This is a genomic window from Streptomyces venezuelae ATCC 10712 (assembly GCF_008639165.1).
In the GTDB taxonomy this organism is placed as follows: domain Bacteria; phylum Actinomycetota; class Actinomycetes; order Streptomycetales; family Streptomycetaceae; genus Streptomyces; species Streptomyces venezuelae.
In genome coordinates this window covers 3,631,038-3,743,185 of sequence record NZ_CP029197.1, presented here as the reverse complement: position 1 = coordinate 3,743,185, position 112,148 = coordinate 3,631,038, and the positions used below count along the sequence as shown (strand labels likewise).

108 protein-coding genes and 1 tRNA gene (2 of these 109 cut by a window edge) are annotated in these 112,148 nt (G+C 72.6%); 72 read left to right on the top strand and 37 right to left on the bottom strand.

Annotated features, from left to right (window positions below; translation table 11 throughout):
- Window positions 1-128 carry the end of a type III secretion system chaperone family protein gene (locus DEJ43_RS17055; RefSeq protein WP_041662569.1) on the top strand. 409 nt of this gene lie to the left of the window's left edge, so only the last 128 of its 537 coding nucleotides appear in the window; the start codon falls outside the window, past its left edge; its stop codon occupies window positions 126-128.
- Window positions 129-207: 79 nt separating this feature from the next.
- On the opposite strand, the gene DEJ43_RS17050 is transcribed toward DEJ43_RS17055, so the two are convergent.
- On the bottom strand, window positions 208-1,389 hold the full coding sequence (locus DEJ43_RS17050) for a pyridoxal phosphate-dependent aminotransferase (protein ID WP_015034623.1): 1,182 nt from the start codon (window positions 1,387-1,389) through the stop codon (window positions 208-210).
- A 100-nt stretch (window positions 1,390-1,489) separates the two neighbouring features.
- On the opposite strand from DEJ43_RS17050, the gene DEJ43_RS17045 reads away from it, so the two are divergent.
- The 10 genes from DEJ43_RS17045 to DEJ43_RS17000 all read left to right on the top strand — a co-directional run bounded on the left by DEJ43_RS17045 (window position 1,490) and on the right by DEJ43_RS17000 (window position 12,888).
- Window positions 1,490-1,756: a hypothetical protein gene (locus tag DEJ43_RS17045; RefSeq protein WP_181399489.1), complete on the top strand. Its 267-nt coding sequence runs from the start codon at window positions 1,490-1,492 to the stop codon at window positions 1,754-1,756.
- Between the two features lie 282 nt (window positions 1,757-2,038).
- Complete coding sequence (locus DEJ43_RS17040; protein ID WP_015034621.1) at window positions 2,039-2,557, top strand: DUF2617 family protein; 519 nt, start codon at window positions 2,039-2,041, stop codon at window positions 2,555-2,557.
- Window positions 2,558-2,632: 75 nt separating this feature from the next.
- Complete coding sequence (locus DEJ43_RS17035; RefSeq protein WP_071891365.1) at window positions 2,633-4,306, top strand: polyamine aminopropyltransferase; 1,674 nt, start codon at window positions 2,633-2,635, stop codon at window positions 4,304-4,306.
- A gap of 119 nt (window positions 4,307-4,425) precedes the next feature.
- Window positions 4,426-5,259, top strand: coding sequence for an SRPBCC family protein (locus tag DEJ43_RS17030; RefSeq protein WP_015034618.1), 834 nt, complete (start codon window positions 4,426-4,428; stop codon window positions 5,257-5,259).
- Between the two features lie 126 nt (window positions 5,260-5,385).
- Window positions 5,386-6,171: an aldose epimerase family protein gene (locus DEJ43_RS17025; protein ID WP_041662566.1), complete on the top strand. Its 786-nt coding sequence runs from the start codon at window positions 5,386-5,388 to the stop codon at window positions 6,169-6,171.
- Window positions 6,172-6,195: 24 nt separating this feature from the next.
- Entirely contained in the window at window positions 6,196-6,735 is a 540-nt protein-coding gene (pyrE, locus tag DEJ43_RS17020) for an orotate phosphoribosyltransferase (RefSeq protein ID WP_015034616.1), read from the top strand.
- Window positions 6,736-6,957: 222 nt separating this feature from the next.
- Window positions 6,958-7,980 carry a class II fructose-bisphosphate aldolase gene (gene fbaA / locus DEJ43_RS17015; protein ID WP_015034615.1) on the top strand — a complete coding sequence of 341 codons (1,023 nt, stop codon included), beginning with the start codon at window positions 6,958-6,960 and terminating at the stop codon, window positions 7,978-7,980.
- Between the two features lie 74 nt (window positions 7,981-8,054).
- On the top strand, window positions 8,055-9,215 hold the full coding sequence (locus tag DEJ43_RS17010; protein WP_015034614.1) for a MalY/PatB family protein: 1,161 nt from the start codon (window positions 8,055-8,057) through the stop codon (window positions 9,213-9,215).
- A gap of 142 nt (window positions 9,216-9,357) precedes the next feature.
- A complete protein-coding gene (locus DEJ43_RS17005; RefSeq protein WP_106433856.1) occupies window positions 9,358-11,352 on the top strand; it encodes an Ig-like domain-containing protein in 1,995 nt (664 codons plus the stop codon).
- Window positions 11,353-11,433: 81 nt separating this feature from the next.
- The gene (locus DEJ43_RS17000) at window positions 11,434-12,888 is read left to right on the top strand and encodes an MFS transporter (RefSeq protein WP_015034612.1); all 1,455 of its coding nucleotides are present in this window, start codon (window positions 11,434-11,436) and stop codon (window positions 12,886-12,888) included.
- A gap of 18 nt (window positions 12,889-12,906) precedes the next feature.
- Here DEJ43_RS17000 and DEJ43_RS16995 read toward each other — a convergent pair whose 3' ends face one another.
- Window positions 12,907-13,647: a GbsR/MarR family transcriptional regulator gene (locus DEJ43_RS16995; RefSeq protein ID WP_015034611.1), complete on the bottom strand. Its 741-nt coding sequence runs from the start codon at window positions 13,645-13,647 to the stop codon at window positions 12,907-12,909.
- A 245-nt stretch (window positions 13,648-13,892) separates the two neighbouring features.
- Between DEJ43_RS16995 and DEJ43_RS16990 the strand changes: the two genes are divergently transcribed.
- From DEJ43_RS16990 to DEJ43_RS16945, 10 genes are all read left to right on the top strand, one after another.
- Entirely contained in the window at window positions 13,893-14,564 is a 672-nt protein-coding gene (locus tag DEJ43_RS16990; RefSeq protein ID WP_015034610.1) for a DUF4097 family beta strand repeat-containing protein, read from the top strand.
- Window positions 14,565-14,631: 67 nt separating this feature from the next.
- Window positions 14,632-15,045, top strand: a complete 414-nt coding sequence (locus DEJ43_RS16985) for a DUF3151 domain-containing protein (protein ID WP_015034609.1) — start codon at window positions 14,632-14,634, stop codon at window positions 15,043-15,045.
- 187 nt (window positions 15,046-15,232) lie between these two features.
- Complete coding sequence (locus tag DEJ43_RS16980; RefSeq protein WP_015034608.1) at window positions 15,233-16,120, top strand: DUF3152 domain-containing protein; 888 nt, start codon at window positions 15,233-15,235, stop codon at window positions 16,118-16,120.
- A 124-nt stretch (window positions 16,121-16,244) separates the two neighbouring features.
- Window positions 16,245-17,102 carry a tryptophan 2,3-dioxygenase gene (locus DEJ43_RS16975; protein ID WP_015034607.1) on the top strand — a complete coding sequence of 286 codons (858 nt, stop codon included), beginning with the start codon at window positions 16,245-16,247 and terminating at the stop codon, window positions 17,100-17,102.
- Window positions 17,095-18,297, top strand: coding sequence for a kynureninase (gene kynU, locus DEJ43_RS16970; protein WP_015034606.1), 1,203 nt, complete (start codon window positions 17,095-17,097; stop codon window positions 18,295-18,297). Before DEJ43_RS16975 ends, kynU begins: the two co-directional genes overlap by 8 nt.
- A 103-nt stretch (window positions 18,298-18,400) precedes the next feature.
- On the top strand, window positions 18,401-19,270 hold the full coding sequence (locus DEJ43_RS16965) for an alpha/beta hydrolase (RefSeq protein WP_015034605.1): 870 nt from the start codon (window positions 18,401-18,403) through the stop codon (window positions 19,268-19,270).
- A gap of 112 nt (window positions 19,271-19,382) precedes the next feature.
- Window positions 19,383-21,608, top strand: coding sequence for an FG-GAP repeat domain-containing protein (locus DEJ43_RS16960; RefSeq protein WP_015034604.1), 2,226 nt, complete (start codon window positions 19,383-19,385; stop codon window positions 21,606-21,608).
- An 85-nt stretch (window positions 21,609-21,693) separates the two neighbouring features.
- Window positions 21,694-23,052, top strand: coding sequence for a histidine kinase (locus DEJ43_RS16955; protein WP_015034603.1), 1,359 nt, complete (start codon window positions 21,694-21,696; stop codon window positions 23,050-23,052).
- The gene (locus tag DEJ43_RS16950; protein WP_015034602.1) at window positions 23,049-23,711 is read left to right on the top strand and encodes a response regulator; all 663 of its coding nucleotides are present in this window, start codon (window positions 23,049-23,051) and stop codon (window positions 23,709-23,711) included. The genes DEJ43_RS16955 and DEJ43_RS16950 overlap by 4 nt, the downstream gene beginning before the upstream one ends.
- Before the next feature lie 28 nt (window positions 23,712-23,739).
- Window positions 23,740-24,939: a cytochrome P450 gene (locus DEJ43_RS16945; protein WP_015034601.1), complete on the top strand. Its 1,200-nt coding sequence runs from the start codon at window positions 23,740-23,742 to the stop codon at window positions 24,937-24,939.
- A gap of 32 nt (window positions 24,940-24,971) precedes the next feature.
- Here the strand turns inward: DEJ43_RS16945 and DEJ43_RS16940 are convergent, their stop codons facing one another.
- The gene (locus tag DEJ43_RS16940; RefSeq protein WP_015034600.1) at window positions 24,972-26,543 is read right to left on the bottom strand and encodes an ABC transporter permease; all 1,572 of its coding nucleotides are present in this window, start codon (window positions 26,541-26,543) and stop codon (window positions 24,972-24,974) included.
- On the bottom strand, window positions 26,540-27,499 hold the full coding sequence (locus DEJ43_RS16935) for an ABC transporter ATP-binding protein (RefSeq protein WP_015034599.1): 960 nt from the start codon (window positions 27,497-27,499) through the stop codon (window positions 26,540-26,542). The genes DEJ43_RS16940 and DEJ43_RS16935 overlap by 4 nt, the downstream gene beginning before the upstream one ends.
- 84 nt (window positions 27,500-27,583) lie before the next feature.
- Between DEJ43_RS16935 and DEJ43_RS16930 the strand changes: the two genes are divergently transcribed.
- Window positions 27,584-28,090, top strand: coding sequence for a GbsR/MarR family transcriptional regulator (locus DEJ43_RS16930; protein ID WP_015034598.1), 507 nt, complete (start codon window positions 27,584-27,586; stop codon window positions 28,088-28,090).
- On the opposite strand, the gene DEJ43_RS16925 is transcribed toward DEJ43_RS16930, so the two are convergent.
- Complete coding sequence (locus DEJ43_RS16925; RefSeq protein ID WP_015034597.1) at window positions 28,063-29,430, bottom strand: hypothetical protein; 1,368 nt, start codon at window positions 29,428-29,430, stop codon at window positions 28,063-28,065. The genes DEJ43_RS16930 and DEJ43_RS16925 overlap by 28 nt on opposite strands.
- A gap of 105 nt (window positions 29,431-29,535) precedes the next feature.
- Window positions 29,536-30,339 carry a diacylglycerol kinase family protein gene (locus DEJ43_RS16920; RefSeq protein WP_041662563.1) on the bottom strand — a complete coding sequence of 268 codons (804 nt, stop codon included), beginning with the start codon at window positions 30,337-30,339 and terminating at the stop codon, window positions 29,536-29,538.
- A 142-nt stretch (window positions 30,340-30,481) separates the two neighbouring features.
- Here DEJ43_RS16920 and DEJ43_RS16915 point away from each other — a divergent pair, with 142 nt between their 5' ends.
- On the top strand, window positions 30,482-31,765 hold the full coding sequence (locus DEJ43_RS16915; protein ID WP_015034595.1) for an adenylosuccinate synthase: 1,284 nt from the start codon (window positions 30,482-30,484) through the stop codon (window positions 31,763-31,765).
- Window positions 31,766-31,829: 64 nt separating this feature from the next.
- On the opposite strand, the gene DEJ43_RS16910 is transcribed toward DEJ43_RS16915, so the two are convergent.
- A complete protein-coding gene (locus tag DEJ43_RS16910; RefSeq protein WP_015034594.1) occupies window positions 31,830-32,660 on the bottom strand; it encodes an oxidoreductase in 831 nt (276 codons plus the stop codon).
- A 90-nt stretch (window positions 32,661-32,750) separates the two neighbouring features.
- On the opposite strand from DEJ43_RS16910, the gene DEJ43_RS16905 reads away from it, so the two are divergent.
- Window positions 32,751-33,659, top strand: a complete 909-nt coding sequence (locus DEJ43_RS16905; RefSeq protein WP_015034593.1) for a LysR family transcriptional regulator — start codon at window positions 32,751-32,753, stop codon at window positions 33,657-33,659.
- A gap of 21 nt (window positions 33,660-33,680) precedes the next feature.
- Here DEJ43_RS16905 and DEJ43_RS16900 read toward each other — a convergent pair whose 3' ends face one another.
- A complete protein-coding gene (locus DEJ43_RS16900) occupies window positions 33,681-35,633 on the bottom strand; it encodes a serine/threonine-protein kinase (protein WP_015034592.1) in 1,953 nt (650 codons plus the stop codon).
- Between the two features lie 211 nt (window positions 35,634-35,844).
- On the opposite strand from DEJ43_RS16900, the gene DEJ43_RS16895 reads away from it, so the two are divergent.
- The 3 genes from DEJ43_RS16895 to DEJ43_RS16885 all read left to right on the top strand — a co-directional run bounded on the left by DEJ43_RS16895 (window position 35,845) and on the right by DEJ43_RS16885 (window position 38,930).
- Window positions 35,845-36,786 carry an NADP-dependent oxidoreductase gene (locus DEJ43_RS16895; RefSeq protein ID WP_015034591.1) on the top strand — a complete coding sequence of 314 codons (942 nt, stop codon included), beginning with the start codon at window positions 35,845-35,847 and terminating at the stop codon, window positions 36,784-36,786.
- A gap of 122 nt (window positions 36,787-36,908) precedes the next feature.
- Entirely contained in the window at window positions 36,909-37,859 is a 951-nt protein-coding gene (locus tag DEJ43_RS16890) for an FG-GAP repeat domain-containing protein (RefSeq protein ID WP_015034590.1), read from the top strand.
- A 156-nt stretch (window positions 37,860-38,015) separates the two neighbouring features.
- Window positions 38,016-38,930: a glycoside hydrolase family 19 protein gene (locus tag DEJ43_RS16885; protein WP_015034589.1), complete on the top strand. Its 915-nt coding sequence runs from the start codon at window positions 38,016-38,018 to the stop codon at window positions 38,928-38,930.
- 4 nt (window positions 38,931-38,934) lie between these two features.
- Here the strand turns inward: DEJ43_RS16885 and DEJ43_RS16880 are convergent, their stop codons facing one another.
- Window positions 38,935-39,168, bottom strand: a complete 234-nt coding sequence (locus tag DEJ43_RS16880) for a DUF397 domain-containing protein (RefSeq protein ID WP_015034588.1) — start codon at window positions 39,166-39,168, stop codon at window positions 38,935-38,937.
- Entirely contained in the window at window positions 39,165-40,001 is an 837-nt protein-coding gene (locus DEJ43_RS16875; RefSeq protein WP_015034587.1) for a helix-turn-helix domain-containing protein, read from the bottom strand. The genes DEJ43_RS16880 and DEJ43_RS16875 overlap by 4 nt, the downstream gene beginning before the upstream one ends.
- Window positions 40,002-40,158: 157 nt before the next feature.
- Between DEJ43_RS16875 and DEJ43_RS16870 the strand changes: the two genes are divergently transcribed.
- From DEJ43_RS16870 to DEJ43_RS16860, 3 genes are all read left to right on the top strand, one after another.
- Window positions 40,159-40,575: a hypothetical protein gene (locus DEJ43_RS16870; RefSeq protein ID WP_015034586.1), complete on the top strand. Its 417-nt coding sequence runs from the start codon at window positions 40,159-40,161 to the stop codon at window positions 40,573-40,575.
- Between the two features lie 65 nt (window positions 40,576-40,640).
- Window positions 40,641-40,907: a ribbon-helix-helix domain-containing protein gene (locus DEJ43_RS16865; RefSeq protein WP_015034585.1), complete on the top strand. Its 267-nt coding sequence runs from the start codon at window positions 40,641-40,643 to the stop codon at window positions 40,905-40,907.
- Window positions 40,904-41,347, top strand: coding sequence for a PIN domain-containing protein (locus DEJ43_RS16860; RefSeq protein WP_015034584.1), 444 nt, complete (start codon window positions 40,904-40,906; stop codon window positions 41,345-41,347). Before DEJ43_RS16865 ends, DEJ43_RS16860 begins: the two co-directional genes overlap by 4 nt.
- 16 nt (window positions 41,348-41,363) lie before the next feature.
- On the opposite strand, the gene DEJ43_RS16855 is transcribed toward DEJ43_RS16860, so the two are convergent.
- Together DEJ43_RS16855 and DEJ43_RS16850 are read right to left on the bottom strand one after the other, a co-directional pair.
- A complete protein-coding gene (locus tag DEJ43_RS16855; protein ID WP_015034583.1) occupies window positions 41,364-41,819 on the bottom strand; it encodes a MarR family winged helix-turn-helix transcriptional regulator in 456 nt (151 codons plus the stop codon).
- Window positions 41,816-42,439: a DJ-1/PfpI family protein gene (locus DEJ43_RS16850; protein WP_015034582.1), complete on the bottom strand. Its 624-nt coding sequence runs from the start codon at window positions 42,437-42,439 to the stop codon at window positions 41,816-41,818. Before DEJ43_RS16850 ends, DEJ43_RS16855 begins: the two co-directional genes overlap by 4 nt.
- 166 nt (window positions 42,440-42,605) lie before the next feature.
- Between DEJ43_RS16850 and DEJ43_RS16845 the strand changes: the two genes are divergently transcribed.
- The 3 genes from DEJ43_RS16845 to DEJ43_RS16835 all read left to right on the top strand — a co-directional run bounded on the left by DEJ43_RS16845 (window position 42,606) and on the right by DEJ43_RS16835 (window position 45,513).
- Entirely contained in the window at window positions 42,606-43,970 is a 1,365-nt protein-coding gene (locus DEJ43_RS16845; RefSeq protein WP_015034580.1) for an aspartate aminotransferase family protein, read from the top strand.
- A gap of 77 nt (window positions 43,971-44,047) precedes the next feature.
- Window positions 44,048-44,845 (top strand): GntR family transcriptional regulator, encoded by a 798-nt coding sequence (locus DEJ43_RS16840; protein WP_015034579.1) that lies wholly within the window; start codon window positions 44,048-44,050, stop codon window positions 44,843-44,845.
- A 17-nt stretch (window positions 44,846-44,862) separates the two neighbouring features.
- Entirely contained in the window at window positions 44,863-45,513 is a 651-nt protein-coding gene (locus tag DEJ43_RS16835) for a hypothetical protein (protein WP_015034578.1), read from the top strand.
- Between the two features lie 46 nt (window positions 45,514-45,559).
- Here DEJ43_RS16835 and DEJ43_RS16830 read toward each other — a convergent pair whose 3' ends face one another.
- Complete coding sequence (locus tag DEJ43_RS16830) at window positions 45,560-46,264, bottom strand: SLATT domain-containing protein (RefSeq protein WP_202491381.1); 705 nt, start codon at window positions 46,262-46,264, stop codon at window positions 45,560-45,562.
- Window positions 46,265-46,532: 268 nt separating this feature from the next.
- Here DEJ43_RS16830 and DEJ43_RS16825 point away from each other — a divergent pair, with 268 nt between their 5' ends.
- From DEJ43_RS16825 to DEJ43_RS16795, 7 genes are all read left to right on the top strand, one after another.
- Window positions 46,533-46,868, top strand: coding sequence for a YbaB/EbfC family nucleoid-associated protein (locus DEJ43_RS16825; protein ID WP_015034576.1), 336 nt, complete (start codon window positions 46,533-46,535; stop codon window positions 46,866-46,868).
- Between the two features lie 104 nt (window positions 46,869-46,972).
- Window positions 46,973-47,572 (top strand): recombination mediator RecR, encoded by a 600-nt coding sequence (gene recR / locus DEJ43_RS16820; protein ID WP_041662562.1) that lies wholly within the window; start codon window positions 46,973-46,975, stop codon window positions 47,570-47,572.
- Between the two features lie 35 nt (window positions 47,573-47,607).
- Window positions 47,608-48,267, top strand: coding sequence for a DUF5063 domain-containing protein (locus tag DEJ43_RS16815; protein WP_041662561.1), 660 nt, complete (start codon window positions 47,608-47,610; stop codon window positions 48,265-48,267).
- A gap of 214 nt (window positions 48,268-48,481) precedes the next feature.
- Window positions 48,482-49,762, top strand: a complete 1,281-nt coding sequence (locus tag DEJ43_RS16810; RefSeq protein WP_015034573.1) for an aspartate kinase — start codon at window positions 48,482-48,484, stop codon at window positions 49,760-49,762.
- On the top strand, window positions 49,759-50,856 hold the full coding sequence (locus tag DEJ43_RS16805; protein WP_015034572.1) for an aspartate-semialdehyde dehydrogenase: 1,098 nt from the start codon (window positions 49,759-49,761) through the stop codon (window positions 50,854-50,856). The genes DEJ43_RS16810 and DEJ43_RS16805 overlap by 4 nt, the downstream gene beginning before the upstream one ends.
- Before the next feature lie 262 nt (window positions 50,857-51,118).
- Window positions 51,119-51,919, top strand: coding sequence for a SigE family RNA polymerase sigma factor (locus DEJ43_RS16800; RefSeq protein ID WP_167537138.1), 801 nt, complete (start codon window positions 51,119-51,121; stop codon window positions 51,917-51,919).
- Window positions 51,916-53,082: a hypothetical protein gene (locus DEJ43_RS16795; RefSeq protein WP_015034569.1), complete on the top strand. Its 1,167-nt coding sequence runs from the start codon at window positions 51,916-51,918 to the stop codon at window positions 53,080-53,082. The genes DEJ43_RS16800 and DEJ43_RS16795 overlap by 4 nt, the downstream gene beginning before the upstream one ends.
- Before the next feature lie 76 nt (window positions 53,083-53,158).
- On the opposite strand, the gene DEJ43_RS16790 is transcribed toward DEJ43_RS16795, so the two are convergent.
- Together DEJ43_RS16790 and DEJ43_RS16785 are read right to left on the bottom strand one after the other, a co-directional pair.
- Entirely contained in the window at window positions 53,159-53,899 is a 741-nt protein-coding gene (locus DEJ43_RS16790; protein ID WP_041662560.1) for an SURF1 family protein, read from the bottom strand.
- A gap of 24 nt (window positions 53,900-53,923) precedes the next feature.
- Window positions 53,924-55,762 (bottom strand): S9 family peptidase, encoded by a 1,839-nt coding sequence (locus tag DEJ43_RS16785; protein WP_015034567.1) that lies wholly within the window; start codon window positions 55,760-55,762, stop codon window positions 53,924-53,926.
- 62 nt (window positions 55,763-55,824) lie between these two features.
- On the opposite strand from DEJ43_RS16785, the gene DEJ43_RS16780 reads away from it, so the two are divergent.
- Complete coding sequence (locus tag DEJ43_RS16780; protein ID WP_015034566.1) at window positions 55,825-56,655, top strand: class I SAM-dependent methyltransferase; 831 nt, start codon at window positions 55,825-55,827, stop codon at window positions 56,653-56,655.
- Between the two features lie 44 nt (window positions 56,656-56,699).
- On the opposite strand, the gene DEJ43_RS16775 is transcribed toward DEJ43_RS16780, so the two are convergent.
- Window positions 56,700-57,761, bottom strand: coding sequence for an Lrp/AsnC family transcriptional regulator (locus tag DEJ43_RS16775; protein WP_015034565.1), 1,062 nt, complete (start codon window positions 57,759-57,761; stop codon window positions 56,700-56,702).
- Window positions 57,762-57,923: 162 nt separating this feature from the next.
- On the opposite strand from DEJ43_RS16775, the gene DEJ43_RS16770 reads away from it, so the two are divergent.
- The 3 genes from DEJ43_RS16770 to DEJ43_RS16760 all read left to right on the top strand — a co-directional run bounded on the left by DEJ43_RS16770 (window position 57,924) and on the right by DEJ43_RS16760 (window position 60,858).
- The gene (locus DEJ43_RS16770; RefSeq protein WP_015034564.1) at window positions 57,924-59,327 is read left to right on the top strand and encodes a tetratricopeptide repeat protein; all 1,404 of its coding nucleotides are present in this window, start codon (window positions 57,924-57,926) and stop codon (window positions 59,325-59,327) included.
- 152 nt (window positions 59,328-59,479) lie between these two features.
- A complete protein-coding gene (locus DEJ43_RS16765) occupies window positions 59,480-60,502 on the top strand; it encodes a YdcF family protein (protein WP_015034563.1) in 1,023 nt (340 codons plus the stop codon).
- A 74-nt stretch (window positions 60,503-60,576) separates the two neighbouring features.
- On the top strand, window positions 60,577-60,858 hold the full coding sequence (locus DEJ43_RS16760) for a hypothetical protein (RefSeq protein ID WP_015034562.1): 282 nt from the start codon (window positions 60,577-60,579) through the stop codon (window positions 60,856-60,858).
- Window positions 60,859-60,883: 25 nt separating this feature from the next.
- Here the strand turns inward: DEJ43_RS16760 and DEJ43_RS16755 are convergent, their stop codons facing one another.
- Window positions 60,884-62,092 (bottom strand): serine/threonine-protein kinase, encoded by a 1,209-nt coding sequence (locus DEJ43_RS16755; RefSeq protein WP_015034561.1) that lies wholly within the window; start codon window positions 62,090-62,092, stop codon window positions 60,884-60,886.
- 190 nt (window positions 62,093-62,282) lie between these two features.
- Between DEJ43_RS16755 and DEJ43_RS16750 the strand changes: the two genes are divergently transcribed.
- On the top strand, window positions 62,283-63,161 hold the full coding sequence (locus tag DEJ43_RS16750; protein ID WP_233447958.1) for a glycosyltransferase family 2 protein: 879 nt from the start codon (window positions 62,283-62,285) through the stop codon (window positions 63,159-63,161).
- A gap of 55 nt (window positions 63,162-63,216) precedes the next feature.
- Here DEJ43_RS16750 and DEJ43_RS16745 read toward each other — a convergent pair whose 3' ends face one another.
- The 4 genes from DEJ43_RS16745 to DEJ43_RS16730 all read right to left on the bottom strand — a co-directional run bounded on the left by DEJ43_RS16745 (window position 63,217) and on the right by DEJ43_RS16730 (window position 66,409).
- A complete protein-coding gene (locus DEJ43_RS16745; protein WP_015034559.1) occupies window positions 63,217-64,416 on the bottom strand; it encodes a PP2C family protein-serine/threonine phosphatase in 1,200 nt (399 codons plus the stop codon).
- A gap of 181 nt (window positions 64,417-64,597) precedes the next feature.
- The gene (locus DEJ43_RS16740) at window positions 64,598-64,864 is read right to left on the bottom strand and encodes a hypothetical protein (RefSeq protein WP_015034558.1); all 267 of its coding nucleotides are present in this window, start codon (window positions 64,862-64,864) and stop codon (window positions 64,598-64,600) included.
- An 18-nt stretch (window positions 64,865-64,882) separates the two neighbouring features.
- Window positions 64,883-65,476 (bottom strand): DUF5994 family protein, encoded by a 594-nt coding sequence (locus DEJ43_RS16735; protein WP_015034557.1) that lies wholly within the window; start codon window positions 65,474-65,476, stop codon window positions 64,883-64,885.
- Window positions 65,477-66,103: 627 nt separating this feature from the next.
- Window positions 66,104-66,409, bottom strand: a complete 306-nt coding sequence (locus DEJ43_RS16730) for a MafI2 family immunity protein (RefSeq protein ID WP_015034556.1) — start codon at window positions 66,407-66,409, stop codon at window positions 66,104-66,106.
- Between the two features lie 526 nt (window positions 66,410-66,935).
- Here DEJ43_RS16730 and DEJ43_RS16725 point away from each other — a divergent pair.
- Window positions 66,936-67,283 carry a VOC family protein gene (locus DEJ43_RS16725; protein ID WP_015034555.1) on the top strand — a complete coding sequence of 116 codons (348 nt, stop codon included), beginning with the start codon at window positions 66,936-66,938 and terminating at the stop codon, window positions 67,281-67,283.
- A 118-nt stretch (window positions 67,284-67,401) separates the two neighbouring features.
- Here the strand turns inward: DEJ43_RS16725 and DEJ43_RS16720 are convergent.
- The 3 genes from DEJ43_RS16720 to DEJ43_RS16710 form a co-directional block, all read right to left on the bottom strand.
- Window positions 67,402-67,475 (bottom strand) — tRNA-Pro (locus DEJ43_RS16720).
- Between the two features lie 38 nt (window positions 67,476-67,513).
- Window positions 67,514-68,251 (bottom strand): Pr6Pr family membrane protein, encoded by a 738-nt coding sequence (locus tag DEJ43_RS37490; RefSeq protein WP_015034554.1) that lies wholly within the window; start codon window positions 68,249-68,251, stop codon window positions 67,514-67,516.
- Window positions 68,252-68,269: 18 nt separating this feature from the next.
- Window positions 68,270-69,208: a metallophosphoesterase gene (locus tag DEJ43_RS16710; protein WP_015034553.1), complete on the bottom strand. Its 939-nt coding sequence runs from the start codon at window positions 69,206-69,208 to the stop codon at window positions 68,270-68,272.
- Between the two features lie 74 nt (window positions 69,209-69,282).
- Here DEJ43_RS16710 and DEJ43_RS16705 point away from each other — a divergent pair, with 74 nt between their 5' ends.
- Complete coding sequence (locus tag DEJ43_RS16705; RefSeq protein ID WP_015034552.1) at window positions 69,283-69,747, top strand: GatB/YqeY domain-containing protein; 465 nt, start codon at window positions 69,283-69,285, stop codon at window positions 69,745-69,747.
- 122 nt (window positions 69,748-69,869) lie between these two features.
- Here DEJ43_RS16705 and DEJ43_RS16700 read toward each other — a convergent pair whose 3' ends face one another.
- The gene (locus tag DEJ43_RS16700; RefSeq protein WP_041662557.1) at window positions 69,870-72,116 is read right to left on the bottom strand and encodes a transglycosylase domain-containing protein; all 2,247 of its coding nucleotides are present in this window, start codon (window positions 72,114-72,116) and stop codon (window positions 69,870-69,872) included.
- Window positions 72,117-72,654: 538 nt separating this feature from the next.
- On the opposite strand from DEJ43_RS16700, the gene DEJ43_RS16695 reads away from it, so the two are divergent.
- Window positions 72,655-72,999, top strand: coding sequence for a WhiB family transcriptional regulator (locus DEJ43_RS16695; protein ID WP_015034550.1), 345 nt, complete (start codon window positions 72,655-72,657; stop codon window positions 72,997-72,999).
- A gap of 107 nt (window positions 73,000-73,106) precedes the next feature.
- Here the strand turns inward: DEJ43_RS16695 and bagB are convergent, their stop codons facing one another.
- Entirely contained in the window at window positions 73,107-74,402 is a 1,296-nt protein-coding gene (gene bagB / locus DEJ43_RS16690) for an ATPase BagB (protein ID WP_051026105.1), read from the bottom strand.
- An 89-nt stretch (window positions 74,403-74,491) separates the two neighbouring features.
- Complete coding sequence (bagA, locus tag DEJ43_RS16685) at window positions 74,492-75,454, bottom strand: ATPase BagA (RefSeq protein ID WP_069202164.1); 963 nt, start codon at window positions 75,452-75,454, stop codon at window positions 74,492-74,494.
- 181 nt (window positions 75,455-75,635) lie between these two features.
- Here bagA and sp36 point away from each other — a divergent pair, with 181 nt between their 5' ends.
- The 5 genes from sp36 to DEJ43_RS16660 all read left to right on the top strand — a co-directional run bounded on the left by sp36 (window position 75,636) and on the right by DEJ43_RS16660 (window position 79,147).
- Window positions 75,636-75,794 carry a Sp36 family protein gene (gene sp36, locus DEJ43_RS16680; RefSeq protein ID WP_015034547.1) on the top strand — a complete coding sequence of 53 codons (159 nt, stop codon included), beginning with the start codon at window positions 75,636-75,638 and terminating at the stop codon, window positions 75,792-75,794.
- Window positions 75,791-76,261, top strand: coding sequence for a RidA family protein (locus tag DEJ43_RS16675; RefSeq protein ID WP_015034546.1), 471 nt, complete (start codon window positions 75,791-75,793; stop codon window positions 76,259-76,261). Before sp36 ends, DEJ43_RS16675 begins: the two co-directional genes overlap by 4 nt.
- A gap of 108 nt (window positions 76,262-76,369) precedes the next feature.
- A complete protein-coding gene (locus tag DEJ43_RS16670) occupies window positions 76,370-77,263 on the top strand; it encodes an NUDIX hydrolase (RefSeq protein ID WP_015034545.1) in 894 nt (297 codons plus the stop codon).
- Complete coding sequence (locus DEJ43_RS16665) at window positions 77,260-78,090, top strand: MBL fold metallo-hydrolase (protein WP_015034544.1); 831 nt, start codon at window positions 77,260-77,262, stop codon at window positions 78,088-78,090. Before DEJ43_RS16670 ends, DEJ43_RS16665 begins: the two co-directional genes overlap by 4 nt.
- Window positions 78,091-78,262: 172 nt before the next feature.
- Window positions 78,263-79,147, top strand: coding sequence for a prohibitin family protein (locus DEJ43_RS16660; RefSeq protein WP_015034543.1), 885 nt, complete (start codon window positions 78,263-78,265; stop codon window positions 79,145-79,147).
- A gap of 109 nt (window positions 79,148-79,256) precedes the next feature.
- Here the strand turns inward: DEJ43_RS16660 and DEJ43_RS16655 are convergent, their stop codons facing one another.
- A complete protein-coding gene (locus tag DEJ43_RS16655) occupies window positions 79,257-79,931 on the bottom strand; it encodes a Crp/Fnr family transcriptional regulator (protein ID WP_015034542.1) in 675 nt (224 codons plus the stop codon).
- Window positions 79,932-80,263: 332 nt separating this feature from the next.
- Between DEJ43_RS16655 and nth the strand changes: the two genes are divergently transcribed.
- The 3 genes from nth to DEJ43_RS16640 all read left to right on the top strand — a co-directional run bounded on the left by nth (window position 80,264) and on the right by DEJ43_RS16640 (window position 83,177).
- On the top strand, window positions 80,264-81,049 hold the full coding sequence (nth, locus tag DEJ43_RS16650) for an endonuclease III (protein WP_233448063.1): 786 nt from the start codon (window positions 80,264-80,266) through the stop codon (window positions 81,047-81,049).
- 137 nt (window positions 81,050-81,186) lie between these two features.
- Complete coding sequence (locus DEJ43_RS16645) at window positions 81,187-81,891, top strand: NUDIX hydrolase (protein WP_015034540.1); 705 nt, start codon at window positions 81,187-81,189, stop codon at window positions 81,889-81,891.
- A gap of 86 nt (window positions 81,892-81,977) precedes the next feature.
- On the top strand, window positions 81,978-83,177 hold the full coding sequence (locus tag DEJ43_RS16640; RefSeq protein WP_015034539.1) for a MarP family serine protease: 1,200 nt from the start codon (window positions 81,978-81,980) through the stop codon (window positions 83,175-83,177).
- Window positions 83,178-83,192: 15 nt separating this feature from the next.
- On the opposite strand, the gene DEJ43_RS16635 is transcribed toward DEJ43_RS16640, so the two are convergent.
- From DEJ43_RS16635 to DEJ43_RS16610, 6 genes are all read right to left on the bottom strand, one after another.
- Window positions 83,193-83,390 (bottom strand): hypothetical protein, encoded by a 198-nt coding sequence (locus DEJ43_RS16635; protein ID WP_015034538.1) that lies wholly within the window; start codon window positions 83,388-83,390, stop codon window positions 83,193-83,195.
- Window positions 83,391-83,577: 187 nt separating this feature from the next.
- Window positions 83,578-84,510, bottom strand: a complete 933-nt coding sequence (locus DEJ43_RS16630) for an alpha/beta fold hydrolase (RefSeq protein WP_015034537.1) — start codon at window positions 84,508-84,510, stop codon at window positions 83,578-83,580.
- Window positions 84,507-84,992 carry a phage holin family protein gene (locus DEJ43_RS16625; RefSeq protein ID WP_015034536.1) on the bottom strand — a complete coding sequence of 162 codons (486 nt, stop codon included), beginning with the start codon at window positions 84,990-84,992 and terminating at the stop codon, window positions 84,507-84,509. Before DEJ43_RS16625 ends, DEJ43_RS16630 begins: the two co-directional genes overlap by 4 nt.
- A gap of 57 nt (window positions 84,993-85,049) precedes the next feature.
- Window positions 85,050-86,447 carry a Na+/H+ antiporter NhaA gene (nhaA, locus tag DEJ43_RS16620; RefSeq protein WP_041662555.1) on the bottom strand — a complete coding sequence of 466 codons (1,398 nt, stop codon included), beginning with the start codon at window positions 86,445-86,447 and terminating at the stop codon, window positions 85,050-85,052.
- A 278-nt stretch (window positions 86,448-86,725) separates the two neighbouring features.
- Complete coding sequence (gene acs, locus DEJ43_RS16615; protein ID WP_041662553.1) at window positions 86,726-88,681, bottom strand: acetate--CoA ligase; 1,956 nt, start codon at window positions 88,679-88,681, stop codon at window positions 86,726-86,728.
- 240 nt (window positions 88,682-88,921) lie between these two features.
- The gene (locus tag DEJ43_RS16610) at window positions 88,922-91,294 is read right to left on the bottom strand and encodes a SulP family inorganic anion transporter (protein ID WP_015034533.1); all 2,373 of its coding nucleotides are present in this window, start codon (window positions 91,292-91,294) and stop codon (window positions 88,922-88,924) included.
- A 312-nt stretch (window positions 91,295-91,606) separates the two neighbouring features.
- Here DEJ43_RS16610 and DEJ43_RS16605 point away from each other — a divergent pair, with 312 nt between their 5' ends.
- Window positions 91,607-92,914 carry a polysaccharide deacetylase family protein gene (locus tag DEJ43_RS16605; protein WP_015034532.1) on the top strand — a complete coding sequence of 436 codons (1,308 nt, stop codon included), beginning with the start codon at window positions 91,607-91,609 and terminating at the stop codon, window positions 92,912-92,914.
- On the opposite strand, the gene DEJ43_RS16600 is transcribed toward DEJ43_RS16605, so the two are convergent.
- Window positions 92,892-93,878, bottom strand: coding sequence for an ATP-binding protein (locus tag DEJ43_RS16600; RefSeq protein WP_015034531.1), 987 nt, complete (start codon window positions 93,876-93,878; stop codon window positions 92,892-92,894). The genes DEJ43_RS16605 and DEJ43_RS16600 overlap by 23 nt on opposite strands.
- Before the next feature lie 102 nt (window positions 93,879-93,980).
- On the opposite strand from DEJ43_RS16600, the gene DEJ43_RS16595 reads away from it, so the two are divergent.
- The gene (locus tag DEJ43_RS16595; protein ID WP_041662552.1) at window positions 93,981-94,799 is read left to right on the top strand and encodes a Fic family protein; all 819 of its coding nucleotides are present in this window, start codon (window positions 93,981-93,983) and stop codon (window positions 94,797-94,799) included.
- Window positions 94,800-95,134: 335 nt separating this feature from the next.
- On the opposite strand, the gene DEJ43_RS16590 is transcribed toward DEJ43_RS16595, so the two are convergent.
- On the bottom strand, window positions 95,135-96,001 hold the full coding sequence (locus tag DEJ43_RS16590; RefSeq protein ID WP_015034529.1) for an HAD family hydrolase: 867 nt from the start codon (window positions 95,999-96,001) through the stop codon (window positions 95,135-95,137).
- 451 nt (window positions 96,002-96,452) lie between these two features.
- Between DEJ43_RS16590 and ssd the strand changes: the two genes are divergently transcribed.
- From ssd to DEJ43_RS16555, 7 genes are all read left to right on the top strand, one after another.
- Window positions 96,453-97,652 (top strand): septum site-determining protein Ssd, encoded by a 1,200-nt coding sequence (gene ssd, locus DEJ43_RS16585; protein WP_015034528.1) that lies wholly within the window; start codon window positions 96,453-96,455, stop codon window positions 97,650-97,652.
- Window positions 97,649-98,821, top strand: coding sequence for a TadA family conjugal transfer-associated ATPase (locus DEJ43_RS16580; RefSeq protein WP_015034527.1), 1,173 nt, complete (start codon window positions 97,649-97,651; stop codon window positions 98,819-98,821). The genes ssd and DEJ43_RS16580 overlap by 4 nt, the downstream gene beginning before the upstream one ends.
- Window positions 98,821-99,786: a type II secretion system F family protein gene (locus tag DEJ43_RS16575; RefSeq protein ID WP_015034526.1), complete on the top strand. Its 966-nt coding sequence runs from the start codon at window positions 98,821-98,823 to the stop codon at window positions 99,784-99,786. Before DEJ43_RS16580 ends, DEJ43_RS16575 begins: the two co-directional genes overlap by 1 nt.
- Entirely contained in the window at window positions 99,783-100,565 is a 783-nt protein-coding gene (locus tag DEJ43_RS16570) for a type II secretion system F family protein (protein ID WP_015034525.1), read from the top strand. The genes DEJ43_RS16575 and DEJ43_RS16570 overlap by 4 nt, the downstream gene beginning before the upstream one ends.
- 131 nt (window positions 100,566-100,696) lie before the next feature.
- Entirely contained in the window at window positions 100,697-100,939 is a 243-nt protein-coding gene (locus DEJ43_RS38690; RefSeq protein WP_051025892.1) for a DUF4244 domain-containing protein, read from the top strand.
- Window positions 100,926-101,282 carry a TadE family type IV pilus minor pilin gene (locus DEJ43_RS16560; protein WP_202490764.1) on the top strand — a complete coding sequence of 119 codons (357 nt, stop codon included), beginning with the start codon at window positions 100,926-100,928 and terminating at the stop codon, window positions 101,280-101,282. Before DEJ43_RS38690 ends, DEJ43_RS16560 begins: the two co-directional genes overlap by 14 nt.
- Window positions 101,283-101,455: 173 nt before the next feature.
- Complete coding sequence (locus DEJ43_RS16555; protein WP_015034522.1) at window positions 101,456-101,776, top strand: Rv3654c family TadE-like protein; 321 nt, start codon at window positions 101,456-101,458, stop codon at window positions 101,774-101,776.
- On the opposite strand, the gene DEJ43_RS16550 is transcribed toward DEJ43_RS16555, so the two are convergent.
- On the bottom strand, window positions 101,730-104,195 hold the full coding sequence (locus DEJ43_RS16550; protein ID WP_041662549.1) for a DEAD/DEAH box helicase: 2,466 nt from the start codon (window positions 104,193-104,195) through the stop codon (window positions 101,730-101,732). The two genes, DEJ43_RS16555 and DEJ43_RS16550, sit on opposite strands and share 47 nt — an antisense overlap.
- A gap of 80 nt (window positions 104,196-104,275) precedes the next feature.
- Here DEJ43_RS16550 and DEJ43_RS16545 point away from each other — a divergent pair, with 80 nt between their 5' ends.
- From DEJ43_RS16545 to DEJ43_RS16515, 7 genes are all read left to right on the top strand, one after another.
- Complete coding sequence (locus DEJ43_RS16545) at window positions 104,276-104,629, top strand: STAS domain-containing protein (RefSeq protein WP_015034520.1); 354 nt, start codon at window positions 104,276-104,278, stop codon at window positions 104,627-104,629.
- Between the two features lie 15 nt (window positions 104,630-104,644).
- Complete coding sequence (locus DEJ43_RS16540) at window positions 104,645-105,103, top strand: ATP-binding protein (RefSeq protein ID WP_015034519.1); 459 nt, start codon at window positions 104,645-104,647, stop codon at window positions 105,101-105,103.
- 171 nt (window positions 105,104-105,274) lie between these two features.
- Window positions 105,275-107,584: a sodium-translocating pyrophosphatase gene (locus DEJ43_RS16535; protein WP_015034518.1), complete on the top strand. Its 2,310-nt coding sequence runs from the start codon at window positions 105,275-105,277 to the stop codon at window positions 107,582-107,584.
- Between the two features lie 222 nt (window positions 107,585-107,806).
- Window positions 107,807-108,457: a small secreted protein gene (locus DEJ43_RS16530; RefSeq protein ID WP_041662548.1), complete on the top strand. Its 651-nt coding sequence runs from the start codon at window positions 107,807-107,809 to the stop codon at window positions 108,455-108,457.
- 256 nt (window positions 108,458-108,713) lie between these two features.
- On the top strand, window positions 108,714-110,264 hold the full coding sequence (locus tag DEJ43_RS16525; protein WP_015034516.1) for a DUF7059 domain-containing protein: 1,551 nt from the start codon (window positions 108,714-108,716) through the stop codon (window positions 110,262-110,264).
- Complete coding sequence (locus DEJ43_RS16520; protein ID WP_015034515.1) at window positions 110,261-111,265, top strand: ArsR/SmtB family transcription factor; 1,005 nt, start codon at window positions 110,261-110,263, stop codon at window positions 111,263-111,265. Before DEJ43_RS16525 ends, DEJ43_RS16520 begins: the two co-directional genes overlap by 4 nt.
- 150 nt (window positions 111,266-111,415) lie before the next feature.
- Window positions 111,416-112,148 carry the 5' portion of an ABC transporter ATP-binding protein gene (locus DEJ43_RS16515; protein ID WP_015034514.1) on the top strand. Its footprint extends 359 nt past the window's final position, so 733 of the gene's 1,092 nt are visible here — the first part of the coding sequence; the start codon lies at window positions 111,416-111,418; its stop codon lies beyond the right edge, outside the window.

Genomic DNA, 112,148 nt, shown 5'->3' with positions numbered 1-112,148 from the left:
CCCTGGAGCACTTCGTGTCCTCCACGGTCAGCTGGGTCCGCGCCTCCATCGAGTTCGACAAGTGGATCGTCGAGCAGTTCGGCCTGGAGTCCCCGGAGGAGAAGGCCGCGGGCGACGAGGAGGCCTGAGCCTTCCCCGCACCACGCCGAGAGCCCGGCCCCCTTCCGAGGGGCCGGGCTCTCGGCGTCCGCGGTGCCGCGCCGGGCCTCAGGCCAGCCGCTTGAGCCGGGAGACGGCCTCCTCCAGGACCTCGGTCCTCTTGCAGAACGCGAAGCGGACGAAGGGCGCGCCGGCCTCGCGGTGGTCGTAGAAGACGGCGTTGGGGATGGCGACGACCCCGGCGCGCTCCGGCAGCGAGCGGCAGAACGCGAAGCCGTCCTCGGCGCCGAGCGGGCGGATGTCGGTGGTGACGAAGTACGTGCCGGCGGGCTTGAAGACCCCGAAGCCGGCCTGCGCGAGGCCCTCGCTCAGCAGGTCCCGCTTGGCGGCGAGCTCGGTGCGCAGCCCGTCGAAGTAGGCGGCGGGGAGCCGGAGCGCCTCGGCGATCGCGTACTGGAAGGGGCCGGAGGAGACGTACGTGAGGAACTGCTTGGCCGAGCGGACCGCGGAGGTCAGCTCGGGGCTCGCGGTGATCCAGCCGACCTTCCAGCCGGTGAACGAGAACGTCTTGCCGGCCGAGCCGATGGTGACCGTGCGCTCCCGCATGCCGGGGAGGCTCGCGATCGGGAGGTGCTCGGCGCCGTCGAACACCAGGTGCTCGTACACCTCGTCGGTGACGACCAGCAGGTCCCGCTCGACGGCGAGCTCGGCGACGGCGGTCAGCTCGGCGCGGGTGAGGACGGTGCCGGTGGGGTTGTGCGGGGTGTTGAGGAGGATCAGCCGGGTCCGGTCGGTGACGGCGGCCCGCAGCTCGTCGAGGTCGAGGACGTAGGTGCGCCCGTCGGGGCCTTCGGCGGGGCGGAGGGTGACGGGGACCCTGGTGCCGCCGGCCATCGCGACACAGGCGGCGTACGAGTCGTAGTACGGCTCCAGGGCGATCACCTCGTCGCCGGGCTCGACCAGGGCGAGCAGGGCCGCCGCGATGGCCTCGGTGGCGCCGGCGGTGACGAGCACCTCGGTGTCGGGGTCGTACCCGAGGCCGTACCGTTCCCGCTGGTGGTCGGTGATCGCGCTGCGCAGCTCGGGGACGCCGGGTCCTGGCGGGTACTGATTGCCCCGGCCGTCGCGCAGCGCGCGGACCGCGGCCTCCCGGATCTCCTCGGGGCCGTCGGTGTCGGGGAAGCCCTGGCCGAGGTTGATCGACCCGGTCCTGGCGGCGAGCGCGGACATCTCGGCGAAGATCGTCGTCCCGAACTCGGCGAGCCTGCGGTTGAGCGGCGGTCGTGTCATGACGGCCATCCTGGGCCGAAGCTCTGGACTTGCTCAAGTGCGCTTTGGCGGGGAGCCGTCGAGGGCATCTCCCTCGCACAAGAGAACGGGGGTAGTACTGATGGGGATCTTCTTCGTCATCATCGGCATCATCGGCTTCGTGGTGGTCGTCGCGGTGGTCATCGCGGTGGTCGCCGCCGTCAAGGCGGGCTCCGGTGGCGGCACCGGCCGGTCGCGGCGGCGGGCCGGCCGGTCGGCCGCGAGCGGCGGCAGCATCACCTGGGCGGACGGCGGCGGGGGCGGCGGCTGCGGTGGGGGCTCCAGCTCCTGCGGCGGCGGTTCCAGCTCGTGCGGGGGCGGCGGCGGGGGCTGCGGCGGCGGCAGCTGAGCGGGTGGCGTGGGCGGGTGGCACGTGTCGTGGGCAATCGGCGCCGACATGTCGATCGATTCCGATTGAACAATTGAACTGTGGGGTCCCCGAAGGGGTTGGAAACCACGGCAAGTTGGGTAAAAACGCTGCGAGTCGCCCGGGGTCCGTGGTTCTCTCGCTCCTGACAGAGACAGCCCTCGGACCGCGTGTGGACCCGAGCCGGCGATTCCCCACACCCGTGGAACCCTTCTCCGGGGCGCCCCCGGCCCACCCGTCAAACCGTGTTTGCGGAGCCGACCCATGCTCACCACCCTGAAAACCTCCTACACCGACACCCGCGCGGCCGATCTGGCCTGGGCCCTGGGGCGCGAGCCGCTGCCGGCCCTCGCCGTGCTCGATCTCGAACTCTCGGGCGCCAGACTTCAGTTGCGGCTGCTCGGCGCCTCCCACCAGGTGCTCCTGGAAGAGGAGGGCCGCAACTGCTCGGAGACCGTCGCCTGCATGCCCGGCAGCAGCACCCCGCTCCCGCTCGGCGTCTCCAAGCGCGTCGGCGAATGGGAGTACGAATTCGCGGCGCGGGTCGAGACGCTCTCGCACGGCTCCTTCGCGGGCCGGGCGCAGGAGCTGCTCGCGCTCGTCGCCGACCATCCCAACGGGCTCGCGGGGACCTTTCCCGGGTCCCCGCACGCCTTCACGGCGATGCTGGCCCAGCGTCACGAGGGTCAGGTGCGCTGGCGCACCTGGCACGCCTACCCGCAGGAAGGGCAGTTGGTGGTCACCAGGACCCGCATCGGCGCACGTATGCCCGCAACGCTCTGATACGCCCCTCCGGAGCCCCAGATCCACTCGTGTGGGTGACAAGGGGCGTCCAGGTCGTGACGTAGCGTTACGGACATGATCGAGCCGACCGTGACCATGCCACCCGAGAGGGTGCGGCGGCCGCCCGCACGGCGGCCCGAGCCACCGCGCGAGACGGTGCGCTTCCCGGTCCTCGCTGTCGTCTTCGTCTGCGCCGCCTGCGGCCTGGTGTACGAGCTCGAACTGGTCGCGCTCGCCTCCTACTTGATCGGCGATTCGGTCACCCAGGCCTCCGTCGTGCTCTCCGTCATGGTCTTCGCCATGGGCGTGGGCTCCCTTCTCGCCAAGCGGCTGCGCTGCCGGGCCGCCGTCGGCTTCGGCCTGGTCGAGGCCGGTCTCGCGCTCATCGGCGGCTGCTCGGCGATGGTGCTGTACGCGGCCTTCGCCTGGCTCGGCGAGTCGCGGTACGTGCTCGTGGCGTTCTCGCTCGCCATCGGGGTCCTCATCGGCGCGGAGATCCCCCTCCTGATGTCGCTCATACAGCGGGGCGAGCGCTCCGGGCGGGCCGGGCGCAAGGCCTCGCTCGGCGAGGAGGACGACGCCGCCGGGACCGTCGCCGACCTCTTCGCCGCCGACTACGTGGGCGCGCTGGTCGGCGGCCTCGCCTTCCCGTTCCTGCTGCTGCCCTGGCTCGGCCAGCTCACCGGCGCCCTCGTCACCGGCGCGGTCAACGCGGTGGCGGGCGGCGGCCTCGTGCTCTGGGTGTTCCGCCGCGACCTGACGGCCCGCTCCCGCGCCCTGCTCGTCGCGGTGAACGTGTCGGTGCTCGCCGTCCTCGCCACCGCGACCGTGCTCGTCGACGACTTCGAACAGGCCGCGCGCCGGGCCGTCTACGGGGAGCGGGTGCGGGTCGCCGTCCAGACCGACCTCCAGGAGGTGGTGCTGACCGGAGACCGCCAGGAGCCGCCCGACCTGTTCCTCGACGGGCGCCTGAGAGTCTCGGGCCAGGACGAGTACCGGTACCACGAGGCCCTCGTCCACCCCGCGATGAACGGCGCCCGCGCGCGCGTCCTCATCGTCGGCGGCGGGGACGGCATGGCCGCGCGTGAGGCCCTGCGCTACCGGGGGGTCCGCTCCGTCACCGTCGTCGAACTCGACCCGGGCGTCGTCCGCCTCGCCCGTACGGACCCGGCGCTCGCCTCGCTCAACGGGCAGGCGTTCCGCGACCCCCGCGTCCGGGTGGTCTACGCGGACGCGTTCCGCTGGCTCCGGGGCGCCGTCGATCGTCTGCAGGAACGGTACGACGTGGTGATCTCCGATCTGCCCGACCCCGGCATCACCCCCAGCACCAAGTTGTACTCGGAGGAGTTCTACGGGCTCGTCGCCCAGGTCCTCACCCCCACCGGACGCTTCGCCGTGCACGCCGGCTCCGTCACCGACCGGCCCCGCACCTACTGGACGGTGGACTCCACCCTCCGCGCGGCCGGCTTCGCCACCCGGCCCTACAGCGCCGCCGGCCGGGCCCCCGGCTTCGCCGCCGGACCCGACCGCGCCGACCGGGCCGGCGGTACGGGAGGGGGGCCCGACGACTGGGGCTTCCTCCTGGCCGTCCGGGGCGCCCGCCCGCCCGCCCTCGGGCTCGCCGCCGACGCGCCCCGGCTGCGCTCGCTCGCCGCGGGCACCCTGGAGGCGGCGGCGCGCCGCGCCGAACGCGGCCGGGGCGCCGAACCGCCCCCGTCGACCCTGGTCCACCCGCGCTACGGCGGCTGACGGACACGGCGAGGAGGCGGGCGGCGGCCGGCGAACCGTGCGGGCCGGGCGGCGAACCGTGGCGGACGGTGGCGCCGAACAGGCGACGGCGCCGCCCGGCCTGAGTAGGCTCGGCTTCCATGGAGCATGAGGTGTTCGTCCCGGTCCCGGCCGAGGTTCTGCGCGCGACGCTCACGGACCCGGCCCGGGTGGTGCGCTGCGTCCCCGGCTTCCAGCGCGACGCCGACGCGGAGGCCGGTCCGCTCGCGGGGCGGCTCAAGGTGCGGGTGGGCGGCAACACCATCACCTACCGGGGCGCGCTGAAGGTCGTCGAGCGGGACGGCGCCGTCACCTACGAGGGCCAGGGCACCGAGGCCAGGGGCAAGGGGACGGCCGAGCTGTCGCTCACCGTGGTCCTCACTCCGGTGGCCGAGGGCACCAGCCTGAGCTTCACCGGCGGTCTGACGGCGGCCGGCCGGCTGGCCGAGGCGACGGAGGAGGCACGGGCCACGGCGGGCGCCCGGCTGCTCGACAAGTTCGTCGAGGCGCTCGCCGCGCTCGCGGAGGAGCCGGAGCCCGAGCCTGAGCCGGCCGAGCTGGACACCGCCGACGACACCGAGGACACCGACGACGACGGGGTGGACGACGGGGTCGAGGAGCCCCGCCGGGAGTCGGTCTTCGACGCGCCGGTCCCGCCGCCGTCCCTCGACCCCCTCCTGGCGGAGGAGCTCGCCGACACGCCCATCGAGTTCCCGGCACCGCAGCCGGCCGCCGAGGCGGCCCACGCCCGGCGGACCATGATCGGCCGGAGCGCCGAAGAGGTCGACCACGCCCCGCCGCGCGGCCGGTACGCGCCGGTGCCCGCGCCCGAGTCGACGAGCGCCGGGGCCACCCTGCGCTGGATCGCCCCGGCCGCCGCCCTCGCGCTCGCCTCCGCCGTGGTCGTCGGCCGCGCCCTACGCCGCCGCCGCTGACACCGGCCCCGGGCCGGTCGGGGCGCTGACACCGGCCCCGGCCCGGCCGGGCGGGCGCCGCCGGCACGGGCCCCGGGCCCGTCGGGCGCGTTCGGGGGCTCGCAGGATTAGGGTCGGGGCGTGAGCATGCAGACGCGACTGACGGCGGGCGACGCCGAGTTGACCATCAGCCCCGAGAACGGCTGCCGTATCGAGAGCCTGCGCATCGGCGGCACCGAGGTGCTGCGCCAGGGCGAGCGCTTCGGGTGCTTCCCGATGGTTCCCTGGTGCGGCCGGACCGAGAACGGCCGCTTCCGCAACGGGGCGACCACCCTTCAGCTGCCGGTCAACGCGCCCCCGCACGCCATCCACGGCACCGTCCGCGACCTCGCCTGGAAGCCCGCCAAGACCTCCGCCACCGAGGCCGTGTTCACGTGTGAGCTCGGGGACCCCTGGCCGTACAACGGCAGGGTCACCCAGGTCTTCGAGCTGGCCGAGGACGCCCTCACCCTCCGCTTCGGGGTGGAGACCTACGACGCCTCCTTCCCGGCGCAGGCGGGCTGGCACCCCTGGTTCCTGCGGAACCTCGGCCGGGGCGGCCAGGACGTACGACTCGACTTCACCGCCGCCTGGCAGGAGGAGCGCGGCGACGACCACCTCCCGACGGGACGCCGGATCGACCCCCTCCCGGGCCCCTGGGACGACTGCTTCGGGATGCCGGAGGGCGTCGACGTCACGCTCACCTGGCCGGAGGAGCTGGAGCTGAAGGTCACGAGCCGGGAGCCCTGGGTCGTGATCTACGACGAGCCCGAGGAAGCGGTCTGCGTCGAGCCGCAGTCCGGTCCGCCGAACGGCCTCAACACCCATCCGCGCCTGGTGACCCCGATCGACCCCCTGGAGGTCGAGAGCGTCTGGCGCTGGCGGCGGCTCTGAACGGGGCCCTTTAAGCTGCTCGACATGACTGACGTACGCGCTGAGCTGCTCCAGCAGATCAAGGACAAGGCCGTGGTGCACGGCAAGGTGACCCTCTCCTCGGGTCTGGAAGCCGACTACTACATCGACCTGCGCCGGATCACGCTGGACGGCGAGGCCGCGCCGATGGTGGGTCAGGTCATGCTCGACCTCACGGCCGACCTGGACTTCGACTGCGTCGGCGGGCTGACCCTGGGTGCCGACCCGGTCGCCACCTCGATGCTGCACGCCTCCGCCGCACGCGGACAGCGCCTCGACGCCTTCGTCGTACGGAAGGCGCAGAAGGCGCACGGCATGCAGCGCCGTATCGAGGGCACGGACGTCAAGGGCCGTCGCTGCCTGGTGGTCGAGGACACCTCGACCACCGGCGGTTCGCCGCTGACCGCCGTCGAGGCCGTCCGTGAGGCCGGCGGCGAGGTCGTCGCCGTCGCGACGATCGTGGACCGGGGTGCCGCCGACGCCATCGCCGGGGCGGGCCTGACGTACCTCACCGGCTACCAGCTGGCCGATCTCGACCTGGCGTAACCGCCGCGAAGTCGTGACTTAGGTCCCGGGCACTGGTGATAACTGTCCTGACCTGGGCTTTTACCAAGGGGCGGGGTGTTTCACGTGAAACACCCCGCCCCTTGGCGTGCCGTGCCCGTGGGAGCCCGCAGAAGAGTCTGGAAGGATGGGCGTCGACGATGACGTCGCCCCCAGGTCAGGGACAGCAACGCACACACCCCGCACATCACAAGGAGCGGACGAATGCCCATCGCAACCCCCGAGGTCTACAACGAGATGCTCGACCGGGCGAAGGCAGGCAAGTTCGCCTACCCGGCCATCAACGTGACTTCGTCCCAGACCCTGCACGCCGCCCTGCGCGGTTTCGCGGAGGCCGAGAGCGACGGCATCATCCAGATCTCGACCGGCGGAGCCGAGTTCCTGGGCGGCCAGTACAACAAGGACATGGTCACGGGCGCCGTTGCCCTCGCCGAGTTCGCGCACATCGTCGCCGCGAAGTACGACATCACGGTCGCGCTGCACACCGACCACTGCCCCAAGGACAAGCTGGACGGCTACGTCCGTCCGCTGCTCGACATCTCCGCCGAGCGCGTCAAGGCCGGTCGCGACCCGCTGTTCCAGTCCCACATGTGGGACGGCTCCGCCGAGACCCTCGCGGACAACCTGGCCATCGGCCAGGAGCTGCTCGCCAAGGCCGCCGCCGCCAAGATCATCCTTGAGGTCGAGATCACCCCGACCGGCGGCGAGGAGGACGGCGTCAGCCACGAGATCAACGACGAGCTGTACACCACCGTCGAGGACGCGCTCCGCACCGCCGAGGCCCTGGGCCTGGGCGAGAAGGGCCGCTACCTGCTCGCCGCCTCCTTCGGCAACGTGCACGGCGTCTACAAGCCGGGCAACGTCGTCCTGCGCCCGGAGCTCCTCAAGGACCTCCAGGCGGGTGTCGCCGAGAAGTACGGCAAGGCCTCCCCGTTCGACTTCGTCTTCCACGGCGGCTCGGGCTCCACGGCCGAGGAGATCGCCACCGCGCTGGAGAACGGCGTCGTGAAGATGAACCTGGACACCGACACCCAGTACGCCTTCACGCGTCCGGTGGCGAACCACATGTTCAAGAACTACGACGGCGTCCTGAAGGTCGACGGCGAGGTCGGCATCAAGTCGACCTACGACCCGCGCACCTGGGGCAAGCTGGCCGAGGCCGGCATGGCCGTCCGCGTGACCGAGGCCTGCGCCGCGCTGCGCTCGACCGGCACCAAGCTGAAGTAACGCGTTGATCGTGTGAGCGAAGGCCCGGCACCTCCCCAGGTGCCGGGCCTTTCGTCGTGGACGAGAGGGACCTGATGTACGACTTCGACCGGGAGACGGACCGGCGCGGGACCTGGTCGGTCCAGTGGGACGGGATCGCGGACCGCTTCGGCGTGTCCGACCTGCTCCCCTTCACCATCTCCGACATGGACTTCGCCTCCCCGCCCGAGGTCCTCACGGCCCTCCGCGACCGGGTGGACCACGGTGTCTTCGGCTACACGGACTGGCGGCTCGGCGACTTCCGGGAGGCGATACGCCACTGGTACGCCGACCGCTTCGACACCGCGATCGACCCGGACTCCCTGGTGTACGCGCCCTCCGTGCTCAGCCAGCTCTCCCAGCTGCTCCAGATGTGGACCGCCCCCGGTGACGGCGTGGTCGTCCACACCCCCACGTACGACGGCTTCCGCAAGGCCGTCACCGGGCTCGGGCGCGAGCTGCGCGGCGTACCGCTCGGGGACCTCGAAGCCCTCGAACGGGAGCTGGCCCGGCCCGACAGCACGATGCTGCTGCTCTGCTCCCCGCACAACCCGACCGGCCGGGTGTGGACCGAGGAGGAGCTCAGCGCCTTCGCCGCACTGGCCGAGCGGCACGGCGCGGCCGTCGTCAGCGACGAGATCCACGCCGACCTGACCACCGAGGGCCACCGGCACGTCCCGTGGACCCGGATCGCCGAGCCGGGCCGGGGCCACCGCTGGGCCCTGGTCACCTCGGGCACCAAGGCCTTCAACTTTCCCGCGCTCTCCGGCTCGTACGGGCTGATCGGCGACCCCGACGAGCGGACGGCCTTCATCCGGCGGATGGAGACCGGCGAGGGCCTGGCCTCGCCCGCCGTGCTCTCGCTGACCGCCCACATCGCCGCGTACCGGCAGGGCGCGGCCTGGCTGGACGAGCTGCGCGGCTATGTGGCGGGCACGATGGAGACGGTCCGGCGGCGACTGGCCGACGGGCTGCCCGGGGTGCGCTGGGAGCCCCCGCAGGCCGGCTATCTCGCCTGGATCGACCTGCGGCCGCTCGGCATCGAGGAGACCCGGCTCCAGGAGGAGCTGATCACGGTCGAGAAGGTCGCGATCATGCCCGGCGGGGTCTACGGCACCCCCGGTTTCGTCCGGCTGAACGTCGGCTGCCCCCGGGCGAAGGCCGAACGCGGCGTGGACGCGCTGGTCCGCGCGGCGGCGCGACTGCGCACGACCTGAGGGGCCCCGCTCGCGCGGCGGCGGGGCCGGTCGTGCACGGCGCGGATACCGGGGAGCGATGTGTCGCAGGCGTGTTCTAGTCTTCGTGCACCGCGCCCCGTGTTGAGGGGCCGGAACCATGCTCTTTGGGGGGCTCTTCATCGTGCGCAAGCGCACTCTCTCGGCCGCGACGTCGTTCGCGGTCCTCGTCAGCTCCGCGGCGCTCGTCGCGGGCACGGCGGGCCAGGCGGCCGCCGACAGCAGCAAGGCGCTTCCGATGTCGTCCGTGGGCGACATGGTGGTGGACGGCGTCCACCGGAAGATCTTCATCAGTGACCCGTATCTCGGGAAGGTCGTCGCGACCGACTACGCGGGCACGGTGCTGAGCACCGTCACCGGCCTTCCCGGGGTCACCGGGCTCGCGCTCTCCGCCGACGCGGGCAGCCTGTACGCCGCGGTCCCGGGCGCCGACGCCGTCGTCGCCCTGGACGCGCAGGCCGGGACCGAGCGCGCCCGGTACGCCACCGGCGAGGGCACCGACCCGCAGTACGTCGCGCTCGCCGGCGGCAGGATCTGGTTCGGCTACGGCAACGGCGACCACGGCGACATCGGGTCGGTCGACACCTCTGGTGCCGAACCCGTGGTGACCTTGGCCCAGGACGCCGAGCTGAACTACTCGGGCGCCCCGAGGCTCGTCTCCTCGCCGACGGACCCGAATGCCTTCGCGGCGATGTCCTCGTACTACCACCGGTTCCTGCTCGGCACGTACGACGCGTCGACGGCCACCGCGACCCGTACCGCGCGCACCGCCGCCGACGTCGGCTCGGTGGGCATGGCCAACGACCTCGCCTACACCCCGGACGGCGACAGGCTCATCACGGCCACCGCCGGCAACCGCCACCGGGTGTGGCGGACCACCGACATGGCCGAGCTGCCGTCCTACGCCAGCGAGTACCACGGCGCCGCCGTGGCCGTCGCGCCCGACGGCACCGTCGCGGCCGGCTCCGACGCCCCGTACAAGGCCGATGTGTTCGTCTACCGGCCGGGCGAGACGAAGGCCGTGCGGCAGTACGACTTCCCCGGCACGGGGACCAGCAGCGGCGGCGACAACCTCGCCGACGGCGCCCTCGCCTTCGAGCCGGGCGGCAGCCGCCTGTTCGCGGTCACCACGGCGAGCGGCAGCGGCAACGCCCGTCTGCACGTCCTGGACACGCCCACCAAGTCCCTGCCGACCGTCACCGTGAAGGTCCCGGCCACCGTGGGCGTCGGCAGGGAGATCACCGTCTCCGGCACGGTCGCGGCGACCCTGGGGCTGCCCTCCGGCACGCCGCTCACCGTGACCCGGTACGACGCCGAGGCCCCGAAGGGCACGGCGCTCGGGACGCGGAACCTCGGCGCGAACGGCACGTTCTCCTTCACGGACAAGCCGATGGCGGCCGGCAACGCCACGTACAAGGTGGCGTACGCGGGCGACGCCACGCACGTGGGGGCGAGCGGCACGGCGGTCATCAAGGTGACCCCGTACAAGACCGCCCTGACGCTGGACCAGAACCGTCGCACGGTCAACTACGGCACCGACGTGACGTACACGGCGTCCCTCGGCTGGACGTACCGCAACCGCGTGGTGGAGATCTGGGCGGACCCGTACGGCCCGGAGCCGCGGCGGCTGCTCAAGCGCGGCACGGTCAACTCGGCGGGCAAGCTGTCGGTGACGACGAAGATGACCCGCGACACCTGGGTGACCGCCGACTTCCTCGGTGACACCCGCTCCGGCTGGGCCCACGTCGGCTCCACGGTGTACACCCGGGCCGGTCAGGCGAGCACGCTGTCCCGGCACTACAAGTGGTCGAAGATCGGCACCATCTGGTACCAGACGTACCACCAGACCGGCGACGTGCTGCTCACCGCGTGGAACAACCCGTACCCGGGCCGCAAGACCAAGTACGAGGTCCAGGTCTGGTACGCGGGCGCCTGGCGCACCGGCTCCGAGGACCTCGCCCCGCTGAACAGCGGCGGCATGGCGTACATCCTGTTCGACGGCGCCGGGGCGGAGGGCGTCCGCGCCCGGGTCCGCACCTCGTACGTGGACGGCGTGTCCGGCGACGACGTGAACAGCTCGGTCACCGGCGCGTGGAAGTACTTCAACATCACCCGCTGACCCGTCGGCCACCGCTGCCCCGCCCACCGTCTCCTCGGATTCCGGTGGGCGGGGCTTCGGCATTCGCGGGACCATGCTGGCATGGGTGAGCGGGACGTGCGGATGGCCTCGGGGCCCGGACGATGGATCGTGTTCACGACCGTCCTCGGCTCCGGGATGGCCCTGCTCGACTCCACCGTCGTCAATGTCGCCCTGCCGCACATCGGCGCCGATCTCGGCGCCGACCTGGCCGTTCTCCAGTGGACGGTCAACGCCTACATGCTGACCCTGGCCGGGCTGATCCTGCTCGGCGGCTCGCTCGGCGACCGGTTCGGGCGCCGCCGGGTCTTCGTGATCGGGGTGGTGTGGTTCGCGCTCGCCTCGCTGCTGTGCGGGCTCGCCCCGAACGCCGGGGTGCTGATCGCGGCCCGCGCCCTCCAGGGCGTGGGCGGGGCGCTGCTCACGCCCGGCTCGCTCGCGCTGATCCAGGCGAGCTTCCACCCGGACGACCGGGCGAGGGCGGTCGGCCTGTGGTCCGGCTTCGGCGGGGTGGGGGCGGCGATCGGGCCGTTCGTGGGCGGCTGGCTGGTGGACGGGCCGGGCTGGCGGTGGGTGTTCCTGCTGAACGTGCCGCTCGCCGCGCTGTGCGTCCCCGTCGCCCTGAAACACGTCCCCGAATCGCGGGACGAGGCCGCGCACGGCCGGTTCGACGTGCTCGGCGCGGTCCTGGGGGCGGCGGCGCTCGCCCTCGTGACGTACGCGCTGATCGGCGAGGCCTGGTGGGCCGGGGCGGCCGGGGTCGTCGTCGGGGTCGGGTTCGTGCTGGTGGAGCGGCGGCGCGGCGAGCGTGCGATGGTGCCGCCGTCGATCTTCGCGTCCCGGATGTTCACCGCGGTCAACCTGGTCACCCTGTGCGTGTACGCGGCGTTCGGCGGCTTCTTCTTCCTGGCCGCCCTCCAGCTGCAGGTGGTGTCCGGCTACTCGGCGCTCGGTGCCGGGACGGCCCTGCTGCCGACGACGGTCCTGATGCTGCTCCTCTCGGCGAGGGCCGGGGAGCTGGGGGAGCGGATCGGGCCGAGGATTCCGCTCACGGTGGGACCGCTGCTGTGTGCCGCCGGCATGCTGTTGATGCTCCGGGTCGGCGAGGACGCCTCGTACGTGGTGGACGTGCTGCCGGCCCTGCTGGTGCTCGGGCTCGGCATGACGGCCCTGGTCGCGCCGCTGACGGCGACCGTGCTGGCCTCGGTGGACGTGTCCAGGGCGGGGCTGGCGAGCGGCATCAACAACGCGGCGGCCCGGGCGGCGGGTCTGCTCGCGGTGGCGGCGCTGCCGATGCTGGCGGGGATGGGCCCGGAGGCGTACCGCTCGGCGGAGGAGTTCGGGTCGACGTTCCGGCGGGCGATGCCGATGTGCGCGGGCATTCTCGTGGTGGGCGCGGTGCTCGCCTGGACGACGATGCGGACGCGGGTGCCGGCGGACTGCCACCCGGAGTGCCGGGTGCACTGCGGGGTGACGTCCCCGCCGCTGGACCCGGGGCAGCGGGACGCGGCGGGCTGAGGCAGGCGCCCGGCGGCTTCAGGCCGTGTCGTCGTCCGAGGGCGGCTGCGGCGGTCCGGTGTGGAGGATCTCGCGGGCCTGCTCCGCCGCGCGGGTGATGCTCTCGGAGACGAAGTCGAGGAACCGGGCGGTGTTCTCCAGGCGGACGCCCGCCGGGGTGTCGGCGCCGAAGACGCTCACGCCCTGCCGCGCGGTGGCGACGATCTGGGCGCTGGCCCGGGCGCTGGCCACCATCGACTGGTACCAGACGTCGTTGTCGACGACGTAGCGCTCGCGGCGGCGGTCGTCGCGCTCCCGGCGGACCATGCCCTGCTCGTCCAGGAACGCGATCGCCTTGGAGATCGACGCGGGGCTGACCTGGAGGCGTTCGACGAGTTCGGCGGCGGTGAGGCTGCCCGAGTCGGCGAGCGTGAGGGAGGCCATCACGCGCGCCATCATCTGGGGCATGCCCGACTGCATCATGACGGTGGTGAACAGCTCCTCGTAGGCGCGCACGGCCTCGGCATCGCGGCCGTAGGGCTGCGGGGCCGACGTCCGGGGGTCCCGGGGGGCGGCCTGCTTGCGGCGGGCGCGGTGCTCGGTGGCGCGGTGGGCGAGGTCGGAGCGGTAACCGGCGGGGCCGCCGTTGCGCATGACCTCGCGGGTGATCGTCGAGGTGGGGCGGTCGAGGCGCCTGGCGATCTCCGCGTAGGCGAGGTTGTCGGCCAGTCCCAGCGCGATCTGCTGGCGTTCCTGCTGGGTGAGCCTGCCTCCGGGCATCGCGGTCTCCTTCGTGCTGCGTGGAGGCCCGAGTATAGCGTTCACCCCCATTCCATTGCAACGGATCGAGCTCGGTTCGTTGCGTTAGTCGCAGGCCCGTTGCAATGAAATAACTGCTCTGAACTGGTAAATCAAAGATTCTGCGCAACGAACGTGTTGCCGGACTCGTGAATGCAACGTAGCTTTTCCCTCATCGGAAACGACGGGCCGACAGAGAGCCCGCCGCGGAACGCAGGAGAGAAGCCATGCAGAAGTTCGCCACCGCCACCCCCGTCCAGGTCGTCCTCGACGTCCCCGCCGGACTCGTCCGCTTTATCGCCGCCGACCGCGCCGACACCACCGTCGAGGTCCTGCCGGTGAACGCCTCCAAGAGCGCCGACGTGAAGGCCGCCGAGCAGGTCACGGTCACCCACGCCGACGGCGTGGTGCGGATCGAGGCGGCCCCCGCGAAGCACCGGATCCTCGGCAGCTCCGGCTCGGTCGAGGTCACCGTCCAGCTGCCGGCCGGCTCCCGCGTCCAGGCGAAGACCGCCGCCGCCGAGGTGCGGGGCGTCGGACGCCTGGGCGAGGTGGTCTTCGAGGGCGCGCAGGGCTCGGTCAAGCTCGACGAGACCGCGGGCGCCCGGCTGAGCCTGATGGCCGGCGACATCACCGTCGGCCGGCTGCGCGGCGCCGCCGAGATCAGCACCCAGAAGGGCGACCTGCGGATCGCCGAGGCGACGGGCGGCACGGTCGTCCTGCGCACCGAGGCCGGCGGCATCGAGGTCGGCGCCGCCCGCGGGGTCTCCGCCTCGCTGGACGCCGGCACCTCCTACGGCCGGGTCGTCAACTCCCTGAGCAACACCGAAGGCCCGGGCGCCGCCCTGCACATCCGGGCGACCACCTCGTACGGCGACATCATCGCCCGGAGCCTCTGAGCGGCACGGTCACCGTGACCCCACGGACCACCACCGACCCACCGGCGACTGAGGCAGACTGGGGGCCATGGCCATGCATGAGAACCTCCTGGGGGGTCCGGCCCCCACCCACCTGCCCGACGACCCGGGGCCGCGCGACCTGCTCGCGAGCGGTACGGCCCCGGCGGAGGTCGCCGCGAAGTACCCGACCTCCTCGCTCGCCTGGGCCCAGCTCGCCGACGACGCGTACGAGCGCGGCTCGGTCGTCGAGTCCTACGCCTACGCCCGCACCGGCTACCACCGCGGGCTCGACGCGCTGCGGCGCAACGGCTGGAAGGGCCACGGCCCGGTGCCGTGGGAGCACGAGCCGAACCGCGGCTTCCTGCGCGCCCTGCACGCGCTGGCCCGCGCGGCCGGCGAGATCGGCGAGAAGGACGAGTACGAGCGCTGCACGACCTTCCTCCGCGACTCCTCGGAGACCGCGGCGGAGACCCTCGGCTAGCGGCTCCAACCGTCCGGATTTCCCCGTTTCCGAACAGACGCGGGGAAATCCGGACAGCCTCCCCGATCCGTTCGAGCCTGTTCGAGGGGGCCGGTACGATCCCCGGGACCGCAGGACCGAAGAAGCCGGTACCGAGGCCCCATTCCTCTTCCCCCACTTGCCGGCCGACGCAGGGGAGAAGTCTGTCGTGGGCAAGCGTGCCGCAACCGCAGGAGGGCGACGAACCCGGAGCGTGCGGCGCGGCAGAGGCAGACGCGGCCCGGGCCGCCTCGTCCTGCCGACGCTGGTCCTCATGACGGTCGCGCTCGGCGCGGGCGTCGCCCTCGCCCATTTCAACGGCCCGGCGGCCCACGACACCGCGGCCGCCGCCCCGGCCACCACCGCCGCGCCGGACCCGACGGCCGCGAACACCGGGCCTTCGAAGACCGCCCCCACCCCCCGGGCCACGACCGCCGGGCCCAAGAAGTCGCCGAAACCCCAGCAGACCCCGAAGAAGAAGCCGACCGTGCCGCAGTCCGGCGCCGGGACCTTCACCTCCGCGAAAGCCTCCGGCAAGCCGGTCGGCGCCAGCGGGGTGCTCCGCCGCTACCGCGTCCAGGTCGAGGAGGGCGTCGCACTGTCGGCGGGCGAGACGGCCGCCGAGATCGAGCGGATCCTGGCCCATCCGCGCGGCTGGGCCGCGCACGGCCGGGGCCGCTTCCAGCTGGTCTCGGAGAACGCCGACTTCGTCATCCGGATCGCCACCCCGGACACCGCCGACGCGCTCTGCCTCAAACAGGGCCTGCGCACCCACGGCGAGCTGAACTGCGAGACCGCCGACGGGGTCGTGGTGAACCTCAAGCGCTGGATGCTCGGCTCGCCGACCTTCGCGGGAGAACCGGCGGAGTACCGGCACCTGATCATCAACCACGAGGTCGGGCACGAGATAGGCATCCGGCAGCACATGGGCTGCCCGGGACCGGGCAAGCTCGCGCCCGCGATGATGCAGCAGATCAAGGGCCTCGACGGCTGCCGGTCGAACGCGTTCCCGTACAGCGAAGACGGGAGCTACATCACCGGGCCGATCGTGTCATGATGCGCTTGGGACGGCGCGCGACGAAGCCCGCCTCCCGAGGGGACCGGGGCTCCCGTGCCGCACGGAAGGACGTGCGCACGGTGGAGCAGACCGCTACCCGGTAACACGTATCGAGGAGACAGAAATGTCACTCTCCACGGGTTCTCCCGACTCCGGAGCCGGTTCGGCCGCCGACGCCCCGAACCTCGACTTCGCCGGCACGACGCCGTACGAGGACTACGTCCAGGCGGACGTCCTGACCCACCTCCAGCACCTCCGCTCGGACGACCCCGGCGAGATGGTCTTCCTGGTCACCACCCAGGTCATGGAGCTGTGGTTCACCGTGATCGTCCACGAGTGGGAGACCGCGAGCCGCGCCCTGCGCGAGGACCGCGTCCCCGTCGCGATGGACGCGCTGAAGCGTTCCGTCCGCGAACTGGAGGCGCTCAACCACTCCTGGCGGCCGCTCGCCCAGCTCACCCCCGCCCAGTTCAACGCCTACCGGTCCGCGCTCGGCGAGGGCTCCGGCTTCCAGTCCGCCATGTACCGGCGGATGGAGTTCCTGCTCGGCGAGAAGTCCGCGTCCATGCTCGTCCCGCACCGGGGCGCGCCCCGCGTCCACGCCGAGCTGGAGAAGGCGCTCCAGGAACCCAGCCTGTACGACGAGGTGCTCGGGCTGCTCGCCCGGCGCGGCCTGCCCGTACCGGCCTCGGTCCTGGGCCGTGACCTGTCGCAGCGGTACGAGCCCTCGCCCGAGGTCGAGGCCGTCTGGGCCGGGATCTACGCGGAGGCCGACCAGAACGGCGAGCTCGTCCGGCTCGGCGAGGCGCTCAGCGACGTCGCCGAACTCGTCTGGCGCTGGCGCAACGACCACCTGGTGGCGACCCGCCGCGCGATGGGTGCCAAGACCGGCACCGGCGGCTCGGCGGGCGTGGCCTGGCTGGAGAAGCGGGCCCAGAAGAACGTGTTCCCGGAGCTCTGGACGGCGCGCAGCCATGTCTGACCTGCTCAGGGACCGGGCCCTCGAACTCGACGCCGCCGACGGACTCGGCAAGCACCGGGAGAAGTTCGCCCTCGACGCCGCGACCGTCTACCTCGACGGCAACTCCCTCGGCGCGCTGCCCGCCCACGTCCCGGCCCGGATGGCCGACGTCATCACCCGCGAGTGGGGCGAGCTGCGCATCCGGTCCTGGGACGAGTCGGGCTGGTGGACCGCGCCGGAGCGGATCGGCGACCGGATCGCCCCGATCGTCGGCGCCGCCCCCGGCCAGATCGTGGTCGGCGACTCGACCAGCGTGAACGTCTTCAAGGCGGTCGTCGCCGCGGCCCGGCTGAACGGTGACGACCGGGGGGAGATCCTCGTCGACGCGACGACGTTTCCCACGGACGGGTACATCGCGCGGTCCGCGGCGCGGATGACGGGTCACGAGATCGTGGCGTGCGACCCGGCCGACATGCCGGCCGCGGTGAGCGGCCGGACGGCCGCCGCGCTCGTCAACCACGTCGACTACCGCACGGGCCGGCTCCACGACCTGCCCGGCATCACGGCCGCGCTGCACGCGGCGGGCGCGCTCGCCGTCTGGGACCTGTGCCACAGCGCGGGCGCGCTGCCCGTCGGCCTGGACGCGCACCGGGTCGACCTGGCCGTCGGCTGCACGTACAAGTACCTGAACGGCGGGCCGGGTTCGCCGGCCTACCTGTATGTCGCGGAGCGGCACCAGGCGGCCTTCGACTCGCCGCTGCCGGGCTGGAACTCGCACGCCGACCCGTTCGGGATGACCCCGGGGTACGCGGCGGCCGAGGGCGCGGCGAAGGGCCGGGTCGGCACGCCGGACATCCTGTCGATGCTGGCCCTCGAAGCGTCCCTGGACGTCTGGGACGGGGTCGACGTCGAGGACGTCCGGGCCAAGTCGCTGGCGCTCACGGACTTCTTCCTGGAGTGCGTGCGCGCGTACGTCCCGGCGGGCCGCGTCCGGTCCGTGACCCCGGAGGCGCACGCCGAGCGGGGCAGCCAGGCCGCGCTGAGCTGCGAGAACGCGCCCGCCGTGATGGCGGAGCTGATCAAGCGCGGGGTCGTCGGCGATCTGCGGCGCCCCGACGTCCTGCGGTTCGGCTTCACCCCGCTGTACGTCGGCTTCGCGGACGCGGAGCGGGCGGCGCGGGTCCTCGCGGACGTGCTGGCGGAGCTCCCCGCCTGAGGGATGACGGTCCGATGATCGCCTGATCTGCGGGGGCTCCGGTCCTGGTACCGTCCCCGCAGGTCAGGCCAATTCGGCCGCGAATCCGAGAGGTTGGAGCAGCATGCCGGACCCCGCCGCGCGCGATGCCGCCGAGGAGGCGTCCGCCTTCTCGCACCCGGCTGTCGCCCCGGATGCCACCGCCGCGTACGGCGACCACCCCGACCAGGTGATCGACTTCTACGCCCCGCGCGGCGGACCGAGCCGGGCGCCGCTCGTCGTCGCCCTGCACGGCGGGGCGTGGCGGGCGCCGTACGACCGGCAGCACCTGACTCCTTTCGTGGACTTCCTGGCCCGCCGGGGCTTCGCCGTGGCGAACGTCGAGTACCGGCGCGGCAGCGACATCCCCCGGCAGGGTGGTGCCGCCCCGGTCGCCGGGCGCTGGCCCGAGACCTTCGACGACGTGGCCGCCGCGCTCGACGCCGTACCGGAGCTGGCCGCCGCGCACCTGCCACAGGCCGACACCGGCCGGATCGTGCTCACCGGCCACTCGGCGGGCGGGCAGCTCGCCCTGTGGGCCGCCGCCCGGCACGTGCTGCCCGCCGGCTCCCCGTGGCGGCTGCCGGCCGCGCCCGCGCTGCGCGGGGTCGTGGCCCTCGCCCCGATCGCCCACTTCGGCCGGGCGGTCGAGCTGGGGGTGTGCGGCGGCGCGGTCGCCGAACTGCTCGGCGACCCGTCCTCGTACGAGGAACGGGCGGCCCACACCGACCCGTCGGCGCTGCTGCCGACGGGGATCGCGACCACCGTCGTCCAGGGCCGCGAGGACCTCGACGTGCCGTACACCGTCGCCGACGCGTACGCGGAGGCGGCCGCGAAGGCGGGGGAGACGGTCGGCCTGACGCTCCTGGAGGAGGTCGGCCACTTCCCGCTGATCGACCCGGCGGCGGACGCGTGCGCGGTGGTCGCGGAGGAGATCGCCCAGCTGGCCTGGTGACCCCCTGAGAGGTCAGGGCGGAACGAAGAATTCCCGTACAACCACTCGACCGGTTCGCGAGTCTGATCGGGCACGGCACTCCCGTGTCCGAATCATCTCGTGGGGGTTCACCTTGCAGTTCCGTTCCACCGGTACCCGCTCCACTCGCTCCACCCGCCTCGCCGCGGCCGTCACCGCCGTCCTCGCCGTCACGGCCCTCGGCGCCGGCACCCTGGCCACCGCCCCGACCGCCTTCGCGGCCACGGCCCCCGCCGCGGCCCCGGCGGAGGCCGGGGAGACGGCCGCGCTGCCGGTCTACCCCGAGGGCACCGAGCTCGGCTCCGTGGGCGACTCCGGCTTCATCACGTACTCGTTCGGCCACGACACCAGCCGGAAGCTCCTCTGGACGCCGTACGACGGCGGCACCCCGATTCCGCTCCAGGAGCCGGAGAACGGCTGGACCACGGTGGGGGCCGGCGACGTGGTCGTCTTCGGCGAGGACAGCGGGGCGCTCACCCTGCGGAACATGGCCGCGCCCACCGCGCCCGAGGTCGCCATCGACCTCGGCGCGCTGCACGGCACCTACGTCACCGCGCTGAGCCCGACGAGCGTGCTCGCGCAGCTGACGAAGGAGGACGGCACGGCCGAACTCCACGTCGTGACCAAGGACGGCGCCGCCACGAACAGCCGCAGGATCGAGGGGCTGCCGGCCGACGCCGCCGACTTCGCCGCCTCGCGTGCCCACGACGGTGCCGTCCTCGTCGGTTACGAGACGGGCCCGGCGAACGCGCGGACCGGCGGCCGGGCCCTGGTCGACCTGGCGGCCGGGACGGCCGGCACCCGGTACCCCGCGGCCGACTCCGGGACCTCCTACGGCGGTCTGGAGTTCTCCGCCTCGCACCTGACCTGGTTCGGCTACGAGGGCGGCTTCGGCGACTACGTCACCTCCGTCGACCGCGTGACGGGCGAGACGAAGCGGACCGGTCTCGGCCCGCACCTCGACGAGCCGTTCAGCGGACTCGTCGGTGACTGGCTCGTCCACGGCACCCCCACGACACCCGTCGAGGCCGTCTCGCTGACCACCGGTGAGACCCGTCGGCTGCTCGACTCCGGCTCGGGCGTGCGGACGGCCGGCGACGGCACTGCCGTGGTCCGCGGTGCGACGGCCGCCGACGGCAAGGGCCTGTTCCGGGTCGAGATCGCGGCGGACGGCACGCCGAAGGTCACCAAGGCGGCCGACGAGAAGCGTGTCGTCGACCTGAGGATCGAGCAGGTCGACGTCCCCGACTCGGTGAACCTCGACCGGACCGGCGGCCAGGTGACGATGAGCTGGACGCTCTCGCACCGCGAGGCCTATCTGGACGTCAGGGTGACGAACACCGTCACCGACCAGGTGACCACCGAGCGCGTGTACGCCCCCGCCGAGGGGAACCGTTTCACCTACACCTGGGACGGCACCCTCGACGGCGCGGACGCCCCCAACGGCCGGTACGCGGTGGAGGCCGAGGCGATGCTGCTCGACGGCACCGGCGAGCCGGTCTACCAGGGCTGGCTCATGAACGTCACCCGCACGGCCAACCCGCACGACTTCACCGACAACGGCTCCACCGACGTCCTCGCCCGGGACGCCGCCGGTGTGCTGTGGCGCGACGACCTGCGGGACCGGCCGGTGGACGGCCGGACCGAGACCGCGGGGCGGGCCAGGATCGGCGGCGGCTGGGGCGCGTACAAGCAGATCGAGGCCGTCGGGAACCTCGCGGGCAGCGCGACCGGCGACCTGATCGCCCTCGACGGCTCCGGGGTGCTCTGGCACTACCTCGGCAAGGGCGACGGCACCTTCGCCTCCCGGGTGAAGATCGGCGGCGGCTGGGGCGGCTACGACAAGCTGGCCGGCGGCTCGGACCTCGACGGCGACGGCCGCGCCGACCTGCTCGCCACCGACACCACCGGGGCGCTGTGGTTCTACAAGGGCACCGGCGACGCCGTGAAGCCCTTCGCGCCCCGCACGAAGGTCGGCGGCGGCTGGGGCATCTTCAACCAGATCACCGCCGTCGGGAACATCGCCGGCACGGCCGCCGGGGACCTGGTCGCCCGCGACAAGGACGGCGTCCTCTGGCTGTACCAGGGCACGGGCCCCGGCACCTTCGCCCCCCGCACGAAGGTCGGCGGCGGCTGGGGCACCTTCAGCCAGCTCGTGGGCGCCGGCGACGTCGACAACGACGGCCGCCCGGACCTGATCGCCTACGGTCCCACCGCGACCTACGTGTACCGCTCCACCGGTTCCGTCAGCACCCCCTTCGCCCGCCAGGCGACCACGCTGTACGCGGGCGAGGGCACCAAGTTCAACAGCGTCCTGTAGTCGGCCGAGGCGCTTCATAGTCCTCAAGGGGGACCCGGAAGGATCCGCAGCGAGCGGGACGACCGGGTCTCCCGGCGGCCGTACCGTGGATCGGGTGACGCAGACACAGACCCCCGAGACGAGCCGCAGCCCCGAGATCCGCCTGGTGCAGGTGGCGCTCGGGGGGCTGCGCCAGGAACTCTTCCACGACGCCTTCGCCTACCGGCCGCTGCCGCGCAAGGACGTCAACAGCGGGGTGACCCGGTTCCTGCCCCAGCGGATACGCGAGTACGCCGGGCTGCTGCCGCACGCGACGGTGGCCTTCGCCGCGCTGATCGTCTTCCTCATCGGGGGAGAGCGGACCCACGGCAGCTTCGGCCCGGTGGCGCTCGTCTTCACCTGCGTACCGGCGGCGATCGTGCTGCTCACCCTGGTCCGCCCGGTCCTCGCCTTCTGGGCCTCGGTCTGCTCGGCGCCCTTCGTCGCCTACATCGGGGGCTTCGGGTCCGGCTGGCCCTTCTCGGCGGCCTCGTTCGCCGCCCACCTGGCGGTCCTCGCCGTGGTCGCCGCCCGCACCCGGCCCCGTACCGCCGCGTGGATGTGGATCGTCACCGCCGGGTACTGCGCCTTCGCCGAGCTGTTCCTCGGCAGGGGCGGCGGCACCGACGCGTTCCCGATGGTCTTCGTCTCCGCCCTGGTGCTGCTCACCGTCAGCATCTTCCAGGTCCGCCGCCAGGCCGACCGCGAGGTGACCGCCCAGCTGACGGTGACCGAGCAGGAGCGCTCCCGGCGGACCCTGCTGGAGGAGCGCACCACCATCGCCCGTGAGCTCCACGACGTCGTCGCCCACCACATGTCGGTGGTCGCCATCCAGGCGGAGGCGGCCCCGTACCGGGTGGAGAACCCGCCGCCGGAGCTGGAGCAGGCCTTCCTCACCATCCGGGAGAACGCGGTCGCCGCGCTGACCGAGCTGCGCCGCATCCTGGGTGTCGTCCGCGCCGAGGACTACGAGGCCCCCGACGCCCCGCAGCCCACCCTCGCCGACCTCGACTCCCTCGTCCGCAACGTCGCGGAGGCCGGTCTCGTCGTCGAGAAGACGGTCACCGGCGCCGTGCGCGAACTGCCGCAGGGCGTGGAGCTCTCCGCGTACCGGATCGTCCAGGAAGCCCTGTCGAACGTCCTGCGCCACGCACCGGGCGCCACCGCGAAGGTCGAGGTCAGCTACGTCCTCGGCGGCCTGGGCCTGCGCATCGCCAACGGTCCGGCCCGCGGCCTGGTGAAGCCCTCGCCGGGCGCCGGGCACGGCATCACCGGCATGCGGGAGCGTGTGACGATGCTCGGCGGGGAGATGACGGCCGAGCCCACCGAGGACGGTGGTTACGAGGTGGCCGCCTTCGTCCCCGTGAGCCGTGACCGCGACGAAGAGCGCGGCCGTGACCGTGACCGTGAGGAGTCCGCGCAGTGATACGCGTACTGATCGTCGACGACCAGATGATGGTCCGTGAGGGTTTCTCCGTGCTCCTGGGCGCCATGCCGGACATCGAGGTCGTCGGCGAGGCGGTCAACGGGCGGGAGGCCGTCGCGCAGGTCGCCGCGCTCCGCCCCGACGTCGTCCTCATGGACATCCGGATGCCCGAGCTGAACGGCATCGACGCCACCCGGGAGATCGTCGCCGCCGACGCGGACGCCAAGGTCCTCGTCCTGACCACCTTCGACCTCGACGAGTACGTGTACCAGGCGCTGCGCGCCGGGGCCTCCGGCTTCCTCCTCAAGGACGCCTCGGCCCGGCAGCTCGCCGACGGGGTGCGGGTCGTCGCGGCCGGCGAGGCGCTGCTCGCGCCGACCGTCACCAAGCGGCTGATCACCGAGTTCGCGAAGGCGCCGGGGAGTTCCCCGCGCCCGCCGGCGATGGCGCAGATCGGGGAGCTGACGGAGCGGGAGACGGAGGTCCTCGTGCTCATCGCCCAGGGCCTGTCGAACGCCGAGATCGCCGACCACCTCGTCGTCGCCGAGTCGACGATCAAGACCCATGTGAGCCGGATCCTGGTGAAGCTGGCGCTGCGGGACCGGACCCAGGCCGCGGTCTTCGCGTACGAGGCGGGTCTGGTGCGCGTCGGCGGCTGACGGCGCCCGGCGCGGGTAGCGTCCGTCCATGGACGCCGCTGCTGACCCCGTGTACGACCCCTGGTCCCCCGAGTTCGTCGCCGATCCCTACCCCGCCTACGCCGGGCTGCGCGCGGCCGGCCGCGCGCACTGGCACGGGCCGACGCGGCAGTGGCTGATCCCGCACCACGAGGACGTGTCGGCACTGCTCAGGGACCGGCGGCTCGGCCGTACGTACACCCATCGCTTCACGCACGAGGAGTTCGGGCAGGAGGCCCCGGACGCCGCGTACGAGCCGTTCCACACGCTCAACGACCACGGGCTGCTCGACCTGGAGGGCGCCGACCACAGCCGCATCCGGCGGCTGGTGTCGAAGGCGTTCACCCCGAGGACCGTGGAGGACCTGGCGCCGACCGTACGGCGGCTGGCCGCCGACCTGGTCGGCGGTCTGGTCGCGGCCGGCGGCGGCGACCTCCAGGCGGCGGTGGCGGAACCCCTGCCGGTCGCGGTGATCGCCGAGATGCTGGGCGTCCCCGAGGGCGACGAGGAGCGGGCGCGGCTGCGCCCCTGGTCGGCGGCGATCTGCGGGATGTTCGAGCTGAATCCCTCGGAGGAGACGGCGCGGCGGGCGGTGGCGGCCTCTGTGGAGTTCTCCGGCTATCTGCGGGAGCTGATCGCCCGGCGGCGCAAGGAGCCGGGGGACGATCTGATCTCGTCGCTGATCGCGGTGGAGGAGCTGACCGAGCAGGAGATGATCTCCACCTGTGTGCTCCTCCTGAACGCGGGTCACGAGGCGACCGTGAACACCACGGTCAACGGCTGGTGGACGCTGCTCAGAGAGGGCGTCCGGCCCGATCCCGAAAAGTTGTCCACAGCTGTGGAAGAACTTCTGCGCTACGACACCCCGCTCCAGATGTTCGAGCGGTGGGTCCTCGACGACATCGAGATCGGCGGCCACACCCTTCCGCGCGGCTCCGAGGTGGCCCTGCTCCTCGGCTCCGCCAACCGCGACCCCGCCCGCTTCGGCCCGACCGCCGACACCCTCGACCTCACCCGCGCCGACAACCCCCACATCACCTTCGGCGCCGGCATCCACTACTGCCTCGGCGCCCCGCTCGCCCGTCTCGAACTGACGGCGGTCTTCGGCGAGTTGCTCCGCCAGGCGCCGGGCCTCCGGCTCGCGGCGGAGCCCGTACGCAAGCCGGGATACGTGATCCGCGGCTTCGAGGAGCTGCTCGTCGAGCTGTGAGCGGCGCGCAGGCCGCGGCGGCGCCCCGACCCTCAGCTCAGCATGTCCCGCCGCCGCAGCCCCGCGAGACCCGCCGTCACCAGGGCCGCCGCCAGGACCGTCAGGGCCACGACCGGGGTCCAGCTCATCTCCGGTCCCGGGAGCTTCGGCAGGTGGCCGAAGGGCGAGAGGTTCAGGGCCGCCTGTGGGAGTTCCAGGGCCGGGCCGACCCAGCCGAGGGCCAGACAGAGCCCGGCCGCGCCCCAGGCGGCGGTCGCGGCCTTCGGGGCGGCGCCCCACAGCAGGACCGCGAGGCCCGCGAGCGTCCACACGGCCGGGAGCTGGGCGAGCGAGGCGCCCAGGACCGGGCCGGCGTCGTGGCCGTACGACAGGGCGAGGCCGAGGCCGGCGAGGAGCAGGATCAGGGCGGAGCCGCCGAAGGCGATCACCAGGTGACCGGTGGCCCAGCGGACGCGGCCGAGGGCGTTCGCCAGGAGCGGTTCGGCGCGGCCCGAGGTCTCCTCGCCGTGCGGCCGCAGCACCGACCCGACCGCGAACAGCGCCGCCACCATCCCGAAGAGCGACACCATCGTCGCGAGGAAGGCGTCCGTGAGGGCGCTCTGACCGCCCATCCGCTCGAAGATCTGCCGGGCCTGCTCGTTGTCGCCGACGATGTCGGCCGCGCCCTCGACCATGCCGCCGAAGACGAGCCCGCCGAGCAGGAAGCCCAGCGACCAGCCGAGGAGGGTGCCGCGCTGGAGCCGCCAGGCGAGCGCGCCCGCCGTCGCGAGCCCGCCCTCGGCCGGGCCCGGCCGGGTCGCGAGGAAGCTCGCGCCGACGTCACGGCGGCCGGTCAGCGCGTACGCCGCCGCCGTCTGGACCAGGACGGCCGCCGCGATCAGGAGGAGCACCCACCAGCGCTCGCCGGCGAAGGCGCGGACGTTCTCCGCCCAGCCGATCGGCGACAGCCAGGTCAGGACGGACGATCCGTCCGCGCTCCCGGAGTCCCCGGCCGCCCGCAGGACGAACGCGAGGCCGACGGCGCCGCCGGTCAGCCCCTTGGCGAGCCGGGCGCTCTCCGTCAGCTGGGCGGCGAGCGCGGCCGTGGTCGCGAAGACCATGCCGGTGCCGCCGATCGCCAGACCGAGTGCGAGCGCCCCGGCCGCGCCCTGTCCGGCGAGGCCGGCGGTGACGATGAGGGCGACGGCGGCGTTGACGGTGAGCGCGGCGAGGAGGGCGGCGGTGAGCGGGGCCCGGCGGCCGACCGCGCCGGCGGAGAGCATCTCCTGGCGGCCGGTCTCCTCCTCCTCGCGGGTGTGCCGGACGACCACGATCAGGCTCGCGACGGCGGCGAGGACGGCGGCGAAGGTGCCGAACCGCCAGGCGACGAGCCCGCCGAGGGAGTCGTCGAAGACCGGTCCGTACAGGGCCCGCATTGAGCTGTTGGCGGTCATGGAGGCGGCGACTTCGGCGCGTTCGGCGGCGGTGCCGTAGAGGCCTTCGAGGGAGCCGACGCCGCTGGCGACGAGGCCGCCGGTGACAAGCGCCCAGACCGGGATCACCAGCCGGTCGCGGCGCAGGGCGAGCCGGGTGAGGGTGCCGGTGCCGGCGAGGACGGCGCTCATCGTGCGGTCACCTCGCCCGCGAGGCGCCCGGCCCCGGCCCCGGTCCCGGCCCCGGCCTCGGTCTCGTAGTGGCGGAGGAAGAGCTCCTCCAGGGTGGGCGGGGTGCTGGTGAGGCTCCGTACGCCCGCGGCGGTCAGGGAACGCAGGACGGCGTCGAGCCGGTCGGTGTCGACCTGGAGCTTCACCCGGTGGCCCTGCCCCCCTTCGATCGTCTGGAGGGCGAGGCCGTGGACGCCGGGGAGCCGGGCGAGGCCGTCGGGTGCGGCGGCGAGTTCGGCGGTGACGCTGGTACGGGTCAGGTGGCGCAGCTCGGCGAGCGAACCCGACTCCACGGTGCGGCCCTTGCGGACGATGCTGACCCGGTCGCAGAGGGTCTCGACCTCGCTGAGGATGTGGCTGGACAGCAGGACCGTCCGGCCCCGGTCGCGAGCCTCCTCGACGCAGCTCTGGAAGACCTCCTCCATCAGCGGGTCGAGGCCGCTGGTGGGTTCGTCGAGGACGTACAGGTCGACGTCGGAGGCGAAGGCGGCGACGAGGGCCACCTTCTGCCGGTTGCCCTTGGAGTAGGTGCGGCCCTTCTTGGTGGGGTCGAGTTCGAAGCGCTCGATCAGCTCGGCGCGCCTGGTCTTGTCGAGGCCGCCGCGGAGCTTGCCGTACAGGTCGATGACCTCGCCGCCGGAGAGGTTGCGCCACAGGGTCACGTCGCCGGGGACGTACGCGATCCGGCGGTGCAGCTCGACGGCGTCCCGCCAGGGGTCCTTGCCGAGCAGGCCGGCGGCGCCGGAGTCGGGCCGCAGCAGGCCCAGGAGGACCCGGATGGTGGTGGACTTCCCGGCGCCGTTGGGGCCGAGGAAGCCGTGGACCTCGCCGGTCTCGACGGTGAGGTCGAGCCCGTCGAGGGCGTGAGTGCGCCCGAAGGACTTGTGGAGTCCGGCGATGCTGATGGCCTTCGTCATGTTTCAGAACGTACGCTCATTTCACAAAGTTGTGAAGTTAAGGAAGCGTATAAAGTTGGGGCGGCGGAGCGACCGAGGGAGACGATGACCGGCATGACCACCACCGAGTCCGGCGGCACGGGCAACGAGGACGCGGTGTCCCGCTTCGTGGAGCGCTTCGCCGGCGAGCTGACGGAAGCCGGGATGCAGCGCATGGCCGCCCGCGTCTTCGCGGCGCTCCTCGCCTCCGAGACCGCCTCCATGACCTCGGCCGAACTGGCCGCGCAACTACAGATCAGCCCGGCGGCCGTCTCCGGCGCGATCCGCTACCTGAGCCAGGTCAGCATGATCAGCCGCGAACGCGACCCCGGCACCCGACGCGACCGGTACGTCCTCCACAACGAACTCTGGTACGAGACCTTCACCCGCCGCGACCAGGTCCTCGTCCGCTGGGAGAAGATCCTCCGCGAAGGCGCCGAGACCCTCGGCCCCACCACGGCGGCGGGCGCCCGCACCGCGGAGACGGCCGAGTTCTTCGCGTTCCTCCAGCGCGAGATGCTGGGCATCATGGACCGCTGGGCCGCCTACAAGAAGTCCCGCCCCGAGTCCTGACGCGCGTCCGTGCGCGGGGCGAGCCGGGCGAGGAGCGCGGCGCCCTCCGCCCCGCCGGCCGGCTGGTACGGCCCGGCCGGCCACAGCGCGCGCCCCTCGAACCGCGGGACGACGAACGGCAGGCCGTCGGCGGTGAAGTCGAGCCAGCCGCGCAGCTCGACGGTGCCGGTGGGGTCCGACGGCAGGCCGAGCCACGGGCGCTTGGCGGTTCCCGGCGGCGACAGCGGCAGGAGCCCCTCGGGCAGGTCGTGCGGTCCGCCGGTGGCCGGGAAGGCGACCAGAACGGGAACACCGTCCTGCGGGTCGTGGAGCAGGACGTACCGCCGCTGGACCGGGACGGGGGACCGCACGGCCCGGGCCATCAGCCGAACCGCGGGAATCCCCCGGGTCAGCAGGTGGTGGGCGGAGTAGGCCAGTGCCGCGAGCCCCACGATCGCCACGAGGAACAGCCTCATCAGGCCGCTCCCCTCCGGCCGGATCGCCGCCGCCCCGGCGGCCACCGCGCAGAGGACCAGTGCCACCAGGACCCGGCCGGCCCCCGCGGTCCGCCGCAGGCTCCGCACCCGCCACCACGCCACCTCGGCGGCGTCCGCCTCCGGCCGCCGGGCCCGGGTCCCGGGCCGTGCCACGGCCTGACGCCCGGCGTGGGCCGCGAGCCGCGCGTACGTCGCGGCGCCGGACGTGTCGGACTCGGGCGGCTTGACCAGGCTCACGCGGGAGGCCTGAACGGCGGTCAGGGCGGAATGCGGAACCCACGCCACCTCGCCCCGCACCTGCGGCTGGACGGGCGTCGCCCGCTGGAGCAGCCCCGTCCCGGTGGCCCGCTCCACGATCCGCTGCCGCGCCCTCCGGTGCTTCACCGGCCTGGCCCAGATCAGCGCCCCGCCGCCGGGCGGAGCGAGCACCCCGCCCCTCGACGGGTCCCCGCACCACCACATCACGCCGTCGGGGCCCGGCCGCAGCGGCTCGTACCGCTGCCGCATCGCGACCACCTCCAGCGGCCACAGCGCGTCCCCGGCCGGGGAGCGGAGCACGACGGCCTCGGTGCTCCGCAGGTCCCGCACGGCCGCCGCGGCATGGGCCGACCAGGCCCCGGAGCCGAGCGCGCGCCTCATCCGGCGCGCAAGCACCCAGGATCCGGCGCCGGCGCCTGCCACCAGGACGCCCAGGGCGACGAGCGCGCCGATCAGGTCGCCCGCCCAGGATTCCCCGGGTGCCACGAGCGCGACCCCGGCGGCGGGGGCGAACAGGGCGCACCCGCCCGTCATCACCGTGCTCGCTCTCCGGTCGTACCGGTCCAGCGCCTTCGCCGTCTCCGGCAGGTCCAACGCCCGTGCCATCCCGCATCCCCCGTCACGCGTGGTGTCCACCCCAGGCGGGACGTTAGACGGCCGCCGCACCCCGACACCAGCCCGTTCCGCCCAGGACTCAGTCCCGGGGCAGGCTCAGTCCCGGGGCAGGGTCAGCCCCCAGGCGTTCGCGCGGGACGTCCAGGTGCGGCGGCGGACCGGGCCCGTGACGCGGCCGTCGGCCCGGTAGCGGAAGTCGGGCCCCGAGACCGTGAGGGTGCGGGCGGTCGCGTAGCGCGGCGGGGCGGCCGCCGGGTGGACGACGACGGTCGCGCTGCCGCCCGCCGAGCGGACCGTCAGGCCCTCCAGCGGGGTGTCGACGTCGGCGAGCAGCACCCCGTCCGCCTCGACCCGCAGCCGGTGGGTGCGCACCGCGAGGGCCGTCGGGGCGGGTCGGACCAGGGTGCGGACGAGGGAGCGGCAGGTGCCCCAGACCGTGGGGGCGGCCGAGGCGGGTTTGGGTGCGGGTCCGCCGGGGATGCGGAGGTCGCCGAGGACGACGCCGTCGCTGTCGTCGACCAGCAGGTCCAGGCGCCGTACCGTTCCTTCGAGGACCGTGCGGGCGGCGGCCGGGGTGGAGCGCGGCACGCCGAGCGCGTGGGCGAGTTCCAGGGCGTCCGGGGCGCCGATCGGGACGAGCGAGAGTCCCCCTTCGGCGAGCTCCCGCTCCCGGTGGAGGAGCGCCACCGTACGGAGCAGCGCGCGGTCGTCCCCGAGCAGTACGGGGCGCCGGGAGCCGCGCCGGGCAAGGGCCCGGGAGAATTCCTCCGGGCTGTCCGGCAGGCAGATCTTCGTCTCCGCGCCCGCGGACAGGACATCTTTCGCGATCCGCACGGACTCGCCGTCGCTTCGGCGGGCGACCGGGTCGACGATGACCAGCAGCTGGTCGTGATCCGACACCTCGGTCCTTCCTCGGGTAGCATCTTTGTGCAAGAGCCCCTTGCGCTATTGCGCCAGGGGCTTCGTCTATTCCGGGGCACACCGGTGAGGCGGCCTCGGCCCCTGACCTTGGACATGCCCCACCCGGAAGGGGTGTACGCCTGTGCCCGCACTTGTGCTGCTCGGTGCTCAGTGGGGTGACGAGGGCAAGGGAAAGGCCACCGACCTGCTCGGTGGATCCGTTGACTATGTAGTGCGCTACCAGGGCGGCAACAACGCCGGCCACACCGTCGTCGTCGGCGACCAGAAGTACGCGCTGCATCTTCTCCCTTCCGGAATCCTCTCGCCGGGGTGTACCCCGGTGATCGGAAACGGTGTCGTCGTCGACCCGGCGGTCCTGCTCTCCGAGCTGAGCGGACTGAACGAGCGCGGCGTGGACACGTCGAAGCTCCTGATCAGCGGTAACGCCCACCTGATCACCCCGTACAACGTCACCCTCGACAAGGTGACGGAACGGTTCCTCGGTAAGCGCAAGATCGGCACCACGGGCCGCGGCATCGGCCCCACCTACGCCGACAAGATCAACCGCGTCGGCATCCGGGTCCAGGACCTGTACGACGAGTCGATCCTCACCCAGAAGGTCGAGGCGGCGCTGGAGGGCAAGAACCAGCTGCTCGCCAAGCTCTACAACCGCCGCGCGATCGACGCCGCCCAGATCGTCGAGGAGATGCTCCAGTACGCGGAGCAGATCAAGCCGTTCGTCGCGGACACCACGCTGATCCTCAACAACGCGCTCGACGAGGACAAGGTCGTCCTCTTCGAGGGCGGCCAGGGCACCCTCCTGGACGTGGACCACGGCACGTACCCCTTCGTCACCTCCTCGAACCCGACCGCGGGCGGCGCCTGCACCGGCGCCGGCGTGGGCCCGACGAAGATCAGCCGGGTCATCGGCATCCTCAAGGCGTACACGACCCGCGTCGGCGCCGGCCCGTTCCCGACGGAGCTCTTCGACGAGGACGGCGAGGCGCTGCGCCGCATCGGTGGCGAGCGCGGTGTCACCACCGGCCGTGACCGCCGCTGCGGCTGGTTCGACGCGGTCATCGCGCGCTACGCGACCCGGGTCAACGGCCTGACCGACTTCTTCCTCACCAAGCTCGACGTGCTGACCGGCTGGGAGCAGATCCCGGTCTGCGTCGCGTACGAGATCGACGGCAAGCGCGTCGAGGAGCTGCCGTACTCGCAGAGCGACTTCCACCACGCGAAGCCGATCTACGAGATGCTGCCGGGCTGGTCCGAGGACATCACCAAGGCCAAGACCTTCGCGGACCTGCCGAAGAACGCGCAGGCGTACGTGAAGGCCCTGGAGGAGATGTCGGGCGCCCCGATCTCCGCGATCGGCGTCGGCCCCGGCCGCACCGAGACGATCGAGATCAACTCCTTCCTGTAGGCGGCACGCCGAAAGGGCCCGCATCCCGGTTCCGGCCGGGGTGCGGGCCCTTCCGCGTGCCCGGCTACGCGTCGAACTTGGTGTCCCGGCCGACCTTGTCCCAGGCGTTCAGGTCCGCCCGGACCAGGTCGAGGTGGGCGTGGATCATGTCGATGGAGTCGTCGCCGAGAGCCAGCCGCAGCGGCGGCTCGTCGGCGTTCAGCGCGGTCAGGACCGCCGCCGCGGCCTTCGCCGGGTCGCCGGCCTGGCCGCCGTCGCCTGCCTCGACGAAGGAGCGGGTGGCGCCGACCGTGTCGGCGTAGTCGGTGATGGTGTCGCCGCTGAGGCTGCCGTTGCCGAAGAGGGAGGTGCGGAAGGCGCCGGGCTCCACGATGAGGACGCGGATGCCGAGCGGCCGCACCTCGGCGGCCAGCGCCTCCGACAGGCCCTCCAGGGCGAACTTCGTCGCGCTGTACGCGCCGAAGCCGGGCATCGAGCCCTGCCCGCCGACACTGCTGAGCTGCACGATCGCGCCGGAGCGGCGGGCCCGCATGTGGGGCAGCACGGCGCGGGTGAGGGCGGCGGGGCCGAAGAGGTGCACGTCGAAGAGCGAGCGGAGCTCCTCGTCGGCGGTCTCCTCGACCGAGCCGACGTGGGTGCGGCCCGCGTTGTTGACCAGGACGTCGACGCGGCCGTGGCGCTCGACGACGTCGGCGACGACCCGGTCGATCGCGGCCGTGTCGGTGACGTCGAGGGCGACCGGGTCGACCTGGTCGGGGTGGGCGGCGACCAGGTCGTCCAGGGCCGACACCCGGCGGGCGGCGGCGACCACGACGTCGCCGGCGGCGACCGCCGCTTCGGTGAAGGCGCGTCCGAAACCGCTGTTGGCGCCCGTGATCAGCCAGACCTTGCTCATGGGTTCGTTCCTTCTCTCGCTTCGGTGATGCAACCACCCTGCGGCGAAAGGGCGTTGTCCGTCCAAGATCTCTCGTGATAACCCAAGGGCATGACGATCACGGACGTCCACGTGCGCGAGCTGCGGTATTTCGTCGCGGTCGCGGAGGAGCTCCACTTCACCCGGGCCGCCGAGCGGTCGTACGTGTCCCAGCCCGCGCTCAGCAAGCAGATCCGGTCCCTGGAGCGGCAGTTGGGCGCGCCGCTGTTCGACCGTGACCGGCGGGGGGTGGCGCTGACCCCGGCCGGTACGGCCCTGCTGCCGCACGCGCGGGCCGTGCTGGCCGCCTGGGAGTCCGGGCACGAGGCGGTACGGCGGGCCCGGGAGGCGGAGCGCGGCACCCTGGTGGTGGGGATGAGCACCAGCCCGGGGCGCGGCGGGCTGCTGCCCGCGATCCGGTCCCGTTTCACGGCCGCCCACCCGGAGGCGGTCCTGAAGCTGCGGCAGGTGGCGTGGGAGGACCCGACGGCGGGGCTCGCGGACGGGTCGAGCGACGTGGCGTTCGTGTGGCTGCCGCTGCTCGGGGAGGAACGGTTCCGCTGGGTCGTGGTGGCCGCCGAGCCCCGGCTCGTCGCCCTCCCGGAGTCGCACCCGCTCGCCGCCAGGGAACGCCTGGACTTCGCGGACCTCCTCGACGAGCCGTTCCTCGCGCTGCCCGCCACCGGTCCCGAACTGCGGGACCACTGGCTGGCCCTGGACGCCCGCGGCGGCCGCCCGCCGGTGATCGGCGCGGAGATCGCGAGTGCCGACGAGGCGTACGAGGCCCTGGTCGGCGGTCTCGGCGTCTGCCTGGTCGCCGCCGGCAACGCCCCGCTCCTCGCCCGCGACGGCGTCGTGACCCGCCCGGTCGACGGGGTCACCCCGACCTACTTCGTCCTCGCCTGGCGCGCTGACGACACCCGCCCCTTGGTCGCGGCCTACGCGCGGGCGGCGGCCGGTACCGGTCGGCGTACGGCCTGAACCCGGCGGGCGCCGGGGCCGTTACGAGCGGTAGTACTCGTTCGGTTCGCCGTCGAGCATCGGGTAGACGAGGAGGCGGTCCTTGCCCTTCAGCTTGTCGACGACCAGGTAGCGGGAGAGGCCCTCCTGGCATTCGCGGTCCCAGGCGTTGGTGTCCCGGGTGGCGGGGCCGACGATCAGCATGTTGCCGACGCCCGCCAGGACGGCCGTGGTGCCGCAGGACCAGTCCTCGTCGAGCATCACGCCGTCGACGGTGCGCGGGTAGCCGTCGAGGGTGTTGACCACGGGGGCGCCGACGGGCCCCTGGGTGATCGTGACCTGCGAGGTGAAGCGGTGGTCGTTCTCGCCGTAGATCTCCGGGGCGGGGATCCGCGTCCAGGTGCCGAGGTACTTGGCGGGGACGACGTTCGTGCCGGTGGGGGCCTTGCGGAAGGTGGCCTTCGCGGTGCCGGAGGTCCATTCGAGGACGTCGGGGGAGCGCAGGGTGAGGGTCTGGTGGGCGGCGGGCACGCAGCGCTGGGCGGGCACGCTGGTCGTCACGTCGGACTCGCCGAACACGACCTTGTCCTCGTCGGCCGAGACGAGCCGGGAGCGGCCCATGCACAGCCGGTTCTCGGCGACCTGGACGTAGACCGCGTTCTTGGTGCCCGCCGCGCCCTGGCCGATCTCGATCCGGGCGGTCTCCCTGGGGTGGTTCGGGGAGCCCTGGACGACGCCTTCCCAGGCGCCGAGGAAGCCGGCCGGGACGATGCCGGCGGGCTGGGCGGAGACGTTGCCGGTCTGGCCCCCGGCGCGGTTCTTCTGCCCGCCTCCGCCGTTGCCCGGGTCGGGCCAGAAGGTGTACGCGGCGCCGGCCGCGGCGGCCACCACGACGGCGGTCAGTCCGGCGACGAGGGCGGTGCGGCGGGGCCGCCGGGCGGGCGGCTGGGGGGCCGTGGCACCGGTGGACGGCAGCGGGGTGGACGGCAGCGGGGTGGACGGGGTCGGGTCCCCGGCACCCGAGCCGGACCCGGAGCCGGCACCCGAGCCGGAGCCCGTGCCCGTACTCGTCCCGCCGCCCGTACTCGTCTCGCTCTCCGTCTCCGTCTCCGCCTCCAGGAGCCGCGCCGCGTGCCGTCCGAGGCGGGCCAGGACGCCCGCCGGGAGCCAGGGGTCGGGGACCGGCAGGGTCTCGGCGATCTCCTCGGCCGAGGGGCGGCCCGCCGGGTCCTTGGCGAGGCAGGCCCGGATGAGACCGGACAGCTCGGGCGCGAGATCCGTCAGGTCGGGCTCGTCGTGGGCGATGCGGAACATGGTGGCGTGCACGCCGCTGTCCACCGTGCCGAACGGCGAGCGGCCGGTCGCCGCGTACGCGAGGACCGAGCCGAGGCAGAAGATGTCCGAGGCCGGCGAGAGGCGCTCGCCGCGGACCTGCTCGGGTGACATGAAGCCGGGGGAGCCGACGACCGCCCCGGTGCTGGTCAGACCGCCGCCGTCGGCGATGGTGTCGACGGCGCGCGCGATGCCGAAGTCGATGATCCGCGGCCCGTCGACGGTGAGCAGCACGTTGGACGGCTTGAGGTCGCGGTGGACGAGCCCGGCGGCGTGGATGTGGACGAGGGCGCGGGCGAGCCCGCCGGCCAGGGCCTTCACGGTCGCGGGCGGCAGCGGCCCGAACTCGTCGCCGACGACGGCCCGCAGCGAGGGCCCGGGCACGTAGCCGATGGCCACCCAGGGGGAGTCGGCGGTGGTGTCGGAGCCGAGCACGGGCGCGGTGCCGGTGCCGCCGACCCGTTCCAGCGAGGCGACCTCGCGGGCGAACCGGCGCCGGAACTCGTCCTGCGCGGCCAGTTCGGCGTGCACGACCTTCACGGCGACCGTCCGCCCGCCGGCCGAACGCGCCAGGAAGACCCGGCCCATCCCTCCGACGCCGAGGCGGCCGAGCAGACGGAACGGGCCGATGCTGACCGGGTCTTCCGCGTTCAATGGCTCCACGGGGTCAGAGCATGCCAGACCGTGCGTCAGCCGTCCCCACAGATCCGCAGCCCCTTCGGGGCCCGCCGGTGAGGAGGACGAGCGGTTTGCGGTGGGCGCCCCGGTGGAGCGGCACCTCGGGGCCGCCATCACCCGGGCCATCAGAGGTTGCCGGTGCCGGGGAGCGTGGGTGTAATGGCCACGAGGGGGCCTTCCGTCTGAGGAGTACCCCATGCGTGTCGTCGAAGTGACCGCCTACGGCGGACCCGAGGTCCTCAGAATGGCCCGCCGGCCGGAGCCGGAGGCCGGGGACGTGCCCGGCCGGGTGCGCGTACGGCTCAAGGCAGCCGGTGTGAACCAGGCGGACCTGCGCATCCGGGCCGGTTACTACGCCGACGCGGTCGGCGCGCTCACGCCCCCGTTCGTCCTGGGGACGGACTTCGCGGGCAGGCTGCTCGACCCGGTGCCCGGGATGGCGGAAGGCACCCGGGTGGCCGGTTTCATCCCCTGGTACGAGGAGCTGACCGGCGAGGGCACCTACGCCGAGGTCGTACGGGTCGCCCCCGAGTGGCTGGCCCCGATCCCGGACGACGTGGAGTTCACCGCGGCCGCGTCCGTCCCGCTCGCCTCCGCCACCGCCCAGACGGGCCTCGACCGGCTCGCGCTCCCCGCGGGCTCGACGCTGCTGGTGACCGGTGCCAGCGCCGTGGTGGGCCGGCTGGCGGTCCAGCTGGCCTCGGCGGCCGGGCTGCGGGTGGTGGCCGTCGCCCATGAGGGCGACGAGAGCGAGCTGAAGATCCTCGGCGCCGAGCAGGCCGTGCCGCGCGGCACGCCCGCGGAGGTGCTCGCCCGGGTGGCGGAGGTGGCCCCGGAGCGGGTGGACGGGGTCTTCGACGGGGCGCTCCTGGGCCAGGGGATCCTCCCGGCGCTGAAGGACGACGGCGTCTTCGTCGCGATCGCGCCCGACCGGATTCCGCCGGCCGAGCGGGGCATCCGCGTCGAGCCCGTGCGGGCCACGCCGGACGCCGCGCGGCTGAAGGAGACCCTGGAGAAGGTGGCGGCCCGCGAGCTGATCACCCGGGTGGCCGACGTCATGCCGCTCGAGGCGGTGGCCGAGGCGCACCGGCGGGCGGAGGCGGGGCACCGGCCGGGCCGGATCGTGCTCCTGATCTGAGGGGACCGGGCTTCCCCTGGGCCGCCCCGAGCGGTGTCGGAGCCGCGTGAGAGGCTGCTGGACGACGGTGGCGCACGACCGTGCGCCGCCGTCGAGTCGAGCGATCCCAGGGGGGAACCTTCATGATCATCCGACGTAGGCGCACACTCCGCGGCGCACTCGCCGCCACCGCCGCCACGGTCGCCCTGACCGCCACCGCGGGCACGGCCTTCGCCTCCGGCGACCCGGCCGGTGCCGAGCGGGCGCGCGCCACCGCCGAGGCCGAGGCCGGCCGCCAGGCCCCGGGCGGGCAGCGCGCGAGCGCGTCGGCCGCCGCGGAGGCCCCGGTGGAGACGCCCAGCTTCTCGATGTCGGCCGTCGACAAGCAGACGAAGAAGCTGTACCTCTACCACCCGAACCGCGCGGGCGCCTTCGGCCCGCGCGACCTGGTCGACGTGGAATTCGACGCCTTCGCCGACACGATCCCCGTGGACGACGACAAGGACGGGTGGAGCGACGGCTCCTGGTACTGGAACAAGAACGGGACCCTGTCGTTCAGCTGGATCTCGGACGACCTGCAGTACCACCAGAACGAGATCGGCGGCGGCTGGAACACGTACCGCATGCTCGTCTCGCCCGGCAGCATCGGCGGTGCCAAGGAAGCGGACCTCCTCGGCGTCGACAAGGCCGGTGTCCTGTGGTCGTACCTCGCCTACCCGGAGGGCCGGCTCACCCCGCGCACCCGGGTCGGCGGCGGCTGGGACCAGTACGACCAGCTCGAAGGCCAGGGCGACCTGACCGGTGACGGCAAGCCCGACGTCGTCGCCCGCGACAGGTCCGGCGGTCTGTGGCTCTACCGGGGCACCGGCGACTACAAGGCCCCCTTCGCGGGCCGTACGAAGATCGGTGGCGGCTGGAACGTCTTCGACCGCATCCTCTCGGTCGGCGACCTCGACGCCGACGGCAGGACGGACCTGATCGCGCGCAAGCCGAACGGCGACCTCCTCCGGTACTCCGGCACGGGCAGCGCCACGAACGTCTTCCAGAAGCCGGTCAAGATCGGCAGCGGCTTCCAGATCTACAACCTGCTCTAGCCGCGGGCGGCTTGAGCGAGTGTCGAGTGGCCCCGGCCCCCTTCCACGGGGGGCCGGGGCCACTGTTACAACTTCTGGTCTAGACCTTGACAGGTCCAGACCAATAGCGCTTCGCTGTGCTTCCCCCGACCCGGCCCCACCCGGAAGGAAGCACCCATGCTGCGCAAGCTGGTCACCTCACTGGCCGCACTCTGTACGGTCGTCGGCCTGGCCGTCCTGTTCCTCCCCACCGCCTCCGCCGGTGCGGCCGCCGCCTGCGCGGCGGCGTGGAACTCCTCCAGCGTCTACACCGGTGGCATGACCGCCTCGCACAACGGCCACAACTGGCAGGCCAAGTGGTGGACCCAGAACGAGACCCCCGGCACGACCGGCGAGTGGGGCGTCTGGGCCGACCAGGGCGTCTGCGGCGGCGGCGGGGGCACCACCCCGCCCACCACGCCGCCGCCGACCGGCGGATTCGTCGTCTCCGAGGCCCAGTTCAACCAGATGTTCCCGAGCCGGAACCCCTTCTACACGTACGCGGGCCTGGTCGCCGCCCTCAAGTCGTACCCCGGCTTCGCCACCACCGGCAGCGACACGGTGAAGAAGCAGGAGGCCGCGGCCTTCCTCGCGAACGTCTCCCACGAGACCGGCGGGCTCGTCCACATCGTCGAGCAGAACACCGCCAACTACCCGCACTACTGCGACGCGTCGAAGCCCTACGGCTGCCCCGCCGGCCAGGCCGCGTACTACGGCCGCGGCCCGATCCAGCTCTCCTGGAACTTCAACTACAAGGCCGCCGGTGACGCCCTCGGCATCGACCTCCTGAACAACCCCTGGCGCGTCGAGCAGGACCCGGCCGTCGCCATGCAGACCGGCCTCTGGTACTGGAACACCCAGAACGGCCCGGGCACCATGACCGCCCACAACGCCATGGTCAACGGCGCCGGCTTCGGCCAGACCATCTGGGCGATCAACGGCAGCCTGGAGTGCAACGGCGGCAACCCGGCCCAGGTCCAGAGCCGGGTCACCAAGTACCAGCAGTTCACCCAGATCCTGGGCGTCCCCGCCGGGTCGAACCTGTCCTGCTAGTCGGCTACTGCCACGCGACGAAAGCACTCCACGCGGCGGGCTCCACGGTGAACGTGGGCCCGTCGCTCTGCTTGGAGTCACGGAGGTGGACGGCGTGGGGGCAGGTGGCCACCTCGACGCAGTTGCCGCCGCCGCTGTCGCTGTACGAGGACTTGTGCCAGTCGAAGGCGACCTCGACGCACTCCCCGCCGCCGCTGTCGCTGTAGCTGGACTTGAACCAGTGCAGGGTGTCGCTCATCTTTGTTCTCCCGCCAACTCCTCGATGAGACCCAGCGACCTGCGCGGATCCAGGGCCTGTGCCCGGATCTTCGCATACCGCTGCCGGTGCGCACTGACCTTCGTCCGGTCGGTGATCAGCAGGCTCTCGCCCTGGATCTCGAGGTAGGTGACGTGGTCGTGGACCGTGGTTTCGATGACTGTCAGGTTCCCTCGGTCGGCCACGTACTCACCCCCCAGCCCCGCATCCAGCGGCAGCACCTGAAGGTTCACGTTCCTCCTCCGCGCGCACTCCGCCAAGTGCCCCAACTGCTCCCGCATGACCTCCTCGTCGCCGATCGGCCTCCTCAGCACCGACTCGTCGAGGATCAGCTCGATCTCGCACACCTGCTTCCGGTCGAACAGCGCCTTCCGCGCCATCCGGCCGACCACCAGCTCCTCGACCCGCTCCGGCGTCGGCTCGGGGTACCCGCCCGCAATCAACGCCCGCGCATACGCCTCCGTCTGGAACAACCCGTGCACCACGTGGTTCGCGTACAGCCACAGCGCCACCGCCTTCTGTTCGATCGGCGCGTAGCCGCGGAACTGTTCCGGCAGCTTCTCCAGGCGGACGAGTTCCCGCATCTCCTCGAAGATGCCCGTGCCGCCGCCCAGGACGCGTTCGAGCTGGACGAGCATCTCGTCGCTCACCGGGTGGATGAGCCGCTCCATCGCGCTGATCGCCGCGCCCGTGAAGCCCATCTGGGCGCCCAGCTGGTCCTGCGTCAGGCCCTTCTTGAGTCGCATTTTCTTGGCCACCGCCGCAGCCATGCGGGCCGCAGGGCCGACCGTTTCCTTGTTCTCCGCACGCGCCATTCACGTTCCCCATTCGGACTCAACCGATCTCAACCGGTCTCAACTGCTCCCCGCCGAATTCGACTGCACACGAGGGGCGTTGGTGCAGGTCGAGGGGTTACCGACGCGCCCGCCACAGTCGTGGAAAACGCTAGCGCCGGCGCGGGAACATGTCCTCGTGAATGAAGAGAATCGGGAAGTAAACGTGGATTGGATTCCAGTTTCCGGATTCCAACTCCGTAAGGCGGGGGTGCAATTCGACGCCGTTCGGGTGGACGGCGACGAGGGGCGACGGCTCGCCTCCTTGATGGAGGCGCTCACCGGGGGCGACCCGGGGCCCGTCGTGATCGAGGCGAACGGGCGGCGCGGGGTCTACTTCCTCGTGCCGCCGGGGTCGACGGCGCGGAAGGCGTGGCCCCGCGGGGTGACCCGGTTCAACGGCGGGCCCGCCCACGTGAGCTACGTCCCCGTGCCCGCGCTGCGGGGCAGGACCTGGCCGCTGTCCTGGCGCTTCCCCCCGACGTCGCCGGACCGCTTCGTCCACCCGCTGCTCCTGCGGAGCGCCGTGACTGAGCTGTTCAGCGGCGGGTCCTGACCACCCCGCGAGGGTCGCAAGGCCAGCTACATACATCAATCTGGTACATGGGCTAAGGTTGGTACATGTCGATGAAGCGCACGAACGTGTACGCCGACCCCGAGGACCTGGCGATCATCAAAGAGGCCGCCAAGCGGCGCGGCATAAGCGAGGCCGAGATCATCCGGCAGGGCATCCACCTCGCGGCCATGGCCAACCGGGTCTGGGACGAGCCCTTGTTCTCCCGCACGTTCGAGGGGCGCGGCCGGACCCTGGCCAAGGCCGAGGTCCGGGACGTCGTGGCCGCCGCTGCCCGGCGTGAGGCGGACGACGAGGCGGGGACCGCTGCGTGATCATCGTCGTGGCCGACACCTCCGGGCTGCTGGCCGCTCTTGATTCCACCCACCCCGAGAACGCTGCCGCCACCGAGGCGATCCAGGCCGCGGGTCTGCTGGTGATGTCCCCGCTCCTCCTGGCCGAGCTCGACCATGTGGCCACACGTGAGCTCGGCCGCGAAGCCGCGCTCAGCGCGGTGGACGACATCCGGCACTGGATGCGCCGGGGGCGGGTTTCCATGCCGGAGATCACCGAGGATCATCTGGGCGCCGCCCAGATGATCCGGCTGCGCTACGCGGCGCTCGACCTCGACCTGACTGATGCCGTCAACGTCGCTCTGGCTGCCGAGTACGACACGGACGCGATTCTCACGCTCGACCGTCGCGACTTCCGTGCTGTCCGCCCCCTCGGGCGGCACAAGGCGTTCCGGGTACTGCCCGACGACCTTCCGCTCTGAGTGCGGGCCGACCGGTCTACCGGGGACCGCCCTCGACGGCCTCAAGGGCCGCCGACAGCCGCTCCAGGACCCGTACCGTCTCGTCGAAGGCCTCCTGGCCGCCCAGTTCCCGCACGAGTGCGGCGGCCAGCTCCGCGTGGCCCGGTTCGATGCGGGCGATCGCGGCCCGGCCCGCCTCGGTCGGGGCGAGGAGCTTGGCGCGGCGGTGGGCCGGGTTCGGCTCGTAGACCGCGAGTCCCTCCCGGACGAGCAGGTCCGCGATCCGCTGGACGCTCTGCCGGGTGATGCCCATGACCCGGGCGATCCCGGCGACCGGGAGCGGCTCGGGAAGGACGGCGCCGAGGACCTGCCACCAGGCGGCGGTCAGGCCGGCCGGTTCGGCCAGTTTCTCCGAGACGGCGAGGAACTGGCCGTTGAGACGGAAGACGCCCAGGGCCGTACGGGACAGGGCGTCCTGCTGCTCGCGGCTCATGCGTTCAGCTCGGCGAACGCCGCCGGGTCCGAGTCGTGGAAGAGGCGGTACCAGGCGTCCCGCCTGCCCTCGTACGCGCCGAGCGCGGCGAACACCTCGCGGGCGAAGGCGACCGGCTCCGTCGGGCCCGCCGTGATCAGCGCACCGGTCCCGGCCTCGCCCTCGGCCGTCACCGCGTCCGCGTCGACGTAGTGCTCGCCGCCCCGGTAGCCGGTGGCGGCCAGGTAGAACGAGACGGCGCTGGTGTGCGGGCGGTCGTCGAGCAGGCCCTCCTTCGCCAGGCCCGCCGTGGCGCCGCAGATCGCGGCGACCGGCACCCCGGCGTCGAGGAAGGCCCGGGCCGTGGCCGTGAAGGGGGCGAGCTCGTCGCCCTCGTCGTACTTCTCGGCGCCCGGCAGGATCAGCAGGGCGCTGTCCTCGGGCCGGAGGTCGGCGAGCGCGAGGTCGGGGACGATCCGGATGCCCGCGAGGGTGGTGACGGGCTCCCCGGCGACCGGGCCGACGGTCCGGACGGTGAATCCGGCGCGGGCGAGCCAGGCCGTGGCGTGGCCCGTCTCCCAGTCGGCGAGGGTGTCGTAGACGGCGAGATGAACGGTCGTGGTGTCGCTCTCGATTCCCATGACAGAAGGCTGTCATGATGACAGTTTGCTGTCAATGACGATGTGGCTTCCTCCGAGGCCGCGCCCCGGCGCGAAGCGGGACGGAGCAAGGTGTCGCGTCCGCCCCGGTCTCGGTGGACAAGATGGCCATGGCCCGTCCCACCTGCGGTTCCTTACCCTCGGACCCATGACCCCTCATGTCATCGAACCCGATCCCCAGGCCGGGGCCGCCGTCAAGGCCGCCGACCGCGCGCACGTGTTCCACTCCTGGTCCGCCCAGGGCCTGATCGACCCGCTCGCCGTCGCCGGCGCCGAGGGTTCGTACTTCTGGGACTACGACGGAAACCGCTACCTGGACTTCACCAGCGGTCTCGTCTACACCAACATCGGCTACCAGCACCCCCGCGTGGTCGCCGCCATCCAGGAGCAGGCCGCGAAGCTCACCACCTTCGCGCCCGCCTTCGCCATCGACGTCCGCTCCGAGGCCGCACGCCTCATCGCCGAGCGCACCCCCGGCGACCTGGACAAGATCTTCTTCACCAACGGCGGCGCCGAGGCCGTCGAGAACGCCGTCCGCATGGCCCGGCTGCACACCGGCCGCACGAAGGTGCTCTCCGCCTACCGCTCGTACCACGGCGCCACCTCCACCGCGATCAACCTGACCGGCGACCCGCGCCGCTGGGCCTCCGACAACGGCTCCGCCGGCGTCGTCCGCTTCTGGGCGCCGTTCCTCTACCGCTCGCCCTTCTACGCCACCACCGAGGCGGAGGAGTGCGCGCGTGCGCTCCAGCACCTCGAGGACACCATCGCCTTCGAGGGCCCCGCGACGATCGCCGCGATCATCCTGGAGACCGTGCCCGGCACCGCCGGCATCATGACCCCGCCGCCCGGCTACCTCGCCGGCGTCCGCGAGATCTGCGACAAGTACGGCATCGTCTTCGTCCTCGACGAGGTCATGGCGGGCTTCGGCCGCACCGGCAAGTGGTTCGCCGCCGAACACTTCGACGTCGTCCCCGACCTGATGACCTTCGCCAAGGGCGTGAACTCCGGTTACGTGCCCCTCGGCGGCGTCGCCATCAGCGAGAAGATCGCCGCGACCTTCGACAAGCGCCCCTACCCGGGCGGCCTGACCTACTCCGGTCACCCGCTGGCCTGCGCCGCCGCCGTCGCCACCATCCACGTGATGGAGGACGAGAAGGTCGTCGAGAACGCCGCCCACATCGGCGAGACCGTCCTCGGCCCCGGCCTGCGCGAGCTCGCCGAACGCCACCCCTCCGTCGGCGAGGTCCGCGGCATGGGCGTCTTCTGGGCCCTCGACCTGGTCAAGAACCGCGAGACGCGCGAGCCGCTCGTCCCGTACAACGCCTCCGGCGAGGCCAACGCACCCATGGCCGCCTTCGGCGCCGCGGCGAAGAAGAACGGCCTGTGGCCCTTCGTCAACATGAACCGCACCCACGCCGTCCCCGCCTGCAACGTCACCGAGGCCGAGGCCAAGGAAGGCCTCGCCGCCCTCGACGCCGCCCTCACGGTGGCCGACGAGCACACCGCGTAACCGCGCGGCCTTTCTCACAGAGAGGCGCCCCTCCGTCTGGACTAGGGTGTCCGGAGCCGGACGGAGGGGGCGCACCCATGCCCGCGAGCGGAGCTGTCACCCGCAACACCTTGCGACAGCAGATCGCGGACGCGCTGCGTGACGAGGTGCTCGCGGGCCGTCTCCAGCCCGGTGAGGAATTCACCGTCAAGCAGATCGCCGAGCAGTACGGCGTCTCCGCCACACCCGTCCGCGAAGCCCTCGTCGACCTCTGCGCCCAGGGCCTCCTCGACTCCGACCAGCACCGCGGCTTCCGCGTCCACCAGTACTCCGTCGACGACTACCGGGGGATGGTCGAAGCCCGCAGGCTCGTCGTCGACGGCATCTTCCGCCGCGACGCCGCCATGGTCCCGCCCCGCTCCGCCCTCACGGAACCCGACCTCGGGATCGGGGTCGCGCTCGTCTCGATCCGGCGCAGGGGCGAGGCGGCGGCCCGCGCGGCCCGCGCCGGAGACCTCGACGTCCTCATCGGCTACGACATCCGCTACTGGCGCGAACTCGCCCGGCTGGTCGCCGCCAACGACTACATCGCCGACTTCCTCCACCGGCTCCGCGTCCAGGCCTGGGTCTTCTCCGTGCCCTACCTGCGCGCCGAACGGGACATGCTCGGCTGGCTGTGGAGCGGACACGTCGAGCTCGTCGACGCCATCACGCGCGGGGACGCCGACGCGGCCGTCGCGGTCGTCCGGGAGTACAACGCGCACGCGATGGAATGGGCGGACCGGGTTGAGGGCCGGTCGCCGAGGGCAGTTCCTCAGCGGGTGGACGGTGCCCGTGGGGCGCCGACTACCCTGGCCGTCCCCGCAAAACGCCCTGCGAGCACCCCCCGCAACTGACGGAGAGCGAGCCTCCCTTGGCCTGTGACCTGTGGCTGGTCCCCCTCGTCGACGTGCTGTGCCACAGCCCCGACAACCCCTTCGCCGAAGAGATCGCCGCGTACGACGCCGTGCTCACCGCCTCCGGCCTGCCGACGGTGCCCGTCTACGCGTACATGCCGGGTCTGTCCGGAGACGTCGCCCCCATCGCCGGCTTCGACTACGAGGCCCTGCACTTCCTGCGCCGCGCCTACCTGCTCCAGATGTGCGGACTGCCGGTCGAACCGGTCGGCGAGCTCGGCGGGGACTACGAACAGCTCCTGGAGATGTTCGAGGCGACCGCCCAACAGTCGCACCTCGTCTGGCACTACGACCACGCCGGCGCCTACGTGCCGGTCGACTTCCCGGTGCCGCTCGCCAGCGACGAGCTCCTGGAGGGCGGCGGGCCGCTCGGCTCCTCGTACGGGCTGCTGCGCGAGCTGGAGTACGTGGCGCCCTCGATCGGCATCGACCCGGCGAACCCGCCGGCCGCCCCCGTACCGCCGGAGCGGCCGACGTCCCTGGAGGAGCCGGCCGTACCGGCCCCGCTCGACGGCGGCCCCTTCGCGCGCGAGCGGCACGTGTGGCTCGGGCTGCACGCCGCGGCGACCCGGAGCCTGGCCCAGGGCTCGATGATCATCCTGAGCTGACGACGTCCGCGGGGCTTCCCCGGGGCCCTTCCGCCGGAGGCCCGCGTCAGCGGGCCTCCGGGGGCCGCTGACGCGGCATGTTCGGCCGGGTGCCGGGCGGCAGCGGGAAACGGCCCGACGGATGGGAGCTCTCGGCCCGCGCGGGCACCACGCCCACCGACTGGAGCGCCAGCGGCGCCGGACCCGAGCGGAACTCGACCATCCAGTCCGCGGTCTCCGCCCGTACGAGCTCCGTCACGTCCTCCGAGAAACGGCGCAGCACACCCAGACACCGCTCCGCGGCCTCGCTCGCGGTGCCCTCCGTGGGTCCCAGGACCTCCCGGACGCTCTCCGAGGCCCAGTCGAACTGCAGGGCCTGAAGACGCCGCTGCACGGCCTGGGCCGTCGCCACGTCCCTTATCCAGCCGGACGTCAGCCCGAAGTACCGGTCGCAGGCCATGCAGGCGGCCCCGAGCAGCAGCGAGAGATAGCCCCAGCCTGCCGTGCCCTCGGCCACGCCCGTCAGGTCGAGCAGCGGCAGCGCGGCACCCGCGATCACCCCGACGGCCGTGCCGAGCCGCAGGACCCGGGCGCAGCGGCGCTTCCAGACGCGGTCGGAGAGGTACCACTCGGCGGTCCGCAGGGCGTTGGACTCCACCCACCGGTACAGCTCGTCGAGCCGTTCCGCGGGCTCCCCCCAGTCGCCCAGGGGGAACGGCGTACCGGTCAGATCGCGGTGAACGTCTCCCCCGGGGGGTCCCGGTGGCTGCATCTCCGGCTGCTGGCTCACCGGGGGACTCCTCTGTTCAGCTCAGTGCTCGTGTCCTTCTGTGACGTGCGGTGCACGTGGTGCCTGCCCTTCCTACCGCCGAATGGTGGGCGGCGGGCCCGGAATCCCGGGATTTCCGCCCACAAGGGGGTGTTGATCAGGTAGAGGAGCCCGCAGTTTCTCACTCGAACGAGTGATGGAGGCAGGGCGGGCAGGGACCACGTAGGCTCGGCGTACCGACATACGGACGTACCGAACCTCAGGAGTGACCGTGATTCCCGGTGGTGGTCAGCCCAACATGCAGCAGCTTCTCCAGCAGGCCCAGAAGATGCAGCAGGACCTCGCCCGCGCCCAGCAGGAGCTGGCCGCGACCGAGGTCGACGGACAGGCGGGCGGCGGCCTGGTCAAGGCGACCGTGACCGGCTCCGGCGAGCTGCGCGGCCTGGTCATCGACCCCAAGGCGGTCGACCCCGAGGACACCGAGACGCTGGCCGACCTGATCGTCGCCGCCGTCCAGGCCGCCAACGACAACGCCCAGCAGCTCCAGCAGGCCAAGCTCGGCCCGCTGGCCCAGGGCATGGGCGGCATGCCGGGCCTCGGCTTCTGAGCCGCTCCGGGGCGGGGGCTTCCGGCCCCCACCTCCCGTGGGCTTCTTAGCCTCGCTTTAAGCCACTACCGTAAGAATCAAGCACTCCCTTGGAAGGGCGTTCCGTGTACGAAGGCGTGGTTCAGGACCTCATCGACGAACTGGGCAGGCTGCCCGGCGTCGGTCCCAAGAGCGCGCAGCGGATCGCCTTCCACATCCTCCAGGCCGAGCCCACGGACGTCCGCCGTCTCGCGCACGCCCTCCTGGAGGTCAAGGAGAAGGTCAGGTTCTGCGCGGTCTGCGGCAACGTCGCCCAGCAGGAGCAGTGCAACATCTGCCGCGACCCGCGCCGCGACCTGACCGTCATCTGTGTGGTCGAGGAACCCAAGGACGTCGTCGCGATCGAGCGGACCCGCGAGTTCCGGGGGCGGTACCACGTCCTCGGCGGCGCGATCAGCCCCATCGAAGGCGTCGGCCCGGACGACCTGCGCATCCGCGAACTGCTCGCGCGGCTCGCCGACGGCACGGTCACCGAACTGATCCTCGCGACCGATCCGAACCTGGAGGGCGAGGCCACCGCGACGTACCTGGCGCGGATGATCAAGCCCATGGGACTGAAGGTGACCCGGCTCGCCAGCGGGCTCCCGGTCGGCGGCGACCTCGAGTACGCCGACGAAGTGACCCTGGGCCGTGCCTTCGAGGGACGGAGGCTGCTAGATGTATGACGACCGGGCCGGCGCGCTCTCAGGGAGGCTCCTCCATGTCTGACCCCACGCTGCACGCGATCACCCAGAACCCGGACGACTTCGCCGTCCAGATCGCCGACTCCATCGAGAGCTTCATCGTCGCCACCACCGAGGTCGCCAAGGGCGACGAGCCGGACAGCGCGGTGCCCTTCCTGCTCCTGGAGATCTCGCAGCTGCTCCTGGCCGGCGGCCGGCTCGGCGCGCACGAGGACATCGTCCCCGACGAGCGCTACGAGACCGACACGGGCCCCGAGCCGGACGTGGACGACCTGCGCGAGAGGTTCGCGGCACTCCTCGACCCGGTCGACGTCTTCTCCGAGGTCTTCGACCCCTACGAGCCGCGCAAGGCCCCGATCCCGGCCCGGATCTCCGACAACCTCGCCGACATCGTCGCCGACCTCCGCCACGGCCTGGCCCACTACCGCGCGGGCCGCACCAGCGAAGCCCTGTGGTGGTGGCAGTTCTCGTACTTCTCCAACTGGGGCCCCACCGCCTCCGCCACCCTCCGCGCCCTCCAGTCCCTCGTCGCCCACGTCCGCCTCGACCAGCCCCTCGCGGCCCTCGACGGCCTCGACACGGACGAGGACCTCACCGAGGACGACCTCGCGGAGGAGGCGGGCCGCGTGATGGCCGAGGAGATCGGCGCCCCCCTGGGCATGCGCGAGCGCCTGTAGCGGGGTGTGAGCCCGCGCACACCTCGGCTCCTTCTCGCGTGCCGTCCGCAGTCCCGGGCAGGCAGTTCCCCACGGGCGGTCCGGGTCACTCCGACGTGATCACTTCCTGAGCGGGACATCTCAGGATGCGATATGCGGTCGGTGATTCCGGGCCGCTCGTTAAACTGAGCCGACCGCAGTAATGACTGCGGCACACACCGAGCGAGGAGCGCACGTGGGCCTTGTCGTGCAGAAGTACGGAGGCTCCTCCGTTGCCGATGCCGAAGGCATCAAGCGCGTCGCCAAGCGGATCGTGGACGCCAAGAAGAACGGCCACCAGGTGGTCGTCGTGGTTTCCGCGATGGGCGACACGACGGACGAGCTGATCGATCTCGCCGAGCAGGTATCCCCGATCCCTGCCGGGCGTGAGTTCGACATGCTGCTGACCGCGGGGGAGCGGATCTCCATGGCCCTGCTGGCCATGGCGATCAAAAACCTGGGCCACGAGGCCCAGTCCTTCACGGGCAGCCAGGCCGGTGTCATCACCGACTCGGTCCACAACAAGGCGCGCATCATCGATGTCACGCCGGGCCGCATCCGCACCGCCCTCGACGAGGGCAACATCGCCATCGTCGCCGGGTTCCAGGGCGTCAGCCAGGACAAGAAGGACATCACCACGCTCGGCCGCGGCGGGTCCGACACCACGGCCGTCGCGCTGGCCGCGGCCCTCGACGCCGAGGTCTGCGAGATCTACACCGACGTCGACGGCGTGTTCACGGCCGACCCGCGCGTGGTGAAGAAGGCGAAGAAGATCGACTGGATCTCCTTCGAGGACATGCTGGAGCTCGCCGCCTCCGGCTCCAAGGTGCTGCTGCACCGGTGCGTCGAGTACGCACGCCGATACAACATCCCGATCCACGTCCGCTCGTCCTTCTCCGGACTGCAGGGCACCTGGGTCAGCAACGAACCGCTCTCCGACGCAAAGGACCAGAAGGTGGAGCAGGCCATCATCTCGGGTGTCGCCCACGACACCTCGGAGGCGAAGATCACCGTCGTCGGCGTGCCTGACAAGCCCGGCGAGGCCGCGGCCATCTTCCGTGCCGTCGCCGACGCCGAGATCAACATCGACATGATCGTGCAGAACGTGTCCGCGGCGTCCACCGGCCTCACGGACATCTCCTTCACCCTCCCCAAGGCCGAGGGCCGCAAGGCCATCGACGCCCTGGAGAAGGCGAAGACCGCGATCGGCTTCGACTCGCTGCGCTACGACGACCAGATCGGCAAGATCTCCCTGGTCGGCGCCGGGATGAAGACCAACCCCGGCGTCACCGCGGACTTCTTCCGCGCGCTCTCCGACGCGGGCGTGAACATCGAGCTCATCTCCACCTCCGAGATCCGCATCTCGGTCGTCACCCGCGCCGACGACGTCAACGAGGCCGTGCGCGCCGTCCACAGCGCCTTCGGCCTGGACAGCGACTCGGACGAGGCCGTCGTCTACGGAGGCACCGGCCGATGACGCCGAAGCCGACGCTCGCGGTCGTCGGTGCGACCGGAGCCGTCGGCTCGGTGATGCTCCAGATGCTCACGCACCACGCGGACGTCTGGGGCGAGATACGCCTGCTCGCCTCCCCGCGCCCGTCCGGCCTCCCCCCTGCTCTCGACGCCACGAGAGCCGGGGGGAGCCGCACGGCCTCCGTGCGCGGGGAGGAGTGCGAGATCCTCGCGCTGAGCGAGGAGGCCCTGGAAGGCGTCGACGTGGCGCTCTTCCTGGTGCCGGACGAGGTCGCCGCCCGCTGGGCGCCGATCGCCGCCACCAAGGGCGCCGTCGTCGTCGACACCTCCGCCGCCTTCCGGGCGGACCCCGACGTCCCCCTCGTCGTCCCCGAGACCAACGCCCACGCCGCGCGCGTACGCCCCCGGGGCATCGTCGCGAGCCCCGGCTGCACCACCCTCGCCCTGATCGTCGCCGTGGGCTCCCTGCACGCCGAGTTCGGCCTCGACGAACTGGTCGTCACCGCCCAGCAGGCCGCCAGCGGAGCCGGCGCGGGCCAGGACGGGGCCGAGGCGCTCCGCGCGCAGCTCGGCCTGGTCGCCGGCCACGACGACCTGGGCACCCACCCCGGAGACGTACGCCGGGCCGTCGGCGAGAACACCGGCCCCTTCCCCGGACCCCTCGCGCTCAACGTCCTGCCCTGGTCGGGCACGCCCGGCGCCGACGGGGCCTCCTCGGAGGAGGAGCGCGTACGGGACGAGACCCGGCGGATCCTCGCGCTGCCCGCCCTGCGGGTCGCCGCCACCTGTGTCCGCGTGCCCGTCGTCACCGGACACTCCGTCTCCGTGCACGCCCGCTTCGAGCGCCCCGTCCCGCTGGACCGGGCACACGAGATCCTCGCCACCTCACCGGGCGTCGTGCTGTACGACGATCCCGCCGCGGGCGACTTCCCCACCCCCGCCGACGTCGTCGGCACCGATCCCGCCTGGGTCGGCCGGGTCAGGCGCTCCATGGACGACGAGCGCGCGCTCGATTTCTTCGTCTGCGCCGACAACCTCCGCAAGGGCGCGGCCCTCAACGCGCTGCAGATCGCGGAATCGGTTGTCGCAACTTTGTAGGATCTGTGAACGACCTGTGAGCAAATAGGCGTCAGATACCTCTTGAACTGCGGTGATGCCGTGGTCGACGATGCTCTTCCCCCTTACTGCAACCAGTAGTTGGGTGGAGGGCGTCTCAGCGTGCACTCACCAAGTGTGGCGCGGAGCACGCTGTGAAGCGGGGCATCGGGGGAGAACGGTTACGCATGAGGACGAACAACTCACCGTCGAAAAGGGTGACGCACGCGTACAACCCTGCCGGGGGGAAGCGTGTCCAACATGCGTGGCAGAGGTACTCGACATCGCGACCATCGCTCCGCACCGCGGCGCGGGCACGGCGGTGCTCCCCGTGCGGAGCGTCGGCGTCGTCCCCGTACGCGCGGCAGCGGTCGTCCCCGTCCGTGGATCAGCGGTCGTTCCCCCGCGCGGGCCGGCCGCCGGCACCGTCCGCGGTCCCGCCGTCGCCGCCTACCGGCGACCGCGCGGCCTCGGCGGCATGCCGGTGATCGCCCCCGTGCCCACCGGATCGCGCGCGAGCGCCGTCGACGGCATCCCGTCGCCCCGGACGAGCGCCGAAGGCGCCACGGCCGCCGGGACCACCGTCGACCACCTGACCGAGACCTACCGCGCCCACTACCGGTCGCTGCTCGGTCTCGCCGCCCTGCTCCTCGACGACACGGCCTCCTGCGAGGACGTCGTCCAGGAGGCGTTCATCCGCGTCCACTCGGCCCGCAAGCGGGTGCGCGAGCCCGAGAAGACGCTCGCCTACCTGCGCCAGACCGTCGTGAACCTCTCCCGGTCCGCGCTGCGCCGCCGCATCCTCGGCCTCAAGCTGCTGTCCAAGCCGATGCCGGACATGGCAAGCGCCGAGGAGGGCGCGTACGACCAGCTGGAGCGCGAGGACCTCATCAAGGCGATGCGCGGACTCCAGCGCCGCCAGCGCGAGGTGCTCGCCCTGCGGTACTTCTCCGACATGACCGAGGTCCAGGTCGCCGAGGCGCTCGGCATATCCCTGGGCTCGGTGAAGGCGTACGGTTCGCGGGGCATCGCGGCGCTGCGCGTCGCCATGGGAGCGACGTCATGAGCGTGGCACCCGGCAAGGACGGCGACGGTGACGCCCGAGACGAACGTGACGACCTGAGTGGACAGCGCATGGTGAACATCGAGCCCAACCCCGGCGAGGGCGACGGCGACGACGAACTCGCGCTGCGGCTCCTCTTCCAGAACGCCGTCTCCGGTCTCGAACCCTCCCACGGTTCCCTGGAGCACCTGCGCCGCGCCGTGCCCGCGCGGCGCGCCCGCAAGCGGCAGGCCGTCGTCGGCGCCGCCGCCGCGGCCGTCCTCATCGGCACCGCCGTCCCCGCCTTCGTGCACGTCGCCTCATCGGGCGGTGTCTCCGCCGCCGGCAACCCGGTGAACGCCGGCCACGGCGAGGAGGCCCAGGGCGGCACCGGCACCGAGACCGGCATCGAAGGCGGTCAGAGCCCCGACGGCCCCGCGAACACCGGAGCCCCGAGCCAGGGCGCGGCCGAGGGCTCTGCGGGCAAGCCGCAGCGGCCCGGCCCCGGCATCTCCGGCACCGGCCCCCGGGCGACCGCGGGCGCCGGCGACGGCTCCGTACCCCGGTGCGAGGCCGGCCAGCTCGGCGTCAGCGGCGCGCACGTCGGCGGCGCCGACGGCGAGGGCAAGGTGCACGGCGCCTTCCGCATCGCCAACGTCTCCGGCCGCGACTGCGTCGTGGACGGCAGCGGGGTCGTCAGCTTCGAGGCCCGCGGCGCGGCCGACCCGGCCCGGATCTCGGTGATCCGGCACACCTCGGGCGACGGCGGGAGCGGGCTCCCCGACCCCTCGCAGGAGTCCTCCGCGCTCGTGCTGAAGCCGAACGGCTCCTACGAGGTGAAGTTCGTCTGGGTGCCGAGCGACACCTGCCCCACCACCGGGACCACCCCGACCCCGACGCCGACCCCGACGAGCGACCCGCCGACCACGCCCCCGGTGACGCCGACCCCGACCGGCGGCACGGGCAACCCCGACCCCACGGGCACCGGCGGCACCGTCCCGGGCGGCTCGGAAGCGGGCGCGGACTCCGGCGCGGCACCCCAGCTGCTGCGCAGGGACGGCGGCACTGCCGACGGCAGCGTCGTGGTCAGCCACGTCGCGGAGCCGGGCGGCCCGTCGGCCTCGGCGACCATCCCCAACGCCTGCGCGGGCACCCTCTACCGCACCGGAGTCCTGGCCGGCTCCTGAACGGGGGCCCCGGCCGGGCACGGCCTGAGGCAGGGCGCGGCCGGGGCCCCGCCCCGCAGGCCCGGCGGTCTCCCCGCTACAGGCCCAGCGCCTCGTCGCGGGAGGCTTCCGCCTCGCGGCGCACCAGGCGGAACCACATGAAGAGGACGAAGCCCGCGAAGACGAACCACTCCGCGGTGTAGCCGAGGTTCTGGAAGGCCTTGGCGTCCAGGCCGGTGCCCGCCGCGGCGGACGCCGGGACCGGCGTGAGGCCCGCGGGGGAGTCCGCGAGCGTGATCCACGCGTCGTAGACCTCGTCCGTGACGACGTTCACCAGGGCCGCCGCGCTGATCATGCCCAGCTGCCCCTCGGGCAGCCCGCCGGCCGCGCGGACGCCCTTCGTGCCCGCCGTCTCCGAGGCCTGGAGCGCACCCACCACCGTGACCTCGCCGGCCGGCGGGGCGGGAGCCTTCGCGCCCGTGGGGAGCCAGCCCCGGACCACCGGCAGCGACCGGCCGCCGTCCGTCCGCAGCAGCGTCAGGACATAGCTGCCGGTCCGGCCGTCCAGCTCGCGGTCCGGGACGAGGAACTGCGCCCCGAACCGGCCCCGCGCCTCGGCCGACCGGCCCGAGGTCTCCTTGTCCACCGGAAGCAGCGAGTCCAGCGGCTCGACCGCCGTCGCGCTCGCGGCGGGCCGCCGCTCGGCCTCCTCGTGGGAGTCCACACGATCCTCGAACTTGCCCAGCTGCCAGGTCCCCATGAACACGCAGAACGGGATCGCCAGCAGGACGAAGACGTTGATCCCCCACCAGCGGGGCGTTCTCAGGAACCGGTACACGCCCCCCACGGTACGCAAACCGGCTCAGCCCTCCGTCGGCCGGGTCCCCGGGGCCTCACCCCCCAGGTGCTTCGCGGCGAAGGCGAGGTCCAGCCGCACCTGCTTGATCCGCTCCTCCACCACCAGCGAGCCGTGGCCCGCGTCGTACCGGTAGACCTCGTGCACCGCGCCCCGGGCCTTCAGCCGGTCCACGTAGTTGTCGATCTGACGGATCGGGCAGCGCGGGTCGTTGACGCCGGCCGAGATGTGCACCGGAGCCTTCACCGCGTCCACGTACGTCAGCGGCGACGAGGCCGCGTACCGCTCGGGCACCTCCTCGGGGGAGCCGCCGAGCAGCGTCCGGTCCAGCGCCTTCAGGGCCTCCATCTCGTCCTCGTACGCCGTGACGTAGTCCGCGACCGGCACCGCCGCGAGGCCGACCGCCCAGGCCTCCGGCTGCGTCCCCAGGCCGAGGAGCGTCAGATAGCCGCCCCAGGAGCCGCCGGAAAGCACGAGCCGGGCCGGGTCCGCGAGGCCGCTCTCCACCGCCCAGGCGCGGACCGCCTCGACGTCCTCCAGCTCGATCAGACCGACCCGGTGCTTCAGCGCGTCCGTCCACTCCCGGCCGTACCCCGTCGAGCCCCGGTAGTTGACCCGCACCACCGCGTACCCGTGGTCCACCCAGGCCGCCGGGCCCGACGCGAAGGCGTCGCTGTCGTGCCAGGCGGGCCCGCCGTGCACCTCGAAGACCGTCGGGAACGGTCCCTCGCCCGCGGGCCGCTGCACGAGCGCGTGCACTCTGCCGCCCGGCCCCTCCACCCACACGTCCTCCACCGGCACCGACGGCGGGGCCTTGGGGCCCGGAGGGTCGAGGACCACGCCGCCGTCCGTGGAGCGCACCACCGGCGGCTCGGCGGCCGAGGACCAGAGGTACTCCACGCTGCCGTCCGGCCGGGCCGTCGCCTCCGACACCGAACCGGCCGGGGTCTCCACCCGGACCAGGGCGCCGGTCGCGATCTCGTACCGCCAGAGCTCGCTGCGGGCCTCGAAGCTGTGCACGATCAGCAGCCCCGACCCGTCCGGATACCACTCGGCCGACACGTCGCCCGGCAGGTCGAGCGCCAGATCGGTCTCGGTGCCCGCCGCCACGTCCCAGAGCATCGGCTCCCAGCGGCCGCGCCGCTGGTGCCCGACGAGCAGCCGGGGGTCCCCGGCCACCGGCGCGAAGCCGAGGACGGCGAGCCCCAGCTCCTCCGTGCCCCCCTTGGTGTCGTCGAGCTCGGCGAGCACGCTCGCGTCCGAGGCGCGCAGCACCCGCAGCGCCGAGTGCATCGCGTCCCCGTGCTCGGTGTGCTCGATCGCGATCAGCGCCCCGTCGTGCGACAGGTCGCCGACCCCGGCCGACTCCCGGTGCCGGTAGATCTCGACCGGGGCGTCCGCCCCGGGACGGACCAGATGGACCGTCGTGCCGTCCTCGTCGGTGGAGCGGCCCACCACGACCGTGCCGTCCCGGCCGATGGCCAGCCCCGCCGGGTAGGAGGCGTCGAGCCCGGGCACGGCCGGCTCGTCGGCCCCGCCGCCGAACGGCTGGCGCATCCACACCCCGAACTCGTCCCCGTCGGTGTCCGCGAACCACCAGATCCAGCTGCCGTCCGGCGTCAGCGTGCCGTCCGTCGTGCCGTTCGGCCGGTCCGTGACCTGGCGCTGCTCCCCGCTCGCCCGGTCCCAGGCGTACAGCTCGTACGTCCCCGTCGCGTTCGACACGAAGAGCGAGCGGTCCGGGGCCTCCTCGGCCCACTCGGGCAGCGAGACGCGGGGCGCGCGGAAGCGCTGCTCCCACCGTGGGGTCTGGGTGATGTCCTTACGCTCAGTCATGGCACCCATCATGCTCCGCGCGGCCGACAATCGGGTCGCGTCGCCCCCAGCCTGTGGATAACCTCGCCGACATGTACTCTCCGACGCCCGAGGACTGGCACGAGGCCAACCGCGCACGCTGGGACGAGCGCGTCCCGATCCACGCCGCCAGCGCCTTCTACGACCTCGACGCCTTCCGCGCGGGCAAGGACGCGCTGCGGGACTTCGAGCTCGCGGAGGTCGGCGACGTCACCGGCCGCTCCCTGCTCCACCTCCAGTGCCACATCGGCCTCGACACCCTCTCCTGGGCCCGTCACGGCGCCTCGCACGTCGTCGGCCTCGACTTCTCCGAGCCGGCCGTCGAGGCCGCCCGTTCGCTCGCCGCCGACCTCGGCCTCACCCAGGACAGGGCCGCCTTCGTCGCCGCCGACGTGTACGACGCGGCCGAGGCCGTCCCGGACAGCGCCTACGACATCGTCTACACGGGCACCGGGGCGCTGAACTGGCTGCCCGACATGGAGCGCTGGGCGGAGACCGCCGCCTCGCTCGTCGCCCCCGGCGGCTTCCTCTACGTGGCCGAGTTCCACCCGCTGACCGACTCCCTCGACGACGAGACCGGCAGCCGGATCGTGAACGACTACTTCGTCCGCGAACCCTGGGTGGACACCAGCCCCGGCACGTACGCCGACCTCGACGCGCCCACCGTCCACAACCGCAGCGTGGAATGGGTGCACCCGCTCGGCGAGGTCGTCACCGCGATCGCCCGCGCGGGCCTGCGGATCGACTTCCTGCACGAGCACGACGCCTCGCTGTTCCCGCGCTACGGCGCGCTCCAGCACCACGAGGACGGCTACTACCGCTTCCCGGCGGACCGGCCCCGTATCCCGATGATGTACTCGATCAAGGCGACCCGACCGGCCTGAGCACCCCGACGGGCCGTCAGGGAGGCGGAAGCCCCGTCGTCCCGTCAGGCCGGTGTGGCCGGCCGCACGTGGTGCAGTCGGCGGCCGTCCGGACCGAGGACCTGCGCGCCGATCTTGTGGGTCCGCAAGGACAGCGCGGTGCCCGCGATCCGCAGCGCCGGCGCGGCCCGTACGAGACTCGCCGTCACCTCGTGCAGCTCGTCGACGGTACGCAGCCACAGCGCCAGCGACAGGTTGTGCGGGCCGGTGACCGAGGTCACGAGCCGCGTCTGGCGCAGCCGGGCGAGCGCCGCCACCGTCGCCGGCACGTCCAGGGGCGGTACGTCGGTGGTGACCATCGCCCACACCGGACGCCCGGAGAACCGGGGAGCCGGCAGACAGTGGTGGTGGAGGGCGCCGCCCGCCGAGAGGGCGTCCAGCCTCCGCCGTACCGTCGACTCGCTCGTACCGCACTGGCGGGCCAGTTCGGCCGCGCTGCGGCGGGCGTCCCCCGCCAGCTCCGCGACGATCCGGTGGTCGAGCTCGGTGAGCTGCGCCCGGCCCCGCGCCGCCCGCTCGCGAGCCTGCTCGCGCGCCGGCGTACGCGCCCGGCCGTCCCCGTGCGTGATCCCCCGGAGGAGCTGGATCTGCGAGGGGGTGAGCTGTTCGATCCGCGACCGGTAGGGGCGGTTGTGCAGCCGGGTCACCACCTGGGTCCGGGAGCGGATCACCCCGCTGAGCCGCCGTATCCGCCGGGCGAGGTAGTCGTCGAGGGCGTACAGGTCGGGGCAGACCACGAGCAGGACCAGATCCGCGTCGCCGGTCACCTGGTGGACGCCGAGGGTGCAGGCGTCGCCGGAGACCTCGACCGCGGTGGTCTCGGCGGCGCCCGCGACGCACTCCAGCTCGACCCAGGCGTAGAGCATCGCGTCGGCGCCGTGCCGGGCCGCCAGCAGCGAACTCCAGGCGTACCCCCCGGCCGTGAGGTGGTCCCAGCGCCGCGCGAGGGTGTCAGGGGTCGCCCCCAGAACGGACGACAACTGCGTCCAGCTGGCACGCGGGGCCATCTGGAGTGCGTGGATCAGCGAAAGATCCGCCTCTCCCAGGACGGAATCCCCGGTGCTCATTTCCCTCCCTGGCCGATCCCCGGCAAACCGCGGGTGTGGTTCCGGAGGCACCCCAGGATGTGGACCGGGGCGTCTGCATTCAAGCCGCAATGGCGTTTGTTCGCCATCGACTCAGGCATACGTCGACTCAGGCACACGTCACGGACGGGGAGAGGGCGGGGGATGGGCAGCACGGAGAGACGCCGGCCACCGGAGACCGGACACATCCTGTGGGGCGAACCGGTCAGCCCCGACCAGCTCGCCGCCGCCGAACACGGCTACACCCGCTGCGGCCCCGCCGAACGACTCCTGTGGGAGCGGCTCTCCGTGTTCGAGGGCGCCTTCGGCCTGGAAGCCGTCCGCGAGGTCTGCTCCTCCGGAACGCTCCCCTCCGCCGAGATCCCGGCGGTCCTCGAACGGCTCGCCCCCCTCGCCCTGCTGCCCGTCGACGACCTGTTCGACGGCGAGGACCCCGTCCCCCGCCACTGGATGCCGCCACCCATGCGGGCCGTGGGCGCCCGCCGGCTCACCCGACGCGGCGACCGCCGGGCCGTCGTCCAGCACCACCGGCGGTGGTGCCTGAGACTCGCCCGGCGGGCCGCCGACCAGTGGCAGGCCGGCCGCCAGCTCGACGCCCGGGACCTCGCCCTGCGCGAACTCCCGGACCTCGCCGCCGCGATGGACCCGACCACCGCGCCGCTCCCGCCGGGCGCCGAAGCCGACACGGCCGTCGAGACCGCCGTGTCCCTCTGGTTCCTGTGGGTGGCCTGCGGACGCACCTCCGAGGGCCGGACGCGGCTGCGGCACGCCCTCTCGCTGCGCACCGGACCGCCGACGGCCCGCGCCCTGTGGCTCGCCGCCTTCCTCGAGCTGGAGTCGGGCCGCCCGGAAGACGCCGATCCGCTCCTCGTCCAGGCCTGGGCGGCCGCCGTACGGGACGGTGACGACCGCGCGCTCGGACTCCTGGCCCATCTGCGCGGCGCGACCGCCCTCTACCAAGGACGCGCGGACGCGGCGGCGGAGGCGTTCCGGGAAGCCCTCGCGCTGATGGGGGAGTCCCCGGACTTCGGCCCCACCCGGCACGCCTGCTGGGTCGGACTCGCGCTCGCCCTCTGCCGTACCGACCCGGAGGCCGCGCAGGAGGCGCTCGACCGCGGGGACACCGACCGCGGCAGCCGGTGGCCCCGGGCGGGACGCGACCTGTTCGCCGACGCCTGGGCGCACGTCGTACGCGCCGAACTCGCCGCGTGGGACGGAGAGCTGGAGCGCGCCGCCCAGCACGCCCGCCGGGCGCTGCGCGAGCACCTGCGGCTCGGCTCCCCGGCCGGCGCGGCCGCCGCAGCGGAACTCCTCGCCCAGATACGGGTGTCGGCGGGCCGCCGGGACGCCGCGGCCCACCTCCTGGGCGCGGTCGACGTACTGAGGACCTCCGTCTTCGACATGGCGTACCGCCCGGCGGAGTTCTGCGCGGTGACCCGCGCCCGCAGCGAGTCGGCCCTCCGCACCCTCCTCGACGGCGCGGAACTGCGCGGGGCGTACGAAGAGGGGGCGAGACGGGGGCTGTTCACGTTGGCAGCGGAGGCGTGAGGGACGCGCCGCGCTGAGGCGCACGGCCGCGGCGTGCTGAGGCGCACGGCCGCGGCGTGCTGAGGCGCACGGCCGCCGCGTGCTGAGGCGCACGGGCCGCCGCGAGGCCCCGCGCCCTGCCGGGAAGCCACGCCCCTGCCTACGATGCCGTCATGTCGTCGCTCGCCCTCGCCGTGGCCACGGTCTTCCTCCTCCTCTTCGCGGTCGGTGTGCGACGCGACCGCCGCCGCTTCGGCAACGCCGTACTGCTCGGCCTCGCCGTCACCTTCGTCGGGCTCGGCCTGCTCGCCGGGATCGAGGACGCCCCGCCCGGCGTCGCCGAGACCGTGATGCTGGGCGGGCTGCTCGTCGTCGGGCTCGGCCCGATCGTCCTCGCCGGGCTGCTCTGCGCGAACGGCGTGAAGATGGTCCGCAAGGAGGGCAGGAGCCCGGGGAACCTGCTGTCCCTCCTCGCCGGGCTCGGCATGGTCGTCGTGATGGGCCTGGCGGTCGCCGCCGTCCTCACCCGGTCCCCCGTCCTGGGCACGATCGTCGGCACGACCCTGCTCGTCCTCGGCTACGTCTCGTTCCTCTTCCTCTGCTTCGTCGGCTACGCCTTCCTGTACGGCCGCCTGCGTCTGCGCCGCGACGCCGCCTACGTCGTGGTCCTCGGCTCCGGCCTTATCGGCGGCCGGCGGGTGTCCCCGCTGCTCGCGAGCCGCCTCGACCGGGGCCGCGAGGTGTACGAGAAGCTGGCCGCCCGGAAGCGGCGGGACGGCACCGCGCCCCTCCTCATCACCTCCGGCGGCCAGGGCCCCGACGAGACCCTGCCCGAGTCCCACGCGATGGCCGACTACCTCGTCGCGCGCGGCTTCCCGCCGGACGCGCTGGTCCGCGAGGACCGGTCGCGGACCACCGAGGAGAACCTGCTCTTCAGCAAGGAGCTGATGGAACGGGACCGGCCCGGCTCCGCCTGCGTGATCGTGACCAACAACTTCCACGCCTTCCGCGCCGCGATCCTGGCCCGCCGCGCGGGCGTGGACGGCCAGGTGGTCGGGTCGCCGACCGCCGCGTACTTCTGGCCCTCGGCGACGATGCGCGAGTTCGTCGCGGTGTTCCTCCAGTACAAGCGGGTGAACCTGGGGATCTGCCTGACGCTGGTCCTGCTGGGCGTGGCGGCGGGCGCGAAGCTCTGATCGGCTCGGCGGGGCTCTGATCGGCTCGGCAGGAAAGGCGGTCCGTACCTACTCTGGAGGTACGGAGGTGACCCATGAGGCGACGGCACCACTTCCACATCGACCACCTCGGCCACTCGGTCTCCGTGACCGTGCAGACCGGGCACAAGCCGGTGGTCGAGGTCCTCGTCGACGGCAAGGAGACGGGCTACGTCACGGCCAAGGACGACGGCCCGCTCATGGTCGCGGTCGAGCTGCCGACCGACCCGCCGACCTCGGTGACCGTACGGGTGACGCCGGGCCCCGGCGTACCGCGCTGCCTGCTGCTCGCGGCGCCGGACGGGGAGGGACAGGTGATGGCGCCGCGGCCGTACTGAGCCCCGCGTCCGGGAGCAGCGGTGCTCAGGAGAGCCAGGCCATTCCGATGATCAGGAAGACGACGAAGGCGATCGCACCGGCGACCGCCGCCGTCTTGCGGGGGCGCCGCCGGGAGAGCTCGGCGAGCCCGCCGGTGCTGCTGGTGAGCCCCGTGAGACCGGTCCCGGCGGGCCGCTCGCGCCGCCGGGAAACGGGCCCACCACCGGGCGCGGATCTCTGCGGCTGCGCGGGCCCGGGTCTGTGCGCCTGCGGGGGTACGGGCAGGGGGGCGGGCATCGGCCCGGACCGGGAGGTGACACCGGCCGGCGCACCGGCCTGGGGCGCGTGCGGCTGCGGGGCGTACGACTGAGGAGACTGCCGCGGGGCGTGCGACTGGGGGGCGTGCGACCGGTTCCGCGCGGGGGCGGCCGGCTGCCCGGGATAGGAACGCCACGCGCCGGAGGAGAACCAGTCGGCGATGGCCTGCGCCGAGGGGCGCTGCTCGGGCTGCTTGGCCAGCAGACTCAGCAGATACGTCTCGAACTCGGGCGGCAGCGCCACCCCGAGCCGGCGGGGCGGCACGGGAGCGGTGTCGATGTGCTGGTACAGCAGGGCGGTCGCGGTGTCCGCGCGGAACGGCGGGCGTCCGGTGAGGAGTTGGTAGAGCACGCAGCCGAGTGAGTACACGTCTGAGGCGGACGAGGCGGGCTGCCCGAGGGCCCGCTCGGGCGCCAGGTACAGCCCGGTGCCCACGATCTGGCCCGTCGTCGTGAGCGCCGCCGAGGGATCGTCGACGAACCGCGCGATGCCGAAGTCGGCGAGCTTCACGGTGCCCTCGGCGTCGACCAGCAGGTTCCCCGGCTTGATGTCCCGGTGCACGACGCCCTGCCGGTGCGCGGCGGCCAGCCCGGCGGCCGCGTGCGCGGCGACGACGGCGACCCGCTCGGCGGGCAGGACCAGCGGATCCGAAGGGCTCCCGGCGAGGCTGTCGCCCTCCACCAGCTCCATGACCAGGAACAGCTTCCCGTCCCAGGTCCCGAAGTCGAAGACGCCCACGACATGCGGATGGCTCAGCCGGGCGGCGGTCTGCGCCTCCAGCCGGAACCGGTCGCCGGCGGACGGGTCGGTCGCGTGCCCCAGCATCAGCTTGACGGCGACGTCCCGGCCGAGGACCTCGTCGGTCGCCTGCCACACCTCGCCCATGCCGCCCCGGCCGATACACACGTGAAGCCGATATCGGTCCGCGACCAGCACCTGGAGACCACCCTTTCGACGATCGATCAACTAACCGGAAGGGAACCAGCGTAGAGCCGCCGACGACGGCCGCCGCCCGCGCTCCCCCCTCCGGTGCACGAAACCCGTGATGCGAGTGAACGGAGGGTGTCGTGGCCGGTTAGCATCGCGGCCCGGAGCGAGTTCCGGTGAACAGGGAACGGAGGGGGTCGTGGCACGACCTCGTGTGGGTGTGGCGGTACTGACGATGGGCACGCGCCCGACCGAGCTGCGGGCACTGCTCGACGCCGTGGCACGGCAGGACGAACCCGCCGCCCGGATCGTCGTCGTCGGCAACGGCACCGGCACCCTGCCCGAACTCCCCGACGGCGTCACGGGCGTCGAACTCCCGGAGAACCGGGGCGTGTCCGGCGGCCGCAACGTCGCCATCGACACCCTGCGCTCCTTCGGCGACGTCGACGTCGTGGTGGACCTGGACGACGACGGCCTCCTCGTCGACACCGACGTCTTCCGCCGCGTGGCCGACCTGTACGAGGGCGACGACGCCCTGGGCGTCGTCTCCTTCCGCATCGCCGACGAGACGGGCGAGACCCAGCGCCGGCACGTGCCAAGGCTCGGCGCGAAGGACCCGATGCGCGGAGGCGAGGTCACCACCTTCCTCGGCGGCGGCCACGGCCTTTCCATGGCGATGCTCGACGAGATCGGCGGCTGGCCCGAGGACTTCTTCTTCACCCACGAGGAGACCGACCTGGCCTGGCGCGCCCTCGACGCGGGCTGGAAGGTCGTCTACGAGCCGAAACTCCTCCTCCAGCACCCGAAGACCAGCCCGGCCCGGCACGCCGTCTACTACCGGATGACCGCCCGCAACCGCGTCTGGCTGGCCAAGCGCAACCTCCCGGCCGTCCTGGTCCCCGTCTACCTCGGCGTCTGGACCCTCCTCACCCTGGCCCGCACCCGCTCCCTCCCGGGCCTCGCCTCCTGGTTCGCCGGCTTCGCGGAAGGCATCCGGCAATCCTGCGGCCCCCGCCACCCCATGCGCTGGTCCACCGTCCGCCACATGACCCGCCTGGGCCGCCCCCCGGTGATCTGACCCCCCGGTCCTGGCCCCGGGTACGGCCAAAGGGCCGTTCGGGCACGGCGGCGGATCAACCACGCCACTCGAGCAGGACGAGAGTGGCGTCGTCCGAGGTGGCGTCGCCGCGTGCCCGCTTGAGCGTGTGGGACAGGTCCCGTGCCACCGCGCGGACGCTTCGGTCCGCCTTCTCCAGCTGGTTCACCCAGTCGATGAGCTGGTCCTCGCCGAACTGCTCCTTCCCGCTCTCGTGCTCCTCGACGAGGCCGTCGGTGAAGCAGAGGACGCGGTCCCCCGGTTCGAGCATCACACTGCTGACCTGTGGCTGGGCTCCTCCGAAGCCGACGGGGAGGGTGGTGGGGCTGTCCAGGCGGCCCATGACGCGGTGCTCGCGGATCAGGACGGGGGCGGGGTGTCCGGCGTTGACCCACTGGAGACGGCCGGTGGTCGTGTCCAGCCGCAGCATCTGCGCGGTGACGAAGTGGTCGGGGGCGAACTGCTCGGCGATGGCCCGGTCCATGAAGAGGTAGATCTCGGACAGTTCGACGCTGATGCGGCGGGCGTGCCGGTACGCGCCGATGGCGACGGTGGCCATGGTGGCCGCGTCCAGGCCGTGGCCCATGGCGTCGATCATGGCGAGGTGGAGGGTGCCGCCGTTGAGGGCGTAGTCGAAGCTGTCGCCGGCCACGTCGTAGGCGGGTTCCAGGACTCCGGCGACGGCGACGCGCGGCATGGTCATGGTCAGCGGCGGCAGGAGCGACCACTGGATCTCGGCGGCGACGCTCATCGGTTCGCTGCGGCGGGTGCGGAAGAAGAGGTCGGTGTGGCCGTTCTTGGTCTGCAGGAGGTCGGCGACCAGTCCCGCGATCCGGCGCAGGAGGCGGCGGTCGTCCGCGTCGACCGCGTCCAGGGTGACGGCCAGGACGCCGGTCTGGTCGCCGCCGTCGAGCAGCGGTACGTGGACGCGTACCCCGTCGGCCAGTGCCAGCTCGACCGGGAGCGACGTGAGGAAACACCTACCGGCCTCCGAGCCGTCGATGGACAGCGGCTCGCCGCCCGTCAGCCCTTCGGCGAGCAGGGGAACGAGCCTCTGCTGCCCGTAGTCCTGGAGCAGGATCTGCGGGCTTCTGCCCCCCAGCCGGCCCACCGTCTCGGCGACGACCAGCCCGACCCGGTGGGGCGGCAGCTCGTGCGCGAGGTCCAGGATCGTACCCAGGAGCCCCTCCCCGAAGCTCTCCGAGCGATCCGGTTTCCCGAGCCGTCCGACGGTCATCCCGTTGCCTCCCACCGAGCGGCGATGACCTCGCCCGGTCCTGCGGTACGGGCGGGTGCCGCGACCACGTGGCGACCGGGTACCGGAGCGGCCCGCACCAGAGACGTGGCCTCCAGGATGCTCCTCGGCGGCAGGCCACGCCACACATGGCCGTCCCGCTGACGCTCGCGGGCGGAGCCGGTCAGGGTTCCTCGGGATGGGGGCCGGTACCGGTAGCCGGTCTGCTGGTCGCGAGCCAGGTGCGGGCGGGCCCGGCGGCGGTCTCGGTGTCGACCGTGAGGTGGAGCCGTGTGCCGCCGCCCGGCACGGGATAGCTGCGCTGCTCCGTCCCGGCGAAGCACCGGCGGATCACCTCGGCGACCGCACGCGCCGCCTCGGGCGTGGCGGAGACGATACGGATCTCGGCGTGTTCGGCCTGCGGCAGGGGATCGTTCTCGGTGGGCTGCAAGACGGCGTGCTCCGTTCCTTACGTTCCGCGGGTGTGTCCCGGGAGGGGGATCATCCGCGCGCCGACGACGGCGTGCGCCGCCGGGTGCGCCAGGGACGCCGAGGCGGCCCCGCCGTCGTTCTCCCAGGCGTCTTCGCGGCTTCGCGCCTCCCGCATACGGCGGCCGGTCGCGGCCTCGCCGGACATCAGGCCACCTGCGGAGAGGATGCTTCCGGGGAGGGCGGCGGCGGTCATCAGCCGTGCCACGGAGGCGGGTTCGGTCTCGGGCGGAATCACGAGCAGGTCGCAGCGGCCGGTCGTGTAGGACAACAGGATGACCTTGTCCGGGTCCTGCTCGGTGAACCAGCCCACGTGCAGGACGTGGCCGGTGACGGCGACCTTGTGCGGGACGACGGGCCAGTGACCGGGATGCACCAGGACGCGGGTGATGCGCCCCCAGCGCCCTTCGAGGGCGTCGGCAAGCGCCGGCAGCTCGGCCGCCAGATCGCGTGAACGGGGCCACCAGGCACCGTCGAGCCGACCGGCGAGCGTGGTCTTCGGAGTGAGCGACAAGCGGGCCGGAAGTCCTGGGGTGAGGGCGCGGTTCGCTGTCCTGTCGAGGATGGTGGTCATGACGGACCTGCCCCCGGGCTGCCCGTCGGCAGCCCGGTTTTTCGTGTTCCCCGGAAATGACACCTGCGTGGAAGCTGGTGCTCGAAGTACTTCCGGTACTTCCAGCGTACGTCCGAGCAGTCGGTTTTCCGCCTGATATGGGGAGGGACTTTCCCTTCGCGCGAACGAGCGCGCGGCGAGGGCGAGTCCCGAAGCCGCTCCCCCATGGCTTCCCGCGCACCCCCGGAAACCACTCAGGGGCCCGACCCGCTTTCGCGGATCGGACCCCTGAGTGGTCTTACTGGCTGTCGGGGTGGCGGGACTTGAACCCACGACCTCTTCGTCCCGAAGCAACTCGGGTGCGAGCTCTGCTCGCTTCACAGGCCTGCTGCAGTCTCGCTCCCTCGGCATCGGCGCCAGGACTCCACCCAGCTACCGGCCCGTGCGCACGAACATGCTCGATCACCCTCAATCGAGCAACGTAGACGTCGAGCTGCAGGTGGACCAAGGGTCAAATCCCACACCCACCGCCAAGTGAAGCGGCCTCTGACCTGGTCTTCAGGTCGGGGGCCGTTCCTGTTTCGGTGCCCCGTGGCTGCCCGGTGTTTCCCGCCCTTCCCCGCTAGATAGGGCACGCGAGGGACACGCTTACGACTTTGCCCAATAGATCACGCGGCCGTACGACGTCAGCTCCGATGTGTCCGGCTCGCCTACATGAATGGTGGGCTCGATCACTGGATGGTCTTCGGAGAAGAGTGCATCCAACTCAAAGACCGCCTGGTCGACATCGGCGTCGAGTTCGTGAGAGTGCTGGCGCGTCCAGAAGGTGAGCGCCACCCTCTCTTCCTCGACTCTTACAGCCACAGCCACTACATCCTCTGAGATCAACCCCAGCAGGGCCTGTACCGCGTACAGGGTGACCTCGTTCTCACGCTCCAGAGCGACGGCGTTCATGGTCTAGATGTTGCCTCAAGCGGGCCGCTATGGGTGAGTGAGGCGGCGGAGCGGCTTTGGGCTGGAGCTGACAGCGGTCTGCCATCGCCACCCACCACTCACCCCCAACTCCCATCCCGTCTGCCGTCGACCCACACTCCGTGGAGCAGGCCCGGTGCCGTGTCTGCTCGGCTCTGCCTGGGTCGACGGCAGACGGGATGGGAGTTCCCCACCGCCACACTCCACTGGTCGGCGGCCGGGCTGGAGCGGGGCGCAGACAGGAGCGCAGGCCCGGGCGACGGGCCGCGCGCCGCGCTGTGCGCGGCGGGTGCCTTGATGAGGTAGGGAAATCTGTAACAGCTACCTCGGCTGGGCCCGTTAGGCGTTGGGCCTGCGAGGCTTGCCCTCGTTGTCCCGCAGCAGGCGGCTTGTGTATCCGCCCGTGGAAAGGTGGTCGGGCGTGTGTCGAAAGTGCGTGTGGTGGCCGGTGTGACGTAGTACTCCTGGGGAGCATCAACGCCGGGATGTCGTCACCTTGGAGTTACCGATGGCCGTACGCCGTGTCGTACCCAACGTCCAGTCGGAGGCTGCGCAGGAGAGCCGGGAGTTCTACGGCCTGCTCGGATTCGAGGAGGTCATGAACCACGGCTGGATCATGACGCTCGCGTCCCCGTCCAGTCCGACGGCGCAGATCAGCTTCATGGCCGGCGACAAGACCGCACCAGTCACTCCCGATATGAGCGTCGAAGTAGATGACGTGGATGCGGCCTACGCAGCCATGCGGGAGAGCGGCGCGGAGATCGTTCACCCCCTGCAGGACGAGGAGTGGGGGGTGCGCCGGTTCTTCGTCCGTGACCCGAACGGCCGGGTGGTCAACGTGCTGGGCCACCGCTGACGGTCCTCCGGGCTACCGGGGAATGCGGGTCACAGCCAGTCGCTCAGATGGACGCGCAGGCAGAAACAGGTCAGGCAGTTACTGAATTCAGTAACTGCCTGACCTGCTGTTACGGCTGTCGGGGTGGCGGGATTTGAACCCACGACCTCTTCGTCCCGAACGAAGCGCGCTGCCAAGCTGCGCTACACCCCGATGTCGCTGCTCTGTGCTTCACGTCGCGGCGACATCGATTACTTTAGCCCACGCGCGCGCTGAGACGAAATCCGGTTTTCGTGGGGCCGCACCGCAGGTCGGACGTGGTCCAGGCCGACGATCGCCAGACCCAGGACGTAGAAGGCCGCGCCGAGGACCGCCGCGTTCGTGAGGACGCCCGGGTAGCCGTGGGCCGTCACGTCGAGGAAGGGGTACGGGTAGCGGGTCGGGGTGCCGGGGGAGAGGAGCGCGCCGCGGAGCAGGGCGAAGGCGAGGTAGAGGGCCGGGACCGCGAGCCACTGGGCGGCGTGGCGCAGGCGGAGGGCGCCGGGGAGGGTGAGCAGCAGGAAGTCGAGGGCCGTGCCGATGGGGGTCACGGTGTGGAGGAGCTGGTTGGCGACGGCCCTCGCGCCGCTGAGGCGGGCGATCTCGGCGGCCTGGTTGAACTCGCCGGCCGGGTTGTCGAGCACCAGGTGGAAGACGAGTCCGACGACCGTGATGCAGAGCAGGACGCCGCCGGTCCACAGCGCGGGCAGGGGTGGCCGGCGGTTCCAGGCGCGGACCGCGCCGCTGCCGAGGACGAGGGCCACCAGGATGTTGGACCAGATGGTGAAGAAGCTCAGGACGACGAGCACGTTCCCGTAGACGCACTCGATGATCAGGCCCGTCGCGGCCGACAGGGCGATCAGGGCCCGGAAGGCGGCGGCGTAGGGCCTGCGGACGGTGGGGAGCACGGCGGATGCCGGGACGGCGGACGCGCGGTTCGGCGTGAGCATGCTCCCCACCGTAGGGGGTCAGCGGCGGGCGGTCAGGGTGAGCAGGGTGACCTCGGGCGGGCAGGCGAAGCGGACCGGGGTGAAGCGGCTGGTGCCGCAGCCCGCCGACACGTGGAGGTACGAGGTGCGGTCGCCGACCGTGTGGGTGGAGAGGCCCTTCACCCGGTCGGTGTCCAGGTCGCAGTTGGTGACGAGCGCCCCGTAGAAGGGGATGCACAGCTGCCCGCCGTGGGTGTGCCCGGCGAGGATCAGCTCGTACCCGTCGGACGTGAAGGCGTCGAGCGACCGCAGGTACGGCGCGTGGACCACGCCCATGCTGAAGTCGGCCCCGCCGTCGGGGCCGCCGGCCACCCGCTCGTACCGGTCGCGCTTGATGTGCGGGTCGTCGAGCCCGGTGAACGCGAGTTCCGCCTGGGGCAGCTTGAGCCGGCCCCGGGTGTTGCTGAGGTCGACCCAGCCCGCCGCGTCGAAGGCGTCCCGCAGCCCCTCCCAGGGGTTGTGGACGGCGCCGACGACGGGCTTGTTGCCGTTGAGGCCGTGCCGGCCCTGGACCCGCTCCATCAGGTAGCGGCCGGGGTTGCGGAGCGTGGGTCCGTAGTAGTCGTTGGAGCCGAAGACGTACACGCCCGGGAACTCCATCAGCGGGCCGAGCGCGTCGAGCACCTCCGGCACCGCCTCCGGGTCGGAGAGGTTGTCGCCGGTGTTGACGACGAAGTCGGGGCGGAGCCCGGCGAGGGACTGGAGCCAGGCCCGCTTCTTGCGCTGGCCGCTCACCATGTGGATGTCGGAGACCTGGAGGACCCGCAGGTCGGCCATGCCGGGTGGGAGCACCGGGACCGTCACGCGGCGGAGCCGGAACGAGCGGGCCTCGAACCCGGCCGCGTAGACGATTCCGGCGGCGGCCGTCGCGGTGAGGCCTGCCGTGATCTTCAGGGGGATGCCGTACCGTGCGCGCATCCCCCCATCGTCGCAGACCCCGGAGGCGTAAATGCGCGGGCGGGTGGGGCGGCACACCTGCGACACTGGGCGACATGACCACGCTCAAGGCGAAGCTCCAGGCCGACCTCAACGCCGCGATCCGGGAGCGCGACGAACTGCGCTCCTCGACCCTGCGGCTGACCATCACCGCGATCACCAAGGAGGAGGTCGCGGGCAAGACCAAGCGCGAACTCTCCGACGACGAGGTGCAGAAGGTGATCGCCAAGGAGGCGAAGAAGCGCCGCGAGGCCGCGGACGCCTTCGCCCAGGGCGGTCGCCTCGAGTCCGCCGAGCGGGAGAAGGCGGAGGGCGTCATCCTCGACGCGTACCTGCCGAAGCAGCTCAGCGACGAGGAGCTCGACGGGATCGTCGCGGCGGCCGTCGAGGAGGCGAAGGCGGGTGGCGCCGAGGGCCCGCGTGCCATGGGCGCCGTCATGAAGATCGTGAACCCGAAGGTGGCCGGCCAGGCCGACGGCGGGCGGGTCGCCGCCTCGGTGAAGAAGCTGCTCGCGGGCTGACAACGCCTAAAACGCTGAGCACGCCGAAACGCTGAGGACGCTGAGGACGTAGAGGTAACGCGAAGGGCGCCCCACCGGAGTGGGGCGCCCTTCGGCGTACCTCTACGTCCTCGGCCGCCGCGTCAGCGGTTCCCGCGGCCGTGCCCGTTGTTCCCGCCGATCACTCCGTCCGGGAGGGTGATCCCCGGGAAGGGGTTGGTCGGGGGCTTGGTGTCGCCCGGCTTGCCGTCGCCGGGCTTACCCGGCTTGTTCGGCTTGTTCGGGCCCTCGTCCCCTTCCTTCGGGTCCTTGGGCTTCTCGCCCCGCGGTACGGCGATGGTGGCGAAGCCCGGCGTCTCGGAGGCGTTCAGGGCGCCCGTCATCGCGATCTTCCAGATGGGGCCGGGGAGGCAACCGCCGCAGACCTTGTCGTAGGTCACGCCGCCGATGGTGATGTCGTACATCGACTTCTTCTCGCCGACGTCGTCACCGACCCAGACGGCGGTGGACAGGTTCGGCGTGTAGCCCACGAACCAGGCGTCCTTGCGGTCGTTCGTCGTACCGGTCTTGCCCGCGTTGTCGCGGTCGCTGAGACCGGCCTTGGTGCCGGTGCCGTCCTCGACGACGCCCTTCAGCATCTGGTTGATCGTGTCGGCGGTGCGCTCGCTCATCGCCCGCGAGCACTTGGTCTGCGGCACGTTGAGCTTGTCGCCGTTGGCCGCGCGGACCGACTCGATGGCGACCGGGGTGCAGTACATGCCGCGGTTGGCGAAGGTCGCGTAGACGGCCGCCATGTCGAGCGGGGTGCTCTCCTGGGCGCCGAGGGTGATCGAGGGGAGCTCCTTGGGCTTCTTGCCGAGCTCGCGGTCGTACCCGACGTTCTTGGCCATCGTGATCGTCTCGCAGAGGCCGGCCATCTGCTCCAGCTTGGCGAAGTACGTGTTGATGGACTTGCCGAGGGCGGAGGTCATGTCGAACGAGCCCTCCTCCGTCTTGAGCTCGTTGCCGATCTCCCAGTTGGCGTAGCCGGCAGGCTTGCCGTCGCAGCGGGTGAAGTCACCCTCCGGGATGTTGATCTTCCACGGGGTGTCGAAGGTCTGCGCCGGGCTCAGACCCTTCTCCAGGGCCGCGGCGGCCGTGATCGGCTTGAAGGTCGAGCCGACCTGGAAGCCGTACGTCGTGCCGCCCATCTTGCTGCCGACGGCGAGGTTCAGCGTCGTCTGGTGCTGCTTCTGGTCCAGGCCGTACGGGCGGGACTGGCCCATCGACAGGATCTTGCCGGTCTTGGGCTGGACCTGGACGACGGAGGCGGCGACCGGGTCGTCCTTGTTGATCTTCGCGACGGCGGCCTCGTTGGCGGCGGCCTGGGCGCGCGGGTCGAGGGTGGTCTTGATCGTGAGACCGCCCAGGTTCCACAGCTTCTGGCGCTCCTCGGCCGTCTTGCCGAAGACCGGGTCGTTGAGGATCGTCTTGCGGACGTAGTCGCAGAAGAAGCCGGCGCCGTCGACGGCGGTGATGCAGCCGTTCTTCGGCGTCTTGACCTTCAGCTTGAGCGGGGTCGCCTTCGCCTTGTCGGCCTCGGCCTGGCTGATGTCCTTCACGTCGGCCATCCGCTGGAGGACCACGTTGCGGCGCTTGGTCGCTTCCTGGATGTCGTTGATCGGGTCGTAGCGGCTGGGCGACTGGACGAGCCCGGCCATCATCGCGGCCTCGCCGAGGGTCAGGTCGGCGGCGTGCTTGGAGAAGTACCGCTGGGAGGCGGCCTCGATGCCGTACGCCTGCTGCCCGAAGAACGTGATGTTGAGGTAGTTCTCCAGGATCTTCTTCTTGCCCAGCTCCTCCTCGACCTGGATCGCGAACTTCAGCTCGCGGACCTTGCGGCCGATGGTCTGCTGGGTGGCCTGCGCGACCTTCTCGGGGTCGTCACCGGCCTCCTCGACGAAGACGTTCTTCACGTACTGCTGGGTGAGGGTGGACGCGCCCTGCGCGACCCCGCCCGACTGCGCGTTCCGGTTGATGGCGCGCAGCACGCCCTTGAGGTCGATCGCCCCGTGCTCGTAGAAGCGGCCGTCCTCGATGGCGACGATCGCCTTCTGCATGTACGGGGAGATCTTGTCGATCGGGACGACCGTCCGGTCCCGTGAGTACACGGTGGCGATCAGGCCGCCCTCGGAGTCGAGGATCTTGGTGCGCTGACTCAGCGGTGGGGTCTTCAGGTTGGAGGGGATCTCGTCGAACCCCTCGACCGTGCCCTTCGCCGCCAGGCCCAGTGCGCCGGCCGCGGGCAGGGCGATGCCCGCCAGCACGGCTCCCGCGAGCACACTGACACCGAGGAACTTGGCGGCCTGCTGGGTCCCGGTCAGACCACCGCCGGAGCGCTTCTTTGCCATGGGGGCAGCCTAATCCGTAGAGATGAGCGTTCCGTAGGAGCGGGGGCTCCTCGGAGCGTTCGAGTACCAGACCGTGACATCCGGATATGCCACGAACGGCGGGCCCGGTCCCCCTGGGCGGCGCGAGGCGCCGACGTTCTCATTCGCCGGACACACGTATATGCCTTGGCCTAAGCTGCTCCCAACTGTCACAGCAGTGCGGTCTCGCATCAAGACCCGGGTGTGACATCGGCATGAATTCCCGTGACCCCGAAACACGGGAACCTCGTGTCCGATTCCGACTCATGCGTCACACGGTGCCCCAAGTGGCCCCGTCGAGGAAGGACACATCCAGGCGATATGTCCGCTATCACACGCATGTCCTTCGATCACTCCCCTGGGTGATCTGACGCGCACGCATAGTCCGTTCGGGCCATCCAAGATTGGGCCCGAAGGGGGTGTTGCGCTGTGCCCACCTTCCGTAACGTCCCAACTGGCAGCGGTGAATATGCCGCTGCCGCCGTGGGGGAGCCTCGATTCGGGAGAGGACGGCGCCGGTATGGGCTGGGTAGCTGACTGGAGTGCGCAGGCGGCCTGCCGCACTACCGATCCGGATGAACTTTTCGTACAGGGAGCGGCACAGAACAGGGCAAAGGCGGTGTGCACCGGCTGTCCGGTACGGACCGAGTGCCTCGCCGACGCCCTCGACAACCGCGTGGAGTTCGGCGTGTGGGGCGGCATGACGGAGCGCGAGCGCCGCGCCCTGCTCCGCCGGAGGCCGACGGTCACCTCGTGGCGCCGGCTCCTGGAGACCGCGCGCACCGAGTACGAGCGCGGAGCGGGCCTGCTGCCCGTGGCCATCGAGGACGACGCGACGTACGAGGCGTACGCCGCGGTCGGCTAGCACCCGTCCGGCGGCTGATCAGGGCCGCACAGGACCCTCGTCCCCCGGCGGGGACACCAGGACGAGGACCACGGCCGGCACCGAGCCGGCGGTCACCAGGACGAGGACTACCGCCCGGCCGTGAGCCGGTCACCGATGGCCCGCAGCCCGGCGAGGTCGTGCACATCGCCGGGCAGGGCCGCCACTTCGGTCACCGCCACCTCGGGATGGAGCGCGGTGAAGCGGTCCCGCGTGCGCTGCTCACGCGCGAGCACCCGCATGCGCTCGGCATGCAGGTGGAGGAGTCCCGCGGTGAGACGGCGCACGTCGACGTCTTCCGTGTCGACTGCGTCGAGTTCCTGTGCCGGTGCGGCTGTGGGGGCAGCCTCGGGTACGGGAGTTGGGGCGGTGGCGGCGGTGGCGAGGTCGGACGGCTCGTGCTCGTGCTCGGTGGCCGGGGAGCCACTTCGGTCAGTCTTCCCGGGCCCCTGATCCACCATGCGCTTCTCGTCAAGATTTTCCGCCGCGGCCCGCGCCCGCTCGGCCGACAGCCGGGCGGCGCCACTGCCGTGCACCCGGTTGAGAACCAGACCCGCGAGCGGCATCCCCTCGGCGGCCAGCCGCTCCACGAAGTACGCGGCCTCGCGCAGCGCGTCCCGCTCCGGCGTGGCCACCACGAGGAAGGCCGTGCCCGGGGCCTGCAGCAGCTTGTACGTGGCGTCCGCGCGGGTCCTGAACCCGCCGAACATCGTGTCCATCGCCGCCACGAACGTCTGCACGTCCTTCAGGAACTGACCCCCCAGCAGCTTCCCCAGGGTCCCCGTCATCATCGACATGCCGACGTTGAGGAACTTCATCCCGGCCCGGCCGCCCACCTTCGCCGGCGCCATGAGCAGCTTGATGAACTTCCCGTCGAGGAAGGATCCGAGCCGCTTCGGCGCGTCGAGGAAGTCGAGCGCGGACCGGGACGGCGGGGTGTCCACGACGATCAGGTCCCACTCGTCGCGGGCCCGGAGCTGGCCCAGCTTCTCCATCGCCATGTACTCCTGCGTACCGGCGAATCCGGCCGACAGGGACTGGTAGAAGGGGTTCTCCAGGATCGCCCGAGCCCGGTCGGGCTCCGCGTGCGCCTCGACGATCTCGTCGAAGGTCCGCTTCATGTCCAGCATCATCGCGTGCAGTTCGCCGCCGTCGGAGCCCTTGATGCCGTCGACCTTGCGGGGGGTGTTGTCGAGGGAGTCGATCCCCATCGACTGGGCGAGCCGGCGGGCCGGGTCGATGGTGAGGACGACGACCCGCCGCCCCCGCTCCGCCGCCCGCACGCCGAGCGCCGCCGCCGTGGTCGTCTTGCCGACCCCGCCCGCGCCGCAGCAGACGATGATGCGGGTACCGCGATCGTCGATGAGCGGATCGAGCTCAAGCACGGGAACGGAATCGAGCCCGCTCGCCTCGGAAGGCGCGCCGCTGGCGTCGGACGTCGCGGCCGGGCCGCGGCCGTCGGGGGAATTCTCCGTCACGCACCCACCCCTTGCTTCCGCAGTCGCTTCGCCAGCCGGTAGAGCCCCGCGATGTCCGCCCCGTCGCCCAGGAACGGGAGCTCGTACGCGGGGACGCCGAGGCCGTCCAGCACCGCCCGCTGCGCCCGCTCGAGCTCCACCCGCCGGGCGTGCTCGACCGCCTGGTCGAGGAGCGGCTCGACGAGCGTCGTGCCCCCCGCGACGCCGACCGAGGCGAGCGTCCGCGCGATGGCGTCCCGGTGGTCGCCGGAGGCGGCCCGTACCGCCGCCTCGTCGAGGACGTGCGGCCGCACCATGTTCACCACGACCCTGCCCACCGGCAGTTCGGCCGCGCGGAGCTCCGCGATGCCGTCCGCGGTCTCCTGGACGGGCATCTCCTCCAGGAGGGTCACCAGATGGACCGCCGTCTCGGGGGACTTGAGGACCCGCATGACGGCCTGCGCCTGATTGTGTATCGGGCCGATCCTGGCCAGGCCCGCCACCTCGTCGTTCACGTTGAGGAAGCGGGTGATGCGGCCGGTCGGGGGCGCGTCCATGACCACGTGGTCGTACGTGTGGCCGCCGTGCTTCTCGCGCCGCCGGACCGCCTCGCACGCCTTGCCGGTCAGCAGGACGTCCCGTACCCCCGGCGCTATCGTCGTCGCGAAGTCGATCGCGCCGAGCTTCTTCAGGGCCCGCCCCGCCCCGCCCAGTTTGTAGAACATCTGGAGGTAGTCGAGGAGCGCGCGCTCGGCGTCGATCGCCAGCGCGTACACCTCCCCGCCGCCCGGCGCGACGGCGATCTTGCGCTCCTCGTACGGAAGCGCCTCCGTCTCGAAGAGCTGTGCGATGCCCTGTCTGCCTTCGACCTCGACGAGGAGGGTCCGCTTGCCCTCCGTCGCGAGGGCGAGCGCGAGGGCGGCGGCGACCGTCGTCTTACCGGTACCGCCCTTGCCGCTGACGACCTGGAGCCTGCTCACGCTGTCGAGCCTAACCACTGGCGGCCGTGCCCAATCAGGAGGCCGCCCCGGAGAAGACCCCTAGGGGGTGCCGCGCGATCGGGGCCGGGCCCGCGACGCCTGGCGCCGCGCCTCGCCGCGGCCGCCGCCTTCGGGGCCGCCTCGGAGGGGGCGCCCCGCGGCAGCGGATACAGTCGGGCCCATGACCAAGTGGGAGTACGTCACGGTGCCGCTTCTGGTGCACGCGACCAAGCAGATTCTGGACACCTGGGGCGAGGACGGCTGGGAGCTCGTCCAGGTCGTGCCCGGGCCGAACAACCCCGAGCAGCTCGTGGCCTACCTGAAGCGGGCCAAGTCGTGAGCGGGGCCGTCGAGGCGAAGCTCGCCGAGCTCGGCCTGACCCTGCCGGCCGTCGTGCCGCCGCTGGCCGCGTACCAGCCGGCCGTGCAGTCGGGCGTGTACGTCTACACCTCGGGCCAGCTCCCGATGGTGGGCGGCGAGCTCCAGCTGACCGGCAAGGTCGGCGGCGAGGTCACCGCGGAGGAGGCCAAGAAGCTCGCGGCCACCTGCGCGCTGAACGCGCTCGCGGCCGTGAAGTCGGTCGCCGGTGACCTGGACCGGATCAAGCGGGTCGTGAAGGTCGTCGGCTTCGTCGCCTCCGCCCCCGACTTCACCGGGCAGCCGGGCGTCATCAACGGCGCCAGCGAGCTGCTCGGCGCGGTCCTCGGCGACAAGGGCGTGCACGCCCGCAGCGCCGTCGGCGTGACCGTGCTGCCGCTCGACGCGCCGGTCGAGGTCGAGGTCCAGGTGGAGCTGGTCGAGGCCTGAGCCCTGCCGCAGGCGACACGGAGCCGGTTCTCCCGCGCGGGCCCGCAAGGGTCCACCCGGCGAGAACCGGCTCTCGTGCATTCAGGTGGTTGCGCATAGCATCCGGCCATGTCGAATGGTCAGCCGAAGCAGTCGAACGGTCAGTGGTACCCGCCGGAGTGGCCCGACCGCATCCGCGCCCTCGCCGCCGGTGAGCTCACCCCCGTGACGCCCCGCCGCGCCGCCACCGTGCTGCTGCTGCGGGACGGCGACACCGGGGCCGGGCCAGAGGTGCACATGCTGCGCCGCCGCACCTCGATGGCCTTCGCGGGCGGCGCGTACGCCTATCCCGGCGGCGGGGTCGACCCCCGTGACGAGCACCCGGTGCGCTGGGCGGGGCCCTCCCGCGAGACCTGGGCCGACCGGCTTGGCCTCGACGACCCCGCGCAGGCCCAGGCCGTGGTCTGCGCCGCCGTACGCGAGACGTACGAGGAGGCGGGCGTCCTGCTGGCCGGGGAGACCGGTGACGAGGTCGTCGGGGACACGACGGGCGAGGACTGGGAGCGGGACCGGGAGGCGCTCGTCGCCCGGGAGCTGTCCTTCGCCGACTTCCTGGACCGGCGCGGCCTGGTGCTGCGCTCCGACCTGCTCGGCGCGTGGGCCCGCTGGATCACCCCGGAGTTCGAGCAGCGCCGGTACGACACCTGGTTCTTCGTGGCCGCGCTGCCGGCCGGTCAGCGCACCCGGAACGCCTCGACGGAGGCCGACCGCACGGTGTGGATCCGCCCGGCGGAAGCCGCCGCCGGCTACGACCGGGGGGAGCTGACGATGATGCCGCCGACGATCTCGACCCTGCGGACCCTGGAGGGGTACGGCACGGCCGCCGAGGCGCTCGCGGGGGCGCGGGAGCAGGACATGACGCCCGTCCTCGCGCGGGCGCGTCTCGACGGCGACGAGCTGGTCCTGAGCTGGCCGGGCCACGAGGAGTTCACCAAGATCATTCCGATGGGAGGCGCCCGATGAGCGACGCCGCCGCTCTGCCCGGGCAGCCGCGCGGACTCGTGGTCTCGGGGCCCGCGACCGACCGCGCGGTGAACGTCCTCGCGCCCAACCCGTCCGCGATGACCCTCGACGGCACCAACACCTGGCTCCTCTCCGAGCCCGGCTCCGAGCTGGCCGTCGCCGTCGACCCGGGCCCGCTCGACGAGGGGCATCTGCGGCACGTGATCGACACCGCCGCGAAGCTCGGCAAGCGGGTCGCGCTCACCCTGCTCACCCACGGCCACCCGGACCACGCGGAGGGCGCCGCCCGTTTCGCGGAGCTGACCGGGACGGCCGTACGGGCCCTGGATCCGGCGCTGCGGCTGGGCGACGAGGGGCTCGGCGCGGGGGACGTGGTGACGGTCGGCGGTCTGGAGCTGCGGGTGGTCCCGACGCCCGGCCACACCTCGGACTCGCTCTCCTTCCACCTGCCGGCCGACCGCGCGGTGCTGACCGGGGACACGATCCTGGGGCGCGGGACGACGATGGTCGCCCATCCGGACGGGCGCCTCGGCGACTACCTGGACTCGCTGCGGCGGCTGCGCTCGCTGACGGTCGACGACGGGGTGCACACGGTGCTGCCGGGGCACGGGCCGGTCCTGGAGGACGCGCAGGGGGCCGTGGAGTTCTATCTGGCGCACCGGGCGAGCCGGCTCGCCCAGGTCGAGACGGCGGTCGAGAACGGCCACCGGACGGCCGCGGAGGTCGTCGCCCATGTGTACGCGGACGTGGACCGCTCGCTGTGGCCGGCCGCCGAGCTGTCCGTGAGGGCGCAGCTGGAGTACCTGAGGGAGCGGGGCCTGGTGTAGGCGGCCCGGGGCTGGGGCTGGCCCCCCGGGCCCTGGGGCCTCGGGGGCCGGAGGGGGCCGTGGTTCGGCTGACGTCACGATCCTGTCCCGAGGCCGACCCCGGCCCAGCGGAGCACTTGACCTGTGTTTTACGCTCCGCTTACTTCTGGCCTAGCTTTCGGGGGGAACGCCCGTGTTCGTCATCGCCATCCTGCTGGTCATAGCCGCAGTGGTGCTCTACTTCGTCGGTCGCGCCAACGACTCCAAGGGGCTGAAGTTCGGCGCCCTCGGCGCGGTCCTGGCCGGCCTGTTCTCGTTGATCGTGAGCATGACGTACGTGATCAGCGCGTACGAGGTCGGCGTACCGGTCGCGTTCGGCAAGGTCGGCTCGCCCATGACCTCGGGCATGCACGTGAAGTCGCCGTTCACCGACGTCACCACCTTCTCCACCCGCCCCGTCGACCTCAACCTCTCCGACAAGGACGTGGTCGAGGTCCGCTCCTCGCAGGGCGGTGTCATGTACGTCGAGGTGACGGTGAAGTGGGCCGTCGTCCCGACCAAGGCCGTGGAGCTCTACAAGCTCGCGGGCAGCGAGGACACCGTCCAGCAGCGGCTCGTCTACCCCGACAGCCGCGAGATCGTCCGTAACGTCTTCGCCCGCTACACCAGCGAGCAGGGCTACGCCTCGGACCGCGAGAAGATCAACGCCGAGATCGGCACCCTGATCAAGGAGCGGCTGGCCCCGCGCGGCATCGACGTGACCACGGTCAACCTGCGCAACGTGAAGCCCTCGGACGCCCTCCAGGGCCAGATCGACCGCAAGATCCAGCAGCAGCAGGCCACCGAGCGGGCCACCGAGGCCGCCCGTACCGCCAAGGCCGAGGCCGACCGGCGCCGGATCGAGGCGGAGGGCATCGCCCGCGCCAACAAGATCCTCAACGAGTCGCTGACCGACAAGGTCCTGATGAACCAGTGCATCGACGCCTTCAAGGAGGCGGCGGCGAAGAACGCGGTCTACGCCGTGCCCTGCGGGAACGGTTCCTCCGCACCGGTGATCGTGGACGGCTCCAAGCGCTGACCCGGCGCCCGTACGGCGAAGGCCGCCCCGGTCCGACTGGACCTGGGCGGCCTTCTCGCGTGCGTACGGAGACCTGGGCGGCCTTCTCGCGTGCGGGCGGAGCGTGTGCCTAGCGCGAGCGCTTCGCGAGGCGCTCCACGTCCAGCAGGATCACCGCGCGGGCCTCCAGGCGCAGCCAGCCGCGCTGGGCGAAGTCGGCGAGCGCCTTGTTGACCGTCTCGCGGGAGGCGCCGACCAGCTGGGCCAGCTCCTCCTGGGTGAGGTCGTGGACGACGTGGATGCCCTCCTCCGACTGCACGCCGAAGCGGCGCGACAGGTCGAGGAGCGCGCGGGCGACACGGCCCGGAACGTCGGAGAAGACCAGGTCGGACATCTGGTCGTTGGTCTTGCGCAGACGGCGGGCGACGGCGCGAAGCAGCGCGGTGGCCACCTCCGGGCGGGCGTTCAGCCAGGGCTGGAGGTCGCCGTGGCCGAGGCCGAGCAGCTTGACCTCGGTCAGCGCGGTCGCGGTCGCGGTGCGCGGGCCCGGGTCGAAGAGCGACAGCTCGCCGATCAGCTCGCCGGGGCCGAGGACGGCCAGCATGTTCTCGCGGCCGTCGGGGGAGGTGCGGTGCAGCTTCACCTTGCCCTCGGTGACCACGTACAGGCGGTCGCCGGGGTCGCCCTCGTGGAAGAGCGCGTCGCCACGGGCGAGCGTCGCCTCACTCATCGAGGCGCGCAGCTCGGCAGCCTGCTCGTCATCGAGCGCCGCGAAGAGCGGGGCGCGCCGCAGAACGTCGTCCACGAGTTCTCTCCATACTGTCGACCTGCTCAGGGACCTGGGTCCCATGATGCCGGACGTACAAAACAGTGCGATCAATCACAACAAGTTTGACGCACCGAGCCGCCCGTCCGTACGTCAGGGGCCCGATTGGGCGCTGATCGGCCACGCCCGGGGCGGATGTCGGCGGGGGCCCCTAGGCTGGCCGGGTGTCCAACTCGCCGGTGAGAGCGCAGGCCAAGGGGGCTGAAAGAGTGTCGGGCGAAGGTAATTCCGCCGTGGGCGAACACGGCGTGTCGAAACAGGCGAAAGCCGCAAATCGGAAGCGGACCGAGCCCGCGAAGCCGACGAAGTCGGTGAAGCCCGCCAAGCCCGAGTCGCGGCTCGGGATGGTCCGGCGGGCGCGCAAGATCAACCGCGAGCTCGCCGAGGTCTACCCGTACGCCCATCCGGAGCTCGACTTCCGCAACCCCTTCGAGCTGCTCGTCGCCACGGTCCTCTCCGCGCAGACCACCGACCTGCGGGTCAACCAGACCACCCCGGCCCTCTTCGCGAAGTACCCCACGCCCGAGGACCTTGCCGCCGCCGTGCCCGAAGAGGTCGAGGAGCTCATCCGCCCCACCGGCTTCTTCCGCGCCAAGACCAAGTCGATCATGGGCCTCGCCACCGCCCTCAGGGACGACTTCGACGGCGAGGTCCCCGGCCGCCTCGACGACCTCGTCAAGCTCCCCGGAGTCGGCCGCAAGACCGCCTTCGTCGTCCTCGGCAACGCCTTCGGAGTCCCCGGGATCACCGTCGACACCCACTTCATGCGCCTCGCCCGGCGCTGGAAGTGGACCGAGTCCGACGACCCCGTGAAGATCGAGGCCGAGGTCGCCACGATCTTCCCGAAGAGCGAGTGGACGATGCTCTCGCACCGGGTCATCTTCCACGGCCGCCGCATCTGCCACGCCCGCAAGCCGGCGTGCGGCGCCTGCCCCATCGCCCACCTCTGCCCCGCGTACGGGGAGGGCGAGACCGACCCCGAGAAGGCGAAGAAGCTGCTCAAGTACGAGAAGGGCGGCTTCCCCGGCCAGCGGCTCAACCCGCCGCCCGACTACCCGGGCCGCCCCGCGCCCCCGCTGGGCGCGAGCGAGGCCTGAAGCCCGCCCGAGACCGAGGCCCGAAGCTCACCCGAGACCCAGGCCCGAAGCCCGCCTGGAACCCCGCCGGGACGCCGCAGGCGCTCCGGCGGGAACGAACCCGTCCATCGATCGCGTTGTGAAACCCGGGGGTGCCTATGACGCGCACTGACGAAGAGATCCACGGACCCGGCACCGCCGGGCTGCTCAGCAGGGACGGCCTGCCGGACTGGCTCGGCCCCGTCGACCGGGCCGCCCGCACGGTCCGGCCCGAGCAGCTGAGCAGCTTCCTGCCGCCCACCAGCGGCGCCGGACGCCAGTCCGCCGTGCTCGTCCTCTTCGGCGAGGGGGAGCGCGGCCCCGAGCTGCTGCTCATGGAGCGCGCCGGCAGCCTGCGCTCGCACGCCGGGCAGCCCTCCTTCCCCGGCGGCGCCCTCGACCCCGAGGACGGCGACCCGGCCGACGGCGGGCTGCTGCGCGCCGCCCTCCGCGAGGCCCGGGAGGAGACCGGCCTCGACCCGGCCGGCGTCCAGCTCTTCGGGGTGCTGCCCCAGCTGTACATCCCGGTCAGCCGCTTCGTCGTCACCCCGGTCCTCGGCTGGTGGCGTACGCCGAGCCCCGTCGGGGTCGTCGACCCCGGCGAGACCGCCCGGGTCTTCACCGTCCCCGTGGCGGATCTCACGGATCCCGCGCACCGCGCGACCACCGTCCACCCGAGCGGCCACGAGGGCCCGGCCTTCCTGGTCGAGTCCGCGCTGGTCTGGGGTTTTACCGCCGGAGTGATCGACCGGCTGCTGCACTACTCCGGCTGGGAGCGACCCTGGGACCGGTCCAAGAAGGTCCCGCTCGACTGGCGCTCATGACAGGCTGATCCCCGGCGAACGAAGGCTGACCCCCGGCGAACAGGCTGATCCCGGCGACCGGAAACGAATCTGCGAGGCAATTGACGGTGAACGTGCTCGACATCCTGTTGCTGCTCGCCGCCGTGTGGTTCGCGGTCATCGGTTACCGCCAGGGATTCGTGGTCGGCATCCTCTCCGTGATCGGCTTCCTCGGCGGCGGTCTGGCCGCCGTGCTGCTGCTGCCGATCCTCTGGAACGCGCTGACCGACAACAGCGACGTCTCGACCACGGCGACGGTCGTGTTCGTGATGGTGGTCATCGTCAGCGCCTCGGTCGGCCAGGCCCTCACCACCCACCTCGGCAACAAACTCAGCCGGCACATCACCTGGTCGCCCGCCCGCGCCCTCGACGCCACCGGCGGCGCCCTGGTGAACGTCGTGGCGATGCTGCTCGTGGCCTGGCTGATCGGGTCCTTCCTGGCCAACACCTCGATACCCACCGTCGGCAAGCAGGTGCGCAACTCCAAGGTCCTCCTCGGAGTCGAGCAGGTGATGCCCGATCAGGCGTCCGGCTGGTTCGACAACTTCCGGTCCATCCTGGCCCGCAGCGGCTTCCCGCCGGTCTTCAGCCCCTTCACCGACGAGCCGATCACCCCGGTCATGCCGCCCGACCCCGCGCTCGCCGACAGCCCGGTCGTCGCCCGCGCCCAGCGCTCCATCGTGAAGGTCGTCGGCACCGCGCAGAGCTGCGGCAAGGTCCTCGAAGGCACCGGCTTCGTCTTCGCCGACCGCCGGATCATGACCAACGCCCATGTCGTCGGCGGCGTCGACGAGCCGACCGTCCAGATCGGCGGCGAAGGCAGGCTCTACGACGCCAAGGTCGTCCTCTACGACTGGCGGCGCGACATCGCCGTCCTGGACGTGCCGGACCTCAAGGCCACGCCGCTGAACTTCACCGACGACGACGCCCGCAGCGGGGACGACGCGATCGTCGCCGGATTCCCGGAGAACGGTTCGTACGACGTGCGCTCGGCGCGCGTGCGCGGCCGGATCAACGCGGACGGGCCCGACATCTACCGCCGGGGCGAGGTGCGCAGGGACGTGTACTCGCTGTACACGACGGTCCGCCAGGGCAACTCCGGCGGCCCGCTCCTCACCGAGGACGGCGAGGTGTACGGCGTGATCTTCGCCCGCTCCCTCGACGACGCGAACACCGGCTACGCCCTGACGGTCGACGAGATCCGCGAGGACATCGAGCTCGGCCGGACCGCCGCCCAGCAGGTCGACACCCAGGGCTGCGCCCTGTAGCCCCCCCGAGGCCCCCTAGGGGGTGTCGCGGGGGTGCCTGAGCCGGGCCGACACCCAGCGGGCCCGGCGGCGGAGGATGCGCGAGATCCCCACCTCCTGCCCGCCGTGCGCGGCGCTCTGGTCCGGCGGTCCCGCCCCCTCGGGGGAGCGCTGCCCGGCGGCCGAGCGTCGGTTGCGTGCGGTCGTGTCACCGTAGTCGTGCGTCCAGCCCATACCTCGACGTCTGCCCGGGCCCCAAGGTCGGTAACCGCCCGGGGGCCCGCCAATCGGAGTATGCGCGGGGCACATGGCCGTTCGAAGGAAGTCTGTACGCCCCGGTGCGGGCAGAGGGACCGTCAGCGGCCGGGACCGAGGGCCCGGGCCGCCGGGACCGAGCGCCCGGGGCGGTCGGACCGGACCGTCAGCGGTCGGGCTCGGGGTCCTTCAGCCAGTTGACGAGCTCCGTGGAGAAGGCCACCGGGTCCTCCTCGTGCGGGAAGTGGCCCAGACCGTCGAAGAGCCGCCAGCGGTACGGCGCCTCCACGTACTGGCCCGAGCCCGCCGCGCTCCGGGTCCGCATCACCGGGTCGAGGGAGCCGTGCAGATGGAGCGTCGGAACCCGCACCGGCCGCTTCATGCGCCGGTTGAACTGGATGCCGTCCGGGCGGGCCAGGGAGCGGACCATCCAGCGGTACGGCTCGATCGAGCAGTGCGCCGTCGACGGAACCAGCATCGCCCGGCGGTACACGTCGATCGCCGCGTCCTCCGAGGCCGGCCGGGGCCCCGACCAGTCCTCGATCAACTCGCCCACCAGCGCCGCCTCGTCCGCGACGAGCTGACGCTCCGGCAGCCACGGCCGCTGGAAACCCCAGATGTGCGAGCCGGCCCGCGACTGGGCGAAGTCGGAGAGCATCGCCGAGCGCCAGCGGCGCGGGTGCGGCATCGAGGAGACCACCAGCCGGCGGACCAGCTTGGGCCGCATCACGGCCGCCGTCCAGGCGAGGTAGCCGCCCAGGTCGTGTCCGACGAGCGCCGCGTCGGGCTCGCCCAGGGAGCGGATCACGCCGGTGACGTCGAGGGCCAGGTTGGCGGGGTCGTAACCCCGCGGCGTGCGGTCGCTGCCGCCGACCCCGCGCAGGTCCATCGCGACGGCCCGGAACCCGGCCTCGGCGAGGACCGGCAGCTGATGGCGCCAGGTCCACCAGAACTGCGGGAAGCCGTGCAGGAGCAGCACGAGCGGGCCGTCGCCCATCTCGGCGATGTGGAAGCGGGCGCCGTTGGCCGCCACGTCGCGATGGGTCCACGGCCCGTCGAGCCGGACGGGCCCGCCGTTGCTGCTCTCGGGGAGGGTCATACCGATGAGCGTGCCACAGCGGCGGCCTTCTCCAGCGCCGGGCGCTGCTCCGGACGGGGGTGCGGCTTCGCGTTCTGCATGATCGCCGCGGTCTGCTTGGCGGAGGCGATGGACTTCTCCGGCGGCTTGACCTTCTTGAACTTGGCGACCGCGATGGCCCCCAGGAGGCCCGCGAGCAGCACGTTGAAGGCGAAGGACAGCAGGAAGCACCAGACGAGGTTCCAGCCGCCGTTGCCGTTGTGCCCGCCGGTCCAGGTGTTGATGGCGTACGCGAGTGCGAAGCTCAGCATCGGCAGCGAGAACAGCAGCACCACGAGGGCACCGATGCCCATGATGCTGCCGAGCGCGCCGCGCTTGACGTCCTGTCGCAGTTCGGCCTTGGCCAGGGCGATCTCATCGTGCACCAGCGCGGACATCTCGGCGGTCGCCGAGGCGACCAGCTGGCCGAGGCTGCGCTCGGTGCCGTCGAACGGGTCGCTCATCGCTGCTCCCTCTTCTCTTCTGCGGTCCGAGTTCTCTTCTACGCGGTCCGACTCAGATCATGCCGGACGGTCGGCCCCGTCGCGCGGTGCCCCCGCCAGTTGGGCGCGCTCCCGGTGTTCGGCGGCCTTCCGCTCGTAGATCTCGGCCATCCGCAGGTGGTACGCCGGGTTGTCCTCCTCGTAGATGTCCGGGATGCCGTCCTGGTCGTCGTCGCGCTCCTCGTCGGAGACCAGCGCCTGGTACTTGCGGACCCGGAGCTTCAGCAGGACGGAGGCGAGGACGGCCGCGATGAGCGAGCCCATGAGCACCGAGGCCTTCACCTCGTCCGTGAGGGCCTCGTCGCCCGCGAAGGCCAGTTCGCCGATGAGCAGCGAGACGGTGAAGCCGATCCCGGCGAGCGAGGCGACGGCGAACACGTCCGGCCAGGCCAGGTCCGGGTTGAGCTCCGCCTTGGTGAAGCGGGCGGCGAGCCAGGTGCCGCCGAAGATGCCGAGCGCCTTGCCGACGACGAGGCCCAGGACGACGCCGAGGGTGACGGGCTCGGTGAAGACGTCGCGGAGCGCGCCGCCGGAGACGCTCACCCCGGCCGAGAACAGCGCGAACAGCGGGACGGCGAGGCCGGCCGAGAGCGGGCGGACGAGGTGCTCGATGTGCTCGCCGGGGGAGTGCCGCTCGCCTTCGCGGGTGGTGCAGCGGAGCATCAGGCCCATGGCGACACCGGCGATGGTGGCGTGGACGCCGCTGTTGTACATGAGGGCCCAGATGACCAGGGCCAGCGGGACGTACACGTACCAGCCGCGGACGCCCTTGCGGAGCAGCAGCCAGAAGAGGACGAGTCCGGCGACGGCCCCGCCGAGGGCGGCGAAGTTCAGGTCGCTGGTGAAGAAGATCGCGATGATCAGGATCGCGAAGAGGTCGTCGACGACGGCGAGGGTGAGCAGGAAGGCGCGCAGCGCGGAGGGCAGTGACGTGCCGATGACGGCGAGGACGGCGAGCGCGAAGGCGATGTCGGTGGCGGTGGGGACGGCCCAGCCGTCCGTCGAGCCGTCGCCGAGGACGTTGACCAGGGTGTAGACGAGGGCGGGTACGGCCATGCCGCAGATCGCGGCGATCACGGGCAGCGCGGCGGCCTTGGGGTCGCGCAGCTCGCCCGCGACGAGCTCGCGCTTGAGCTCGATGCCGGCGACGAAGAAGAAGACCGCGAGGAGGCCGTCGGCGGCCCAGTGCTGGATCGACAGGTCGAGGCCGAGGGCGGCGGGGCCTATGTGGAAGTCGCTGACCGATTCGTAGCTGTCGCTGATCGGGGTGTTGGCCCAGATGAGGGCGGCGACGGCGGCGGCGAGGAGCAGGACGCCGCCGACGGTCTCGGTGCGGAGGGCGTCGGTGAGGTAGCGCCGCTCGGGCAGGGAGAGACGGCCGAGGAACTTGCGGTCGGTCGGTGCGGGCGGGGACACGGGGGAAACCTCCGGTCGGTGGGCAGGGCGAAGCACATGCCGACCAGACTTCCCGGCGCACCTAGGTTTCTTACCGCGTCGTTGACGCGTTCTTTACTTTACCTAACGAGCGCGCGTGGTGTCCGGCGAGACTCACTTTAGGGAGAATTGCCCCGTTCGTCCCCTCGGGGTGGGGCAAGCGAAACGCCCGCCCCGAGTGGCTCGGGGCGGGCGTCCGTGTCGCGGTGACACCGGGCTGCGGCTGTGGCCGTGCCCGCGTCGGCGGCTGGGGCGGGGGCTCAGTCCTCGCTGGAGGCGGCCGGCAGCTGGGTCTGGATGAGCGACATGACCGAGGAGTCGGTCAGGGTGGTGACGTCACCCAGCTCACGGTTCTCCGCCACGTCCCGCAGCAGACGGCGCATGATCTTGCCCGAGCGGGTCTTCGGCAGCTCCGCCACCGGCAGGATCCGCTTCGGCTTGGCGATCGGACCGAGGGTCGCGCCGACGTGGTTGCGCAGCTCGGCGACCAGGCTCTCGTCCTGGCTCGCCGAACCCCGCAGGATCACGAAGGCGACGATGGCCTGACCGGTCGTCTCGTCGGCGGCGCCGACGACGGCCGCCTCGGCGACGGACGGGTGCGAGACGAGGGCCGACTCGACCTCGGTGGTCGAGATGTTGTGACCCGAGACGAGCATGACGTCGTCGACCCGGCCGAGCAGCCAGATGTCGCCGTCGTCGTCCTTCTTCGCGCCGTCACCGGCGAAGTACTTGCCCTCGAAGCGGGACCAGTAGGTGTCGATGTAGCGCTGGTCGTCGCCCCAGATGGTGCGGAGCATCGACGGCCACGGCTCGGTGAGGACCAGGTAGCCACCGCCGCCGTTCGGCACCTCGTTGGCCTCGTCGTCGACGACGGTCGCCGCGATGCCGGGCAGCGGACGCTGCGCGGAGCCCGGCTTGGTCTCGGTGACGCCCGGCAGCGGCGAGATCATCATCGCGCCGGTCTCGGTCTGCCACCAGGTGTCCACGATCGGCGTCTTGCCCGCGCCGATGTGCTCGCGGTACCAGACCCATGCCTCGGGGTTGATCGGCTCGCCGACCGAACCGAGCACCCGGAGGCTCGACAGGTCGAACTTGGCGGGGATGTCGTCGCCCCACTTCATGAACGTCCGGATCGCGGTGGGCGCCGTGTAGAGGATCGTGACGCCGTACTTCTGCACGATCTCCCAGAACCGCCCCTGGTGCGGGGTGTCCGGCGTGCCCTCGTACATGACCTGCGTCGCGCCGTTGGCCAGCGGGCCGTAGACGATGTACGAGTGCCCGGTGACCCAGCCGATGTCGGCGGTGCACCAGTAGACGTCGGTCTCCGGCTTGAGGTCGAAGACGGCGTGGTGGGTGTACGCGGCCTGGGTGAGGTAGCCGCCGGAGGTGTGCAGGATGCCCTTCGGCTTACCCGTGGTGCCGGAGGTGTAGAGGATGAAGAGCGGGTGCTCCGCCTCGAAGGCCTCCGGGGTGTGCTCCGCCGACTGGCGGGTGACGATGTCGTCCCACCACACGTCACGGCCCTCGGTGAACGCGGTCTCCTGGCCCGTACGGCGGACCACCAGCACGTGCTCGACCTGCGGGCACTTGGCGACGGCCTCGTCGATGGCCGGCTTCAGCGCGCTCGGCTTGCCCCGGCGGTAGCCGCCGTCGGCGGTGACGACCAGCTTGGCGTCGGCGTCCTGGATGCGGGAGGCCACGGCGTCCGCCGAGAAGCCGCCGAAGACCACCGAGTGGGCGGCGCCGACGCGGGCGCAGGCCAGCATCGTGATGGCCGCCTCGGGGATCATCGGCAGGTAGACGGCGACGCGGTCGCCCTTGCGGACGCCCAGCTCGGTCAGGGCGTTGGCCGCCTTGGAGACCTCGTCCTTGAGCTCGGCGTAGGTGATCGCCCGGCTGTCGCCCGGCTCGCCCTCGAAGTGGATGGCGACCCGGTCGCCGTGGCCGGCCTCGACGTGCCGGTCGACGCAGTTGTACGCCACGTTCAGCTCGCCGTCCGCGAACCACTTGGCGAACGGCGGGTTCGACCAGTCGAGGGTCTCGGTCGGCTCGGTGGCCCAGGTCAGGCGCTTGGCCTGCTCGGCCCAGAAGCCCAGCCTGTCCGCCTTGGCCTGCTCGTACGCCTCCGCCGTCACGTTGGCGTGCGCGGCCAGCTCGGCGGGCGGCGAAAATCGACGCTCTTCCCGAAGCAGATTGGCCAGGCTTTCGTTGCTCACGACATCTCCCTTTCCCAGGGCGTCCTCTGTGCGTATGTGTCCCGCGTCATAGCTCATCAGTCGGAGGCCCGGGTGACAAGAGCCTCCAGGCAACTGGTTTAGACCTGTGAGTCGTCTGACGTGGGGTGGCCCCTTCCTCCCGAGCGGGGGGAGAAGGGGCCACACAGTCTCACGGACGGAGGGAAGGGAAGGTTCAGGACGCGCGGGCCCGTCCGCCCTGCGGCGGACCGCCCCGCTGTCCTAGGACGCGCGGGCCGTCTCCAGCGGCTCCGTCGGCATGACCTGGGTGAAGACGTCGTCGTACGAGTGCACCTCGTCCGTCCCGGAGAGGAGGTACGCCTGCGCCTCGCCCACATGGAAGTACATGCCGTGCAGCGTGAGCGTGCCCTCGGCGAGCCGCCGCGCCACCGACTCGTACGCCCGCAGGTGCTCCAACTGCTGGACCACGTTGGTCAGACAGAGCTGCTCGACCGCGTCGGCCGGCAGCCGCCCGGAGATCCGGGCCCAGGCGTGTCTCCGGCTCGCCATCCGCTCCAGGCTGGGCGTGCCGTGCCGCAGCCAGCGGCGGAGCGGGCTCGGCGGGTCGTCCGGGCGGCCGTTGAGCAGGGCCTGCATCGCGCCGCAGCCGGAATGGCCGCAGACGGTGATCGACTCGACCCGCAGCACCTCCACCGCGTACTCGATCGCCGCCGCCACCGAGTCGTCACCGCTCTCCTCGCCGGGGAGCGGGACGAGGTTGCCGACATTGCGGACGGTGAACAGGTCACCGGGGCCGCTCGACGTGATCATGCTGGTGACCAGCCGGGAGTCGGCGCAGGTCAGGAAGAGCTGCGAGGGCCGCTGGCCCTCCCGGGCGAGCCGCGCCAGCTCGTCCCGTACCAGCGGGGCCGTGTTCCGCTGGAACTTGCCGATGCCGCTGGCCAGTTTCAGCCCCGTCGTGGGCGGGGTCTCCCCGGTCTCGTCGGTCTCCGCGTCGGGCGGGCTCGCGGGCTGCTCGCCGCACTGGTGGTTGTGCCAGGGCGTCCAGGGGCGGCAGCAGCCGTGCGCGGCGGCCGAGGGGGCCGTCGGCGTGGGCTCGGCGATCCGGACGCCCGAGGGGCCGGTCGTCTCGACCGTACCGCCGTTGGCCAGGTGCCCGGCGGTCCAGTCGCTCAGCGTCTCGTAAGCGGCGTGGTCCATGAAAGATCCGTCCAGCTCGACCACCACGTCGGAGCCGTGGGGGAGTTGATGCAGGGCCCGGCTCAGCCGGGGAACGGCGAGGAAGGTCAACTGCCCCCGCACGTGCAGCAGCTGGCGCCCGTCCCGCTCTTCGCGGGTGATCCGGGTGCGGGTCAGCCGGTGCAGGGCGACCGCGATGGCCACGGCGATCCCGAGGGCGACCCCCTCCAGGATGCCGATGAGGACGACACCCGTCAGGGTCACCGCGTAGACGACGACCTCGCGGTGTCTGGTGACGGTACGGATGCGGGTGATGCTGACCATCTGGATGCCGACCACCATCACCAGGGCGGCGAGCGCGGGCAGCGGGATCAGGTCGAGCACGGGCACGAGCAGCAGGGCCGCGAGCACGATCCACAGACCGTGCAGCATCGTGGAGGCCCGGCTCACCGCACCCGCCGACACGTTGGCGACACTGCGGACCGCGACTCCCGCGACCGGGAGGCCGCCGAGCGCACCCGAGACCAGGTTGGCCGCGCCCTGACCGGCGAGCTCGCGGTCGAGGCGGGAGCGGGGGACGCCCCTGCCACCGTCGGCGCGGGCGGCGACCAGCTTGTCGACCGCGACGGCGGAGAGCAGCGACTGCACGCTGGTGACCAGGGTGATCGTCAGCACTCCGGCCGCGATGCCGAGCACCGGACCCTCGGGCAGGCCGGGCAGGGCGTGGCTGCTCCAGGACGGCAGGTCGACCCGGGGGACGGCGAGCCCGGCGACGGCCGCCACCGCCGTCGCCCCGGTCACCGCGACGAGCGCGGCCGGGACCTTACGGGCGAGCTGCCCGGCGCGGCCCGGCAGCCGGGGCCAGCCGAGCAGGCCGACCACGGTGAGGGCGCTGATGCCGAGCGCGGCCGGGTCGATGCGCGCCAACTGGCTCGGCAGTCCCATGACGTTGTCGACGGCGGAGCTCTGCGGGGTGCCGCCGAGCACGATGTGGAGCTGGGCGAGGGCGATGGTGACGCCGATGCCGGCCAGCATGCCGTGCACGATCGCGGGCGATACGGCGAGCGCCGAGCGGGCCACGCGCAGGGCGGAAAGGCCGAGTTGGGCGAGTCCGGCGAGGACGGTGATGGCGCAGGTGGTGCGCCAGCCGTACAGCTGGATGAGCTCGGCGGTCACCACGGTGAGGCCGGCGGCGGGGCCGCTCACCTGGAGCGGGGAGCCGCCGAACCGGCCGGCCACGAGGCCGCCGACGGCGGCGGCGACCAGGCCGGACTGGAGCGGCGCTCCGGTGGCGAGCGCGATGCCGAGCGAGAGGGGCAGGGCGATCAGGAAGACGGCGACGGAGGCGGACAGATCGGCCCCCGCGATCCGGAAGCGGCGGGGCCGCTCCGGCGGGCTGTGGGGCCGCTGGACGCGGGGTCGGTTGGTGGTGCGGTCGGGGGTGCAGAGGGTCATTCCCGTCTCCTCCGGGGCAGCGCGGTCGCGGTTCGTGCGGGACGAACGTGGGGGCTCGCGGCCGTGGGTCACGGCATGCAGCGGCGGGATGCAAAGCGTGGCAAGGCGGGGTCCCCGCCGAGACGAGGACCAACGCTCGGTAAATGGATCGTAATGGAGAGTAAAGTCTCCGGCATTATTTTCGGGGCAAACAGGGCAATGATTCACCGGTTCCGGTGAAGGACGAACGTATTGCCGCTTGTCGTTTCATCTTTCCGGCCGCCTCGGTGCGACGTTGACGCCGCTCGTACGGAACCGAGGAGAGGTGGGCGGATGACAGCCGCCGGGAGAAGGACCACTGCCCAGAGGAAGGCGCTCGCCGCCGGTGCCCTCGCCGTCGCCCTGATCACCGGCCTCGCCGGCTGCTCGGGCTCCGACGGAACCGCCACGAAGAGCACGCCGGGCGGCGCGGGCGCCAAGAAGGGCCCCGCCGCCGCCCCGAACGCGGTCCGCCTGATCGGTGACGGCTCCACCGCCTACACCGGCGCCCAGCCCCGCCAGCCCGTCTGGCAGCGGCTCAAGCCGGGCGAGACCCCGCCGCAGTTCGTCGTCTTCTCCTGGGACGGCGCCGGCGAGGACAGCCAGAAGCTCTTCTCCCACTTCCGCGCGGTCGGCAAGAAGTACGACGCCACCATGACGTACTTCCTCAGCGGCGTGTACCTGCTGCCCGAGGAGAAGAAGGCCCTCTACGACCCGCCGCAGCACAGCCCCGGGCGCTCCGACATCGGCTTCAACGACACCGAGGGCATCCGCGCCACCGTCCGCGAACTCCGCGGGGCGTGGCAGGAGGGCAACGAGATCGGCACCCACTTCAACGGGCACTTCTGCGGGGCCGACGGCGGCGTCGGGACCTGGTCCGTCGACGAGTGGAAGAGCGAGATCAAGCAGGCCAAGTCCTTCGTCAAGAACTGGAAGACCAACTCGGGGCTGCGCACCGAGCAGCCGCTGCCGTTCGACTACGACAAGGAGCTCGTCGGCGCCCGCACCCCCTGCCTCGAAGGCCGGAAGAACTTCGTCCGCGCGGCGGCCGAGCTGGGCTTCCGCTACGACACCAGCGGCGTCAACGACCAGATCTGGCCCAAGAAGGACCTGGGCCTCTGGGACCTGTCGCTGCAGCTCGTCCCGGTCCCGGGCCGCGCCTTCCAGACCCTGTCCATGGACTACAACTTCCTCGTCAACCAGTCCCCGGGCACCACGCAGGGCGACCCGTCCCAGCGGGAGTACTGGGGCAACCAGATGAGGGACGGCCTTGTGCAGGCCTTCCAGCGCTCCTACCAGGGCAACCGCGCGCCGCTCATCATCGGCAACCACTTCGAGTCCTGGAACGGCGGCACGTACATGCGGGCCATCGAGGAGACCATCGCGACGGTCTGCGTGCAGAAGGACGTCAAGTGCGTGTCCTTCCGCCAGCTCGCGGACTGGCTCGACGCCCAGGACCCCGACGTCATCGCCAAGATGCGCACCCTGAAGGTCGGCCAGGCCCCGCCGGCCGGCTGGAAGGCCTTCCTCGCCCCCCAGCCGGCGACCCCACCGGCCCCGTCGGGGGCCGCCGGCGCCGCTAAGCCGGCTGAACGGCGCTGAGGCTCTCGGTCAGGACGAAATCGGGGTCGACCTGCGCGGCCAGGTCGGCCCCGGTCTTGGCGTTGCCCCAGCTCTCCGCGTTGCGGAGGTGGAAGTGGACCATCTGGCGCGTGTAGCGCTCCCAGTCGCGGGCGGTGTACGAGTCGTCCGCCGCGTCCTGGAGGGCCTGGAGGGACATCCGGTTCTCGGCCTCCAGGAGGTCGAAGCGCGGCGGGCGGCCCTTCTCCATCGCGCGGACCCAGTCCGAGTGGCCCACCGTCACGAGCAGGTCCTCGCCGACCTCCGCGCGCAGGAAGTCGAGGTCGTCCTGGCCCTGCACCTTGTTGCCGACGACCTTGAGCGCGACGCCGAAGTCCCGCGCGTACTCCTTGTACTGGCGGTAGACCGACACGCCCTTGCGGGTCGGCTCGGCGACCAGGAACGTCATGTCGAAGCGGGTGAAGAGGCCCGAGGCGAAGGAGTCGGAGCCCGCGGTCATGTCGACGACCACGTACTCGTCCGGGCCGTCGACCAGGTGGTTGAGGCACAGCTCCACCGCGCCGACCTTCGAGTGGTAGCAGGAGACCCCGAGGTCCGACTCGGTGAACGGGCCCGTCGCCATCAGCCGGATGTCGCCGTCGTCCAGCCGGACCGTCCGCGCACAGGCCTCGTACACCGGGTTCTCCTCGCGGACCCGCAGCAGCCGCGAACCGTCCCCGGGCGGAGTCGTCTTGATCATCGTGTCGGCGGAGACGATCCGCGGGTTGCTGCCCCGCAGGTACTCCTTGATGAGCGGCAGGTGCGCGCCCATCGCGGGCAGCGCCGCGGCCTCCGCGTCGGGCAGGCCCAGCGCGGCGCCGAGGTGCTGGTTGATGTCGGCGTCGACGGCGACGACCGGGGCTTCGTTGGCGGCGAGGTGGCGGATGAAGAGCGAGGACAGCGTGGTCTTGCCGCTGCCGCCCTTCCCGACGAAAGCGATCTTCATGTTCACCTAGGGTAGTGGTATGAACGCGCCGCGTGGTCGGGATGCGTGAAGAAGACCACTCCATCGTGGGGTCGGCCCGCGGGGCGCGTAGCCTCCCTACTTATGAGTACGCACGCCTCTGACCCCTTGGCCGCCCTCGGCTCCCTGCCGGGCGTCGCCGACGCGGTGGACTCCGTACGCAAGGCCGTCGACCGGGTCTACGGCCACCGTGTGATGCGCCGCCGGAGCAACGAGATCTCCTCCGAGGCGGCCCTGCGCGGCGCCCGCGGCTCGGCCGCCCTGTCCGGGGCCGACTGGGCCCTCGAAGAGGTCCGCCGCCGCACCGACTTCGGCTCCGACGCCGAGGCCCGCACGGTCGGTGCCGCGCTGCGCCTCGGCGCCGAGGCGGGGCAGCTGCTCTCCATCTGGCGCCAGTCGCCGCTCCGGGTCCTCGCCCGGCTCCACCTGGTCGCCGCGGGCGATCCCGGCGAGTCCGTGGGCCGGCCCCGGCTGGACGGCGAGACGGTCGACGAACCGCTGGTGGAGGCGCCGCTGCCGACGCCCGCCGAGGTCGCGGGCCGGCTCGACGGCCTCGCGGAGCTGATCGTCGCGGGCGGCGAGGCCCCCGCGCTCGTGACGGCCGCCGTGGTGCACGGCGAGCTGCTCGCGCTGCGGCCCTTCACCACCCACAACGGCCTGGTCGCGCGGGCGGCGGAGCGGATCGTGCTGGTCGGCAGCGGTCTCGACCCCAAGGCGATCTGCCCGGCGGAGGTCGGCCACGCGGAGCAGGGGCGGGCCGCGTACCTGGCCGCGTTCGAGGGGTACCTGTCGGGGACGCCGGAGGGCGTGGGCGGCTGGATCGCGCACTGCGGCCGCTCGGTCGAGCTGGGTGTCCGCGAGTCGACGGCCGTGTGCGAGGCGCTGCAGCGCGGCGCGGCCTGAATCCGGCCCGGACAGAACGATTCCGGGCCCCCGCGGGGGCCCGGAAAGGGTTGCGGCGGCACCAGTTCTGGCACCGCCGCTGGCACGTCTACCCAGTTACCATGCGTCCTCGAATATGTGCCCATCAGGCCGGGAACTTTGCCCGTGGCCTGGTGCGGCTGGCCCGTAATCGACGGGTCGACGTCGCGTGGGTGCTCGGTTTCTGTGCTAGGTCCGTGGGGCCTTCATGCTCAACAGGTGATCCTCTCGGATGTCCTCGGTCTCGCGGGCCTGATTCCTTTCTACTCCTGTCGCGGTAGAAGCGAAAGTGCTGGCTCCACTTCTCTGCTCATTGCTCAAATTCGGGCAAAGTCATCCGCGAGCCGATGGGTCAGAGCGGCCTGCCGACGGCGGGCGGCGTACCAGACGAGTCCGGCCCCGACGGCCGCCGCACCCACGGCCGCGGCGGCGACCAGGGTGGGACGGGGCGGCATCCGGAACTCCGGCAGCCGCTGCTTCAGCCGCACCGGCTTCTCGAAGGCGAGGACCGGCCACTCCCGGGCCACGGCCTCGCGGCGCAGCGCCCGGTCCGGGTTCACCGCGTACGGGTGGCCGACGGCCTCCAGCATGGGGATGTCGGTGGCCGAATCGCTGTACGCGTAGCAGCGGGAGAGGTCGTACCCCTCCGAGGCGGCGAGCTCACGGACGGCATCCGCCTTCGTCGGCCCGTAGGCGTAGTACTCCACCTCGCCGGTGAAGCAGCCGTCCTCCCCGACCACCATCCGGGTGGCGACGACCCGGTCGGCGCCGAGCATCTCGCCGATCGGCTCGACGACCTCGGCGCCGGAGGTCGAGACGATCACGACGTCGCGGCCGGCGGCGTGGTGACCCTCGATGAGGGAGGCGGCCTCGTCGTAGATGATCGGGTCGATCAGGTCGTGAAGGGTCTCGGCGACGAGCTCCTTCACCTGGGCGACGTTCCAGCCTTTGCAGAGCGCGGAAAGATATTCGCGCATCCGCTCCATCTGGTCGTGATCGGCCCCACCTGCCAGGAAGACGAACTGGATGTACGCCGTCCGCAGGGCGGCACGGCGGCTGATCAGTCCGCCCCGGTAGAAGGACTTGCTGAAGGTCAGCGTCGAGGACTTCGCAATGACCGTCTTGTCCAGGTCAAAGAAGGCGGCTGTGCGCGGCAAGGAGTGGTTTTCCACAAGCCTGAGCATAGGTGCCCGCCATTCGGCGTACGCTGGGGCGCGTGGGTTTGCCTGAGAAGGCTCTCGGGTACACCATGGAAGTCACGGATCGTTCGCGACCGTGCTAACCCGGTCCGGCTCCTCCCCCCCCGAGTCGGCCGGAGAGACGACCCCCGCTCTCCCCCCCGGCGGGGGTCGTCGCATGTCCGGAGCCGTTTCGGCGCTGTGGGACATCGTCCGCTCCCTTCCTCCCGGCCCTCGGCCGCACCTCGGTCGGCGCGCTGCCGGACCCTTGATTCGTCACTCACCGTAACCGGCAGGCTGCGTTCCGGGGTAGTCCCCCGGAGAGTGACGAAGATATTCACAGGGCTCCGGATATCCACAGTTTTTCGGCACGATCCCCAGGATTTTCAGCAAGGCCCCACGGTGATTCCTGTCGCGAAGTTCGCGGACGACAGGAATCACGAGAGGGGTGTGTGCCATGGAGGCATCCAGGACCACCGGGGCCGACGGGACGGCACGGGCCGCGGGGCCCAGCGGTGCGGATCGCGCCCGGGGGCCGAGGAGTTCGGCGAAGGTCCCGGGTCCGGCCGTGAGCGGGGCGGCCGGACCCGACGAACCGCGCCGCACGGGGCCGCTGATCGTCACCGAGGACCTCGGGCTCCTCGACGACCTCCTCCGGCTGTGCGCCGCCGCGGGCGTCGAGCCCGAGGTGCACCACCGGGTGCCGGAGCGGCGGGCGAGCTGGACCGACCCACCGCTCGTGCTGGTCGGCGACGACGTCGCGGCCCGCTGCCGGGGCGCGGCGCGCCGCCCCGGGACCGTCCTCGTCGGGCGCGACCGGGACGACCCGGCGGTCTGGCGGCTGGCCGTCGAGATCGGCGCCGAGAGCGTGCTGCGGCTGCCGGACGCCGAGGGCGTCCTGGTCGACCGCATCGCCGACGCGGCCGAGGGGGTGGGCCGCCAGGCACTGACCGTCGGGGTCGTCGGCGGCCGCGGCGGCGCGGGCGCCTCCACCCTCGCCTGCGGACTCGCGCTCGCCGCCGCGCGAACCGGACACCGCACGCTGCTCGTCGACGGCGACCCGCTCGGCGGAGGGCTCGACGTGCTCCTCGGCGGGGAGCGCGAGGACGGCAGGCGATGGCCCGACTTCGCCGCCTCGAAGGGTCGCTTGGCCGGTGGCGCCCTGGAGGAGTCCCTGCCGTCGGTGCGCGGGGTCCGGGTGCTCAGCTGGGGCAGGGAACCGGCGGCCCCGCTGCCGCCCGAGGCCGTGCGGTCCGTGCTCGCCGCCGCCCGCCGCAGGGGCGGGGTCGTGGTGGTCGACCTGCCGCGCGCCGCGGACGCCGCGGCCGCCGAGGCGGTCACCCAGCTGGACCTCGGACTGCTCGTCGTGCCGGGGGAGTTGAGGTCCGTCGCGGCCGCCCACCGAGTGGCCTCCGCCCTGTCCGCGGGGGTGCGCGACCTGCGGGCGGTGGTCCGTGGGCCGTACGCGGCGGGGCTCGACGAACGATGGATCGCCGACGCCCTGCGGCTGCCGCTGGTCGGTGAACTCCCCTACGACCCGGGCATCGTGGCCGACCAGGACGCCGGGATGCCGCCGGGCGCCGAGCCCCGTGGCCCGCTCGGCCGGTTCTGCGACGCGTTCTGGACGCGTGCCCTCGCCCCCGGAGGTGCGGCATGACCGGAGTGTCGTCGGCCGGTGGCGGGGCGGGACTGCTCGACGCCGTGCGGCAGCGGCTCGCGGCCAGCGGCTCCGAGCCCACCCCGGCGCGCGTCGCGGCGGCGCTGCGGGCCCAGGGACGGCTCCTCGGGGACGCGGAAGTGCTCGGCGCGGCGGAGGAGTTGCGGTGCGAGCTGATCGGCACCGGACCGCTCGAACCGCTGCTCGCCGATCCCGCCGTCACCGACGTCCTCGTCTCGGCACCCGACCGGGTGTGGGTGGACCGGGGAGCCGGACTCGAGCGGGCGCCCGTCTCCTTCCCCGACGCCCTCGCCGTCCGCAGGCTCGCCCAGCGGCTCGCGGCGGTCGCCGGACGCAGGCTCGACGACGCCCGGCCCTGGGTGGACGCGCGACTGCCCGACGGCACCCGCATGCACGCCGTGCTGCCACCGGTGGCGGTCGGCTCGACCTGCCTCTCGCTCCGCGTCGTGCGACCGCGCGCCTTCACCCTGGAAGAGCTGGCGGCGGCGGGCACCGTCCCGCCGGGCGGCGCCCCGATCCTCCGCGCCCTGATCGACGCACGGGTGTCGTACCTGGTCAGCGGCGGGACCGGCACGGGGAAGACCACGCTGCTCGCCTCCCTGCTCGGACTGGTCGGCGAGCGGGAGCGGATCGTCCTCGCCGAGGACTCGGCGGAGCTCCGGCCCGACCATCCGCACGTGGTGCGCCTGGAGGCGCGCCCGGCGAACCAGGAGGGCGCCGGACTCGTGACCCTTCGGGACCTGGTCAGGCAGGCGCTGAGGATGCGGCCGGACCGGCTGGTGGTCGGCGAGGTCAGGGGCGGGGAGGCCGTCGACCTGCTGGCCGCTCTCAACACCGGCCACGAAGGCGGCTCGGGGACGGTCCACGCCAACACGGCGGCGGACGTACCGGCCCGGCTCGAAGCCCTGGGAACGGCGGCCGGGCTCGATCGGGCCGCCCTGCACAGCCAGTTGGGGGCGGGTCTGTCCGTCGTGCTCCACCTGGCGCGGGACCGGGACGGGCGGCGGCGGATCGCCGAGGCGCACGTGCTGGAGCGGGACCGGGACGGTCTGGTGCGGACGGTTCCCGCGCTGCGGTGGGGCACGGCCGGCTTCACGCGGGAGCGGGGCTGGGAGCGGCTGAAGGCGCTGATCGGAGGGGGGTCGTGATGACGGAGCGGTTGCCGCACGCCCACGCCGTGGCCCAAGTGGTCTGGGTGGCCTGCGCGGTGCTGGCGCTGAGGTGGGCGGCCGAGCGGCAGCGAGGAGCCGGCAGGGCACGGGCGCTGCTCACCCTCGCCGACGCGGCGGGAGCAGGTGCCCGTGGGGTCGACAGTGCTCGTGGGGTCCGCGGTGTCGGTCGGGCCCGTGGGTTCGGTGATCTCCGTGGTCTTCTCGACCGTCGACGGGCCGGCCGGCCGGCGGTGGTCGCGGGCTGGTGGGCGGTGCTGCGGTCCCGGCGGGCCTGGCTGTGTCTGCCGGCGGCGGGGGCCCTCGCCCTGCTGGGCGCGTCGCCGCTGCCGCTGGTGGCGGGCGCGCTCGCTGTGCCGCTGGTGGAGCGGCGGCTGCGGGCGGCCGAGCGCCGGAGGGCACGCGAGGCGCGGGCCGAGCGGGTGGTGTCCCTGTGCGGGGCGGTCGTCGGCGAGCTGAGGGCCGGATGGCAGCCCGCGCAGGCCCTGTCGTTCGCGGCCCGGGAGACGGGCGCGCTGGGCGCGGAGGAGGCCGCGGTCCTCGCGGCGGCCCGGTTCGGCGGCGACGTGCCGGAGGCCCTGCGGAAGGCGGCGGACCAGGACGGCGCGGACGGGCTCGCGGGCATGGCGGCGTGCTGGCAGGTGGCCGTCGACGGCGGCGCGGGCCTGGCCGCGGGACTGGACCGGCTCGAAGCGGCCCTGCGGGACCACCGGGAGCAGCGGGAGCGGCTGCGCGCCGAACTGGCGGGCGCCTGGGCGACGGTGGCGGTCCTCGCGGTCCTCCCGCTGGCCGGTGTCGCCCTTGGCGCGGCGCTGGGCGCGGACCCGCTGCGGGTGCTGCTGCACACGCCGGCGGGCCTGGGCTGCCTCGTCGTGGGCGGCGCGCTGGAGGCGGCCGGGCTGTGGTGGGCGGCGCGGATCGTACGGGGAGGGGAGCGGGAGTGATCGAGCACGCGGAGCGCGGCGCACTCGCGGCCGCGGCGGTGATCGGCTGCGCGCAGGGGGTCCGGGAACTGGTGCGGGCCAGGCGGGTACGCGGGATGCGGCGGCGGGTGAGAACCCTGCTCCCGGGCCCGGCTTCGGTTCGGGCCCCGGCGCCCCGGTCGCCGAAGGGCAGGTCCGGCCCGCTGGGACGGGTGGGTCGCTGGGTGGCGCCGCTCGGGGCGGCCGGGCTCGGCTGGGTGCTGTTCGGGGCGATCGGCGGACTGCCGGCCGGGGCCCTGGTGGCCGCCTGGGTGCGGCGGGCGTCGATGCGCGGACCTTCCCCGGCGGGGGACGAGGACGAGGCGGTACGTCATCTGCCGCTGGCGGCCGATCTGTTGGCGGCCTGCGCCTCGGCCGGGGCCGGGCCCGGAGAGGCGGCGGAGGCCGTCGGCAGGTCCCTCGGCGGCCCGCTGGGCGAGCGCCTGACCCGCACGGCCGCCGAGCTGCGGCTCGGCGGCGAACCCGGCGAGGTGTGGCGGAGGTTCGGCGCGATACCGGGCGCCGAGGGACTGGCGCGCTGCATGGAACGGGCCGGTTCCTCGGGGGCGCCCGCCGCGGAGGCCGTCGCCCGGCACGCGGCCGCCCTGCGGTCGGCCCGCGCCCGCGCGGCGGCGGCCAGGGCGCGCCGGGCACAGGTCCTGATCAGCGCGCCGGTGGGGCTCTGCTTCCTGCCCGCCTTCCTGGCGGTCGGGGTGGCCCCGGTGGTGATCGGCCTGGCGACGGGGCTCCTGGCCGGATGAGCGACAGCACGGCACGACGAGGCATGACACGACACGAACGACGGATCGAGGGGATCGGCATGGCAGACACGGCAGGCGTGGCCGGCGTGGCGGGCACGGCAGGTACGGCAGGTACGGCAGATGCGGCGGGGATGGAAAGGATCGTGGTCAAGGCACGCAGGGCGCGGGCGGTTGCCTGGGTGGCGGTGCGTGGGTGGTGGCGTAGGCGGCGCGAGGCCGCGCGGAGCGACGCGGGGATGACCACCTCCGAATACGCGGTGGGCACGATCGCCGCGGCGGGCTTCGCCGCGGTGCTCTACAAGATCGTGACCAGCGGGGCCGTCTCGGGGGCGCTGGAGTCGGTGATCGGGAAGGCCCTCGATGCGCCGTTCTGACCGGGGTTTCGTGACGGTGGAGACGGCGATGACGCTGCCCGTCCTCGCCCTCTTCACGGTGACCCTGCTCTGGGGTCTCGCGGCGGCGGCCGCGCAGATCCGCTGCGTGGACGCGGCGCGGGCCGGGGCGCGGGTCGCGGCCCGCGCCGAGCCCGTGGCCTCCGCGGCGGCGGCCGCGCGGGCCGCCGCGCCCGAGGGCGCCCGGGTCTCGGTGACGCGGTCCGGGGAGCTGTGGCGGGTGACGGTGGAGGCCGCGGCCCCGGGCCCCCGGGGCATGGGACTCACCCTGAGGGCGGACGCGGCCGCCCTGGCGGAGGACACGGTGATCGAGGGCCCACCGTGACGGCGGCAGACGCCCGGCGCCCGGCTCGGCCCCGACGGGGGCGCCGAAGGGGCGGTTCGGGTCGGTGCCGAGGTGGCAGCTCGGGCGCGACTGTGTGCCGGGCGGGGCTTCCGGGTGATCGGGGCGCGGCTGGGCGCCGGGCGGGGCCCCCGGGTGATCGGGGTGCGGCGACGGTGTGGGTGGCGTTCGCGGCCTGTGCGCTCTGTGTGGTGTTCGCGGCGGTGCTCGCGCTGGGGCAGGCGGTGGCGGCCCGGCACCGGGCCGGCGGGGCGGCGGATCTCGCCGCGCTGGCCGCGGCCGACCGGGCGCTGTGGGGCGAGGCCGAGGCCTGTGCCGCCGCGGCCCGGGTGGCCGGGGCGCAGGGCGCCGAGCTGGTGGGGTGTGTGGTGCGGGGTGAGCTCGCGGAGGTGACCGCCCGGGTGGCGCGCGGCCCCTACCGGCCCGAGGTCAGGTCGCGGGCGGGGCCTCCGGGGCCGCTCGGAGGATCTCCGTGAGGAGTCGGACGGCGCCGCGTTTGTGGAGCGGGTCGTTGCCGTTGCCGCACTTCGGGGACTGGATGCAGGACGGGCAGCCGGCCTCGCACTCGCAGGAGGCGATGGCCTCCCGGGTGGCCGTCAGCCAGGCGCGGGCCGTGTGGAAGGCGCGCTCGGCGAAGCCCGCCCCGCCCGGGTGGCCGTCGTACACGAAGACGGTGGGCAGCAGGGTGTCGGGATGGAGCGGCACGGAGACGCCGCCGATGTCCCAGCGGTCGCAGGTGGCGAACAGCGGCAGCATGCCGATGGAGGCGTGCTCGGCGGCGTGCAGGGCGCCGCCGAGGATCTCCGGGGTGATCCGGGCGGCGTCGAGCTGGTCCTCCGTGACCGTCCACCACACGGCCCGGGTGCGCAGGGTGCGGGGCGGCAGGTCGAGCTTGGTCTCGCCGAGCACCTCTCCCGTGATCAGCCGGCGGCGCAGGAAGGAGACGACCTGGTTGGTGACCTCGACGGAGCCGAAGCAGAGCCGGCCGGCTCCCCAGGGGATCTCGGTCTCGGTGTCCAGGACGGCGATGGAGGTGGTGTCGCGGGCGGTGGTGGAGTACGGCGGGGCGGCCTCCTCCACGAGGGCCACGGAGTCCTTGAGGTCGAGCTCCCGCACCAGGTAGGTGCGGCCCTGGTGGAGGTGGACGGCGCCCTCGTGGACGGCCGTGTGGGAGGCGGCCTCGTCGACGGTGCCGAGCAGCCGGCCGGTGCCGGACTCCACGATCCGGACGGGGCTGCCGCCGCCGCCCCGGATGTCGGTGAGGTCGGCGGCCCGCTCGCGGCGGGTCCAGTACCAGCCGGTGGAGCGGCGGCGCAGCAGGCCGGCGCCCTCCAGCTGGGGCAGCAGCTCGGGGACGGCCGGGCCGAAGAGGGCCAGGTCGGGTTCGGTCAGCGGGAGCTCCGCGGCCGCGGCGCAGAGATGGGGGGCGAGCACGTAGGGGTTGTCGGGGTCCAGGACGGTCGACTCGACCGGCTGGTCGAAGATCGCCTCCGGGTGGTGGACCAGGAACGTGTCCAGCGGGTCGTCCCGGGCGACGAGGATCGCGAGGGCGCCCTCGCCCGAGCGGCCGGCGCGGCCCGCCTGCTGCCACAGGGAGGCCCGGGTGCCCGGGTAGCCGGCGATCACGACCGCGTCCAGGCCGGAGACGTCCACGCCGAGCTCCAGGGCGGTCGTGGCGGCCAGGCCGAGGAGCTCGCCGGAGTGCAGGGCCCGCTCCAGGGCCCGGCGCTCCTCCGGCAGGTAGCCGCCGCGGTAGGCGGCGACGCGGCGGGCGAGCGAGCGGTCGGTCTCGGCGAGGCGCTCCTGGGCGATCACCGAGATCAGTTCGGCGCCGCGCCGGGAGCGGACGAAGGCCACCGAGCGGACGCCCTGCCGGGTGAGGTCGGTCAGCAGGTCGGCGGTCTCGGCGGTGGCGGTGCGGCGTACGGGGGCGCCGCGCTCGCCGTGCAGTTCGGTGAGCGGCGGCTCCCACAGGGCGAAGACCAGCTCGCCGCGGGGGGAGGCGTCGTCGGAGACCTCGGTGACCGGCAGGCCGGTGAGGCGGCCGGCGGCGAGGGCGGGCTCGGCCGAGGTGGCGGAGGCGAGGAGGAAGACCGGCTCGGAGCCGTACCGGGCGCAGATCCGGCGCAGTCGCCGCAGTACCTGGGCGACGTGGGAGCCGAAGACGCCCCGGTAGGTGTGGCACTCGTCGATCACGACGTAGCGCAGGGAGCGCAGGAAGGAGGCCCACCTGGGGTGGGAGGGGAGTATGCCCCGGTGCAGCATGTCGGGGTTGGTCAGCACGTAGTTCGCGTACTGGCGGACCCACTCGCGTTCCTCGACGGGGGTGTCGCCGTCGTAGACGGCGGGGCGGATCCGGTTGCCGAGCGGGGCGGCCAGTTCTCGTACGGCGCGCCGCTGGTCCGCGGCGAGGGCCTTGGTGGGCGAGAGGTACAGGGCGGTGGTCCCGCGACCGTTCGGGGCCTCCGCGCCGTCCAGGAGGGTGGTCAGGACCGGGGCGAGGTAGGCGAGCGACTTGCCCGAGGCGGTTCCGGTGGCGATCACCACGGACTCGCCGTCCAGGGCGTGCTCCGCGGCCTCCGCCTGGTGGGCCCAGGGGTGCTCGATCCCGGCCGCCTCGATCGCCGCGATCACCTCCGGGCGGATGCGGTGCGGCCAGACGGCATGACGACCCTCCCGGGCGGGCATGTGCTCCGTATGAGTGATGCGCGCGGCTCGGCTCTCGCCCGAGGAGAGCCGGTCGAGGACCATGCCGGGGGAGGGGCGGCTGCCCGTGTCTCCGGCCGGTCGTCGGGGGCGCTGATTCGTGGCCATCGGCACCGAGTGTGTCACTGCCATGACGGACAATGCTTCCAAGGCGTCGTGCATGGCTGCTGGTAAGTGATTGAATGCCATCGCGGCTGGCGATCAGTTCCCTGACTCCGCCCGGGAGACCCGAGGGAACGATCGTTCGATAGCAAGGTGCTGGAGGATCCGTGGACCTGTCCCTGTCGACTCGCAATGTGTCCGGCGCTGGTGGCGACCGTACGGTCGTCGAGGTCGGTGGCGAGATTGATGTGTATACCGCGCCCAAGCTGCGCGAGCAGTTGGTCGAGTTGGTGAACGACGGCAGCTACCACCTGGTCGTCGACATGGAGGGCGTGGACTTCCTCGACTCCACCGGCCTCGGTGTGCTCGTCGGCGGCCTGAAGCGCGTGCGCGCGCACGAGGGTTCGCTGCGTCTGGTCTGCAACCAGGAGCGCATCCTCAAGATTTTCCGGATCACGGGTCTCACCAAGGTGTTCCCGATCCACACCTCGGTCGACGAGGCCGTCAACGCCGTCGACTGAGCCCAGGGGGTTCGTATGGCCACCGTTGAACTCCGCTTCAGCGCTCAGCCCGAGCACGTCCGTACGGCCCGCCTGGTGGCCGCCGCGGTCGCGCGCAGGGCCGGGGTGGACGAGGCGGTCCTCGACGAGGTGCGTCTCGCCGTCGGTGAGGCGTGTTCGCGTGCCGTCGGGCTGCACCGCAGCAACGACGTCATGACGCCCATCAGGGTCGTGCTGACCGAGGAGGAGAAGACGTTCTCCATCGAGGTCGGCGACGAGGTCCCGGGTGCGGGGGTCGCGGCGGCCGATGCCGTCGGTGTCCCCGGCGCGCGGGCCGCGGCCCCGGCCGAGGACTTCGACGACGCCGACGGTGAGGACGAGATGGGGCTCGCGGTGATCCGCGGGCTCGTCGACGACGTCGAGGTGAGCGCCGGCGAGGACGGCGGCACCATCCGGATGAGCTGGCCGGTGAGTTCGGCGGACGTCCTGTCCTGACCCGTACACGCACCGCCGCACGCGCGGCGCGCGGCAGTACGAGAAGAGGCCCCGCACCGCGGGGCCTCTTCTCGTTGCGCCGCTCCGGCCCGCCCCCGGCGTTGGTGCATCCGCGCGGGGGGTCCGCAGCATCCCCGTCTGTACCGGTTCGTCTCCCTATGATCCGTCCCCATGTACCCCACTTCTCTCGCCGCGGCGGTGCTCACGAGCGGGAACCGGACGATCGTGTACGTCGTCGGGGCCGTCGCCCTCGCCGCGCTGGTGGTCGCGCGGCTTCTCGTCCGCCAGGTGCTCAAGGCAGGTGAGGGCACCGAGCGGATGCGAGAGATCGCCGCCGCCGTGCAGGAGGGGGCCAACGCCTACCTCGCGCGGCAGCTGCGGACCCTCGCCGTCTTCGCGGTCGTCGTGTTCTTCCTGCTGATGCTGCTGCCCGCGGACAACTGGTCGCAGCGTGCCGGGCGCTCCCTGTTCTTCCTGGTGGGGGCGTTGTTCTCGGCGGTCACCGGGTACATCGGGATGCGGCTCGCCGTACGGGCCAACGTCCGCGTCGCCGCGGCCGCGAGGGAGGCCACGCCGGCCGCGGGCGAACCGGAGCGGAGCCTGACGGAGGTGGCGCACCGGGCGATGCGGATCGCGTTCCGTACCGGCGGGGTCGTCGGCATGTGCACGGTCGGCCTCGGACTGCTCGGGGCGGCCTGCGTCGTCCTCGTCTACGCCGCCGACGCGCCCAAGGTCCTGGAGGGATTCGGGCTGGGCGCCGCGCTCATCGCCATGTTCATGCGGGTGGGCGGCGGCATCTTCACCAAGGCCGCCGACGTGGGCGCCGACCTGGTCGGCAAGGTCGAGCAGGGCATCCCGGAGGACGATCCGCGCAACGCGGCCACCATCGCCGACAACGTGGGGGACAACGTCGGCGACTGCGCGGGCATGGCGGCCGACCTCTTCGAGTCGTACGCCGTGACCCTGGTCGCCGCGCTCATCCTCGGCAAGGCGGCCTTCGGCGACCACGGTCTCGCGTTCCCCCTGATCGTGCCCGCCATCGGGGTGATCACCGCGGTGATCGGGATCTTCGCGGTCTCCCCGCGGCGCGGCGACCGGGGCGGCATGAGCGCGATCAACCGCGGCTTCCTCGTCTCGGCGGTGATCTCGCTCGCCGGGGTGGCCGTCGCCGCGTTCGTGTACCTGCCGTCCTCGTACGCCGAGCTCGAGGGCGTCACCGAGCCCGGCATCCGCGACCACGCCGGGGACCCACGGGTCCTCGCCCTGGTCGCCGTCGCCCTGGGCATCGTGCTCGCCGCGCTCATCCAGCAGCTCACCGGCTACTTCACGGAGACGAGCCGGCGACCGGTGCGGGACATCGGCAAGTCCTCGCTGACCGGTCCGGCGACCGTCGTCCTCGCGGGCGTGGCGCTCGGCATGGAGTCCGCCGTCTACACGGCGCTGCTGATCGGCCTCACCGTCTACGGGGCGTTCCTGCTGGGCGGTGCGTCGATCATGCTGGCGCTGTTCGCGGTCGCCCTCGCGGGTACGGGGCTGCTGACCACCGTCGGGGTGATCGTCGCCATGGACACCTTCGGCCCGGTCGCCGACAACGCGCAGGGCATCGCGGAGATGTCCGGGGACGTGCGGGGCGCCGGCGGGCAGGTCCTCACCGACCTGGACGCCGTGGGCAACACGACGAAGGCCATCACCAAGGGCATCGCGATCGCCACCGCCGTCCTCGCGGCCTCGGCGCTGTTCGGCTCGTACCGGGACGCGATCGCCACCTCGGTCGCCGAGGTGGGCGCGAAGGCGGACGAGCTGACGCTCTCGATGGACATCTCCCAGCCCAACAACCTCTTCGGCCTCATCCTCGGCGCGGCGGCCGTCTTCCTCTTCTCCGGTCTTGCCATCAACGCGGTGTCGCGGTCGGCGGGGTCGGTGGTCCACGAGGTGCGGCGGCAGTTCCGCGAGCACCCCGGGATCATGAACCACACCGAGAAGCCCGAGTACGGACGGGTCGTCGACATCTGCACCAAGGACGCGCTGCGTGAGCTCGCCACGCCCGGGCTGCTCGCCGTGATGGCCCCGATCGCGGTCGGCTTCGCGCTGGGCGTCGGCGCGCTCGGCTCGTACCTCGCGGGGGCGATCGGGACGGGTGCGCTGATGGCGGTCTTCCTCGCCAACTCCGGTGGCGCCTGGGACAACGCGAAGAAGCTGGTCGAGGACGGGAATTACGGCGGCAAGGGCAGTGAGGCGCACGAGGCGACGGTGATCGGGGACACGGTCGGCGACCCGTTCAAGGACACGGCGGGTCCGGCGATCAACCCGCTCCTGAAGGTGATGAACCTGGTCGCGCTGCTCATCGCCCCGGCGGTGGTGCGGTTCAGCTACGGGGGTGACGCGAGCGTCGGACTGCGGGCGGGAGTCGCGGCGTTCGCGCTGCTCGTCGTCCTCGCCGCCGTACGGGTGTCCAAGAAGCGTCCGGTGACGGTCTCCTGACGTGACGTCCGGCGGCGGGCGTACGAGGTGTCCGTGCGGGGTTTCCGTGCGTGGTGTCCGGCGTGGTGTCCGTCTCATTTCCGGGCGCGTCGGGTGCGGTCGAGGCGGCTTCCGCTTGGTTCAAAAGACTGCAATCCGGGGTGAATCCGTCGTACGAAAGGTGGAAGTAGCCCGTTCGGCGTGTATGTTCCGGGGCCGAGAGCCTTGGAAGGGACCGATCCGTTGAACAAGAAGCTTGCGGCCGCACTGTCCGGCGGCGCGGTACTGGTGCTCGCGCTGTCGGGTTGCAGCGACGACGAGGGCAACAAGGTGGACGACTGGGCGAAGACGTTCTGCGACCAGGCGAAGCCTCAGATCCAGAAGCGGGCCGACGCGCACCAGATCATCATCTCGACGGCGGCCGACAGCAAGCCCGCCGAGATCCAGGCCGCCGACTCGAAGGCGTTCCAGGACATCGCCGACGCCGACCGGGCGCTCGCCAAGGCCGTCGAGAGCGCGGGGGCCCCGCCCGTCGAGAACGGCGAGAAGGTCCAGCAGGACGCGATCAAGGAGCTCAACGCCACCGCCGTGGCCTACGAGGGGCTCAAGAAGCAGGTCGACGCGCTGGACCCGACGAACCAGCAGAAGTTCGCGGACGGCCTGCAGGGTGTCGCCGACGGTCTCACCAAGATCGAGAAGATGGACCAGAACGCCCTGTCCAAGCTGGAGGAGGGCGAGCTCGGCCAGGCGATGGCCAAGCAGCCCGGCTGCCAGAAGCCCACGGCCTCGGCGTCGCCGAAGGCCGGCTCCACGGCCTCGGGTTCCCCCGGCACGGGCGCGGACGCCTCCGCGAAGCCGAGCACGAAGGCCACGCCGACCAAGACCGAGGAGTAGGCGGCAGGCCCCGGCGCCGCGCGGGGCCGGGCCGCCTCGGCGCCGGCGCCGCGCGGACCCGGGCACGCGCGCCCAGGCCGCGCGTGGCGATCCCGGCCCCGGCGCCGCGCCCGGCGGTCCGCGGTGATCCCGGCCCCGGCGCCGCGCGGGCCCGGGCCGGACCGGCCACGGCCGCGCCCCACGCCGCCCGCGGTGATCCGGGTGGCGTCGACGGGTCGGCCGTTCGGTTGTCGGTGGTGGCGGTCACAATGGAGCGGTGAGTACGACCAGTCTGCCCCCCAAGCTCCCGGTGCCCGCGCACGCCGCCCGTCTGCGCGAGGCCCTGCTCGCCGCCGACTTCACCGCCGACGGCCTCCTCGACCTGCTCGGCGCCCCGGCGTACGCGGCGCTCGCCCGCAGCGAGACCGTGCCCGCCCTGCGGGCCACCCGGGGCGACTCCCCGCTGGCGACCCTCGTCCGGCTCTTCCTGCTCCAGGAGTCCGTCGGACACGAGCGGGCCGCCGCCGCGCTGCCGCTCGACGAGGCCCTCGCCGACGGCTGGGTGGTCGACGAGGACGGCAGCGTGTCCGCGACGGTCGACGTCCGGCCGTACGGCGGGCCGGACGGCGAGGACTGGTTCATCGTCTCCGACCTCGGCTGCGCCGTCGGCGGAGCCGGCGGCATCGGCAAGAAGGACGAAGGGGTCGTCCTCGGCGTCGGCGGCGCCTCCACCACCCTCGCCGGGATCACGGTCCGCACCCCGGTGGCCTCCGCGCTCGACCTCGGCACCGGCTCCGGCATCCAGGCCCTGCACGCGGCGCAGCACGCCACCCTGGTCACCGCCACCGACCTCAACCCGCGCGCCCTGGACTTCACCCGGCTCACGCTGGCGCTCTCCGGAGCCCGGGAGGCCGAGCTGCTCACCGGCTCGCTCTTCGAGCCGGTCGACGGCGACACGTACGACCTGATCGTCTCCAACCCGCCGTTCGTGATCTCCCCCGGCGCCCGGCTCACCTACCGGGACGGCGGGATGGGCGGCGACGACCTCTGCCGGACGCTCGTCCAGCAGGCCGGCGAGCGGCTCAACGACGGCGGCTACGCCCAGTTCCTCGCCAACTGGCGGCACGTCGAGGGCGAGGAGTGGCAGGACCGGCTCCGGTCCTGGGTGCCCGCGGGCTGCGACGCCTGGATCGTGCAGCGCGAGGTCCAGGACATCACCCAGTACGTGGAGCTGTGGCTGCGCGACAGCGGCGACCACCGGGGTGACCCGGAGGCGTACCGCGAGGCGTACGGGCGGTGGCTCGACGAGTTCGAGGCCGGCAAGACCCGCGCGGTGGGCTTCGGCTGGATCACCCTCCGGCGGAACGACGCGGTGGCCTCGGGCGCCGTCGAGCCGTCGGTCGTCGTCGAGGAGTGGCCGCACCCCGTCGAGCAGCCCCTCGGCCCGACCGTCCGCGCCCACTTCGAGCGCCAGGACTACCTGCGCCGTCGCGACGACGCCGCCCTGCTCGCCGACCGGTTCACGCTGGCGCCCGAGGTCGTGCAGGAGCAGGTCGGGCTGCCCGGCGCCGAGGACCCGGAGCACGTGGTGCTCCGGCAGAACCGGGGCATGCGCCGCGCCACCCGGGTGGACCACGTCGGCGCCGGGTTCGCCGGCGTCTGCGACGGCACGCTCAGCGCCGGCCGCATCCTCGACGCGATCGGCCAGCTGATGGGCGAGGACCCGGTGGTGCTGCGGGACCGCACCCCGCAGGCGATCCGGCTGCTCGTGGAGGAGGGCTTCCTGCTGCCCGTCGCGGAGGACGCGCCCGAGGGCGGCGGCGCTTGATCCGGATCGAGCTGGACGAGGCCTCGCTCGGGGCGACGCGGATCGCGATCAGCCCCCTGCGGGACGCGTTCTGCTCGATGCACCTCGCGCTGCCGCACCGGCGGCCGTCCTGGCCGTACCAGGAGTGGGTCGGGCAGGCGCGGGAGGTGTGGCGCGAGGACGACCGGCTGCGGCCGCTGTGGGACCTGTTCGCCGAGGGGCGGTACGACGTCTCCGACTTCCTGCTGCCCCGGCCGTTCGGCACGGCCCACGTCCACGAGGAGCTCGCCGCGCTGCGGTCCACCGACCCAGAGTTCGTCCGCGCCCAGGTCGCCGTCTGCTACCCCGGCATGGCCGAAGCGCCGTTCGTGCAGCCGTATCTGAGGGACCCGCAGGCCGCCTGCGCGGCGCTCGCCGACGCGTACGCCGCCTACTGGGAGGGCGCGATCGAGCCGTACTGGCCGACGATGCGCCGGCTCGTCGAGGACGAAGTGCTCGTCCGCGCCAGGACGTTCGCGACCGAGGGGGTCGACGCGCTCTTCGCGGGACTGGAGAGCCGGGGCCGCTGGCAGCCCCCGGTGCTCGAACTGACCAAGCACGTCGAAGCGGAGTACGCCCCCGGTGAGCGGCGGCTCGTCCTCGTGCCGCTGGTCTTCGCGGAGGGCTGCCGGCTGTACTCGACGGACGACCCCGAGGTGTTCGCGCTCAGCTTCCAGGCCCGCGGCGCCGGTGCGCTGCGCGAACCGCCCGAGCCCGCCGCCGAGGACCGGCTCGGGCTGATGCTCGGCCGGGGCCGGGCGGCGGTCCTGCGCGAGCTGGGCGGCCCGCTGACCACCGCGGGGCTCGCCGACCGTCTCGGGCTCGCGCCCAGCACGGTCTCCGAGCACCTGTCGGTGCTGGCGGAGGCCGGTGTCGTGACCCGGCACCGGGTCGGGCGGTCGGTGTACTACCAGCTGACGGACACCGGCCGTTCGCTGCTCGCGCTGCTCGCCGGCGAGGACGTGCTCAGGGCCGTGGCCTGACGAAAGGCCGTGGCCTGGCGAAGGGCCGTGGCCTGACGAAAGGCCCTGGCCGGACGAAAGGCCGTGGCCTGACGAAGGGCCGTGGCCGGACGATTCGGGGGCTCCCGAATCGATGGCCCCGGCCCTCCGCCGGCTCCTACCGTCCGGCGCATGCTCGCAATCGAGGCGGACGCGCTGCGCCGCACCTACACCAGCAGGACCGGCTGGCCGAAGTCCCGGCGGACCGAGTCCGAGGCCGTCCGCGGCGTCACCTTCGACGTGGCGCCGGGGGAGCTGTTCGGCCTCCTCGGGCCCAACGGCGCCGGGAAGACGACCACCATCAAGATGCTCAACACCCTGCTGCTCCCGACCTCGGGGACCGCCCGGGTGTTCGGCCACGACGTGGCCCGCGACCCGGTCGCCGTACGCCGCCGGATCGGGTACGTCTTCGGCGGCGACCGGGGTCTGTACGACCGGCTCTCCGCGCTCGACAACCTCCGCTACTTCGCCGAGCTGTACGGCGTGCCCGCCCGCGCCCAGAAGCGGCGCATCACCGAACTCCTCGACCTCGTGGGCCTCCTGGGCCGGGAGAAGGAGAAGGTCGAGGGCTACTCGCGCGGCATGCGGCAGCGCCTCCACATCGCCCGCGGGCTGCTCCACCGCCCCGACGTCCTCTTCCTCGACGAGCCGTCGATCGGCGTCGACCCCGTCGCCGCCCGCGACCTGCGCCGCACGGTCGCGGACCTCGCCGCCACCGGTACGACGGTCCTGCTCACCACCCACTACATGGCCGAGGCGGACGAGCTCTGCGACCGGATCGCCGTGATCGCGGGCGGCCGGATCCGGGCCCTCGGCACCCCCGACAGCCTCAAGTCCCTCGTACGGGAACGGGACGTGCTGGAGA

Bases quoted from the DNA above. Each gene is read 5' to 3' on its own strand.
- DEJ43_RS16635 (WP_015034538.1), bottom strand. From the start codon at position 83,390: ATGGGCTGGACGCACGACTACGGTGACACGACCGCACGCAACCGACGC.
- DEJ43_RS16710 (WP_015034553.1), bottom strand. From the start codon at position 69,208: ATGCGCGCACGGTACGGCATCCCCCTGAAGATCACGGCAGGCCTCACC.
- DEJ43_RS16795 (WP_015034569.1), top strand. From the start codon at position 51,916: ATGAGCGTGGCACCCGGCAAGGACGGCGACGGTGACGCCCGAGACGAA.
- DEJ43_RS17010 (WP_015034614.1), top strand. From the start codon at position 8,055: ATGTACGACTTCGACCGGGAGACGGACCGGCGCGGGACCTGGTCGGTC.
- DEJ43_RS16550 (WP_041662549.1), bottom strand. From the start codon at position 104,195: ATGGCATTCAATCACTTACCAGCAGCCATGCACGACGCCTTGGAAGCA.
- DEJ43_RS16845 (WP_015034580.1), top strand. From the start codon at position 42,606: ATGACCCCTCATGTCATCGAACCCGATCCCCAGGCCGGGGCCGCCGTC.
- DEJ43_RS16560 (WP_202490764.1), top strand. From the start codon at position 100,926: ATGCGCCGTTCTGACCGGGGTTTCGTGACGGTGGAGACGGCGATGACG.
- DEJ43_RS16580 (WP_015034527.1), top strand. From the start codon at position 97,649: ATGACCGGAGTGTCGTCGGCCGGTGGCGGGGCGGGACTGCTCGACGCC.
- DEJ43_RS16625 (WP_015034536.1), bottom strand. From the start codon at position 84,992: ATGAGCGACCCGTTCGACGGCACCGAGCGCAGCCTCGGCCAGCTGGTC.
- DEJ43_RS16735 (WP_015034557.1), bottom strand. From the start codon at position 65,476: ATGACCACCATCCTCGACAGGACAGCGAACCGCGCCCTCACCCCAGGA.
- DEJ43_RS16700 (WP_041662557.1), bottom strand. From the start codon at position 72,116: ATGGCAAAGAAGCGCTCCGGCGGTGGTCTGACCGGGACCCAGCAGGCC.
- DEJ43_RS16670 (WP_015034545.1), top strand. From the start codon at position 76,370: ATGTCGAATGGTCAGCCGAAGCAGTCGAACGGTCAGTGGTACCCGCCG.
- DEJ43_RS16930 (WP_015034598.1), top strand. From the start codon at position 27,584: ATGACCGGCATGACCACCACCGAGTCCGGCGGCACGGGCAACGAGGAC.
- DEJ43_RS16535 (WP_015034518.1), top strand. From the start codon at position 105,275: ATGTACCCCACTTCTCTCGCCGCGGCGGTGCTCACGAGCGGGAACCGG.
- sp36 (WP_015034547.1), top strand. From the start codon at position 75,636: ATGACCAAGTGGGAGTACGTCACGGTGCCGCTTCTGGTGCACGCGACC.
- DEJ43_RS38690 (WP_051025892.1), top strand. From the start codon at position 100,697: ATGGAAAGGATCGTGGTCAAGGCACGCAGGGCGCGGGCGGTTGCCTGG.
- DEJ43_RS16705 (WP_015034552.1), top strand. From the start codon at position 69,283: ATGACCACGCTCAAGGCGAAGCTCCAGGCCGACCTCAACGCCGCGATC.
- DEJ43_RS17000 (WP_015034612.1), top strand. From the start codon at position 11,434: ATGGGTGAGCGGGACGTGCGGATGGCCTCGGGGCCCGGACGATGGATC.
- fbaA (WP_015034615.1), top strand. From the start codon at position 6,958: ATGCCCATCGCAACCCCCGAGGTCTACAACGAGATGCTCGACCGGGCG.
- kynU (WP_015034606.1), top strand. From the start codon at position 17,095: ATGTCTGACCTGCTCAGGGACCGGGCCCTCGAACTCGACGCCGCCGAC.
- DEJ43_RS16770 (WP_015034564.1), top strand. From the start codon at position 57,924: ATGGGCAGCACGGAGAGACGCCGGCCACCGGAGACCGGACACATCCTG.
- DEJ43_RS16590 (WP_015034529.1), bottom strand. From the start codon at position 96,001: ATGCTCAGGCTTGTGGAAAACCACTCCTTGCCGCGCACAGCCGCCTTC.
- DEJ43_RS16890 (WP_015034590.1), top strand. From the start codon at position 36,909: ATGATCATCCGACGTAGGCGCACACTCCGCGGCGCACTCGCCGCCACC.
- DEJ43_RS16990 (WP_015034610.1), top strand. From the start codon at position 13,893: ATGCAGAAGTTCGCCACCGCCACCCCCGTCCAGGTCGTCCTCGACGTC.
- DEJ43_RS16725 (WP_015034555.1), top strand. From the start codon at position 66,936: ATGGCCGTACGCCGTGTCGTACCCAACGTCCAGTCGGAGGCTGCGCAG.
- DEJ43_RS16645 (WP_015034540.1), top strand. From the start codon at position 81,187: ATGACGCGCACTGACGAAGAGATCCACGGACCCGGCACCGCCGGGCTG.
- pyrE (WP_015034616.1), top strand. From the start codon at position 6,196: ATGACTGACGTACGCGCTGAGCTGCTCCAGCAGATCAAGGACAAGGCC.
- DEJ43_RS16945 (WP_015034601.1), top strand. From the start codon at position 23,740: ATGGACGCCGCTGCTGACCCCGTGTACGACCCCTGGTCCCCCGAGTTC.
- DEJ43_RS16910 (WP_015034594.1), bottom strand. From the start codon at position 32,660: ATGAGCAAGGTCTGGCTGATCACGGGCGCCAACAGCGGTTTCGGACGC.
- DEJ43_RS16695 (WP_015034550.1), top strand. From the start codon at position 72,655: ATGGGCTGGGTAGCTGACTGGAGTGCGCAGGCGGCCTGCCGCACTACC.
- DEJ43_RS16815 (WP_041662561.1), top strand. From the start codon at position 47,608: ATGTCTGACCCCACGCTGCACGCGATCACCCAGAACCCGGACGACTTC.
- DEJ43_RS16775 (WP_015034565.1), bottom strand. From the start codon at position 57,761: ATGAGCACCGGGGATTCCGTCCTGGGAGAGGCGGATCTTTCGCTGATC.
- DEJ43_RS17030 (WP_015034618.1), top strand. From the start codon at position 4,426: ATGGAGCATGAGGTGTTCGTCCCGGTCCCGGCCGAGGTTCTGCGCGCG.
- DEJ43_RS16985 (WP_015034609.1), top strand. From the start codon at position 14,632: ATGGCCATGCATGAGAACCTCCTGGGGGGTCCGGCCCCCACCCACCTG.
- DEJ43_RS16575 (WP_015034526.1), top strand. From the start codon at position 98,821: ATGACGGAGCGGTTGCCGCACGCCCACGCCGTGGCCCAAGTGGTCTGG.
- DEJ43_RS16745 (WP_015034559.1), bottom strand. From the start codon at position 64,416: ATGACCGTCGGACGGCTCGGGAAACCGGATCGCTCGGAGAGCTTCGGG.
- DEJ43_RS16540 (WP_015034519.1), top strand. From the start codon at position 104,645: ATGGCCACCGTTGAACTCCGCTTCAGCGCTCAGCCCGAGCACGTCCGT.
- DEJ43_RS16965 (WP_015034605.1), top strand. From the start codon at position 18,401: ATGCCGGACCCCGCCGCGCGCGATGCCGCCGAGGAGGCGTCCGCCTTC.
- DEJ43_RS16605 (WP_015034532.1), top strand. From the start codon at position 91,607: ATGACAGCCGCCGGGAGAAGGACCACTGCCCAGAGGAAGGCGCTCGCC.
- DEJ43_RS17035 (WP_071891365.1), top strand. From the start codon at position 2,633: ATGATCGAGCCGACCGTGACCATGCCACCCGAGAGGGTGCGGCGGCCG.
- DEJ43_RS16665 (WP_015034544.1), top strand. From the start codon at position 77,260: ATGAGCGACGCCGCCGCTCTGCCCGGGCAGCCGCGCGGACTCGTGGTC.
- ssd (WP_015034528.1), top strand. From the start codon at position 96,453: ATGGAGGCATCCAGGACCACCGGGGCCGACGGGACGGCACGGGCCGCG.
- DEJ43_RS17045 (WP_181399489.1), top strand. From the start codon at position 1,490: ATGGGGATCTTCTTCGTCATCATCGGCATCATCGGCTTCGTGGTGGTC.
- DEJ43_RS16905 (WP_015034593.1), top strand. From the start codon at position 32,751: ATGACGATCACGGACGTCCACGTGCGCGAGCTGCGGTATTTCGTCGCG.
- DEJ43_RS17050 (WP_015034623.1), bottom strand. From the start codon at position 1,389: ATGACACGACCGCCGCTCAACCGCAGGCTCGCCGAGTTCGGGACGACG.
- DEJ43_RS16610 (WP_015034533.1), bottom strand. From the start codon at position 91,294: ATGACCCTCTGCACCCCCGACCGCACCACCAACCGACCCCGCGTCCAG.
- DEJ43_RS16780 (WP_015034566.1), top strand. From the start codon at position 55,825: ATGTACTCTCCGACGCCCGAGGACTGGCACGAGGCCAACCGCGCACGC.
- DEJ43_RS37490 (WP_015034554.1), bottom strand. From the start codon at position 68,251: ATGCTCACGCCGAACCGCGCGTCCGCCGTCCCGGCATCCGCCGTGCTC.
- DEJ43_RS16885 (WP_015034589.1), top strand. From the start codon at position 38,016: ATGCTGCGCAAGCTGGTCACCTCACTGGCCGCACTCTGTACGGTCGTC.
- DEJ43_RS16830 (WP_202491381.1), bottom strand. From the start codon at position 46,264: ATGCAGCCACCGGGACCCCCCGGGGGAGACGTTCACCGCGATCTGACC.
- DEJ43_RS16765 (WP_015034563.1), top strand. From the start codon at position 59,480: ATGTCGTCGCTCGCCCTCGCCGTGGCCACGGTCTTCCTCCTCCTCTTC.
- DEJ43_RS16805 (WP_015034572.1), top strand. From the start codon at position 49,759: ATGACGCCGAAGCCGACGCTCGCGGTCGTCGGTGCGACCGGAGCCGTC.
- DEJ43_RS16935 (WP_015034599.1), bottom strand. From the start codon at position 27,499: ATGACGAAGGCCATCAGCATCGCCGGACTCCACAAGTCCTTCGGGCGC.
- DEJ43_RS16730 (WP_015034556.1), bottom strand. From the start codon at position 66,409: ATGAACGCCGTCGCTCTGGAGCGTGAGAACGAGGTCACCCTGTACGCG.
- DEJ43_RS16600 (WP_015034531.1), bottom strand. From the start codon at position 93,878: ATGAAGATCGCTTTCGTCGGGAAGGGCGGCAGCGGCAAGACCACGCTG.
- DEJ43_RS16995 (WP_015034611.1), bottom strand. From the start codon at position 13,647: ATGCCCGGAGGCAGGCTCACCCAGCAGGAACGCCAGCAGATCGCGCTG.
- DEJ43_RS17040 (WP_015034621.1), top strand. From the start codon at position 2,039: ATGCTCACCACCCTGAAAACCTCCTACACCGACACCCGCGCGGCCGAT.
- DEJ43_RS16880 (WP_015034588.1), bottom strand. From the start codon at position 39,168: ATGAGCGACACCCTGCACTGGTTCAAGTCCAGCTACAGCGACAGCGGC.
- DEJ43_RS17025 (WP_041662566.1), top strand. From the start codon at position 5,386: ATGCAGACGCGACTGACGGCGGGCGACGCCGAGTTGACCATCAGCCCC.
- DEJ43_RS16925 (WP_015034597.1), bottom strand. From the start codon at position 29,430: ATGGCACGGGCGTTGGACCTGCCGGAGACGGCGAAGGCGCTGGACCGG.
- DEJ43_RS16630 (WP_015034537.1), bottom strand. From the start codon at position 84,510: ATGACCCTCCCCGAGAGCAGCAACGGCGGGCCCGTCCGGCTCGACGGG.
- DEJ43_RS16850 (WP_015034582.1), bottom strand. From the start codon at position 42,439: ATGGGAATCGAGAGCGACACCACGACCGTTCATCTCGCCGTCTACGAC.
- DEJ43_RS16940 (WP_015034600.1), bottom strand. From the start codon at position 26,543: ATGAGCGCCGTCCTCGCCGGCACCGGCACCCTCACCCGGCTCGCCCTG.
- DEJ43_RS16975 (WP_015034607.1), top strand. From the start codon at position 16,245: ATGTCACTCTCCACGGGTTCTCCCGACTCCGGAGCCGGTTCGGCCGCC.
- DEJ43_RS16595 (WP_041662552.1), top strand. From the start codon at position 93,981: ATGAGTACGCACGCCTCTGACCCCTTGGCCGCCCTCGGCTCCCTGCCG.
- DEJ43_RS16760 (WP_015034562.1), top strand. From the start codon at position 60,577: ATGAGGCGACGGCACCACTTCCACATCGACCACCTCGGCCACTCGGTC.
- DEJ43_RS16875 (WP_015034587.1), bottom strand. From the start codon at position 40,001: ATGGCGCGTGCGGAGAACAAGGAAACGGTCGGCCCTGCGGCCCGCATG.
- DEJ43_RS16785 (WP_015034567.1), bottom strand. From the start codon at position 55,762: ATGGGTGCCATGACTGAGCGTAAGGACATCACCCAGACCCCACGGTGG.
- DEJ43_RS16895 (WP_015034591.1), top strand. From the start codon at position 35,845: ATGCGTGTCGTCGAAGTGACCGCCTACGGCGGACCCGAGGTCCTCAGA.
- DEJ43_RS16855 (WP_015034583.1), bottom strand. From the start codon at position 41,819: ATGAGCCGCGAGCAGCAGGACGCCCTGTCCCGTACGGCCCTGGGCGTC.
- DEJ43_RS16865 (WP_015034585.1), top strand. From the start codon at position 40,641: ATGTCGATGAAGCGCACGAACGTGTACGCCGACCCCGAGGACCTGGCG.
- DEJ43_RS16840 (WP_015034579.1), top strand. From the start codon at position 44,048: ATGCCCGCGAGCGGAGCTGTCACCCGCAACACCTTGCGACAGCAGATC.